122 protein-coding genes, 1 tRNA gene, 9 pseudogenes, 1 riboswitch and 1 other annotated feature (2 of these 134 only partly in view) are annotated in these 115,343 nt (G+C 34.8%); of the genes and pseudogenes, 27 read left to right on the top strand and 105 right to left on the bottom strand.

Annotated elements, in window-relative coordinates; genetic code table 11:
- The 14 genes and pseudogenes from IGK70_RS03975 to istA form a co-directional block, all read right to left on the bottom strand.
- Positions 1–146, bottom strand: the 5' portion of a protein-coding gene (locus IGK70_RS03975) for a S41 family peptidase (protein WP_229017897.1). The gene continues 61 nt to the left of window position 1, outside the view; 146 of the gene's 207 nt are visible here — the first part of the coding sequence; the start codon lies at positions 144–146; its stop codon lies off the left edge, out of view.
- Positions 147–240: 94 nt separating this feature from the next.
- Positions 241–822, bottom strand: a complete 582-nt coding sequence (locus IGK70_RS03970; RefSeq protein WP_259276363.1) for a hypothetical protein — start codon at positions 820–822, stop codon at positions 241–243.
- Positions 823–899: 77 nt separating this feature from the next.
- Complete coding sequence (locus IGK70_RS03965; protein ID WP_168931981.1) at positions 900–1,307, bottom strand: hypothetical protein; 408 nt, start codon at positions 1,305–1,307, stop codon at positions 900–902.
- A gap of 522 nt (positions 1,308–1,829) precedes the next feature.
- Positions 1,830–2,096, bottom strand: a complete 267-nt coding sequence (locus IGK70_RS03960) for a hypothetical protein (RefSeq protein WP_284959203.1) — start codon at positions 2,094–2,096, stop codon at positions 1,830–1,832.
- A 52-nt stretch (positions 2,097–2,148) separates the two neighbouring features.
- Positions 2,149–2,385, bottom strand: coding sequence for a hypothetical protein (locus tag IGK70_RS03955; protein WP_438775179.1), 237 nt, complete (start codon positions 2,383–2,385; stop codon positions 2,149–2,151).
- Positions 2,386–2,635: 250 nt separating this feature from the next.
- A complete protein-coding gene (locus tag IGK70_RS03950) occupies positions 2,636–4,138 on the bottom strand; it encodes a C47 family peptidase (protein ID WP_259276362.1) in 1,503 nt (500 codons plus the stop codon).
- A gap of 18 nt (positions 4,139–4,156) precedes the next feature.
- Positions 4,157–4,465 carry a hypothetical protein gene (locus IGK70_RS03945; RefSeq protein ID WP_259276361.1) on the bottom strand — a complete coding sequence of 103 codons (309 nt, stop codon included), beginning with the start codon at positions 4,463–4,465 and terminating at the stop codon, positions 4,157–4,159.
- Between the two features lie 12 nt (positions 4,466–4,477).
- Positions 4,478–5,158 (bottom strand): hypothetical protein, encoded by a 681-nt coding sequence (locus IGK70_RS03940; protein WP_002404658.1) that lies wholly within the window; start codon positions 5,156–5,158, stop codon positions 4,478–4,480.
- 464 nt (positions 5,159–5,622) lie between these two features.
- Positions 5,623–6,255 (bottom strand): hypothetical protein, encoded by a 633-nt coding sequence (locus IGK70_RS03935; RefSeq protein ID WP_010712170.1) that lies wholly within the window; start codon positions 6,253–6,255, stop codon positions 5,623–5,625.
- Positions 6,256–6,535: 280 nt separating this feature from the next.
- Positions 6,536–6,718 (bottom strand): hypothetical protein, encoded by a 183-nt coding sequence (locus IGK70_RS03930; RefSeq protein WP_002358506.1) that lies wholly within the window; start codon positions 6,716–6,718, stop codon positions 6,536–6,538.
- A 194-nt stretch (positions 6,719–6,912) separates the two neighbouring features.
- A complete protein-coding gene (locus tag IGK70_RS03925; protein WP_010712169.1) occupies positions 6,913–7,500 on the bottom strand; it encodes a replication-relaxation family protein in 588 nt (195 codons plus the stop codon).
- Positions 7,501–8,215: 715 nt separating this feature from the next.
- Positions 8,216–9,474 (bottom strand): annotated as a pseudogene (locus IGK70_RS03920) (TraM recognition domain-containing protein); the annotation flags it as partial.
- A 47-nt stretch (positions 9,475–9,521) separates the two neighbouring features.
- Positions 9,522–10,275, bottom strand: a pseudogene (gene istB / locus IGK70_RS03915) (IS21-like element helper ATPase IstB).
- 12 nt (positions 10,276–10,287) lie between these two features.
- Positions 10,288–11,514 carry an IS21 family transposase gene (gene istA, locus IGK70_RS03910; RefSeq protein ID WP_220421811.1) on the bottom strand — a complete coding sequence of 409 codons (1,227 nt, stop codon included), beginning with the start codon at positions 11,512–11,514 and terminating at the stop codon, positions 10,288–10,290.
- A gap of 109 nt (positions 11,515–11,623) precedes the next feature.
- On the opposite strand from istA, the gene IGK70_RS03905 reads away from it, so the two are divergent.
- A complete protein-coding gene (locus tag IGK70_RS03905; protein WP_104670851.1) occupies positions 11,624–11,770 on the top strand; it encodes a helix-turn-helix transcriptional regulator in 147 nt (48 codons plus the stop codon).
- A 1,114-nt stretch (positions 11,771–12,884) separates the two neighbouring features.
- Here the strand turns inward: IGK70_RS03905 and IGK70_RS03900 are convergent.
- The 8 genes from IGK70_RS03900 to IGK70_RS03865 form a co-directional block, all read right to left on the bottom strand.
- Entirely contained in the window at positions 12,885–14,522 is a 1,638-nt protein-coding gene (locus IGK70_RS03900) for an LPXTG cell wall anchor domain-containing protein (RefSeq protein WP_438775178.1), read from the bottom strand.
- Between the two features lie 571 nt (positions 14,523–15,093).
- Complete coding sequence (locus tag IGK70_RS03895; RefSeq protein WP_010712162.1) at positions 15,094–16,545, bottom strand: arylsulfatase; 1,452 nt, start codon at positions 16,543–16,545, stop codon at positions 15,094–15,096.
- 68 nt (positions 16,546–16,613) lie between these two features.
- Positions 16,614–17,432, bottom strand: coding sequence for a PTS system mannose/fructose/sorbose family transporter subunit IID (locus IGK70_RS03890; RefSeq protein WP_025189332.1), 819 nt, complete (start codon positions 17,430–17,432; stop codon positions 16,614–16,616).
- Positions 17,416–18,228, bottom strand: a complete 813-nt coding sequence (locus IGK70_RS03885; RefSeq protein ID WP_010712160.1) for a PTS mannose/fructose/sorbose/N-acetylgalactosamine transporter subunit IIC — start codon at positions 18,226–18,228, stop codon at positions 17,416–17,418. The genes IGK70_RS03890 and IGK70_RS03885 overlap by 17 nt, the downstream gene beginning before the upstream one ends.
- A gap of 21 nt (positions 18,229–18,249) precedes the next feature.
- Positions 18,250–19,998: a hypothetical protein gene (locus IGK70_RS03880; RefSeq protein WP_010712159.1), complete on the bottom strand. Its 1,749-nt coding sequence runs from the start codon at positions 19,996–19,998 to the stop codon at positions 18,250–18,252.
- A 14-nt stretch (positions 19,999–20,012) separates the two neighbouring features.
- Positions 20,013–20,420, bottom strand: coding sequence for a PTS sugar transporter subunit IIA (locus IGK70_RS03875; RefSeq protein WP_010712158.1), 408 nt, complete (start codon positions 20,418–20,420; stop codon positions 20,013–20,015).
- Between the two features lie 23 nt (positions 20,421–20,443).
- A complete protein-coding gene (locus IGK70_RS03870; RefSeq protein WP_010712157.1) occupies positions 20,444–20,923 on the bottom strand; it encodes a PTS system mannose/fructose/N-acetylgalactosamine-transporter subunit IIB in 480 nt (159 codons plus the stop codon).
- 3 nt (positions 20,924–20,926) lie between these two features.
- Positions 20,927–22,705 carry a glycoside hydrolase family 35 protein gene (locus IGK70_RS03865; protein WP_010819853.1) on the bottom strand — a complete coding sequence of 593 codons (1,779 nt, stop codon included), beginning with the start codon at positions 22,703–22,705 and terminating at the stop codon, positions 20,927–20,929.
- 142 nt (positions 22,706–22,847) lie between these two features.
- Between IGK70_RS03865 and IGK70_RS03860 the strand changes: the two genes are divergently transcribed.
- The 3 genes from IGK70_RS03860 to IGK70_RS03850 all read left to right on the top strand — a co-directional run bounded on the left by IGK70_RS03860 (position 22,848) and on the right by IGK70_RS03850 (position 25,515).
- The gene (locus IGK70_RS03860; protein ID WP_025189331.1) at positions 22,848–23,555 is read left to right on the top strand and encodes a GntR family transcriptional regulator; all 708 of its coding nucleotides are present in this window, start codon (positions 22,848–22,850) and stop codon (positions 23,553–23,555) included.
- A gap of 77 nt (positions 23,556–23,632) precedes the next feature.
- Positions 23,633–24,742, top strand: coding sequence for a radical SAM/SPASM domain-containing protein (locus IGK70_RS03855; RefSeq protein ID WP_010712154.1), 1,110 nt, complete (start codon positions 23,633–23,635; stop codon positions 24,740–24,742).
- Positions 24,739–25,515, top strand: a complete 777-nt coding sequence (locus IGK70_RS03850) for a sulfite exporter TauE/SafE family protein (RefSeq protein ID WP_010712153.1) — start codon at positions 24,739–24,741, stop codon at positions 25,513–25,515. The genes IGK70_RS03855 and IGK70_RS03850 overlap by 4 nt, the downstream gene beginning before the upstream one ends.
- A gap of 723 nt (positions 25,516–26,238) precedes the next feature.
- Here the strand turns inward: IGK70_RS03850 and IGK70_RS03845 are convergent.
- The 19 genes and pseudogenes from IGK70_RS03845 to IGK70_RS03755 form a co-directional block, all read right to left on the bottom strand.
- A pseudogene (locus tag IGK70_RS03845) lies at positions 26,239–28,843 on the bottom strand (Tn3 family transposase); the annotation flags it as partial.
- 63 nt (positions 28,844–28,906) lie between these two features.
- Positions 28,907–29,710, bottom strand: a complete 804-nt coding sequence (locus IGK70_RS03840; RefSeq protein WP_220421808.1) for an AAA family ATPase — start codon at positions 29,708–29,710, stop codon at positions 28,907–28,909.
- The gene (locus IGK70_RS03835) at positions 29,703–30,104 is read right to left on the bottom strand and encodes a Mu transposase C-terminal domain-containing protein (protein WP_010712147.1); all 402 of its coding nucleotides are present in this window, start codon (positions 30,102–30,104) and stop codon (positions 29,703–29,705) included. Before IGK70_RS03835 ends, IGK70_RS03840 begins: the two co-directional genes overlap by 8 nt.
- Positions 30,105–30,149: 45 nt before the next feature.
- Positions 30,150–30,533 carry a transposase gene (locus tag IGK70_RS03830; protein ID WP_010712146.1) on the bottom strand — a complete coding sequence of 128 codons (384 nt, stop codon included), beginning with the start codon at positions 30,531–30,533 and terminating at the stop codon, positions 30,150–30,152.
- A 314-nt stretch (positions 30,534–30,847) separates the two neighbouring features.
- Positions 30,848–30,997: a hypothetical protein gene (locus tag IGK70_RS03825; RefSeq protein ID WP_310576090.1), complete on the bottom strand. Its 150-nt coding sequence runs from the start codon at positions 30,995–30,997 to the stop codon at positions 30,848–30,850.
- Positions 30,998–31,106: 109 nt separating this feature from the next.
- Positions 31,107–31,689: pseudogene (locus IGK70_RS03820) on the bottom strand (recombinase family protein).
- 377 nt (positions 31,690–32,066) lie between these two features.
- A complete protein-coding gene (locus tag IGK70_RS03815; protein ID WP_010711377.1) occupies positions 32,067–32,933 on the bottom strand; it encodes a hypothetical protein in 867 nt (288 codons plus the stop codon).
- 383 nt (positions 32,934–33,316) lie between these two features.
- On the bottom strand, positions 33,317–33,559 hold the full coding sequence (locus IGK70_RS03810; RefSeq protein ID WP_010712143.1) for a hypothetical protein: 243 nt from the start codon (positions 33,557–33,559) through the stop codon (positions 33,317–33,319).
- 56 nt (positions 33,560–33,615) lie between these two features.
- Complete coding sequence (locus tag IGK70_RS03805; RefSeq protein ID WP_010712142.1) at positions 33,616–33,903, bottom strand: TfoX/Sxy family DNA transformation protein; 288 nt, start codon at positions 33,901–33,903, stop codon at positions 33,616–33,618.
- A gap of 251 nt (positions 33,904–34,154) precedes the next feature.
- Positions 34,155–34,682, bottom strand: a complete 528-nt coding sequence (locus IGK70_RS03800; RefSeq protein ID WP_025189330.1) for a hypothetical protein — start codon at positions 34,680–34,682, stop codon at positions 34,155–34,157.
- A gap of 1 nt (position 34,683) precedes the next feature.
- Positions 34,684–35,004, bottom strand: coding sequence for a hypothetical protein (locus IGK70_RS03795; protein WP_010712140.1), 321 nt, complete (start codon positions 35,002–35,004; stop codon positions 34,684–34,686).
- A gap of 441 nt (positions 35,005–35,445) precedes the next feature.
- Positions 35,446–36,420 carry a choloylglycine hydrolase gene (gene bsh, locus IGK70_RS03790; RefSeq protein WP_002355428.1) on the bottom strand — a complete coding sequence of 325 codons (975 nt, stop codon included), beginning with the start codon at positions 36,418–36,420 and terminating at the stop codon, positions 35,446–35,448.
- 694 nt (positions 36,421–37,114) lie between these two features.
- On the bottom strand, positions 37,115–37,756 hold the full coding sequence (locus IGK70_RS03785) for a hypothetical protein (RefSeq protein WP_010712139.1): 642 nt from the start codon (positions 37,754–37,756) through the stop codon (positions 37,115–37,117).
- A gap of 310 nt (positions 37,757–38,066) precedes the next feature.
- Positions 38,067–39,512, bottom strand: a pseudogene (locus tag IGK70_RS03780) (glucosyltransferase domain-containing protein).
- 226 nt (positions 39,513–39,738) lie between these two features.
- Complete coding sequence (locus IGK70_RS03775) at positions 39,739–40,059, bottom strand: hypothetical protein (RefSeq protein WP_010712137.1); 321 nt, start codon at positions 40,057–40,059, stop codon at positions 39,739–39,741.
- Positions 40,060–40,150: 91 nt separating this feature from the next.
- Entirely contained in the window at positions 40,151–40,729 is a 579-nt protein-coding gene (locus IGK70_RS03770) for a thermonuclease family protein (protein ID WP_010712136.1), read from the bottom strand.
- Positions 40,626–40,892 (bottom strand): hypothetical protein, encoded by a 267-nt coding sequence (locus tag IGK70_RS03765; RefSeq protein ID WP_220420462.1) that lies wholly within the window; start codon positions 40,890–40,892, stop codon positions 40,626–40,628. The genes IGK70_RS03770 and IGK70_RS03765 overlap by 104 nt, the downstream gene beginning before the upstream one ends.
- Positions 40,893–40,905: 13 nt before the next feature.
- A complete protein-coding gene (ssb, locus tag IGK70_RS03760) occupies positions 40,906–41,358 on the bottom strand; it encodes a single-stranded DNA-binding protein (RefSeq protein WP_002393727.1) in 453 nt (150 codons plus the stop codon).
- 65 nt (positions 41,359–41,423) lie between these two features.
- Entirely contained in the window at positions 41,424–41,918 is a 495-nt protein-coding gene (locus IGK70_RS03755; protein WP_220420449.1) for a PcfR, read from the bottom strand.
- Positions 41,919–41,972: 54 nt separating this feature from the next.
- Here IGK70_RS03755 and IGK70_RS03750 point away from each other — a divergent pair, with 54 nt between their 5' ends.
- The 7 genes and pseudogenes from IGK70_RS03750 to IGK70_RS03720 all read left to right on the top strand — a co-directional run bounded on the left by IGK70_RS03750 (position 41,973) and on the right by IGK70_RS03720 (position 46,377).
- Positions 41,973–42,203 carry a hypothetical protein gene (locus IGK70_RS03750; RefSeq protein ID WP_002360849.1) on the top strand — a complete coding sequence of 77 codons (231 nt, stop codon included), beginning with the start codon at positions 41,973–41,975 and terminating at the stop codon, positions 42,201–42,203.
- 588 nt (positions 42,204–42,791) lie between these two features.
- A complete protein-coding gene (locus tag IGK70_RS03745; RefSeq protein ID WP_002367705.1) occupies positions 42,792–43,241 on the top strand; it encodes a hypothetical protein in 450 nt (149 codons plus the stop codon).
- Between the two features lie 5 nt (positions 43,242–43,246).
- Complete coding sequence (locus IGK70_RS03740) at positions 43,247–43,432, top strand: hypothetical protein (RefSeq protein WP_002360847.1); 186 nt, start codon at positions 43,247–43,249, stop codon at positions 43,430–43,432.
- Positions 43,417–43,608 (top strand): DpnD/PcfM family protein, encoded by a 192-nt coding sequence (locus IGK70_RS03735; RefSeq protein ID WP_220421732.1) that lies wholly within the window; start codon positions 43,417–43,419, stop codon positions 43,606–43,608. Before IGK70_RS03740 ends, IGK70_RS03735 begins: the two co-directional genes overlap by 16 nt.
- Positions 43,609–43,631: 23 nt before the next feature.
- A complete protein-coding gene (locus IGK70_RS03730; RefSeq protein WP_002395037.1) occupies positions 43,632–44,180 on the top strand; it encodes a hypothetical protein in 549 nt (182 codons plus the stop codon).
- Between the two features lie 142 nt (positions 44,181–44,322).
- Complete coding sequence (locus IGK70_RS03725; protein ID WP_002393733.1) at positions 44,323–45,096, top strand: Cas9 inhibitor AcrIIA9 family protein; 774 nt, start codon at positions 44,323–44,325, stop codon at positions 45,094–45,096.
- Positions 45,096–46,377: pseudogene (locus IGK70_RS03720) on the top strand (PcfJ domain-containing protein). Before IGK70_RS03725 ends, IGK70_RS03720 begins: the two are co-directional and overlap by 1 nt.
- A 517-nt stretch (positions 46,378–46,894) precedes the next feature.
- Here IGK70_RS03720 and IGK70_RS03715 read toward each other — a convergent pair.
- From IGK70_RS03715 to IGK70_RS03560, 32 genes and pseudogenes are all read right to left on the bottom strand, one after another.
- On the bottom strand, positions 46,895–47,245 hold the full coding sequence (locus IGK70_RS03715; protein ID WP_002390234.1) for a hypothetical protein: 351 nt from the start codon (positions 47,243–47,245) through the stop codon (positions 46,895–46,897).
- Between the two features lie 32 nt (positions 47,246–47,277).
- Entirely contained in the window at positions 47,278–48,963 is a 1,686-nt protein-coding gene (locus IGK70_RS03710; protein WP_002395042.1) for a relaxase/mobilization nuclease domain-containing protein, read from the bottom strand.
- A pseudogene (locus IGK70_RS03705) lies at positions 48,964–49,319 on the bottom strand (plasmid mobilization protein).
- Positions 49,320–49,564: 245 nt separating this feature from the next.
- Positions 49,565–49,837: an LtrD gene (locus IGK70_RS03700; RefSeq protein ID WP_002395044.1), complete on the bottom strand. Its 273-nt coding sequence runs from the start codon at positions 49,835–49,837 to the stop codon at positions 49,565–49,567.
- Positions 49,838–49,869: 32 nt separating this feature from the next.
- Positions 49,870–52,029, bottom strand: a complete 2,160-nt coding sequence (locus IGK70_RS03695; protein ID WP_220421730.1) for an ArdC-like ssDNA-binding domain-containing protein — start codon at positions 52,027–52,029, stop codon at positions 49,870–49,872.
- A gap of 50 nt (positions 52,030–52,079) precedes the next feature.
- Positions 52,080–53,909: a VirD4-like conjugal transfer protein, CD1115 family gene (locus IGK70_RS03690; RefSeq protein WP_002395046.1), complete on the bottom strand. Its 1,830-nt coding sequence runs from the start codon at positions 53,907–53,909 to the stop codon at positions 52,080–52,082.
- Positions 53,909–54,394: a PcfB family protein gene (locus tag IGK70_RS03685; RefSeq protein ID WP_002386493.1), complete on the bottom strand. Its 486-nt coding sequence runs from the start codon at positions 54,392–54,394 to the stop codon at positions 53,909–53,911. Before IGK70_RS03685 ends, IGK70_RS03690 begins: the two co-directional genes overlap by 1 nt.
- Before the next feature lie 158 nt (positions 54,395–54,552).
- Complete coding sequence (locus tag IGK70_RS03680; protein ID WP_010706909.1) at positions 54,553–55,161, bottom strand: hypothetical protein; 609 nt, start codon at positions 55,159–55,161, stop codon at positions 54,553–54,555.
- On the bottom strand, positions 55,145–55,390 hold the full coding sequence (locus IGK70_RS03675; protein WP_002365866.1) for a hypothetical protein: 246 nt from the start codon (positions 55,388–55,390) through the stop codon (positions 55,145–55,147). The genes IGK70_RS03680 and IGK70_RS03675 overlap by 17 nt, the downstream gene beginning before the upstream one ends.
- Complete coding sequence (locus IGK70_RS03670; protein WP_010706908.1) at positions 55,377–56,003, bottom strand: hypothetical protein; 627 nt, start codon at positions 56,001–56,003, stop codon at positions 55,377–55,379. The genes IGK70_RS03675 and IGK70_RS03670 overlap by 14 nt, the downstream gene beginning before the upstream one ends.
- Positions 56,004–56,026: 23 nt before the next feature.
- Positions 56,027–58,642, bottom strand: a complete 2,616-nt coding sequence (locus IGK70_RS03665; protein WP_002410288.1) for a phage tail tip lysozyme — start codon at positions 58,640–58,642, stop codon at positions 56,027–56,029.
- Between the two features lie 11 nt (positions 58,643–58,653).
- Positions 58,654–61,044: a VirB4-like conjugal transfer ATPase, CD1110 family gene (locus IGK70_RS03660; RefSeq protein ID WP_002405105.1), complete on the bottom strand. Its 2,391-nt coding sequence runs from the start codon at positions 61,042–61,044 to the stop codon at positions 58,654–58,656.
- Entirely contained in the window at positions 60,998–61,351 is a 354-nt protein-coding gene (locus tag IGK70_RS03655; protein WP_002386485.1) for a PrgI family protein, read from the bottom strand. Before IGK70_RS03655 ends, IGK70_RS03660 begins: the two co-directional genes overlap by 47 nt.
- A gap of 1 nt (position 61,352) precedes the next feature.
- The gene (locus IGK70_RS03650; protein ID WP_002382799.1) at positions 61,353–62,153 is read right to left on the bottom strand and encodes a type IV secretion system protein; all 801 of its coding nucleotides are present in this window, start codon (positions 62,151–62,153) and stop codon (positions 61,353–61,355) included.
- A 14-nt stretch (positions 62,154–62,167) separates the two neighbouring features.
- A complete protein-coding gene (locus tag IGK70_RS03645; protein WP_002382798.1) occupies positions 62,168–62,464 on the bottom strand; it encodes a hypothetical protein in 297 nt (98 codons plus the stop codon).
- Positions 62,465–62,476: 12 nt separating this feature from the next.
- Complete coding sequence (locus tag IGK70_RS03640; protein ID WP_002365858.1) at positions 62,477–62,704, bottom strand: hypothetical protein; 228 nt, start codon at positions 62,702–62,704, stop codon at positions 62,477–62,479.
- A 46-nt stretch (positions 62,705–62,750) separates the two neighbouring features.
- Positions 62,751–63,185, bottom strand: a complete 435-nt coding sequence (locus tag IGK70_RS03635; protein WP_002365857.1) for a hypothetical protein — start codon at positions 63,183–63,185, stop codon at positions 62,751–62,753.
- Between the two features lie 19 nt (positions 63,186–63,204).
- On the bottom strand, positions 63,205–64,104 hold the full coding sequence (locus IGK70_RS03630) for a type III secretion system protein PrgD (protein WP_438775175.1): 900 nt from the start codon (positions 64,102–64,104) through the stop codon (positions 63,205–63,207).
- Between the two features lie 41 nt (positions 64,105–64,145).
- Entirely contained in the window at positions 64,146–65,003 is an 858-nt protein-coding gene (prgC, locus tag IGK70_RS03625; RefSeq protein ID WP_002367673.1) for a pheromone response LPXTG-anchored adhesin PrgC, read from the bottom strand.
- Positions 65,004–65,030: 27 nt separating this feature from the next.
- Positions 65,031–65,387 (bottom strand): pheromone response system RNA-binding regulator PrgU, encoded by a 357-nt coding sequence (gene prgU / locus IGK70_RS03620; RefSeq protein ID WP_002367672.1) that lies wholly within the window; start codon positions 65,385–65,387, stop codon positions 65,031–65,033.
- Between the two features lie 61 nt (positions 65,388–65,448).
- Positions 65,449–69,357 (bottom strand): annotated as a pseudogene (locus tag IGK70_RS03615) (LPXTG-anchored aggregation substance).
- Between the two features lie 468 nt (positions 69,358–69,825).
- On the bottom strand, positions 69,826–70,167 hold the full coding sequence (locus IGK70_RS03610) for a DUF5406 domain-containing protein (RefSeq protein ID WP_220420352.1): 342 nt from the start codon (positions 70,165–70,167) through the stop codon (positions 69,826–69,828).
- Positions 70,168–70,893: 726 nt separating this feature from the next.
- Entirely contained in the window at positions 70,894–71,310 is a 417-nt protein-coding gene (locus IGK70_RS03605) for an ArpU family phage packaging/lysis transcriptional regulator (RefSeq protein WP_002364209.1), read from the bottom strand.
- A 907-nt stretch (positions 71,311–72,217) separates the two neighbouring features.
- A pseudogene (locus tag IGK70_RS03600) lies at positions 72,218–72,645 on the bottom strand (RusA family crossover junction endodeoxyribonuclease).
- On the bottom strand, positions 72,642–73,610 hold the full coding sequence (locus IGK70_RS03595) for a Lin1244/Lin1753 domain-containing protein (RefSeq protein ID WP_010712123.1): 969 nt from the start codon (positions 73,608–73,610) through the stop codon (positions 72,642–72,644). The pseudogene IGK70_RS03600 and the gene IGK70_RS03595 overlap by 4 nt, the downstream one beginning before the upstream one ends.
- Before the next feature lie 181 nt (positions 73,611–73,791).
- Positions 73,792–75,114 (bottom strand): group II intron reverse transcriptase/maturase, encoded by a 1,323-nt coding sequence (gene ltrA / locus IGK70_RS03590; RefSeq protein WP_010712122.1) that lies wholly within the window; start codon positions 75,112–75,114, stop codon positions 73,792–73,794.
- Positions 75,115–75,703: 589 nt separating this feature from the next.
- On the bottom strand, positions 75,704–76,687 hold the full coding sequence (locus IGK70_RS03585; RefSeq protein ID WP_010712121.1) for a hypothetical protein: 984 nt from the start codon (positions 76,685–76,687) through the stop codon (positions 75,704–75,706).
- A gap of 12 nt (positions 76,688–76,699) precedes the next feature.
- On the bottom strand, positions 76,700–77,179 hold the full coding sequence (locus tag IGK70_RS03580) for a siphovirus Gp157 family protein (RefSeq protein ID WP_010712120.1): 480 nt from the start codon (positions 77,177–77,179) through the stop codon (positions 76,700–76,702).
- Between the two features lie 96 nt (positions 77,180–77,275).
- Positions 77,276–77,503, bottom strand: a complete 228-nt coding sequence (locus tag IGK70_RS03575) for a hypothetical protein (protein WP_010712118.1) — start codon at positions 77,501–77,503, stop codon at positions 77,276–77,278.
- On the bottom strand, positions 77,500–77,838 hold the full coding sequence (locus IGK70_RS03570; protein WP_010712117.1) for a hypothetical protein: 339 nt from the start codon (positions 77,836–77,838) through the stop codon (positions 77,500–77,502). Before IGK70_RS03570 ends, IGK70_RS03575 begins: the two co-directional genes overlap by 4 nt.
- Positions 77,839–77,882: 44 nt before the next feature.
- Complete coding sequence (locus tag IGK70_RS03565; RefSeq protein ID WP_002396620.1) at positions 77,883–78,068, bottom strand: hypothetical protein; 186 nt, start codon at positions 78,066–78,068, stop codon at positions 77,883–77,885.
- Positions 78,059–78,253 carry a hypothetical protein gene (locus tag IGK70_RS03560; RefSeq protein ID WP_010712116.1) on the bottom strand — a complete coding sequence of 65 codons (195 nt, stop codon included), beginning with the start codon at positions 78,251–78,253 and terminating at the stop codon, positions 78,059–78,061. Before IGK70_RS03560 ends, IGK70_RS03565 begins: the two co-directional genes overlap by 10 nt.
- A gap of 54 nt (positions 78,254–78,307) precedes the next feature.
- Here IGK70_RS03560 and IGK70_RS03555 point away from each other — a divergent pair, with 54 nt between their 5' ends.
- Positions 78,308–78,496 carry a YegP family protein gene (locus IGK70_RS03555; protein ID WP_025189326.1) on the top strand — a complete coding sequence of 63 codons (189 nt, stop codon included), beginning with the start codon at positions 78,308–78,310 and terminating at the stop codon, positions 78,494–78,496.
- A gap of 25 nt (positions 78,497–78,521) precedes the next feature.
- Here the strand turns inward: IGK70_RS03555 and IGK70_RS03550 are convergent, their stop codons facing one another.
- Genes IGK70_RS03550 through IGK70_RS03540 form a run of 3 tightly spaced genes read right to left on the bottom strand, consistent with a single transcriptional unit; the run spans position 78,522 to position 79,756 of the window.
- Positions 78,522–79,244: an ORF6C domain-containing protein gene (locus IGK70_RS03550; protein WP_438775171.1), complete on the bottom strand. Its 723-nt coding sequence runs from the start codon at positions 79,242–79,244 to the stop codon at positions 78,522–78,524.
- 14 nt (positions 79,245–79,258) lie between these two features.
- A complete protein-coding gene (locus tag IGK70_RS03545) occupies positions 79,259–79,543 on the bottom strand; it encodes a hypothetical protein (RefSeq protein ID WP_002363334.1) in 285 nt (94 codons plus the stop codon).
- A 12-nt stretch (positions 79,544–79,555) separates the two neighbouring features.
- Positions 79,556–79,756 carry a helix-turn-helix domain-containing protein gene (locus tag IGK70_RS03540; RefSeq protein ID WP_002363333.1) on the bottom strand — a complete coding sequence of 67 codons (201 nt, stop codon included), beginning with the start codon at positions 79,754–79,756 and terminating at the stop codon, positions 79,556–79,558.
- A 234-nt stretch (positions 79,757–79,990) separates the two neighbouring features.
- On the opposite strand from IGK70_RS03540, the gene IGK70_RS03535 reads away from it, so the two are divergent.
- From IGK70_RS03535 to IGK70_RS03520, 4 genes are all read left to right on the top strand, one after another.
- Positions 79,991–80,416: a helix-turn-helix domain-containing protein gene (locus IGK70_RS03535; RefSeq protein WP_002363332.1), complete on the top strand. Its 426-nt coding sequence runs from the start codon at positions 79,991–79,993 to the stop codon at positions 80,414–80,416.
- A 35-nt stretch (positions 80,417–80,451) separates the two neighbouring features.
- Complete coding sequence (locus IGK70_RS03530; protein WP_438775326.1) at positions 80,452–80,907, top strand: ImmA/IrrE family metallo-endopeptidase; 456 nt, start codon at positions 80,452–80,454, stop codon at positions 80,905–80,907.
- 41 nt (positions 80,908–80,948) lie between these two features.
- Positions 80,949–81,416: a hypothetical protein gene (locus IGK70_RS03525; RefSeq protein ID WP_010819835.1), complete on the top strand. Its 468-nt coding sequence runs from the start codon at positions 80,949–80,951 to the stop codon at positions 81,414–81,416.
- Positions 81,417–81,485: 69 nt separating this feature from the next.
- Positions 81,486–82,634, top strand: a complete 1,149-nt coding sequence (locus tag IGK70_RS03520; protein ID WP_078127158.1) for a site-specific integrase — start codon at positions 81,486–81,488, stop codon at positions 82,632–82,634.
- Positions 82,635–82,721: 87 nt separating this feature from the next.
- Here IGK70_RS03520 and rpmA read toward each other — a convergent pair whose 3' ends face one another.
- From rpmA to rplU, 3 genes are read right to left on the bottom strand one after another with little or no spacing between them, the layout of a single operon-like run.
- Positions 82,722–83,009: a 50S ribosomal protein L27 gene (gene rpmA, locus IGK70_RS03515; RefSeq protein ID WP_002355868.1), complete on the bottom strand. Its 288-nt coding sequence runs from the start codon at positions 83,007–83,009 to the stop codon at positions 82,722–82,724.
- A gap of 12 nt (positions 83,010–83,021) precedes the next feature.
- Entirely contained in the window at positions 83,022–83,366 is a 345-nt protein-coding gene (locus IGK70_RS03510) for a ribosomal-processing cysteine protease Prp (protein WP_104855487.1), read from the bottom strand.
- A 32-nt stretch (positions 83,367–83,398) separates the two neighbouring features.
- Positions 83,399–83,707, bottom strand: a complete 309-nt coding sequence (gene rplU / locus IGK70_RS03505) for a 50S ribosomal protein L21 (RefSeq protein ID WP_002355866.1) — start codon at positions 83,705–83,707, stop codon at positions 83,399–83,401.
- 19 nt (positions 83,708–83,726) lie between these two features.
- Positions 83,727–83,802, bottom strand: a sequence feature (ribosomal protein L21 leader region).
- Between the two features lie 172 nt (positions 83,803–83,974).
- Between rplU and IGK70_RS03500 the strand changes: the two genes are divergently transcribed.
- Positions 83,975–84,048: transfer RNA gene (locus IGK70_RS03500), tRNA-Arg, on the top strand.
- 49 nt (positions 84,049–84,097) lie between these two features.
- Here the strand turns inward: IGK70_RS03500 and IGK70_RS03495 are convergent.
- The 12 genes from IGK70_RS03495 to IGK70_RS03440 all read right to left on the bottom strand — a co-directional run bounded on the left by IGK70_RS03495 (position 84,098) and on the right by IGK70_RS03440 (position 90,733).
- Positions 84,098–84,403, bottom strand: a complete 306-nt coding sequence (locus tag IGK70_RS03495; protein WP_010712113.1) for a hypothetical protein — start codon at positions 84,401–84,403, stop codon at positions 84,098–84,100.
- Positions 84,404–84,410: 7 nt separating this feature from the next.
- The gene (locus IGK70_RS03490) at positions 84,411–84,695 is read right to left on the bottom strand and encodes a hypothetical protein (RefSeq protein ID WP_010712112.1); all 285 of its coding nucleotides are present in this window, start codon (positions 84,693–84,695) and stop codon (positions 84,411–84,413) included.
- Between the two features lie 19 nt (positions 84,696–84,714).
- Entirely contained in the window at positions 84,715–86,286 is a 1,572-nt protein-coding gene (locus tag IGK70_RS03485; protein ID WP_104855488.1) for a cutinase family protein, read from the bottom strand.
- Complete coding sequence (locus tag IGK70_RS03480) at positions 86,279–86,689, bottom strand: hypothetical protein (RefSeq protein ID WP_002361395.1); 411 nt, start codon at positions 86,687–86,689, stop codon at positions 86,279–86,281. The genes IGK70_RS03485 and IGK70_RS03480 overlap by 8 nt, the downstream gene beginning before the upstream one ends.
- Before the next feature lie 78 nt (positions 86,690–86,767).
- On the bottom strand, positions 86,768–87,052 hold the full coding sequence (locus IGK70_RS03475; protein ID WP_002413583.1) for a hypothetical protein: 285 nt from the start codon (positions 87,050–87,052) through the stop codon (positions 86,768–86,770).
- A gap of 24 nt (positions 87,053–87,076) precedes the next feature.
- Positions 87,077–87,472, bottom strand: a complete 396-nt coding sequence (locus tag IGK70_RS03470; protein ID WP_002414265.1) for a hypothetical protein — start codon at positions 87,470–87,472, stop codon at positions 87,077–87,079.
- A gap of 35 nt (positions 87,473–87,507) precedes the next feature.
- Positions 87,508–87,723, bottom strand: a complete 216-nt coding sequence (locus tag IGK70_RS03465) for a hypothetical protein (RefSeq protein ID WP_029679792.1) — start codon at positions 87,721–87,723, stop codon at positions 87,508–87,510.
- Positions 87,724–87,768: 45 nt separating this feature from the next.
- Positions 87,769–88,152 carry a hypothetical protein gene (locus tag IGK70_RS03460; protein WP_002373582.1) on the bottom strand — a complete coding sequence of 128 codons (384 nt, stop codon included), beginning with the start codon at positions 88,150–88,152 and terminating at the stop codon, positions 87,769–87,771.
- Between the two features lie 452 nt (positions 88,153–88,604).
- Entirely contained in the window at positions 88,605–89,036 is a 432-nt protein-coding gene (locus IGK70_RS03455) for a VOC family protein (RefSeq protein ID WP_002373575.1), read from the bottom strand.
- A gap of 144 nt (positions 89,037–89,180) precedes the next feature.
- Positions 89,181–89,498: a nucleotide pyrophosphohydrolase gene (locus tag IGK70_RS03450; protein ID WP_002403727.1), complete on the bottom strand. Its 318-nt coding sequence runs from the start codon at positions 89,496–89,498 to the stop codon at positions 89,181–89,183.
- Positions 89,491–89,790, bottom strand: a complete 300-nt coding sequence (locus IGK70_RS03445) for a hypothetical protein (protein WP_010817122.1) — start codon at positions 89,788–89,790, stop codon at positions 89,491–89,493. Before IGK70_RS03445 ends, IGK70_RS03450 begins: the two co-directional genes overlap by 8 nt.
- Positions 89,771–90,733, bottom strand: a complete 963-nt coding sequence (locus IGK70_RS03440; protein ID WP_010817121.1) for a helix-turn-helix domain-containing protein — start codon at positions 90,731–90,733, stop codon at positions 89,771–89,773. The genes IGK70_RS03445 and IGK70_RS03440 overlap by 20 nt, the downstream gene beginning before the upstream one ends.
- 126 nt (positions 90,734–90,859) lie before the next feature.
- On the opposite strand from IGK70_RS03440, the gene proC reads away from it, so the two are divergent.
- Entirely contained in the window at positions 90,860–91,675 is an 816-nt protein-coding gene (gene proC / locus IGK70_RS03435) for a pyrroline-5-carboxylate reductase (RefSeq protein ID WP_104855489.1), read from the top strand.
- Between the two features lie 59 nt (positions 91,676–91,734).
- On the opposite strand, the gene mapP is transcribed toward proC, so the two are convergent.
- Together mapP and IGK70_RS03425 are read right to left on the bottom strand one after the other, a co-directional pair.
- Entirely contained in the window at positions 91,735–92,556 is an 822-nt protein-coding gene (mapP, locus tag IGK70_RS03430; protein WP_220421727.1) for a maltose 6'-phosphate phosphatase, read from the bottom strand.
- Positions 92,557–92,770: 214 nt separating this feature from the next.
- The gene (locus tag IGK70_RS03425; RefSeq protein WP_002368190.1) at positions 92,771–94,939 is read right to left on the bottom strand and encodes a PTS transporter subunit IIBC; all 2,169 of its coding nucleotides are present in this window, start codon (positions 94,937–94,939) and stop codon (positions 92,771–92,773) included.
- Positions 94,940–95,219: 280 nt separating this feature from the next.
- Between IGK70_RS03425 and IGK70_RS03420 the strand changes: the two genes are divergently transcribed.
- From IGK70_RS03420 to bopD, 4 genes are read left to right on the top strand one after another with little or no spacing between them, the layout of a single operon-like run.
- Positions 95,220–97,514, top strand: coding sequence for a glycoside hydrolase family 65 protein (locus IGK70_RS03420; RefSeq protein WP_010706686.1), 2,295 nt, complete (start codon positions 95,220–95,222; stop codon positions 97,512–97,514).
- Positions 97,507–98,175: a beta-phosphoglucomutase gene (gene pgmB, locus IGK70_RS03415; protein WP_002355844.1), complete on the top strand. Its 669-nt coding sequence runs from the start codon at positions 97,507–97,509 to the stop codon at positions 98,173–98,175. The genes IGK70_RS03420 and pgmB overlap by 8 nt, the downstream gene beginning before the upstream one ends.
- Entirely contained in the window at positions 98,165–99,172 is a 1,008-nt protein-coding gene (locus tag IGK70_RS03410; protein WP_002404478.1) for an aldose epimerase family protein, read from the top strand. The genes pgmB and IGK70_RS03410 overlap by 11 nt, the downstream gene beginning before the upstream one ends.
- Positions 99,173–99,195: 23 nt before the next feature.
- Positions 99,196–100,206, top strand: a complete 1,011-nt coding sequence (gene bopD, locus IGK70_RS03405) for a LacI family transcriptional regulator BopD (RefSeq protein WP_002358859.1) — start codon at positions 99,196–99,198, stop codon at positions 100,204–100,206.
- A gap of 73 nt (positions 100,207–100,279) precedes the next feature.
- Here bopD and IGK70_RS03400 read toward each other — a convergent pair whose 3' ends face one another.
- The 5 genes from IGK70_RS03400 to IGK70_RS03380 form a co-directional block, all read right to left on the bottom strand.
- Positions 100,280–100,489 (bottom strand): hypothetical protein, encoded by a 210-nt coding sequence (locus tag IGK70_RS03400; protein WP_002355840.1) that lies wholly within the window; start codon positions 100,487–100,489, stop codon positions 100,280–100,282.
- A 169-nt stretch (positions 100,490–100,658) separates the two neighbouring features.
- Positions 100,659–101,180: a GNAT family N-acetyltransferase gene (locus IGK70_RS03395; RefSeq protein ID WP_104855950.1), complete on the bottom strand. Its 522-nt coding sequence runs from the start codon at positions 101,178–101,180 to the stop codon at positions 100,659–100,661.
- The gene (tsaE, locus tag IGK70_RS03390) at positions 101,173–101,667 is read right to left on the bottom strand and encodes a tRNA (adenosine(37)-N6)-threonylcarbamoyltransferase complex ATPase subunit type 1 TsaE (RefSeq protein ID WP_002396467.1); all 495 of its coding nucleotides are present in this window, start codon (positions 101,665–101,667) and stop codon (positions 101,173–101,175) included. The genes IGK70_RS03395 and tsaE overlap by 8 nt, the downstream gene beginning before the upstream one ends.
- Positions 101,668–101,808: 141 nt before the next feature.
- On the bottom strand, positions 101,809–102,792 hold the full coding sequence (pta, locus tag IGK70_RS03385; protein ID WP_002355836.1) for a phosphate acetyltransferase: 984 nt from the start codon (positions 102,790–102,792) through the stop codon (positions 101,809–101,811).
- 155 nt (positions 102,793–102,947) lie between these two features.
- Positions 102,948–103,628: a uracil-DNA glycosylase gene (locus tag IGK70_RS03380; protein WP_002363309.1), complete on the bottom strand. Its 681-nt coding sequence runs from the start codon at positions 103,626–103,628 to the stop codon at positions 102,948–102,950.
- Positions 103,629–103,761: 133 nt separating this feature from the next.
- Here IGK70_RS03380 and IGK70_RS03375 point away from each other — a divergent pair, with 133 nt between their 5' ends.
- Positions 103,762–104,631, top strand: coding sequence for a Cof-type HAD-IIB family hydrolase (locus IGK70_RS03375; RefSeq protein WP_002383369.1), 870 nt, complete (start codon positions 103,762–103,764; stop codon positions 104,629–104,631).
- Positions 104,632–104,682: 51 nt separating this feature from the next.
- Entirely contained in the window at positions 104,683–105,207 is a 525-nt protein-coding gene (locus tag IGK70_RS03370; RefSeq protein ID WP_002355833.1) for an LURP-one-related/scramblase family protein, read from the top strand.
- Positions 105,208–105,252: 45 nt separating this feature from the next.
- Here the strand turns inward: IGK70_RS03370 and IGK70_RS03365 are convergent, their stop codons facing one another.
- From IGK70_RS03365 to IGK70_RS03355, 3 genes are all read right to left on the bottom strand, one after another.
- Positions 105,253–105,816, bottom strand: a complete 564-nt coding sequence (locus tag IGK70_RS03365; RefSeq protein WP_002355832.1) for a GNAT family N-acetyltransferase — start codon at positions 105,814–105,816, stop codon at positions 105,253–105,255.
- 96 nt (positions 105,817–105,912) lie between these two features.
- Positions 105,913–107,133 (bottom strand): 3D domain-containing protein, encoded by a 1,221-nt coding sequence (locus IGK70_RS03360; protein WP_438775169.1) that lies wholly within the window; start codon positions 107,131–107,133, stop codon positions 105,913–105,915.
- Between the two features lie 248 nt (positions 107,134–107,381).
- Positions 107,382–108,149: a putative ABC transporter permease gene (locus tag IGK70_RS03355; RefSeq protein WP_002387023.1), complete on the bottom strand. Its 768-nt coding sequence runs from the start codon at positions 108,147–108,149 to the stop codon at positions 107,382–107,384.
- Positions 108,150–108,274: 125 nt separating this feature from the next.
- On the opposite strand from IGK70_RS03355, the gene IGK70_RS03350 reads away from it, so the two are divergent.
- Together IGK70_RS03350 and IGK70_RS03345 are read left to right on the top strand one after the other, a co-directional pair.
- Complete coding sequence (locus IGK70_RS03350; protein WP_002363303.1) at positions 108,275–110,002, top strand: ABC transporter ATP-binding protein; 1,728 nt, start codon at positions 108,275–108,277, stop codon at positions 110,000–110,002.
- On the top strand, positions 109,992–111,758 hold the full coding sequence (locus IGK70_RS03345; RefSeq protein WP_104855981.1) for an ABC transporter ATP-binding protein: 1,767 nt from the start codon (positions 109,992–109,994) through the stop codon (positions 111,756–111,758). Before IGK70_RS03350 ends, IGK70_RS03345 begins: the two co-directional genes overlap by 11 nt.
- A gap of 51 nt (positions 111,759–111,809) precedes the next feature.
- Here the strand turns inward: IGK70_RS03345 and IGK70_RS03340 are convergent, their stop codons facing one another.
- Positions 111,810–112,358: a folate family ECF transporter S component gene (locus tag IGK70_RS03340; RefSeq protein WP_002385065.1), complete on the bottom strand. Its 549-nt coding sequence runs from the start codon at positions 112,356–112,358 to the stop codon at positions 111,810–111,812.
- Positions 112,359–112,388: 30 nt separating this feature from the next.
- Positions 112,389–112,556, bottom strand: a riboswitch (THF riboswitch).
- Positions 112,557–112,622: 66 nt separating this feature from the next.
- Positions 112,623–113,045, bottom strand: coding sequence for a methylglyoxal synthase (gene mgsA / locus IGK70_RS03335; RefSeq protein WP_002355823.1), 423 nt, complete (start codon positions 113,043–113,045; stop codon positions 112,623–112,625).
- 185 nt (positions 113,046–113,230) lie between these two features.
- Between mgsA and IGK70_RS03330 the strand changes: the two genes are divergently transcribed.
- Complete coding sequence (locus IGK70_RS03330) at positions 113,231–114,334, top strand: ABC transporter ATP-binding protein (RefSeq protein ID WP_002355822.1); 1,104 nt, start codon at positions 113,231–113,233, stop codon at positions 114,332–114,334.
- Between the two features lie 50 nt (positions 114,335–114,384).
- Here IGK70_RS03330 and IGK70_RS03325 read toward each other — a convergent pair whose 3' ends face one another.
- Both IGK70_RS03325 and rsmA read right to left on the bottom strand, forming a co-directional pair.
- Entirely contained in the window at positions 114,385–115,002 is a 618-nt protein-coding gene (locus IGK70_RS03325) for a hypothetical protein (protein WP_002355821.1), read from the bottom strand.
- Positions 115,003–115,128: 126 nt separating this feature from the next.
- Positions 115,129–115,343, bottom strand: the final stretch of a protein-coding gene (gene rsmA / locus IGK70_RS03320) for a 16S rRNA (adenine(1518)-N(6)/adenine(1519)-N(6))-dimethyltransferase RsmA (RefSeq protein ID WP_016614025.1). 673 nt of this gene lie beyond the right edge of the window; only the last 215 of its 888 coding nucleotides appear in the window; its start codon lies beyond the right edge, outside the window; its stop codon occupies positions 115,129–115,131.

Here is a 115,343-nt window from a genome sequence, read left to right as displayed (position 1 = left end):
TAATTATCGGAATTTTGATTAGTAAAAAAACGTCCTAAATTAACCGAAGTATATCCTGCAGAAGGCATACCAAAAACTTTTACATTTGGATTATTCTTTAACGCTAAAAGTAAACTCTCAGCGGCACTTGCTGTGTTATTATTTATTACAACTGCAACTTTTTCCCCTAGTTTCTTTTTGTGTAATGATAATTTATAAAGATTCAGTTCGTTAATCGTTCCTGGAATGCCACCAAATAATTTACCATTTTTTTAAGTAAACAGGATACTTTTCCTTTTTATTATTAATATTGCTAAAGAGCATTCCATTATGAATTAAAGAACTCGCACCAATAATCATAGGTTCTTTCAGCCCGCCATAATTATTTGATAAATTTAAAACAATGTTACCAGAAGTATATTCGATTAAATCTGTCAACTTTGATGCATATTTAATTGAGAAGTTATCATCATTGCTATAGACACTTGGAATGTTAATAATTGTAAGATCCTCATACTTTGAAATACTTGGTAACTTAAGAGTTTCCATATTATCCATATCTTTGTCACTACTTATTTGTTTTACAGAACTATGTTTGTTAACACCATATACTAATGTATTTAAATTATCCACATTAGTTACTTTTCTACCGTATCTTGTTAATTCTAAAATATTCCTCCACTCATCTTTATTAGAAATTACTCCATATTGAGATATCGTATGAAGTACTTCATAACTCCTAGAATCAATCGATTTTAGAGGTAAAAAGAAAAAAGTAAGAGAAACAAAAATAATGGCACATGTGCTAATAATATAAAAAAGTAAATATTTTTTGATACTCATTCTGTTCATCGTCCTTAACAAGTAATATACTACAATATTTCACCATACATGGCTGTTCTAACTAATTCTATTTTTCATCAATGTACTTCTTTCTTTATATCTATAAATTGATTCATTAGCTTCTGGTATTCTTTTAGTTGTTCCTTTAAGCAAATCGTAAATATTCCACCCATGAAACTACCAAAAAACAACGAGCCTATTAATGAACCAAAAATAATAAATTCTTTTCCTACAAAAACTTGATGAAAGTTTGTTAGCATAACAAACATGAATAAAGCATTAAATATAAAAAGGTTAAGGAATAGCTGAACACTAGAGAAATCTTGTTTTTCATCAAGAGCAATTGGTTTAAAGAAACGATACATAACATAATATTCACTGATCAATATTCCCATTAATAATATGCCTTTTACTATTATCAGCCAAAAAAAATCGATAAAAATAAGATCAAAAAAACAAGTACTGGTATAAACACAAATAGCCATCGAAATTGATAAACATATTGGTAAAAATTATGTCTCTTCAAAAAATCCATCTGTTTTTGAAAATTTTCTTTATCCGTTATATCCATATTAGCATCTCCCTTTTTTAACGATTACTATTGCTTATTCTATCGACTTTTTCCCTATTATTTACTTTGAATAAATCCTCTTTTTATTAGTGTTGTTAATATAGACGAAGCACACCGCAAAACAGCGCTTTCATAAAGGACAACTATAATAAGAAATAATAGTTAGTTTTATTAAATCATAAATACAGCTAAAATAAATCATACAAAAGTCCTAAATCAAGTTTTATTTTAAGTTTCTAACTTTGATTGCTTTAGTTAAAAATGACACAACCATCTTATATCTTATTCCATACATTTTCTTATTATTAAAATATATAGTTCAAAACTTAAAAAGTTTCTGACCTGCTTGTTTTTAGTTAGAAATATAACGCAACTAGCTTGTGTCATATTCAACATACCATGACTGTACTCGAAGAACTTTTTAAAAAGATTTGGTCTACTCTTTAACCCAAGCTTCCGTTTCAACTTCTCCATAATTGCTCGCCACAATGTATTCATAAGGTAGGCTGTCTATAATGTTAGGAATATCGCGTACTTTTATTACTTCCGTTCCATTAAATTTTGTAGAAACAATAAAGAATTCTATTTCTTCATTGTAATCATTAAGAAGTTGTAACATATCTTTATCTTTACTAAAAACATAGTGATCAAAAATTTGGGGTTCTCCATGATTGACATCTGATACAGAGATTACTTCAGCCATTGATAATGCAATTTCTTCATTGTATTCTATTAAAAATATTCCATGAGCTTTATTACCCTTGTAAATTTTGAATATGAGTATCTATGTTTTTCTTACACGACTTTAATAGGTTTTCCTTTAAATGATTATTAGAATACGTTAATCTATGTCTAGCAAAAGTATCTTCATCGATCAGTCCTTCTTTTATCTCATTACTTCGACTCTCGAACATTCTTTGTCTTTTTATATGCTCGGCTCCTTTTTTCAAAGTTCTACATTCTTGTTTTGTTTGTTGTTCTTCATTATTCATTTTCTTAAACTATTCTCCTGTCTTTTTTTAATATTATGCTTTTACTTTATTTTGCACGATAATCTTACTCCACAACAAATTGTTAAATTAGCATTATTAAATGTAAAAATTGAGTATACTCATATTTTACACAAATGACGTATGCCCAACTTGAATGTCCTACTGTTTACCTAGTAACAATTGGAATATGAAAAAGAACCAACACGGCATACCCTGTTGGTCTTTTATTATCTTTAATTGCTATGAATAATTAATTTATACTCAAACTCTTTTTGTCTATCCAACCTCTTAAATCTGGACTATAAAAATAAGAACCTGCATCTTGAGTAATACTTACATAGTTATTTGCATAGCTATTAGCTCTTCCAATATTCTTAAACCCTTTTTGCCCCCAAGGCAATGTATCAATAGTCATGTTAGTATCTAAAACTGTTAAATGATTTCTTTTCTCTCTCATTATCCATTTTTTATTGGTTGTAACATTTGTACTCTTAATTGCATCTACTTGCCTTTGAACATTTACATTAAAAGCTTTTTTGTCAATCCATCCTAAATTAGGCACAAAATAATATGATCCACTCCGAGCGTTTATGATAACTGACTGATTAATATGATCTTTTGTATAGCCAATATGTTGAATTCCCGCTTGCCAGGGAATGTAATCAATGGAATAGCCACTTTTTTCAATCTTTGCTTGAACATTTGTCGCTATCACTTCAGTTAATGCTTTTTTATCAACCCATCCTCGCAGTTCATCACAATAAACATACGGTGCAGCTTCTTGTGTCGCAGTAACTACCCATCCTGCAAACTTTCCTGAAGTATTTATTCTTTCAGATCCGAGTCGCCCTGCCGGAAGAGTATTAATCGTTTCCGTATTTGTATTTACCATCATTGTTTTGTTGATTTCAGTTATTGTCATTGGGTTTTCATTCTCGTCGACATAGTTACCTTGTTGAAAATTATACCATGTCCTATACCATTCATATTGGTAGGGACCTAACGTCATGTATGGCGATTTACTAGAAACAATAAACGTATCTTCCCACCATGGATTCCAATAATGATAGAAAGGATTATACGGTCCCATAGCCCCAGTTTTAGCTACAGTATAACCCATCAATACAATGGCATGTCCAGTGGCTGTGTCTGATTTTAAATCCGTTATAATTGGACGATTGTTGTCTATTTCATTTTTTATTTTGTCAAAAGTAATAGTATTCGTTTCAAACCTAATATTTTTGTTGAATGCTTTTTTTACATAATTTAACGCAGGTCCTATACTAGTATTAATAACCCAATCAATAGAAGATTTTTCCTCTTCTGTTGCATTTGGAAAAGATTGATCAATTATTTTTTTTGCTGAAGTAATCTCTGCATTTGCTTGATTATTTATAATAGCAGCTAATGCATAATATTCACACCATGGTTTTTCTCCTTGTGTTTCATATACCGTCCAAGGTAACACATTACTTTCAAATTCAACAGAAGCTCGTTTCACGCGTAAATTAGGTTTTGCACTTGCTTCAGTTATATCATAGACAACAGAATCAATACTACCTGTATTTGTTGGAGAACTCGCAAGAGAGTCTACATATAGTAACGGCTTTTTCTGCCCTTGGTAATCATAAAAAATATTTTGACTAACTCCAAATAAAGCAATAGGTAGGCTTTGATCCGTTGCAAGTGTGTTACTTAATTCTTCTAATTTAGTCGCCAACATTTTCGATAAAATAAAACTATCAGCATTCAAGCCATCAGACGAATCTAGCTAAAGCATATACGCAATTCTTTTTTCCTGATTACTAATAATAGGGAAATTATACTTAATACTTTCTGGATAACTAATTGTAAAAGGTTTTCCTAGATAGTAATCAGAGACACTTCCATTTTCAGGATAAATCATGTTAGTTAAATATTCTTCCCAATGTTGCGAAGCTAAAGTTGTTATTTCTACAGGAATCTTCTCTGTCTTTACGTATAGTGACGTGGCTTCTGAATTTCGTGGAAAACCAACAATCCCTAAAATAAGCAACCCTAATAGAAATATTAATAGTTTAATTCTTTTTAATGTTTTCATTTTTACCCCTCTTTATTTATAAAAACCATATAAAGTTTTATCCCACTTAAATGTAACATTTGCTGACGGATCTATTGTACTTTCATTCATTAGTAAGAAAATTTCATTTTTGGTTGCATCATTAATAAATCCTTTACCATGATTTAAGCTTTTATACATATACATGATCATTGATGGCTGATTTGGAAATGAAATTTTTTGATACCCATAAACAAGAACTGCCGTTTCTTGCTCAATCCAATAATCACCGTTAGCTGTCAGAAAGGCAATCACCGGACGTTTATTAGATAACTCTACTTTCAATAGATTTGTGTCTAAACTTCCATTTACTATTTTAGTGTTGTAATTTTGGCTATGCAGAAATTCATTTGCTTGTTCTAAATTAGCTGTAACGGATTTTAACTGACTTTCTGTGTAGTAAGGATAAACATATTTAAGTAAGTGGTTGACTTTTCTATCCGTTGATTTTTCTACAAAATTTAGTGCTTCAATTACCGATTCTGGTGTTGCTTGCATGGTAAATTTTTTTTGGTAGGGTTCATTAAACTCTTGAATTATTGTAGTTTCTACTTCAGGTGCAATTGGCTGGTTAGAGTCTGCACTAGCTTTTGTGTCAAAAATAAATAAAAAACTAATTATACAGCTTAAAGATATAAACATTTTATTTTTCAAAAAAACACGCCCTTTTTGCATAATGTCAAACCTATTGCCCACAATAACATAGCTAATCTGTTACTGTGGGCAATAACTTATTTGTTATTTTCCAAGACAAAATAACTGATAATTGGTGAAAAAATTTAAAAAACCAATCTACTACATCCCTCCCTCTAATAAGTTATAAAAAAGAGAAAAAAGCAAGTATAGTTATTAAGACTAGAAAAGTAGTATCCTGCTTCTTATTATATGTGTTAATTTCTTTATTAGTAACGCATAGGATTTCTGTAAAAATCATTCTGATACCTGCTTAAATATAGATATTAAATCAATGTAAGATGTAAGCACCAATCTACTTACTATCTTTTCCAATAAAATAGCTCAAAATAGGTACAGACACATAAAAAATTAATGGACTATAATATTTTGATTGATTAGTAAAAATATACATAAAAATAACTAGAGCTATTATTAAAATAATAAATAAAATATTTCTTATTTTTTTATGCATATGCGTTGATTCCCATATTTGTAATATCTAAAGTTTCCGTTATCGTAATTCTCGCTCCAGCTTTAGTATCTCCATCTTTTTCATGATCTCTCATAATACCATTAGCAGTAGCAAAACGATAAGAAGCATAAGATCCTAATGCTACAACGACTGCAGCTAATCCCGCAGTTGCTCCAGTTGCAATACCCATAGCGCCAGCAATTGCAGCAGCAATACCCCCGGAACCACCTGAAGCCCCTTCCATTAATCCTAATTTAGCAAACAAATCAGCCAACTTATTAATCCCTGCCTGATTATAAGCATAGAAATTCAATCCCCCATTAACTATTCTAAGCTCTGTAGAAGGTCGTGCATTTCTTAAAACAGGCATACCCGGACTGATAGCATCAGCAAAATTGACTGTGGCTCCTTCATATTGGCTTAAAAGGCGATTTACTTCATCCAATTTTTCAGCAGGTGTCATATTTTCCATTTTCTTCAGTTGATTGTCGACTACTTTTTCTATTTCATTTACTTTTTGATTATAAGATTCGCTAGCATACACCGAACTACCAGTACTTATAAAAGGAAATAGAGCAAGAGCCAGCATTGCGAAAAAGCAGATTGTTTTTGATTTTTTTAACATTTTATTACCCCCAACTTTTAATTGTTAATGATTATATTGTTATACAAAAACCTGATTTAAGTTATCATAAATATATAACCCCTTTCATTAATACTTGCAAATATAGTTTACCTCTCATTTTAAACAATTGCAACCGGTTTCATTTTTACTGGAGCAAAAAGAGAATCACTATTGAAATTATTTTTTTATATGTTATAAAATGATTGTAGGAAGCACAAATCACTTCTTTACAAATCTATCTCTTTAGCCAGTCGGCGGAAAACGACTGGCTATTTTATTATTATTCGACACATTGACTACATAAGTCTTCTTCAATCCAATAACAGCCCCCTGGACATGCATTAAATTGAGTACATCCACAAACTCTGCACCTCCTATCGTCCGGATCAAAAATTTTATTTAATTCTTCTTGCTCCTTCTGATATTTTTCAAATTTTTCTAAGTAGGAGTCCAAATCAGGCATATAATTTCCTCCATTTATAAATTCATTAGTTGATTAACTCTTTACTCTTAAACTGTAAGCCTTCCTGGTAATCTGAATGAAAAGCCTCGAAGTTTTCAACCTGGTGTTAGGTGTCCTTTCCTTTATTGGTGTTCTTCTGAAAGAAGAAACGCTTCTTTTCTAACAATTTTTTATATGAATAAATGATACGACTATCAGTTAATAAACGTATCTTCTTCTATTAGTTTTTTCATGTTTGGTTCAAATTCTTCAGCTGAAAAAATATGCAATCGATCAAACACTTCTTTGTACTCGTCCCCTTCTTTGTCAATAAAATATTCTTTAAACATATCAAGTTCTTCTTTAATGATTGAACTAGGTGTTACATAAATTAAGCGTGCATCTTCATAATTTTTTAAATGTTTAATGTATTTTGGAAACACACCCTGACTATAACGTCGTTTTGTCTTTAGTGTTAATTCTATTTCAAATTGCCACTCTACTTCTCGTCCAATACTATCCAAAAACATAAAAATGAAGTCAGGAACAAAGTATTTTACGCCTTTTTGAATTTTCTTCTCGTCCTTTACTTCATATACTTTGCGACGCTCTGATACTACCGCTTTGAGGTGCGGGTGGTTATTACAAAGTTCCAACATTTTTATCAGATAATCATTAATTTGTAAGTGGTGTTGTAAATTGTATTCAGGAACTTTTGGCAAGGTGTAGTACCCACCAATGTAATTATGCCCTTCTTTTGTTAGGTAATAAAATTTTGTTGATCCAATTTGGGAACATTCCACTAGATTTTTTTCCTTCAGTTTTTTTAGATTACCGTATACACTACTTTTTTTTTTGCCATATTATCAAATTGACAAAAGTCAATAAGTTGTTTTACCGATACAACTCTCAATTCATGTAGTAAACATAAAAGAATCAAGTGTATCTTATCTTCTTTTGAATAATCAATAAAGTAATTGTAAAGTAATGGTTTCAAAGTATCACCGTATTTCTATAAAATGTACAAATAGGCAAAGCCTATTTGTTTCATTGAAAAAGAGTTTCGGAACAACGTGTAGAAATTCTTTTTCAGCTTTTAAGTCCTCCAAGTTTTGGTGGAGGATTTAGGAGGTTGTTGTTTTGGGCGATAGTCCCTTCAAGGTTTGGTGAAGGGGCGTCTATCGCAAGGGGTAGTTGTTAATCTTTTGAACTTTATCTTTTGAACTTTTTTCTTTATTTTTTATTACTTCTATCACCTTACTCATTCTATTTTTTACTCTATTCTGTTTGTCCTCGGCGCTTGGTATTTTTTTCGTAGTTGCAAAATTCCTGACCATTTTCGCTCAACGTGGGTTAAAACCCCCATTAAGCGAAAATGGTCAGGAATTTTGCAGGCGGAGAAAGCCTTTTATACCAAGCGCCGAGGACACGCCACTACAATTTATAATTCCACACACTTTCCAGTGGTTTTCCTAAGTATTTCCATGATGTTTCCAAAATTTGACACACTATATTAATCTATTTTGAATTACTTTTTTGTAACCATTCGAGTGCGTTTCGCACATAAACTTTTTGTGGTGGGAGGTTTACATTTTCTGCTGTACGATAAATAATAAACTCCACTGTACGCAATTCTTTTATCTTGTTTGGACTGATTTTGAAGCGATCTACATTACGTTTGGTTCATCTATCTCCTGACCAATCAGATTTTCCAACATCTGAATAACCATCTTCTTGTTCCGTAACTGAAGTTACATCAATGTCTTGGTACGTTCCCATTGTTTCACTCCAATACTCGGCTTCACCTTTTTCGTTGGTCTTTCCAATGAAAAAAGTATTCACATTTCCGACAAGTTGTTCCATTAATTTATCGCCTAATTTTGCAATATCTGCCATCATTTAAGGAGTGAAAATACCGTAAACACCTGCACCTCTTCCTTTATTTACCATATCAATAAACGTTTCATTTAGATAAGAAGCAGGTTCATCAAAAATCACAAGGACTTCACGTTTAACATTTTTTCGATACATTTCAGAAGCAAAATAATTTACGTCTCCGACTAACATTTGCGCTAAAGTGCGGATATATTCTTTGTAAATCAACCCATTGAACGATACGTAAACTAACTTGCGTTGATTGACAATTTCTTGCACATCGAGAACATTTTTTGCGTTTTTAGTATCAAATAATTTTCCTAACTCACTGTCTAATAACATGTTAATGTTTGTCTTTAATGCTTCTGATGTGGCATACAAATAAAACGGTGAATCTTTATGTTCATAACGAATAAATAATCGAATGTTTCTGGATTAAGGACAACCGTTTCCGTTTCTTTTTGCGCTATTCCTAGTTGGGAAATGTTTCTAAATTTACTGTTCTTAATTTGTGAATCTTCCTCTTTTTCTTCTTTATCAAGGTCTGAATCAGGCAGTATCTCGCTTCCTTCTTTCACTGATTTTTTCTTTGGTTGTTGTATTTTCTTTTCTACTTCAATTTCAAATAGTTTGGGATTGTTTGGTAAAATCGCATCCGCAAATAAGTGTAAAACATTTCTCGGAAGTAAAAACCGTTGAACAAATGGTAGACTTCGTTCAACGGTTTCTGTCGTACGAGTGTCTCCAGATAAAGTAACCTTGGCTCCTTTAAACTCGTCTAACAATTGAATTGTTACTTGCAAAAGAGCTTTCGCTGCGCCTGAATAAAAGACACTTTCTGTTTCGGCTAAAGACACTAACTTATCTCGAATAGATATGTCATTTCCATGCTCTACTGGGTGTCAATGGCCATTCAAAAATGTAGGTTTTTGGCCCATAAATAACAAGGTTACTTATACGACAACTTTTTTTCTTTATAATCTTTAATTCGATAAGACTTTCCAGTAATTTGAATAATCTTAGCGTGGTGCACTAATCGATCGATTAGTGCATTTGTTAATTTTTTATCTTGAAAAGTTTCAGCCCATTGAGACAAAGGAATATTCGTTGTAATTATGGTTGATTTTTTTCATAGCGTAGATTAATTAATTGAAAGAACAACTTTGCCTCGTCAGGGGTAAAAGGCAAATAACCAATTTCATCAATAATTAGTAAGTCGTAAGAAGCATATTTTTTTAACAATCGATCTAAATTTCCACGTTGATTTGCACGATTTAATCGATTGACTAATTCATTGCTTAAAGCAAAATGGCAAGAATAACCTTTGGTTATAACTTCTAGTGTAATGGCAATAGCTAAGTGAGTTTTCCCACTCCGCTATTTCCAATAAACAATATATTATTGTTTGTATCCATAAAGCGTAAGGTGCACAAATCTAAAATTTCTGTTCGGTTAATCTTTGGTTGAAATACAAAATCAAAATCATTGATTGTTTTTTTAAACGGTAAATTCGCCTTTCTTAAACGATTTTCTTTTTGTCGTTCATTTCGTTAGTTTATTTCTTCTGTCATTAAATGATTTAAAGCTTCTACAAAACTAAGATTTTCTTGAACAATTGTATCGAGATATTCTGGTAAAATTTCTCTCGTATGTTTTAAATTCAAATCTTCTAATTTGTTTAGTAAATGATAATAATTAGACATAATGATTCACCTCTATAATTCGTCATACGCTTGTAAATTTTCATCAACAAACCGTTCTAATTCTTCGTCTTCTAAATGTTTAAACACATCAGAACGCAGAATCTCTATATAATCGTTTCGATGATAATTAAGCAATTGATGAGTAATTGTATGTGTGCGAATAAGAGTGGAGTCATCGTAAATATAAAGTCTATCTTCTTTTACACGAAGTGTAAGAATTTTACCGATGTAATTTACTGGCACAGAATATTTATTTTGATTCCATTGAACCATCGCTTCGTTAGATACTTTTCGTTTAATTTGTTTTTCAACAGAAGAATAGATTTTAAGTTGATTCGCATCAAAAGAAGACAGTTGTTCTTTTTCGTATGACCAATGGTCACTAGGACATTCATGAATCGCTTGAGAAATTTCTTCAGTATTTAATGAATCCATGATTGTTTGAATAATTTTCTCTAATTCATGAGTGGATTCAAATTCATAATTAAATACACGAACTCGTTCGATTGATCGTGCAAGAGCTTCAACTTTTCCTTTTGTTTGAGGTCGAAAAGCACGACAAGCAATTGGAAGAAATCCCGCTTCTTTCGCATATTGTCGAAATCGCTCGTTAAAAACAACTTTAGAAAATTGACTTCGACTACGGTCAACAACAGTTTTCATATTATCAAACCATATTTCCGTAGGAACACCTCCGGCGTATTGAAAGGCATTAGTTAAGCAACGAAATAGAGTAGTTTGAGAACGATCAAAAGTTAGTTCTAAGTACTTAATTCTGGAATATCCTAAAACATAAAGAAAGATATTACAAGAAATAATTTCGCCGAATTTATTGACTAATTTTAAATCTTCTTTCCAATCAACTTGAGCAGATAAACCAGGGGTTGTTTCCACACGAATCGTTGCTTTTTGCATTTTATCTGCTCGGATATTTCGGCAATATCTTCTTAGTGTTCGTGAACTTCCACGATAGCCATGTTTAGAAATAAAATGATAAATGACAGAAGCAAAACAACCTAAAGCTAATTTGTCAGCGATAATATCTTCAAAATCACTAACCAAAGTTTTTTTGTTTTTATTTTTTTGAGCAAGTAAAGGCAATTTATTGCTTATTCCAGCTTCATAATAACGTTTTACTGTACGATAATCACAATTGTATTGTTTAGCTAGAGCAGCATAATTAGGTTTTGTATGAGTCATAATGAAAGGTAACACTCCTTCATAAATATCTTTTCTCAATACGCTTTCCTCCTTGAATAAAATAACACAAGGAAAGCGTACCAAATGACGCATAAACCTACATTTTTATTTGGCCATTTTTCTACATTTTAACTTGACCATTTACAAAATGAATAGTCTTTCACAGGAGAAGTTCGCAGAGAAAATTGGTGTCAGCTGTCAGACAATTTCAAAATGGGAAACAGGAAATGTAGTACCGGATGTTGGGATGTTAACCAGGATTGCTGATTTCTATATATTACGCTGGATCAATTAGTCAGAGACGAATACTAACTCCCTATGTATAAAGCTGTTGAAGAAGCGAGTAATACAATGACATCTATTAAATTTGATTGATTTGATCTTAGCAAATATCTTGGGAAAGTGTGCGGCATATCTATGAATAGTTTCAGGTATAATATCATTAGAAATGCTAAAATTGTCGGAATATGGAATGGTATGATTTGAAAAAAATAATATGGATATTTCAATGTACGAAACAGTTTAGTCATTATTGTTAAAAGGAAAGAATACTATATACCACATAATCGTATGGAATATGGGAAATGCACCGCTTATGTTAATAAAAGAAATTATTATGGAGAACATACATATATGTTTAGTTATATTGAAGATATTTCTGAAAATGGCGTAAAAATACGGACAGGAGAATTTATTTAAGAGGTTTCTTATGATGATTTATCTGTTATTCAGATGAAGTCTAAAATAAACAAATAGGATTTTTAGAAGTTGAAATAATGAAGAATAATAAGAAAACCACAGGAGAGTTAATTCTCTGGCGGACTTTTTGTATGACTAACCTTATTTCAAGGGAATTACGGATAGATCTCCTTCCCACATTTTTCACAGGTAAATTGGGGAGGATTGTTCGGATCATTTGCAATATCTGTATCATCTAACAATTTTACTACATCCATTGGGATTTATTCTTTTTCACCACAACTTAGACATATAAATTTCACGTTAGCATTCCTAATCCCATCGCATTACTTTAAAAGTTTTTTCTTCCTCATACTGTTTCCTGAATTCTTTTTGGCCAATTTTTCGATTCTCCTTTCGCCTAAACCGCTTTGAGTAGAATTCTTGTTAACAGACATGAACGCCGACTACTTCCATCTCACCAAATGCGAAAATAGTGATTGATCAATTTCATAAAGACAATGAAACGAGTATCCTACGGATTTAAATCATTTGAGAACATGATAATCAGAATCTTTTTAATCAATTAATCAAAGTAAGATAACAAAAAATCTGAGCCAGAATGTGATTCATTCTGACCCAGATTTAATTTTATGCAACTCATCAGTCCTTATTAACAAAGATCCAAACTATTATTAATTTGGGATCTAAAGTTTCTGCCATTATTATTTCTACAGATTTGAAATTTTTATTTTCTTATCAATTATAAATAGCAGCAATGCCCCGAACAATGCTAATATTCCTGCATAAATTGACATACCAGAATTATCACCTGTTTTCGGTAGTTTTTCCTGATTCTTATGTGTAATTTCTTGTTTAGCTTTCATATCTGACGCTAAAGTATTGCCAGAACTACTTTTTACTTCATCTACCTGTTTCTCTTCAACGGTTGAATTATATGATTGAATTTTTTTTGTTTTTTCATCTGCCGCCTTTTCGATATCTGATTTTGCCATATCTTTATCGTGTTTAACAGGAGTAGTCTCTTTCACATCAAAACTAAATGTACCTGCTACTGTTGCCGGTTGATTTTCATTGACTATGATTGGATATTCTTGACCATTTAAATTAAGTTTTACATTCTCAATCTTTTTCTTGAAAATATCCTGATTAGAACCTCTGTACATAAACTTGATATCATAACTATAGCTATGCCCACCTTCAAATTTGATAGGAGCTATCTTTCCACCTGTTTCTACCAGTGTAGAATAATCTACAAACCCACCATTGTCAGAAATCAGTACCATCTTATTTGATGCATCATCAGTTTTCCAGATGGTTAAAACTGCATCCACATTTTCAGGTAATCCACTTACTTTTGCAAAGCTTGTATCCGTTCCTTCTTTCGGCGCACCGACATTCATCACAATATCGTGTTTAACAGGGGTAGTCTCTTTCACATCAAAACTAAATGTACCTGCTACTGTTGCCGGTTGATTTTCATTGACTATGATTGGATATTCTTGACCATTTAAATTAAGTTTTACATTCTCAATCTTTTTCTTGAAAATATCCTGATTAGAACCTCTGTACATAAACTTGATATCATAACTATAGCTATGCCCACCTTCAAATTTGATAGGAGCTATCTTTCCACCTGTTTCTACCAGTGTAGAATAATCTACAAACCCACCATTGTCAGAAATCAGTACCATCTTATTTGATGCATCATCAGTTTTCCAGATGGTTAAAACTGCATCCACATTTTCAGGTAATCCACTTACTTTTGCAAAGCTTGTATCCGTTCCTTCTTTCGGCGCACCGACATTCATCACAATATCGTGTTTAACAGGGGTAGTCTCTTTCACATCAAAACTAAATGTACCTGCTACTGTTGCCGGTTGATTTTCATTGACTATGATTGGATATTCTTGACCATTTAAATTAAGTTTTACATTCTCAATCTTTTTCTTGAAAATATCCTGATTAGAACCTCTGTACATAAACTTGATATCATAACTATAGCTATGCCCACCTTCAAATTTGATAGGAGCTATCTTTCCACCTGTTTCTACCAGTGTAGAATAATCTACAAACCCACCATTGTCAGAAATCAGTACCATCTTATTTGATGCATCATCAGTTTTCCAGATGGTTAAAACTGCATCCACATTTTCAGGTAATCCACTTACTTTTGCAAAGCTTGTATCCGTTCCTTCTTTCGGCGCACCGACATTCATCACAATATCGTGTTTAACCATCTCTATATTAGTTGCATTTTCCTTAGCAAATACCCTTATATTATTTACTAAACATAATGCTAAAAGTATTGCAATAACCAGTACTTTCGTTCCTTTGTTTCTTCTCATTTTTTACTCCTCCTACATCACTTATATTTTTTATTGAAATCATTCTATCAAAAAAGCTGAAAATATATAGAAAAAATTTAATGATTACAGAGGTCTCTTATGAGACCTTTACTTCTGCTTCTGATAAAAGATATTCGAAACCAGCATATAAACAAACTGTTTAGCATCCCCTTGTTTTTCTGCCTCTTTTATGATTACTTGATCAAAAAAACTGTTTAATTTCTTTTCTGCTAATTCTTTGAACTCTTTGGCTTTTTCTACGCCAAAACTAAAGTAGGATTTTGTCGTCCTTTGTCGGAATAATTATTTTACGAATATAAAAGTTAATTTGATTTGATGTTTTCAACCGATATTTCCAGCATTCTCCATCCACATATTCGCATAGATAGCCGTTTTGATACAAATAATAAAACTGAGTCAGATTTAATTTTGCACACTCATCGGTCCTTATTAACAAAGAACCAAGAATATTTGATTTTTTGAAATAAATATGCAAAGTTTTGCTTGTATCTGAATATATTTTGACTCAGTATACCCTATGTTGATTCTTTATCGCATCTTCACTTTTAATTTATTTTTTACTTTTTAAAGTTGAAACAATTTTGGATAACGCTACTTGAATTAATTGCCCATCTTTAACAAATCCTTCTTCTCTATCTTTTAAATATTCTACTAATTTATATTTCATTTCACAAACAATAGATTTATATTCATCATTATTATATAAATTTTTCATCTCATTTGGATCGTTTATCATATCAAATAATTGATACGTATTCTTTACAGGAAACCATATAAATTTCCATTGATCCGTCAATATATATTGACTAGAATCTATGCCTAAACTATGTTCTCCATGAATTTCTTTTCGCCATCCTTCAGAGTTTCCAAAGAGCAACTGTTTAACACTTTTTCCATCTGTATTTATATATTGTCCTATTACTAAATCAACTAGTGAAGGAAATATATCCTGTATTTTTACAAGTTCTTTAATTCCATGTTTTTTTGCTGAGATCAGCTCACCAGGATCGTAAATAAACGATGGAATACGAATACTCCCTTGGTAAGGATACCCTTTTCTGAATAAGTAATGTTCTCCTAATTGATCTCCATGATCTGAAATGAACCAAATGATTGTATCTTTATCATGTCTAAATTCTTTTAAAGCCATTAAAAAGCGATTGATCTGATGATCTATATGAGAAATGAGGCCATAATATCCAGCAACCATTCTTCTTTGATCATCCTCTTTTAATTTCCCTCTTAAGGCACAAACATCTGGAACAACATGTTCTAATTTCTCCCAATTACCAATATGCAAGTCTAGGGCGTCTGGTAATCTATCCATATACATGTCAAAATAATATTTAGGTGGATTCAATGGCGCGTGAGGTTTCTCAAATGATAATTTTAAGAAAAATGGTACTGTAGGATCTTTCCTCCTTAAAAAGTTTATTCCTTCTGAAACTACCCAATTTGTTGGGTGAAATTTTTCAGGATACATCCAAGGTCGAGCTTCCCAAGAATTACAATTTAAACCATCATCAATCAAATCTGCTCCTAATCCTTCTTTGAGATACATCAAATAATCACTAGAGTATTCAAACTGTTCACCATATCGTTTATCATATTTTCGATCAACATGAAGATAGCCGTCGTGCAATAATACGTGATCAAATCCCAAACGTTTTCTTGAAGGATATACATGCATTTTTCCTATACACTCTGTTTGATAGCCAAAGTTTTTAAAAGTACTCGGAAGCGTTCTTTCATAATTCCAAGGAATCTCATCTTCATAACCAACCCTACCTGAATTTTTTTGGTCTAATCCTGTTAATAATGCAGCTCTTGCTGGAACACAACTTGGAACAGGAGAATAACAATTTTCAAAGTTATATCCCTGGCTAGCCATCATATCTAATGTAGGTGTACTGATAAACTTATCTTGACTATTAAAAGATAGTGCATCTGCTCTCATCTGATCCACTACAATTAAAACAACATTTGGTTGATTAGCTTTCATACTGAAAAAACTCCAATCTTCAAACTATGGAAGTAACTTACTCCCATAGTTATTCATATCTATTCTATTTATAAAACCGCTAAAATATTTAATGAATACATTAGTATTGATAAAACTAAAAATATCCAAATAACCTTTGTTGAATTGAGACTTTTTTTACTTAACAACCAGTAAGCCAATAAAACTAAAACAACAGGTACTATAGCTGGCATAATAGAGTCTAACATTTCTTTTTGAAAAGATAGTTTCTTATCACCAATAACTAATTTAAATGGAACCCCAACCTTTACAACACTAGGAACTAATCCTCCTATTACTACTACGCCAAGTAAAGTTGCTGATTCAGTTAAATCTTTTAACACTCCACCTACACTAGATACCAATTTTTTACCTTCTCGAAAAGCAATTGGTAACTCAAAATATCTTAGAAATAGTATAACAATAGATACTAATAACCAAAGAAGAACACCTAAAGGGTTTCCTTCTAATCCCATATAAGCTGCTAATGATCCAAAAATTGTTGGAATCACTGCCCCAAATAAAGAATCGCCTACAGCTGCAAAAGGTCCCATCATACTCGTTTTAATTGCTGCAACAGCATCTTTCGATTTGCTTCCATCTTCTGCTTGCAATGCTAAATCAATTCCAATAATAAATGCACTTAAAAAAGGACTGGTATTATAGAATTGCATTTCTGATTGCAACACACTTTTTAATTCTTTTTCATCTTTGTATAACTTTTTCAAAGCTGGATATACAGCTCGAACATACGCCACATTCATCATTCGTTCGTAGTTCCAACCTAGTTGAGCTCCAAACATATATCTTAAACTAACTTTTCTCAGATCTTTGCTACTTAACTTGCTAACATTAGATTTCATCATCATCAACCTCTCCGTTAACTACTTCTATATGATTGATAGTATCTAGTTTTGATTCTAATAAACGTTTATCTTGTAATTTTTTATAGTGAATAATAGCAGCTGCCAATCCTGCAAAAGAAATACCCATCATTGGAATATTTAAATAAGCGGCTAAAATATACCCAATAATTAAAAAACCGAAAAAATTCCTAATTGGCAAATAATGTAGTAAAATGGCAATCCCAACAACTGGTAATATAGCTCCTGCCAATTTTAATCCTCCCATTAACCAATCCGGTGCATAATTTAATACAGTATTTACTACTTCATTACCAAAAATTAAACATAAGCCTACTGGTATTGCACGAGATAACGCAATAGGAACTAAACTTAACCATGCTTCTAAACTAATCTTATGAAAATTTTCTTCTTCTATATGTTTATCCACACGATGTAAAAAATAAACCCCACAAAAACGAGCTAAAATATCTAATTGAACTAATAATAAGCCTACAGGAACAGAAATACCTATTGCAAATTCAATTCCTTTTCCACTAACAACACCTAATGCTGTACCAATGATTGCCCCTGTGCCAAAATCAGGAATTGATGAGCCACCAAATGTTCCTACACCTAAGACCATCAGTTGTAATGTTGCTCCTACTAATAAGCCTGTCTTAATATCTCCCATTATAATTCCTGCTAGAAAACCAGAAATTGCTGGTTTACTTAATTGTAATCCTGACAGATAAGGATCTATACCTCCTAGTATAGCTAAACATATTAAAGAAAAAATCTGAAAAAAAGAAATATCATTCATGATCAAACTACCTCCTTTATATTATTTTGAACTTTTCACTGCCCCAATATCTAGTATGTCATCTAACTTAATACCAAAAAAATCAGTTCCTAAATTATAGCCATTTTTATCGATAACCTTCTTCCCGCTATGAATAGCAGGAGATGATTGTTCCAATTTATAGCCATCAAACACTGTATTCTGACTGAATCGATCATATGTCAAATAGTTAAAATTAGGTTTTACGGGACCATTTCCAGGAGAAACAAATATATTCGACTCTTGGCTATTTACTAACAAAGCAGTATTATCTGATCTTGGCAAATTACTATAGTTACAATATAAATTATTGCTGTAGATAATGTGATTATTCGGATTCCACTCTTCATTTACTGGTTGTTTTCCAGCATTGTATATAATATTATTCTCAATCAGAGCTGACCCAGTATTCATATCCTTTCTTACAAACGTTACCCCTTTATCTATATAAAAAATGTTATTATAGATATGGGCATCAGGATTATTAGGCAAATTCAAAATGCCTTTTTTATCATTTTGACTAATATTAAATCTGAATGTACTATTTACTGCGTTTTCTAAACAAAACATAACTGTTCCACCAGAATTTCCACTACTATAATTATATTGATAAATAGTTCCATCAGCCGAATCTGCATCCCATGCTTGACCATCACCATTTCCTTGATCTGCATTTTTTGTACAATATGCTTCATTATATTGGAATAATGCATTTTTACACTTCCACGGCCACATAGCTGCTGCAACACGTTGTGTGGCAATTGGATAATCTGTTGTATTCATTTGCCTTCCTGCTCCATCAGAAACATTTCTTTGAATAATTGGAGAACTACAATACATCGTTACAATACCGTCTCCGCCTGCATCTTCGATATAATTGTTTTCAATTAAAACATTTGTATTTCCATATTTTTCTATTAGCTCCTGGTCTATTTCTGCAGAGTTTTGAAATAAATCAAAATAGGCAGAATATGCAACTACAAGTCCTGTTCGGCTAACATTTTTAATTCTATTACCTTTAATGATAATATTGTCATACTTTGGAATGCCTGTTTTTTCTTCATTATCTGGAAGTTCAGAAATGAAATATATTCCACCATTAGCCATATGCTTATTGTATATATTCCCATCTATATCATGAATATATAAATTTTCTAACACAATATTCTCAAGGGTTCCTTTATTTTTAGCAACACTCGCAACCCCGGTTCTATCCATTACTTTTAAATCATTAAAAGCTAAATGGTCTGATTGACTTTTTTCACGATCATTTGTTATCTCTATATTTTTAATCTTTATATACTCAACATCTTTTAATAAGATAGAGCTAGACACATTACCTTTATATTTATGCCATGAGTTTGGTAAAGGTTTTCCATAATCTTGATACCAGACTCCTTTTCCATTAGTATTGATAATCGGAAGGCTCCCTCTATCACCATAATTACTGATTTCAATACACGCCTTTATATTCCCTGAATTTTTTATTTGTAAATACTGATCATCAAAAACCGATCCATTTTCTAATAAAACTTTATCCCCTGGATTTAATTTAAGTTCATTTATTTTGTTTAAACTCTTAAAAGGCTCAGATTTAGATAATCCTGAATTAGTGTCACTCCCTCTTTGTGAACTAACATAGTAACAATTACCAATGGATTTACTTTCAGCATGAGCAACTTTTGTTAACATAGATAAACTGATCAAACAGCAAGTTGCAATAAAATATATTTGGATTTTTTTTATATTCATAAATTCCTCCACATTCATTCATCTTCTAAATCTATTGGATTTGCTTCCAAATATTCATTTACATGTATAATATTTTCTCTTCCTTTATTTACCAAAGAACTATCTTCTCCTAAAAATTGATTATTAACAAAGCCTATAACCATTGGCATATTCATTCCTGCATATAGTTCTATTTCTTTTCCTTCTAAAATTAATTTAGAAACAACATTGCAAGGAGTGCCTCCCATTAGATCAGCCAGAACTGTAACTTTTTTCAAACCATTAATTGTTTTTTCGAAATTTACTCGAAAATCTTTTGCTGACTCTTCAGGTAATAACCCTACAGTATAAATATTTTTTTGTGTTCCCATGATCATATCGACACTTTTCTTTAACTCTTCACAAAATCGTCCATGACTAATTAAGACTAAATGACCCGTCATCTTTTCTCCTCCTACATATATTTTTATTTATTTAACAGAGACATAAAGTCATCTGCTTTGTCACTTGGAACCATTTGCGCAATTAAATGGACACCTTTTGCATTTAATTGGTTGAACGTTTCTACATCTTGATCGACAACATTAATTGATTTCGTAATTGATCGAGTCTCAGACGTTTGAGACATATTTCCAACATTAATCTCTTTTATTGGAACGCCCAATTCTACTAATTTTAATAATCGATCAGGCTTTCGTGCAATAATCAGTAAACGCTGTGAATCGTATTTTCCTGCTAAAATATTTTGCGCTGCTTTTTCAATTGGCAAAATACTTAGTTTCACCCCTGCTGGGGTAGCTAATTTCAACCCGCTTTTTTCAATATCATTTTGAGCCACTTCATCATCCACAACCATAATTCGAGAAATATTCAACTTGGTTGTCCATAAATTGGCTACCTGTCCGTGAATTAAACGTCCATCAATTCTTACTCCAATAATACTCATTGTTCATCCCTCTTTCATTTCTTTATATAATGGTGCTTTTAATAAATTGATTTCTGGTTCATAGGTGCCTTCTGTCTCAAAAATAACAATTTCATTCTTACCAACTTTTAGAAAACCGCTAGAGATGTACAGTGAAAGCGTTGGACCTACTTCCCAAAAACGACCGATATTGGTCTGATTAACAAAGACAATTCCTTTACCAAATTTACTTAAATCAATAAAACAATCACCGATATCCTCTAAAAGAAACTCATATCGATAAAAACTTGGATGTTGAGGCTGCCATCCTTTTGAATAATCCACAGTTTTACAATTCTCCATAGGCAGTGAATATTGTTGCCAGTTTGTAATAAAATGTAAGTCTGCCATTACTCCTGTTCTAATTCCTTTTTTTTGCGTTTCCGCAAAGAGTTTATGTCCATAATTGACACGTCCCATATTTTCAATCAAAATATCCACTTGATTGATTTCTTCTATCATACTAACTTGTATATCTTCACCTATTTCTGTTTGATATTGGGTAGCTTGTAATTTTTGATTCAAAAATAATTGACTGCGATCTCTGCCATCAATTACCCGTAATCGTTCTTCCTCTGCATCCCTCTCTATCATTGTTCGGTAAAGTAGATAACCTGTATTTTGTCCCAATTCTTCCATCGTCTTTGGATACTTTGATTGAACCGGTTGACTAATGGTATCTAAAGTCGCGAAAAGACTTACTTTATTCGTCAAAGAAATCTTTTTCTTTTCAATCGTGGGTTTAATGACAGGATCTAACTGCTTAATCTCTGGATAATTGTCATGAATCATTTTCCGCAATGCATAATACTTTTCTGTTGGATTCCCCTGCTCATCCAATGGTGCGCCATAATCGTAAGAAGTAATTTGTGGTAAATCAATCACTCCTCTTGCTGAACAACCATTCATAAACCCAAAATTCGTTCCTCCATGAAACATATATAGATTAATGCTTCCTTGTTCTAATACCTCTTTTACCGCTTCAGCGAGTTCCTGTGGATCTCGTTGAATAATTGGTTCTTTCCAACGATTAAACCAACCATCCCAAAATTCCATACACATCAGTGGCCAATTTTTATCATGTTCTTTAAAAAACTGCTTCATAGAGTCAAAGTTGTCTTTTGCTTTAGAACCAAAATTACCAGTAACCAAAATGTCATCTTCAATCATACTACCTGCTCGTAAAGTAGCTCTCCACGGTCCATCAGATGTGAAGAAAGGAATTGTAACTCCTCTATCAATCATCAAATCTCTTATTGCACGCAAGTAATCCTTTTCTTCTCCAAAAGATCCATATTCATTTTCAATTTGAATCATCAAAATATTTCCACCATTATCTAATTGATGTGGCACAATCTTTTTCATCAAAACATCATAATAATCTGCCACATATTTTAAGTAAACGGTTTCGTTTCTTCGAATATGAATAGGTTCACGGAGTAGCCAAGACGGAAAGCCTCCAAATTCCCATTCAGCACAAATATATGGAGATGGGCGTACAATTGCATATAAACCTAGCTTTTGAGCTAATGTCAAAAATTTCTCTAAATCTAATATGCCTTCAAATTGAAATTCTCCTTTTTGGGGCTCATGCAAATTCCAAGGAACATACGTCTCTACCGTATTAAATCCTAGCGCTTTTAAATTATACAAAGAGTGTTCCCAATCACACGGGTGAATACGAAAGTAATGAATTGCACCAGACATTATTCTAAATGTTTTTCCATTCAATAAAAATTCTTCTTTTATCTCAAATGTAGCCATCTTTGATTGATCACCTTACTATCTTAATATACTAAGTATATTAAGATAGTAAGGATTAAAAGTCAACAAATTTCATAAAAAAAGTCAACAAATTTCATAAAATATGTTAATATTAAATACAAAAAGCTTACTGGAGGCGTGTATAATAAAACCAAAATATCTAGAGATTAAGAATGAGTTGAAGCAACAAATTGTTACTGGTAAGTTTCATAATGGTGATCGATTCTATTCAGAATCAGAAATTATAAATAAATACAATGTAAGCTCTATAACAGCAATTCGTGCATTAAAAGAACTAGTTCAAGAGGGTTATATTGTACGTTATCAGGGAATAGGAACTTTTGTTTCACGTGCAAGAAAAGAAAAAATAGTAAAATTTTCTGATATAGAAATATTTTCATTTAACAATGATAAAGTACATGTACTTTCAATTACACGTGAGAATAAAAAGCAAATATTAGATGTATTAAAATTAACAACTGATTCATATTATTATCGAATTGAACGAATTAGAGAAGCGGATAAAATCCCTTATATCTACCATAAATCTTATTTACCAGAACAATATGTAAATCCCAACTATCCAGACATTGATTATTACAATTCTATTTACAAGCGTTTGAAATTAGACTATGATGTTGATTTAAATGAAGAAAGCTTTATAGAAACAAATGAAATTCTATTTCCTGCTCCTAAGAATATATGTAAACAGCTAAAAATAAATGAAACCGAACCAGTTGTCTTTCAAACTAAATTAACTTCTTTATCTGAGAATAATAAACCTATAGAATATGTTGAAAGTCATAAAAAATGGAATTTTTATAAAATTCAACTCCTATCTAATAATTAAGTGTCTCTCACTTGTTTCTACTTGCTGTAGTAATTTTTATTAATTGTAAATATTTTTTTAGAATCGAGGCCATTATCATGAAACATATTTCAGTGTTGATCAAGCCAGCATCTTCCCTCTGCAATCTTCGTTGCAGCTACTGCTTCTATGCTAATGTCAGTTCCTTGCGGGAAGTCTGCTCGTTTGGCAAAATGAAAGAAGAAATGACAGAGAAAATGATTAAAAGTATATATGCAGACTTAGAAGATGGTGATCAATTGACATTAGCATTTCAAGGTGGAGAGCCAACAATCGCAGGTCTCAATTACTTCCGTAAAATAACGCAGTTAGTGGATCAACAGCTAAAGAAAGTTCAGGTCCATTATGCAATTCAAACGAATGGCATACTAATCAATGAGAAATGGTGTGTTTTTTTAAAAAAACATAATTTTTTAGTCGGGCTCTCAATCGATGGGCATCCACTTTATCATGATCTGTACCGAGTCGATTCTAGAGGAGAAGGAACTTTTCAACGAGTGTTAAAAACAAAGCAGCTGTTTGATCAATATGAGATTAAGTACAATGTGCTTTGTGTCCTGACAAATCCATTGGCTAAAGAAGCTAAGAAAATCTTTCGCTTTATAAAAGAACAACAAATCGATTTTGTCCAGTTTATTCCTTGTTTGGATGATTTAGATGCCAAAGAAAAAAATAGTTATGCCCTTACACCAAAACGTTTTGCAGGATTTTACCACCAACTTTTGCAGTTATGGCTGCAAGAATTAGCAGAGGGGCATTATATAAGTATTAAGCTTTTTGATGATCTTTTGAATCTATTGATCAAGCGACAAGTCACTGCCTGCGGGATTTTAGGAAACTGTCAGGTTCAATATGTCATTGAAGCAGATGGCAGTGTGTATCCTTGTGATTTTTATGTGCTGGATGAGTATCGCATGGGGTATATTCAAGAACAGACTTTACGTCAGTTATTTGAACAGGACATTGCAAAAACGTTTGTGTGTCAACGGCCCGAAATGCCAAAGAAATGTCTGAGTTGCCCATTTCAAAAAATGTGTCGTGGCGGCTGTAAACGAATGAAAGATGCCATCTATGTGGACGGGGACTATTGCGGTTATCAGCAACTCTTGCAGGAATTTGTGCCGCAGATCAATCGGATTTTAGGTTTGTTACAGGGGGTTAGAGTGTGATTGGGATTATTTATTTTATCGTGATCGTATTGGCAAATACAGTGGGGGCCGTTTCAGGCATGGGGGGCGGTGTTCTGATCAAACCCATTTTTGATTTTATCGGTGCCCATTCTGTTGCGGCCATCTCGTTTTATTCTACCGTAGCCGTGTTTACCATGTCGCTGGTTTCTACCGCAAGACAGTTGGCTAGTGGACGTAAAATCAATTGGCAAATCGTCCTTTGGGTTTCAGGCGGTGCCGTCTTAGGAGGCATCTTGGGCAATGTCGCTTTTGATCACCTGCTGCTTTTATTTCAGAATGAAGATCAGGTACAAATGATTCAGATCTTTTTGACCGTTGTGACACTGCTGTTTGCTTTATTTTATACCAAATATGACTGTCCCGGATTTCAACTGAAAAAAAACTTCTGGTATTGCTTCTGTGGTCTAGTCCTTGGTTTTCTAGCCAGTCTTCTAGGAATCGGCGGCGGACCGATCAATGTTTCCTTATTGATGCTGATGTTTGCTTTGCCCATCAAAGAAGCGACCGTCTATTCTATTTGTACAATTTTTTTCTCTCAATTAGCGAAAATTGTGACAATCGCCGGGACCACAGGATTTGGATTCTATGACTTAAAGATTTTATGGTTCGTGATTCCAGCCGCAATTGTTGGCGGTTTACTAGGGGCAAAGACCAGCGCCATCCTCTCACCACAAAAAGTAACGATTGTCTTCCAAATAGTGATTTTTCTAGTGCTGATAATCAATCTTTATAACGGCTATCAATTACTATAGAGCATATATTTTTTTGAAACGGTGAGTTTTCCCTTCGAGTTCAGTATTGAATCTATCTAGTATAAAACTTGAACTTAACCCTCAAAAATATATTTTTATGGATTATTTATCCAGATTTTCTTTTATGCCTTCAACAATATATTCGACTTTGTCTTTCCCATCAGAAGCTACTTCTTTTGTTTTTCCTTTATCTGTCATAATAAATTCCTCCTAATATTTTTTTCTGTTAGTTATTTGTATCTAAAGACTCTAATTTTTTACTAACACCTTCAACGGCTTGCTAGCTTTTGTATTTACTTCTTCTACAGCTACTTTAGAAGAAGTAACTGTAGAAGGATTCTCTATTTTCTTTACTTCCGCCATATTTCTGCATATTTTCTGTACATAGGTATTAAATTATATGCACATTTTGATATTTTATCTTTTCCATAATCACTAAATTTTTGATAAAATTTTCTGTTTTTTAATAAATCCTCTGGATTAATTTCCCAATAAAATTTCATATTTCTCTATTCTTTCTATAACTATCAATGTAGTCAGCTTTAAGAACAAATTAGACTACACTAACACTTAATCGTTATGTTACTTTCCAAAACTAAATACTTTATTTAGTTGAAAATATCTCCATTTCATAATTCTATCTATTTTTTTCCGCGCAAAATATATGGGGGACACTGGAACATCCGTACAGAAAATAGCGGTAGGATTTAAAACACGAACATTTTAGTGTGTATTTAAAGGACGCAAATGTCCATTTTTCAAGGAAGGATCATATCGAAAAGAGTATTTACCAACAAAGTTAATATGCTCAAAGAGAAGTGGTGATAATTTATTGATTTTCTCTTCTGAACAATCAAATCCTTCTACACGCATTTGGTCAATTACTCTTTCTAAATAGAGCGTATTCCAATAAATAATTGCATTTGTCACAATACTAAGAACCGTCAATTGCTCTTCCATTCCGTCAATATAGGTTTGATATAGTTTGCCCTTTTTCCCATAAAATATGTGGCGACATAATGTATGCCTTGCTTTTCCTTTATTCAGCTGTTCTAAAATCTGTCTTGCATAAATCTCATCAGAAATATAGCGCAATTGGTGCTTTGTTTTGTATACTTTTCCATATTCAATAATGGCTTTCCCTAGCTCTGTTGGTTGACCATTTCGTTGAAGTGCTTTTGTTAACTCTGTCGCATTCACTTTTCCTGACTTTAAAGAAGCTGCTACTCGAAGTATTTCGCCCCAGTTTTTTCTATTCGAGTAGTGTTGATTTTGTTTTGAGAAACTTCATTTAACATTTTATAGTCTGCAGTTAAGTCTATTCGCCAAAGTTTTGTTCCGTGATTGTTTGCAATTCGTGGACTAAATTGGAAGCCTAACAATCCAAAAAGTCCAAACACCAAATCACTATACCCGGCTGTATCTGTCATGATTTGTTTTGGTTCTAAGCCACTTGTTTGATTTAAAAAACCATCCAATAAGTACAAAGAATCACGCAATGTTCCTGGAACAACCATTCCATGAAATCCAATATATTGATCAGAAACAAAGTTGTAAAATGTGATTCCACGACCAAGGCCAAATATTTTGGATTACTTCTAGAATATAGGGAACGTTGTGGTGTGGTATAACGAATACCGTCGGCCGAAGCCATTTAATTATTTCCCCATACAAGAGAAATAGGAAGTTTTTTGTATGCAGAAATAATTTTTTTATTTGATGCTGACAGTGTATCCAATCGAACATATTGGTGATTGACGTACATTAGCCGATCATGTTTTAAACTCTCGATTCCTTCTTTAGATACTGGAGAAAAACCAATATTACAGGCTTCTGCTAAAAGTACTGCTAGAACACTAATATCTAGGTGATCCATACGCGTATTCGATTCATTAATATGGTGGAAACAGAAGGTTAAATCAAGTTCTTGATTTACCTCCAATAATAAATCTGGAAGATCAATTTTGGGCATTAATGCTTTTACGCGATTTTTGAACTGCGTATCTTCCTTATGTTCACGTGTTTTTCGGAGTTTAGACACGATAATTTTATCTTTGTTCTCCTGTTTTTCAATTCTAGCCATTTCAGAATGAGACCATTTTTTTATTGTTTCGTTATAAGACAGACTTAAATCTTCTTCTAATTGTTTTATTGCTTCAGCAGAAGAGCTAGGTAATTCCAATTGAGAGAGTAAACTTTCTTTTTGCTGTTCCCACGTATCTTCACTGATTAAACAACTCATTGGATCAATGAATCTTTCACTTTTAGGTACAAATATATCATGTTTATTCAAGCTTTGGATTAGTAACTCAACACCTAGAATAAGCATACTTTGATTGACTTCATTAGGGTTAGAGTGAATATAATAGGCCCATTTCTTTGGTATATGATTTTCAACAGATTCAAATTGTCTAAAGGTAATGGGCTTTGGAAATCTACGTCGAATTAAGTACCACACTGTCATACAATCTTCACCATAGTGGCCATTTTCTATTGTTAATGTTTCAATAATCAAAGGAATAAACTTTCGAATTTTACGATAAGATTGAATTAATTCTGCGATTGCAATAGGTTCTTGTTCATTTTTAACAAGTTTCTTTACTTGAAACACCGCATTTACAATATCCTCTGCTGGATATTGGTCAAACACTCGGCTTCGCAGACAATCAATTTCAATAAAATCGTCTAAAAATAGTTCAACTATTTCAGATAGAGTAAATGCTGCACGATCCAAATCTTTTAACGTTCGTAGTCGCTCTTTTGATTCTTTATTTTTTGCTCGTCTAAAAATTGACTCATAATATTTTATTAAAGCTGTAAGCAATTCGTCTGTAGCAATCTTTTCATACTCATACACAAAAGCAACTAAAAGGGCTAATTTTTTCTGAATACTCATTCTTTGAATAAGGCTTGATTTGGCTTTAAAAGCGTAGGTAGCTAAATGCTTTACTTTTCCTTCAGGGATAGTTGAGAAATCCCATTCACTTGTATGAAACTGCTGGAATTCCTTTAATCGATGAAAACCACGAGTGGTTTCTTTCCTACCTTCATCAATTAAAGGAGCTCGTAAAATATCCATTTTAGTGAATGCCCCTTGAACAGGCGTACCCATAAGACTAAGTAAATTTAATAACTTCTCTGACTCTTCTTCAGAAGGTATAAGAGAGAGTTGATTCATCAATTGATCTTCTGCCTGTTCAACAATTTTGGAAATAAAACGTTGAAATATGGATACACCTGGAAGTAATATTTTTTCTTCTAAACATTTTTTCAATAGCATATCTGAGAGCATTTCAGTTGTTTCAGTCGTATGTGAAGCACGTGTCACTTTTCTATAATGGCAAAAATTTCCAGCAATAAATGACAAAAGCTACCAACTTTTGATAGTTTTTTATATGCCTATCACTAAACTATCTCTTGCTGCTTCGACTACTTCTACAGTAATTTTATCCATTTGATTAATTCTTAAAATACGATCAATCTGTGCAAACAAACGATGAATAAGTCGAAAATTCCCTTTTGTGATTTTAATGATAGTTGTGATAGCTTCATAATCAGAAAAATCTTCTAGCTTTATATCAATTCCTAAATCTGCCCATTTGTATTCCAAGATATGATGCGTTTCGTCCTTACTAAGGTTATCAAATTCATGTGCGAAACCTATACGCGAGTACAGTTGAGGATAACGAGATAATCTTTTTTCAATTCCAGGCATACCGATAAGAATCATTGCTAAATCATTTCTATCATAAATATCTCTTAGCTGTTCTAAATGTTGAAGTTTTAATCGATCGATTTCATCGACAATAATTAAATCAATTCCTTCATAAGAATCTGAAGCATAAATTTCCTTTTGATTGTATTTAAAAACTAAATGCATTGTTTTAACCATATCAACCCTAGTTGATAATCTATCGATATCTGAACTAATACGAGTCATTTTTTCAGCTGGAGCGGTATAGAATACTTTATTTGCACTTAATATTTCGTCTGTTGCGTCTTTTCCAATATCATCAGCACGATGATAGGCAATTTGTTTTTCTATATTATCCCAATTACAGTAATACTTTGAAGATAATGTTTTACCTACGCCAGGAGCACCGTAACAAATTCCAATATACTTATACTTAATACATGCGTCACAAAATTCAGCAAATCGTTTATATTCTTTTGTTTCAATAAAGGTTTTATTCATTGTAGTATCTCTTTAAAGTTGATTTCTTAGGTGGGGTAGATATTTCTTCATATTTTTTCTCTTCAATTAGTAATTCTACAGAACTTGGTGCTAGTATTTTTTGTTTTAGTAATTTTTTTCGTTTATTTCTAGCAAAAACTAGATCCTCCATATTGATTTCATAATTTGAAATATCTGGAGAAATGGCATTACAAAGAAACTTATTTTTATAAAATACCCTAATTTCTGCTAAATCATTTGGTGTATACCGAATTAAAACAGGTTCTCCAACAAACGCAGATAAATTAGGATTGGTATATCGTAAACCTTGGAAATGAATCCCATCAGAGTGAACTTTTCGAGTTTTTGGTATTTCTAACAACAATAAATCTAGCTCTTCTAAACTATTAGGCATATTCGGTAAAAATGATTGCTCACTCCATTTTTTATCGGACTTACTTTACATAGAAGAATGACTCGTTTGATTATATTCATTGATAAGAAAAGAATGTAGTTTCTCTTTAAAGTTTTGAATCGTAAATAATTTTTCGTTGCAGTTATTTTCAATATATCCTGGTAATCCTTCTAAAAATACTTGGTTAATCGTCTGGAAAAAACGCTCAATTTTTCCACGACCTCTTGGAATTCCTATAGAAGAAAAAATGAGATTTATTTTCAAATCAACAGCAACTTGTTCCATAAAATTTGAAGTAAAATCACTTCCATGATCAGTATAAAAATTTTCAGGAATGCCACATATTGGCCATGAAGAATCTTTTTTTGTCCAAATAGCTTGATGTAAGGTTAAAGCGGTATTGATTGCTGAAGGGGCAGAAAAACTCAAATAATAACCAACTACTGCTCGACTATAGTCATCTAATATAATAGTTAACCAGGGGCGATTGATATTTCCTTTTTCATCAAGTAAATTTATATCTAATAAGGTATGATCTGCTTACCAAATTTCATTTGGTCGTGTTGTTTCCCTTATAGCAATTAAATCATACTTCTCTTTATATGCTTGTTCTCCCTCATGAGCTAACTGAATGAGACTTTTGGGAATCCGTTTCCTTAATTTATAAATTTGAGAATAACTCGGTATATCCAGTTTGTTCTCTTTATAATAGGAAGTACTTTTTCGAGACAATGTCTTTGTACTTATTTTCTGTATCTCAATACAAATTCTTCTAATTTTTTGCAAACTTCCTCAGAAACCTTAATTTGCTCAAAATCAGTTCGCGTCTTTCTAATTAAACCCACTAAACCATCATGTTCATATTTTTGTATCCAACGATAAAGTGTACAAATAGGTACTTTATTTTTAATAGATATTTCTTTTATCGTTTCTTGTTTATTAAGATAAGGCTAAATAATTTTATATTTTTTCATCGCATCTGTTCTTTGCTGGTCTGAAAAACTAGTGAGCATTTGTTTTTTCATTTTTTCCTCCATTTTATCTAAATAGCGATAAATCGTTGTTCGAGAAACATTACAACGTTCGGCAATGGTTTTAATCGGTGTTCCACTATCAACTAGAGTCTTTAGTAATTCTAAATCTTGTGCTTTTAACTTTTCAGGACGACCTCCAAATCGACCTCTTGCTCGAGCAGCCTCGCGTCCTGCCGCAGATCTTTCTAAAATTAGATTTCGTTCGAATTCTGTAAATGCTGCAAACAAATGAAACATAAGCTGTCCCGTAGAACTTGATTTATCCATTGTTATATTTTCTTGAAGACTATGAAAACTAACACCTCGTTTATTCAAACGATTGACGATTGAAATCAAATCTTCCATATTTCTGCCTAGACGATCTAAACGCCAAACGACAAGTGTATCTCCAGATCGAACAAAATCAATGGCTGTTTCTAATCCTGGTCGATTACTTTTGCACCACTCATATGATCTGTAAAAATTTTTTCGCAGCCAAATTTATTTAAGCTATCTTCTTGTAAATCTAAATTTTGTAAACCAATAGAGACCCGGGCGTATCCTATTTTCAAAAAAATCACTCCTTTACAAAATCTATTGTAACATAACTTTAAATAACTAGTATAATTGAACATAGATTTTGATATGAGGTTATGGACACAAAAAGAAGTTAAAAATTTAAAAACTAGATAAAAAAACACTGTGTACAGAAACGGGTGATTTTATGAACACTTCATTATAAAATTAAGAACTAAAAAAATCACTCAATTATTTTGAATGATTTTTTAGCGATTAAATATTATAGTTTATGTCAAATAAAATAAAAAAATTATGCCATTTAAAAAGAAAAATGACAATTCCAAGTATAGCACGAAAAAACAAAGAGGTCAAAAACTTTTAAGTTTCTGACCTCACATTTTTAATAACAATAACTATGATAAATTTGCCCTCATTGTCTATAAGGAATTTTTCTTGGTTTTCGTTTCACATGATATTTAGAATCTCCGTATACTTCTGCTACCTCACCATATAACTCCTTCTCTTTTAGATATTTTGATTGGAAAAGATTTATATATTTACGCATATCAATTCGTTCAAGTAATCCTTTATCGTCTAATTCAAATAAATCAATATGCTCAAAAAAGTTTCTATGTCTATTAATAAGTTCATAAACCAACTGCTTTTTGTAAATTAAGGTCCTACTAACTTTACTACTACTTGTTGTCTTTACATCTCTATTTTCAATTATATTCCTTAAAACACCTAAACAAGCATCAGTAAATTCTAATCCAATTTCAGTATTTTTATATATTAGCTTTGCTTTAACCACTTTAAAATGATCGTATCTATACAAAGAATGAATATTAAGCTGATTCTTAATTAACTTATCTAAACCTCTTTTTTCATAATCTGTTGCGTACTCAATATAGATATTTGCTTCAACCTCAGTAAATGAACTGTACCCTCTCAATGATCCATAGATTGATCGCTCTGGTATTTTTGAATATACCATATCATCAATTTTTCCTTTCAACATATGATTACTAAATCTTCCACGCTTAAAAGCTACTACATTGAATCGAAGTAAATTTTCATTTGAAACAAATAAATCAAATAAGTTTAAATAATCTTTTAATTGACTTTTTTTATAATCGGTCAAATGGAAACTTATTTCTTCTCTCTTTAGTTTATCATTTAGCTCCATAACACTTTTTGAACAATAAAAATTATTAGGGACGACCACACTTCCAATCAGACTAATTTCATTTTTATTTTTGCCACTTTCATCCATAAAAACCGATACTGTTTCTTTCACTAGTATTCTCCTCAATATCCTATATTTGACTATTGCATTATGTACAGATTCATGTTATATTGAATGTGTAATTTGATTGTCCCCTTTGGACAACAAACTATGATTCTGTATCACATACATTTGTTAACCCCTTTGGTTAAAAATGTGTGTTTTTTTTTGGCTCTTTTTCTAAAACTTTTTATAGCTATAGTTTATCATAACTAAAAAAATAATTTAACTACTCAAAATATCTTTTCCAATGAATTACTTCTTATTTTTTGATATCTATTACAATAGAAAAAATATATAGAAACGAAAACATACTAAAAGTATCCCATATTAAAACGTACAGATACACCAAAAGCAAGCCTATTCGCTACGGGCTTGCTTTTTGGTTTGTTATTCTAATGTAATTCTTTATAGGATAGATACAACAAAGAATTAGTCTTTTCAATGAATTGATAGATTGTTCTTTTTGCTGAGGTGCTTACATCGGCCATCTTATTTAAATTATTTTCCACTTCTTCCTTGTTATAAGTAAAAAAATTATCTTTCCACACTAACAGTATCACTAACTCTATTTCATGAAAACTTATAAAATATGTGCATCCATAAGGGTTACCTCTTTCATGAGCATAAATTTGCATACAAACCTTTTTCTTCCTTTAATGTTTGAATAAACAGAACTTCTAATATAAACTAGTTAGTTATTTTTAGTAGAAATAATGTAAAGGTATTTTAATGAATTATAATATGCTTTCAATTCTTCGTTTGTTTCTTGAGATAAACAAATATCATTTACACCTTCTATTGCTCCTTCCAACCCATAAAGCATATGTAAACATGCATCTGAGTCACTTTGCAATCGTATACGAAAAAAAGCTTCTTTACTCCCGATTTTTTTTAGCTTTTCTTGGTTTTCAATTCCTGCTAAAAGTAGTTTCTTTTCTAAAACTACTCCTATATTCGGTAATTTTATTAAATCACTCATTTCAATTCTCCTGACATTAATGGAACTACTACTTCTTTTGTTTATTCAGTATAATTTGTTAATACTATTTTTTCTTATTTACTTATATTCATGATCCCTACTTAAAACAAATGTTGAGATTCCAAAAGTCTTTTCTTTTAAAAAATACGAAAAAACTAATCATATCAATAGATTCTTTATTGCAAAGCTTTAGCAATTCTTTTATAAAATAACATTTTTTATGATGTAAACAGCCAAACAAATTACTTTCATTATTCTTCTTGCTTAGTAGATGCTATAGAAATTTCACGAACAAGTGTATCTTGCGGCATTTCATAAATAAATTTAACAGCTTTTGCTACCAATTTTACTTTATGTGTAATTTTTTCTACATAAGCATATGATACACCCAACTTATCTAATTCTTCTGTATCACTTGCCAATTGCTCAATGTCTGATTGAGAAACTGTTTCTTTTAATGCTTCCTCCCTAACTGAAAATAAATCATCAACTTTCTTTTCCAACTCATTTGACCAAAGAACAATAGCACCATTTAAAACTTCAAATAAATTCGAAATACGATTCATGATATTTTCGTCCCGATTTCTACGTTCGGATTTATATTCAATAAAACTTTCAAATAATGTTAATAATTGGGAGCCAGTAATTGTCTCCTTTAACATTTGATTATTCGAATCATTAAACAATTCATTAAATTGCTGTTGATAATACTTAATTTTTTCTTCCTCATACGCTTGATTTTGGTCTTTCTTTAATTCATTCCTCATAGCCTTTAACAAATTATTTATCTACCAGTTGATAAATAATTTGTTTCTCTTCACTCGATAAAACACTTGATTGTTTTACTAATAGTGCTGTAGCTTCTGCGTACAATTTTTGAATCTTCTCATCCGTTGCAGGCTCAGTTAATTTTACTGCATGATAATTATCATCTAAAACTAAATTTTGCTTCACTTTATCGATAAACGCTATAACAAACGGATTCATTTGTAATTCATTTTCATGCGCATAATTTATTTCTGCTGTAAAAATTGGTACATTACTGGGCACCATTCCTAAAACTGACGCAGAAATCATTAAAATAGCACATACTTTTTTCATTTCGATTCAAACTCCTTCACATTTTTTAGTCTTTTAAATAAATACTAATACACCTATCACATTTATAACTCTATATTTTTTTACACTTCAAAAAAATTATGCGGACAATCGTAGTTACTCTTATAACAAGCTATCCTTCTTATTAAAAAATTACAAGCGTTTACTATTCATTTTTTTATAGAAAATATGAATACAAAAAAACAACTATTCGTTTTATAAGAATAGTTGTTTTTGATATTAATTGTTAAACCCTTTTTTCTCAAAAATCCACTTTTTCATGTAATACTGTACTTTTTTTGTCATCTTTCCTTAAAGCATCTAATTTGTTTAATTTATCATCAATTACCTAGTAGTTATCAATAACTTAAATCTACTCTTCTATTATTCCCGTTTATTTAAAATCATTTCGAAAATACTTATAAAAACAAGAATTACAACAAATTAATTAGCATAGTTAATTTGTTGTGTTTCCACCATTGGATAAACAATTAAGCTATCCTTCTCTAAATTTTCCTTATTCATATCCACAGCAGTAATTTGACTATTGTCATACGTACGATAGTAATAAATTCCCTTTTCCAGGTTACAACATGAAGAATAAATCGTATACTCATATTTTTCATCACCAACATCACACAATCCTTTTTGTTGTTCGACAGAACTTAAAATATGAAAAAATTGGCTAATACTTTCATATTCTGAACTTCTTGATACAGAATTTAACTTAGTAAAAGTTGCTTTTACAAATCTAGATACTGATGATAAATCTCCTGGCAACCCAATACCACCCATTCCTCTACTATAAATATCTAACTCTATTTGATCTGAAAAATTATTTTTTGGAGTTCTAGTTGAAAGTACACGATAATTGTTTAAATTAAATAATTGGTAATCAAATGTTGGGTTATTTGTTAATACGCCTACAGGATTATCAAATACACGTAAGCCTTCTTTCGTGCTTTCAACCACAATAGATTGCTCTTTATCCGCCAACAGCCAATGGAGAGGGGATAACGGAAGTTCATCACTAAAATTAATATTTACTAAATTAAGATTCTTCAATAATTTTTTTGCTTCATCTACAGTAGAGCATTGTCCCAATACCCAAGGAATAAACTCAAATGGAGAAACATTTTCTTTTCCTTCTTCAATTTTTTTATAATCTGCATAGCCTGAAAAGTTTAATCCAGCCATTCCTAATCCTTTTTCATTTATTGCATCATAATAAAGCGGATAATCAGCAATCCCAGCAGCAATTCCAATTATTGCAAAATGATGATCTAAATTTCCAACTTCTCGAAATGAAAACTTATAATTTCTCGGCGTAATAGTAACCACCTCATTATAAGAAATTTCATAATCAAAATTCCTTCCAAAGTAATGATCTTTTGATACATAAGTAATTGCTGTACACATAATCAATTCCTCCTATATACTAATTCAGTCACTGAAATAGTACACCCAATACTCTTTTTTATCAAATTTAAACTATCCACAAAATGGCTAAAACAATATATGAACATTCAATTTAAATATCACAGTTCCTAACTGACATAAAAAGATATATTAACTAAAAAACTAGCTATTTTTATTTTATAACAGGAACTGTTGATACATAAAAATTACTAACCTAAATACTTTAATCATATTCAAAGTTTATACAAATAAAGTATGCTCAACTTAAATGACCTACTACATACTTAGTAAATAGTTAGAATAGAAAAAGAGCCAACAGAGTATACCCTGTTGGTACTTAATTGATAGTAGAATACTTTTTTAATGTCTTTATATATTATTGAATTTTTGCAGAAGTAACACTATTAATATATACTAAAATAAACAGGCTAGATATAATCTAATTTAGAAAGGACCAGCAATTTATGAAAAACAACGATAATATTTCTAATACCTTAATAGTTTTCTTTGATAAGGTTGTTCGCTTATGGTCACTATTTTTGTTTTTAATTATTTTAATAAAAATATTTTTCATGTCTAATACAGCAATAATCTCAAAAAATATCTTTTACGTCACAGGTATAATTAGTGTAATTTCTGCATTACTACTGATTTGGCAAGAAAAAAGAAGGGCTAAACTTTAGCCCTTCTTTTTTTATTCAGCTTCTATAGAAGCGCAAGTCATCGCTGTGTACACTAATGTCAAAACAGCAGCTACATTTCTCCCGGCAGCAGAAGCTACCTTCCCTGCTAACCATGCTGCTGCCCTAGCAAAACCATAAGTATTCAGCACGGATTTAAATGCTGCTACACTAATACCCACTCCAAATGTATTTTTAGCCCAATCTACAGCACATTTAGCTAATGCTCCACCAGCACGAGGTTGTATCGGTATAGCACCTTGTGCCAATGTACTAATATTATTTCTAAACTCAAATCTACCAAGTTCATTAAAGTTGTTATCATCATTAAAAAATTCTATGAAGTCTAAAATAGCTTTATATTCAACTCCACTGCCAAACATATCTTTAATACCATTTTCATTCACAATAAATTTACCGTTTGTGGGATTTACAGAAACAGCTTTTGAAAAGAATTCATCCAATCCTTTGTTTGCATCTGAATAAAATGAATTGACGTCTATGTTGTCTAATATAGCCTTATCTTCTTTGCTAATCTCATTATCTAATTCACTAGCATATACACTTGTACCAGCACTGGCAAATAGACTCAATACCATCAATAGCGACATTGCCAGACAGAAGATCTTTGATTTTTTAGAAAAAGTAATTTCCATGTTTAACTCCCTACTTTCTTTTTTTATTTATTACAATAATAACAATATTTAAAGTTATTTATTGTCAAAATCCCTATTTAACGTTTATCCCATCCTAAAAAACCACAATACTGTTAGGATTGAAGTTTCTTCGGCTCTTAGCCATTTCATTTTAACTTATTTTAGCCTTTCATTTCTAACAAATACTCATAGAACTGAACGATCAATTCATTCAGTCTATAAGAAAATAGTTAAATCTGAAATAGCTATTTTTATTTTACAGTATCTACCTTGGCCTTTCAATTGCCTTGATATTACTTTTATTTCAAGATTATTTAACATGAACAAATACTTCTGAATCTTTTACATAAATGTCATGGTAATAATTAGATTTCATTAACTCACTTTCTTCTTTATTCAACGCGTTAATATCAAAGATCTCCATGTTCACTTTTAAACCAGTGTACGTTCTAAATAAAAACTGATTTGCCAATAAAGGGCTTCATTTGGTGGAACCAGTTCTTTTAATATAGGATAATTCTTCGAACTATTAACAAATACTGGCGAATCCTTAAATAAAGACGTACTATGCACGGTCACCGTGTCACGGTTCACTAGGTCTTTTAAATCATCGGCTAATATCATACTTTGTCGTTCAAAAGATTCCTTTTGGTGGCTTAACGCACTAGCATAAACAAATGTAAAAGATAAAAGGTAAACACAGAAAAGACAAACCGCTGTTTTTGACACATATCCTAGCACGTTTTTAGAAGTATTTGCCAAAGTAAGCATGATAATTGAAACTACAAAAAACTAAATCCATAGCCGTATCTAGGCGAAATTAACAAAAGCTTTTCCGGAAAGATTAAAAAGACGCCGTAACTCAAAATAGAGCCTAAAAATAGAAATAACACTGCGTATAAAAAGCTTTTAACAGGCGATACTTTCGCATTAAGAACAGTACTTAAAACAAAGAAAATTACTAGAATAAAAAACAAAAGTATCCATAGTTTTGTACTCTGCTCAGTTATTTTTGACAGATACATTTGACTATTTACCAGGATTGTTTTGGGTATATCCTTAACGCTCGCGATTGTTGTCATACCACCTCGCGTTGCTATTTCAGGATTAAATTTTGTTTCAATAAGATAAAGAAACATGGCGCTTATATAGCTAATCATAGCTACAATCGCTTTTTTAACGATTGATTGTCTAACAGCTGCTTCAGTGATAATGCTAACACCATCACGACATAGATCCCCGAAGACGCCTGATAAGTATTACACATCAAAAAAATGCTTAAAATAGAAACAACTAAAAATAAGACTTTATTTTTATTCCAAAATAGAAATGGAAGAACAGAAAATAAAAGGCTCAAAGACATGTAAGGACTGTCGAACCTGAAACTTAAATTTTGTAAAAACCAAGGATTAAAGCCAACCAACATGGCTGCTGTTAAAGCTAAAAGAGATAGCTTCTTATGAAAAGAGTAAACAATGATAATCCCTGTTACTGATACAATGAATCCAGAAAGAATATGCATCCATAACCCCATATCCGTAAGGTGTCTACTCCCTTGAACTAACCAAGAACCAATTTCGCTACCCCAACGAGAATAACTTCTTGCAAAGTCCGTATTGCCATCAATTTGCCTGCCTGTGTCATCAATATAAGGAAAATTGATTATTCCTATGCTTAAAACTAACACTTGACACATAACTACACTTGTAATTAACAGATTTTTATTGGCCATAAGCCAACTTTGAAACTTATTCATTTTTTCACTCCTCAATTTTTATTAAAATACCCCCTAAGAAAACGAACACCTTTTATATTTACACTAAACGGGTCCATATAATAATCTTACAGGGTTTTCAAACTAAAAACCACGTTTTTTTATCGTATAAAATATATAAGTAAAAAAAAGCAAATAATTTTTTATCTGCTTTTTTCTCTTTTTATACACATTTTTACTGCATAAGTCTTCTTCACTCACTTTCGATTTAAAAATATAAATTTATATGTTCAAAGACATCTCGTTTTTTGCTCGTTGTGTAGTTATCAAACCTGATAAACAACTCTTTCTTTACATTATTTTTTAAAAACTTAATGGAATATCCATACTTAAACCTGACTATTTTGATTGTATCTCTGCATATTTTTTTCAGTTCAACTTTGGTAAGTTCAATGCTAAAACTCATCACTATATCAGAAACACCATTCACCATTGCTGTTTTAGTAGACCAATCGTCATTACAATAATGTCCATAAAATTGATACCGTTTATCAATGTCTGAATCAAACAAACTTATTTGCTCGTTCATCTTTTTCACTCACTTTCTTTATTCTTCGCGAAATCCGATACAAACTCTTTTTTTATCGTTTAAATTTTGTTCTTACAGCTTTTCATATTCTTTATTTAAACCCTCTTTCAGTTACATATCCTGGTATGCTCCAAATTCCGAGTGACTCATTTTTAGCCTTTTCTTGTGCTTCCTCTAATTCTAGTAGATACTTAGTGTTAGGCTCTTTGACATAAGCCACTCGTGCTAAACCTTCACTCACAAGCGTTTTTTGTAGTAATGATCCATCTACAAAAATATACCCCAACACTCGTCCGTAACGATCTGTTTTATCGCCACTATCGTATTCAAAAGTAATCTCTGAAGCAGTAGACAAAAGTTCTTTTGTACGTTTACTAGCTTCCAAACCAAATGGCTGAACTTTTGTTTTCGGCTTTACAGTCTCGGGTGTATCTACTAATAAAAAGCGAACCTTTTGTTCTTTTCCGTCTATTCTTAACACTGTGGTATCTCCATCAACATGACGGACAAATTCAGCTGGTATACGATTATCGTTCGAAATAGTTTGAGTAAAATTACCAGTACCATCATTCGAAATATCTTGTGCTTTTTGTCCAAGACTTGCGCATCCTGATAATAGCAAAGTGGCTGCTGTTAGCAGTAGCCACTTTTTTCCAATAAATAGTTTCATTTCCTAACTCCCTAACTTTTTTCCGTTTTAAAGAATACTCAATTTTCTTTTTTTCTAACCTATCAAACGTTAATCCTTCAACAGCTCGTTCCCATTTTGTTTGTTGTGCTGTACGTTTCTTTGTACTGTCTGCATATATTTTTTGTAAATTTTCATTACCCATGAATCGATCCTCCTTAAAACGGTAAGTCATGATCTGAAATCTCAATAGAACTACCTTCTAAATCTGGAAAGGGTTGTTGCGTATTGCTTTCCTGCTGTCCAACTGGTGTAGGATTAGAAGCGTTAACACCACGTTGTTGACTAACTTCTTTTGACTCTAACAATTGGAAGCTTTCTACAACCACTTCTGTCACATAAATACGTTGTCCTTGTTGATTCTCATAGTTACGTGTTTGAAGTCTACCCACAAGACCAACCAATGTTCCTTTTCGTGTATAGTTTGCTAAAGTTTCTGCAGGTTTACGCCAAATCACACACTGAATATAGTCTGCTTCACGTTCACCATTTTGATTTGTAAAATTCCGGTTAACTGCTAGTGTAAAAGCCGCAACAGCTACACCACTTGACGTATAACGCAAATCACAATCTTTTGTAAGTCTTCCTACTAAAGTCACATTATTAATCATTTAAAAAACCTCTTTCTATTATTTTTTTAGAAGTGATAGCAACTGGTACTATCACTTCTAAATATTTACTGTTTTACTAAACCACCAAACATATTTTTAAACTTGATTTCACCAAACTCTGAAAGGAACGGATCCGTTTCGTTTAAGCCGTAAGTGTATTGGTAATTCTCTACAATACTTTGATAATCCATTTCCCAGTCCTCTTCATACGGAGATATATAAAACAAGTACAACATTGTTATATCCCCCATATACTTTTGTTCAATCGCATAGTATACAAGTATATTGTTTTTTTTCTCGATAATTTCGATTGCTTTTTTTCGTTCTTCGTTGATCCAATAGTTGGCGCCTAGATATGATTTTCCCGAAAAACTAATTTTTCCTTCCTCAATAAATTGTGCAATTGTTGGTTCATGAATACCTAAAATCTTCATTCTTTTTCTTGCTTCCATTTTCATTTTTTCTAAATTCAATTGAATCCCTCGTTTCTGTTTATCTTTATAATTATTATACCATACATTGTATACAATGCATAGTATAATAATGAGGAATATTGACAAATTTTGGTTTTTTATATACTATATTTTGTATAGTATATATAGGAGGGTAATTCAATGAAAGATCTTTCTCGTGAAGAAGTTTTAACTTATTTAGAAAACAATGTGGTAGATAAACAAGGTGCTGCAAAAATTACAGGCCAATCATTAAATGCCTTCACACAATCCGTAAAATTGAATGCAATTAAGCCTTACTTTGAAATTAAACATGTAAACGGTGAACGACCTACTGTACGCTTGTATCACGTAGACGATTTAAAGGAATACGCAAAAAATAAACGAAGATAAAAGAGAACTCCCTTCTTTTATTCCCGTTTATTTTTTTATATAAAATCCTTAGTTTATTTTATGACTATTCACTGAAAAATCGTCTTTCCATTTTTTCATACCTAATTACTTTGTTTAGTGTTTATTTCTATCTCGCTCCAACCGCCACCGCCGCTCGAAAGAAATGCCTTGCTAAAGCAAGGCAAAACAAAAGAAAGAACTAGCCGCTTTGCGTCTAGTTCTTTTAAGTGCATTAAAATTTCGCCTCTTTGGCTCATGCTTTTACGGACGTGTGTCCTCTCAATCGTTTTATGACCGCTCATTGTCGTATGTCCCGGTCAGTCGCTGTTTGTTACAGTATCATAGCCAGTCGAAAAGACAAGGGTATATGAACTCACTCCGTTCGCCCTTGTCTTTTCTTGGTGTCTATGATTCTTTCTCGGCACAGCAACCGACCGAAACATACTGGCGAAAATGAACAATCAAATCTAAAAACGAAAGGAGGATAGTGTCCCACGTCCTAGCATGAGCCAAAGAAGCGAACAGCTTCCCTCCCTCACGCCAGACAAAAATGGTTGCTCAAAAACAAAAAAATAAAGGAGAGAACCAATGAACAAAAAAGAAAATTTCATTAATAGCTTATCCATTAATCGTTATTTAAATAACGATTTAAAATCGCTAGATTTAGAAGAATGTTTAGATTTATTTAACACATTACGCTCTCAATGTTTTTTGATTGATGAAAATAATTTGTATTTTGATTGCATTGATTTTGAAACTGTAGAATATTATCTTCAAAAATTATTTTCAATAGAAAGTTTTTACGACTTTAGCAAAGTGTATATTGAATGTTTGTTACAAGGCGAAAATATTTTAGAAAAAGAATTTACTCTTTTTCATTCAGACGAAAAAATGACGGTAGGGCAGTTACTTCAACCTTTTGTAATTGTCGGTAACGGTATGACTTTAGGAGATTGCTTACCAATTTTAACTGCGTTAGAGGCGCAAAAAACACTGATAGAGATTACCAAAAATAATAGAATACCAGAAAGGAAGTAGTAAAAATGAACGACCCACAGCTAAAAAATCAGCTAGAGCAAGCACGTAAAGAATATCAGAAGTTAAATAAAGCCATTCTTGAAAATGATACGCCTACATTGTTACTAAACTATGGTTGTCTGAAAAATGCCAATAATCGTTTGAATCAGTTAGCATTCTTTTTAAATCACATTGAATGGAAGGACGTATAAATATGGCAGAAAAAAAGAAAAAATACTGTGTGACAATTGTTGAAACCTTAGAGGTAGCTGTTTCTGTATTTGCTGAAAGCGAAGAACACGCACATGAATTGGTTTCTAACATGTATTACGACCAAGAAATTATCTTGACAGAAGATAATCACGAAGCAACAGAGTTTATCATTTAAAACAACGAAAGAGGAGAGCTTTTATGGGAACACGAACAGCAATTTTTAAAGAACAAGCAGACGGAACGTATCAAGGCATATATTGTCACTGGGACGGTTATATAGAGGGCGTAGGCGCTGTTTTATATGAACATTACCAAGACCCTGAAAAAATTCAAAAAGTTATCAATCAGAAAAAAGGCCTGTCCTGTTTAGGTGTGAAAGAAAACGTACTTTACGAATACGACAATGTCGGCTGTCGGGAACTAACTTGTTGTGGTTGGCACGAGTTTTGTCTATATGTTCGACCAGAAACAGAAATGTATCTTGCACAATCATTAGAAGAAATAAGAGAACAACAATACCTCACGCTAACTGACCTTGACCGAATTGACGGTTGGACGGAACTCGTTGAAGGGAAAGTAACCTTTACACCTTATCGTGGCTCTGATAACAACGGCTATTTATATGCACAACGTCAGTCTGGAGAGTGGCTAGTAAGTACTATGAATTGCAATGGAGATATGAAAGATTTTGAACCATTATCAAAGTATTTCCACGAAAAAAAGACAAAAAAAGAAACCTTTTGCTAACGACAAAAGATTTCTAATAGGACTTTACTTGAATTACTAACCGTAGTTCAAGTATAACGTACCGACTGACCTTTGACAAGCGAAAATTTGCTCCCCTCTTACATATGTAAGAGGGGAAGCTTAAAAGAAACGAGGGAACGTTATGGACTTTCAAAATATACAAACCGTAAAAGAATTGATACACGCACTTAAACAATACAATCAAAATCTAGCAACCACTATTTTTGACGACACACAAGGCTACATCAGTGTAGCTTTCAGAAAAGAAAGTATTGAAAGAAACGGAAAAACCTTCCAGTTTTTATGTTTCTATCCTAATTATGAAGTAGCTCTTTATCCAGTCGTGACGTTGCTTTCTTATCTTGAAAAGCTACCAGAACAAGCCACCATTGCGATTAAAAACCCAGACGGCAACTATTCTTCCCTTTATCTAACAATTGACGAAACAATAGACCAAGGGAATAAATACAAGTGGCTAGTAATTAGTGACAAACTTTCTTATGAACGCTTTTTCCTAACAAGTACATTGACTGCACAAGAACAAGCACTCGAAAAAATGCTAAAAGAACTAGAAACCGAGCATGACAATACAGTCGAATATATCCATAATTGGCTATGCAAACAAAATGATGAATTCCTTTTTCAAGGTATTCTAAAGGAAGATAGAACCATAAAAGGCGCTGTCACTTACTGCATGGGAAAAGCCAAAGAACAAGCAGAAAACCAAACAAGTGCTATGGTGCCCGACGAGGTAGCATTTCGTTGGATAAAGGAATATTTCATGCTTGAAAAACTACCCGAAATGAAAGTCATCGGAAAAGTAATGACGACTACCAAAAAGCAACCGGCAAAAAAAGAAGAGCCTAAACCTCAAAGAAAAGAGGTGGACGAACAAATTAAATTGTTCGAGTTGTAATGAATATGAATCGGGAAATACAAAAACCACTAGCCCCACCCAAAGCATTTTTTGATTGGTGTACGTCACAAATACCCACCTATGAATGGAAAAACAAAGGCCTCAAGGCTCTCTTATCCTACAAAATTTTATTCATTCGGTATTATCCTTATCAGTAAAAAACGAATAGAAATTCAAACGTATAGCTATTGGCACACGATAAAGGACGGTAAAGAAACGCTTATTTATGAACAGTCAAACTTTGAGCGTTTTTCAAACGATACCCACCTCAAAGCCCATTACAACTATGGCGACTGGTATGAGGGCTTGTTGTCAAATTATGGTTTTATGAGCAGTGCTTATACAAATACAGTATTCTATCCAAATAACTGGCAAGAAAAACTAACCACTGTATCGGAATTAAAGTACTTACAGTTACCTGAAATAGAACGTCAAGAACTAGCTCATATTTACAAATACCGAAACGAAATTGAGTTTTTACAAAAGATAGGTGCCACAACCTTAGCGAATGAAATCATTTTTGACGACTATCGCAACGTTTTTGGACTGTATTTTCATAAAGCAGATATGAGAGTAATTACTAAGAAATGGCTAAAAGCGAATAAACAAAAATTAAAAACAAGAAATCCAACCTTTCATGAATTCATGTTAGAAAAAACGTTAAAAGAGCGAAATGCGCCTATGATAAACGAAATAGAAAAGTACGTGCATTATTCGCAAATTAAGCAACTACCGAAAGAAGTGAACTTAACAAAGTTTCAAAAGTGGTTTATACGAAAGGGCGAACGTTTTGACTATTATATGGACTACTTACACATGTTGGAGGAATTAGACACTCCACTCAATGATGACACGGTTCTTTACCCAGAGAATTTACAAGTAGCCCATGATAATGCTGTGAATACGTTGAATCTTCTGAAAAGCGAGATTGAGGAAAAAGAGTACGAAGAAAGGAAAAAGCAAATCAAAGTGTTTGAAGCAGAGATTGACGACTTGCTTTTTCTCACACCTCACTCATTGCAAGAGATTGTACAAGAGGGAAGTATTTTACACCACTGTGTGGGAAGTCAACGTTATCTAGAGCAACATAAACAGGGGGCAACAACGATTGTATTTATCCGGAAAAAAGAAGAGCCAAATTTGCCTTACTTCACATTAGAGTACCGAAATCAACAGGTTACACAAATACAAGGAAAACGTAACCGTCAGGAAGTACCAGAAAAGATAAAACAAGCAGTCAGACAATGGCAAGAGAATTTACAGCACGCCTTGTCATCATAATATAAGAAAAACCTGATACTCGCTAAAAGCGAGTATCTTCTTGATTAGAAATCAAGAAAAGAGCGTTTTTTTCAGCGCGCCAAACTCCCACCGCCACCGCCGTTAAGGCGCGCTGAAAAAAAAAGAAAGGCTTCCGCCTTTCTTCTTGTAGAGAATGTGTTATAATAAACATGTAAAGAGGACGTACTAGTCATACGCCCTCATGATAGCACCGTTTAAGACGGTGACCGATAGTTAAATATTTTTACAAAAAATAACCAAACTCGGCTAAAGTTGACGGTTATTTTTTGTTGTTTTTATCACTAATTTTTAGAATTAATGTCGCAAAAGTAATCGCAAACATTAACGCTTCAAAAATAGTCAAAGCTAGTCCTTTCTAGGAGTATAGCCAAAAATCAACATAGGCAATCACCCCTTTTTCAGAGATTAGCCACCGTCATAAACCTTTACTATCTCGTATATTATACCATAAAACGCCTTGGCTTTTTTAAGTTAAGGCGTTTTAGCATAGGATCAATTATTCAGCCCACAGTTTACTTGGTACCCTGCTCAACCAATTAGAAAAATCCAGAAACCAACTGCCTAAGTCTTCGTTCCACGCAGCTAGATAATGGAAAAATAGAACGATCAATCCAAATAAAAGCCAAGCAATCCAACTTGCCCATTCCATTCTAAGTTCTTCAGTTGTTAAAATCACAATCGGGTAAACTAAAAAAATAAAAGCTAAAATTCGAGCAACGATTAGTATTAAAGTGGTAGTAAAACCACTAGTAAGAATCGTTAACAGTCCAATGTAACGGAAAAGAATACGTAGAATAAAACAGGGTAAAAATAACACTACAGACAATCCTCGTTTCAAAATAAGCATAAAACTCTCCTTTCATTCCTTAACAATTGTTTTTATAATTTTGGTTTGACATTATTTTGGTTTGTGGTTTCTTTTTTTTGTACAGCTTGAATTTCATGAAGTTGATTGATTTCATTTCGCGTTCGTTCCAATTTATTCTCTAACAGAGATTGACTGGTTTTAATTGCTTCTATTTCCCCTCGAACATCTTCATAAGAAAATTCCGCAAGTGTTGCGTCCGGTAACAATGTTTTCAATTTTTTCTGAATTAACTCTGGATCTCCCTGCAGTTCATTTTCTAATAAGAGGTTACTTAATTGGTGCAGCTCTAACATCTTCTCGTCAAGAGTCTCTAAAGTTTTTTCTGCTTCAAGAAAAGCAACTTCTAATTTTTCTTCTAATAATTTTAGTTGTCTTGTGTCCTCGATTTCATTCGCCGCTAAAAAGTTAATGGCACTAACTAATTCATCAATGGTTTGCATCACAGGTTCTCTTTTCAGTGGTGTTTGTCCATTATACAGTCGTAATTGTTTAATCAACGAAGCCCCTGTTAAGTATTTACTTTTAGTAGCATCCTTGTCGCTCATAAAATAAAAATACTCATTTCTTTTAATATAGATATTGTAATTACCGTTGTCTAATGGATCAACCTTATACCCTCCTACAAAGAGCTTTCCAGAATTGCCATAGCCATAATCGATATTTATATAATATCCTCTTTCTGTTTTGTGAGACAGTTGCCATGGTTCTATTGTAAATTGATAGTCAAAATTATTTTTTTCTTGTTCATTTTTTTCTTCGTATCTTTTGACACATTCTTCCACTGTTAGAACGTTTTTATTTTCTTTCAATCGTTCAATAATCTTTTCATAATTATATCTAGTGGGGTCACTTTTTGACAAGCTTCGACTACGAGTATTTTTTATTTGTGGTTCGTCAAGCAATCGATAGGTCGTCCACTTATTAGAAAAGTCTGCCGATAAATTCAAAGCTTCTGCTTTTTCTAGGAAGTCATTAATTGAAGAACTTTGTTCTAATAAAAAGTCTAAACGACTTTTTATTTTTTGTTTATAAATGGACTCTGTTTGCCATTTTGTATATTTTGTATGAGTTTGCTTCGGTGATTTTTCAATAATTTTTGCGCCTTCCTTCGCTGCAATCTTATCCGAAATTTGTTCAAAGACTCTTTTGGTTCCTTTTTGCCAGCGAAAGGCTTTACCTGTTTTTAAGTTGGTTGAACTAAAAATAATATGATTGTGTAAATGTTCTTTGTCGACATGTGTGGCGATCACAAATTCATACTCTCCACCTGTCAATTCCATCACCGTGTTGTACCCTATTTCATGTATTTTTTCTGGCGTTAAATCATCTTCTGGAGAAAAGGATTGGATTAAATGGTGTGCTAAAACGGCGTTGCCTTTTTCTAATTCTGTTAACGTTGGCGGAAGCAATCGTTCTGATTTTGGATCGAATGTGTACCCGATTTTTCGTTGAATTGCTGCTTGTAATTTTGTTAATTTAAATTCTTCATAAGGATTTGTTGGATCCACAATGCCATGACCAGAAACTAATTTTTTCATGTATGTCTTATCGTCATTCACAATATATTGAAATAAATGTTCCAAGTGTTCAGACGGATTATCATTCGTGACTTCAGTTTTTTCTGCATTCTCAATATATGAGCAAGCATTGTTTAATTTATCAAATGTATGAATAACAAAATGTTTTGTATACACCATTTACGATTGTTCCTTTCTCTTTATTAATTTGTTTAATTCGCTCTGAACCAGCGCATTTAAACTCTGTACTTTATCGGTCAAATCTTTAATATCTTCAGACGAAATTTCATTAAACTGATTAGCAAGACGGGCCATTTGATTAATATTAATGCCAATTTTATGAATTTCGGTAGTTAGTCTGTTGAGTTCGGAATAGTCAACGTGGCGAATCTCTCCTTGAATCAAAAGGTGCAAGGCAAAATTTTGAAAGTTTGGAAAGAAACTTTCAAAATTTTTCGATTGATTAATTCATTTTCTTCTTTTGAAAAACGTATTTTTCTTTGAATAGGTCGTTTTAGCTTTTGTTTATTCTCCATAATTATTTCTTCTTTCTTTTACATAATAAGTAGTCTCCTTAGTTTGACAATTGGTTGTACCCAAGGGTAGGCTTTCTTTTTGCAAGCGGAGCAACATGGTACCATGTTGCGATATTTTGAATGACCCCTACCAAAAATACTGGTAGGAGTCGTTCAAATTTTTGGGGTTCCCCCAATCCCCATCGCTACACTTTGACATTTATTGACGTTTAGACTTACCATTTTTGACCTTTATTTTTTCTTTCCTATTGATAAGGGGCTAATAACTCATCCAGAAAGACCAAATACGAGTCATTTCCTTTCAACTTTCGTAAATAAGTGGCTGCTTCTTCGTAAGGAAATAAATCAATTTCTAATTCTTTTTCTTTAAAATCATGAATCAACGTATCCAGTTCTTTTAGCACCGTTCCTTTTGATTTTTCTTTCTTTTTCTGGTGGACTCTTGGTTGGTCACTAAGCGGGTCTGCCAAGAAAAATTGTGTCAGAATAAATTTACTTTCGTCCGTTAATTGGTCCATTTTGTTTTCTCCTTTTCTCTTATTATTTGTTTTTAAAATCGAGTAGAATTTGCTATTTGAGCAGAAATTCTTGGTTCATTTTGTTGCCTTTTTTGCTCGTTAGCTTGGGACTTTCCCACTTCAGTTTCTTTTTTCTTCGCATTCAATAAACGTTCTTCAAATTTATTTTGGGGAAGTTGAATGCCTTTTTCTATGGATAAAGCATGGTCGGCTTTTTCAATTAGCGTGCGCGCCTCTTTCATGATCGTTTCTAACGATTGCGTAAATTCTTCTAACTTTTCTCCTTGCTTCGTCCAAGAAGAAAGATAACCAAAAGAATACGAGGACGTATCCAGCCCTAAGTGACGGGAGACAATATAGGCAACTGATTCCGCTTCAAATTCTTGTCGAGAATAAACGTCATCTCCAAATATCGCTTGCGAATCTGGGTGAAGCATGGCATGCGTCATTTCATGAAGTAAGACTTTTAAAGTCATCACTTCTCCTAAATGTTGTTGGAGGACAATTTCTTTTTTCGTTGGATCATAATACCCATTCGCACCACTTGCAATAGACGTGACAGTTACTGGAACTGGGCAAATCTCAACTAACGCATTGTAAGTTCTGGTGAATGTTTTACCGTCGCTAAGATTCTCTTCCAGATTATAAACAAGCTGTGGCAACTCTGCGCCGGTCGTTTGTTCTACATCAAAGACAGGCGTTAAAAAATAGCGCGTCTCTTTGACAATTTCTCCATTTTCATCCGTAACTTTTTTCCCGTTCTTATCGACTTTATCTTTAAAATAAGGGGCATACACATACAGTGCTTTGCTGCCTTTTTTTACTTGACGATCTAACTTTTTCCACGCATTGTAACCAGCTACACGACGTATGTTTGGATTTTGTGCCAACAACAAACGAATATTTTTTGACGAATATTTATGAAATTTTGAAGCAAAATCTAAATAGTTTTTAAACGTATCACTTGTTAAATACTCTTTGATCCCGTCGTTCAAATGCTGCGATAATTTTTTATAATCTTTCTTTTTAATTATCTCTTCCAAGGTGATTTCTGGTTGGCTTTTTTGCTTCATTTGTGTTTTTTCAGACATTTCTTTATTCCTTTCTCTGGATCGTTTTTTTGCTTCTTGACGCTTTAATTTTGCTTCTTTTTTCTTTGTTTCATTCTTTGTTTGCTTTAAAATATCGTTCCAATCTGTTTTACTTTTTCCTTCAATTAGTTTAGGTTGGTCAAGAGTAATTGGACACCAGTTATTTGAAAATTGTTGAATAAATTTCTTCCCTGCTTCGTCATTATCTACAGCCAAAACAAGTTGGACTTTTTCCGTTGTTAGTTTCGACTTTTCTAATTGTTCAAGAACGGTTGGCTTTTCTTCCTCTTTGACATAAGAGCCAATTTCATTGGCAATAAGCGTAGATACTGCGCCCTTTTTAAGTCCATTCGCACAAAATAATACCGCATCTCCAATCGTCTCTTTTTTTAATTCGTAATAACTCATGAGATCTATAGGCGCTTCAAAAACAATGATTTTGATTGGCTTTTCTGACGTAGCTTCTGCAATTTTTGGTGGATACCCTACACGAACAGTCAACCCATAATAGCCATTTCCCCAGACACGCTTTAACCGTCCTCGTTCACCATGTAGCTTCTTATTTTCCCAAATACCTTGTAAGGCAACGCCTTTAATTTTTTCTTCAAGACCAACGTGCTTGAAGACTATTACTGGTTCACTTTGTCCGGTCTCTTTATCTGTATACGTGGATTGTGCCATGAGGTTTTGTTCAAAAAAGAAATCAATCGTTTCTTTTGATAACTTACGTTCCTGAAGCAAGTAATCAATGGTGGCATTTTGTTGTGTATGTTCTTTCATATAATAATGAAAGTTCGTCGGAGTAGGTTCTTTCAACGTTTCAATAGCCCCTGCTTCTACAGTCTGTAAATACTGCAATGCTTCAGCGTGTGTACACTCTTTTATCACTTGAACAAGCTTGATACTCCCACCACCAACTTGGCGAGAGTTCCAATAAAAAGCATTCTTCTTAGGGGTTAAAACAAAACTATCGTGCTCTGACCAGGTATAACTTTGTCCCTGTCGTACAAGTGTTATTCCTAAACTTTCTGCGACATCCACAATACTTTTTTGTTCAATTTCTTCTAACACTTTTTGTCGTTGTGCATGTGTCATTGGCATTTTCTGTTCCTCCTTTTTCTATTTTCTAAAAGAAAAAAACGCACGTCTTTTTAAACGTGTGTTTCGTCTTTCAGTTCACTTGTAATTTCTCCATGGTCAATAATATCTGTTGCCGAGATTTTATCCAAAATAGCTTCTTCATCAGTCATATATCGGCGCCACGTATACCACTTATCATCAGTCGGTCCTGTTGCTAGTTCATCTGCTCGGTCATGCTGAAAAGCATAGAATTTTTTATCTTTAAAAACATGCTCTTTTGATATAAAAACCAGACACTCGTCTCCTCCAATAAGCGCAACTTCACTCCTGTCAATCAAATCGCGCCCGTATTTATCGCGATTTTCGGATCCTCCACCTTGATTTCCTTTATTCATGCTATGTTTCCGAATGGATAACGTTTGTTTCCCTGCACGTGCAGACAGATACTTGGTGGTTTCTTCTTCGTCCCCACCAAGGTATAGTAAACACGCACAGCCGTTTAGAATGTTTTGCCACCCTTTTGGATACAAGGTTTGGAGTTGATTTAAGGATTGTAAAACAATGGTAAACGACATTTCTCGCTTACGAAACGTGGTCAACATTTTCTCAAAGTGAGGAATTCGGCCAATATTGGCAAATTCGTCAATTAAGAAACGGACATGTAGGAGTTCTTTTCCTTCTTCTAGTACTCGTTTTCCTAAACGTACTTGGTCTGATTTATTTCGCAACACTTCTCCGACTGTCGCAAACATCAACGCTGCAATAAAATTAAACGACGTATTAGTTTCAGGTATCGCAATAAACACCGCTGTTTTTTCTTCATTCCAGGAGTCAATATCCATCGTGTCTGTACGAATCATATTGACCACTTCTTCATGGTCAAAAACAGAGTAACGTGCAGCAGCTATCCCTAGAACGCTGGCTCTCGTTTCACTCTCATACAAATTGTTAAACAAGGTCCATTGTCGGTAAGCGTAGTTGTCAGGAATGGCCTCGTTTAACTCCTCAAACCATTCTTCCGCTGGGCTAGGTACATTTTTATCTTTTCGTTTTAGGTGGCGTAACATGTCCGCAATCATTCCTAAATGTGGCGTATAATCATTTCTGCGACCGTCAAACCATAAATACGCAATAAGAGAGCGAACCAATAAGCCTTCGGCTTTTATCCAAAAATCGTCCCCGGTCGTTTTTTCCACTTCTTTTGTTGCTTCGGTGACAGCTTCTAAAACTCGGTCCACGTCTAATTCGGAGTGCATATACTCAAAAACATTGAACGTATCACTATTTGACAACGTGTTTAAGTCTAAGACCTTAATCTTGTACTTGCCTTTTTTCAATAAAAGTCCAATCTCTGGCAATATCCCACCGTCTGGGTCTGTTGTGATAAAGCTGGCATGTCGTTGCATAAGATTGGTTTTGATAAAAGCTAACGTTTTGGCCGCTCCAGAATCACCTAGAATGGCGATATTCTTATTTTTTTGTAGCTTGATTGGTAAACGTTTATTAAAAAGAGAAATTTTTACATGCTTACTAACAATAATATTGTTTTCAGGAATTGGATCTTCATATTTTTTCATTTCAGCAGGTGTAGCAAAACGAGCCGAACCGTATTCTTCTCCATGACGGTAGATTCCACGATCATTATCTCGCACATACATTAATAGCCCTAAAAGAAAACCAAGTATTCCTACACTAAATCCTAATAGACTTGGTGTTATAAAAAACCGATAAAAAGTTTGTTCGATATACGTTAGAATATCTTTTGTAAAGAGATAATTCGTTTTTGAAAAATAGTCTGTCCCTGGTAACAGCCAAAAGAAATTTCCTATTCCAAAGCCAATCACAAATAGAAAAACACCAAGGTAGAGATACGGTTTCAGTTCTTTTTTGTACGTCTGCATTACAGTTTCCTTCCTTTTGTGATTGTTTTTGTTTGATCAATTTTACCCACGTATTTTTTATTGGCTGCAGTGTAGGCTAACCGTTCATCAAAAGTCATGGTATTTGGCTTACGCAAAATCATTTGTGGGTTCTTCTTAATATCCGTTAACACGCGTTCTAAGGCTTTCTTTGCAAGTTCCGTATCTTTTACTCGAAAATAGAAGTTAGTCCCTTCTTTGGTTTCTTTAAACGCAAAAGGAAGCCCTTGGGCTTCCAACTGTTCTTTTAACTTATTTAAATTCACTTTTTCATGAAGTTGCGCCGAAGTCAGTGGATCCTCACGATTCATTAGCTTATACAAATTATTTTCCCCTTTTAAAGGAAGAAACTTGTCTTTTAACGCCAATACACCATCACTGGATAAATTAAGCAGCACTTTTAATACTTTATCTAAAGTACTAGTACCTAAAACATAATAGCGGTGTACAATTTCTCTTTGTTCCATCAAAAATCTCCTCCTTTACAAAAAAAAACTAGCAATTTTTGCTAGTCTTTTTTTATGGTTCTACTTTTTTGATATGCCGTAAACAATTGTAAGGGAAAGTGATAATCCTTATTTCTTAGCTAAAAGAGGCTTTTTACTAGCTAAGAAAAAGCTCTTTTTTATAAATAAAGTCCCTCTGGCTTCTTTGAAAATGTACTTAATTTTTGTTCTAAGTCATTGATTTCTTCCTGCTTAGTCGCAATCTCCTCGGTCAATGTGGCTAACTCGTCTTTTTTAAACTGAATCTTTTGTTCCAGAATTTTCTTCTGTGTTTCTTTATCGGCCATTTCATCTGGTTGCTCTTTTAATTCAGTTGTTTCCTTTTCTTCATTAGTAATAGTGGTTTTGTTGTTTTTCTCTAACTCTACAATATCCTGTGTTTCTTTATTTTTTTCTTCTGGCTTTACCTGATTTTCTATAGCTGAAGGCAATAGCTCTACAAAAGGAATGACTTTTTTTGTATCAAACGGATCTAAAAGATCATGAAAATAAGGATTGTCTTCTAAAATTGGTAAATCTATACGCTTGCCATAAAGGATTTGGTCCTCTTGTTTTCCTTCTTTTATTTTTTCGACATAAAGCCATCCTTCTTCTTCCTTCTTAATAAGATCGTTGTTTACGCCAATCACATAACGAACAAGTGTAGCGGTTGAGTCGATCGCCTCGCCTTTAATATTTTTTGAATGAAGAAGTTCATAGCGATAGGTTGTTTTATTCCCTATAAACACTTGCTTCACCACCTGATTCTTTTTCACTCAACAACGCAGTCAATTCACTAAAAGATAAATTATTTTCTGTTAATAGAGCACTGACAATTTCCGCTTCTATTTGTTTCAATTCATTCTCTTTTTTAGCAATCGACTGTTTCAATGTATCGAGACGTTCATTGGCTTTATTAAGCTCTTTCTCCACTCGATCTTTCTTTTTTTCTAATTCACTCACTTTACTTTTCCCCACTGTTTGCACTCTCCTTTGTTGATTCTTCTGTCGTTACTACATGTGTATTATATGAATTTGGCTCCTCTTGTAATTCATTGGTAAGTGTTACTGGTGCCATTTTATCCACTAAAAAATTAGCGCCTTGTTTTACAAAGGTTAATTTCATCGCTTCTTGATTGCTCTGATTTTTCAACGCTCCTTCATCATTATTTCGTTTGGTTCGTTGTGTATTCTTATACGTGACGTCCACAATGACTTCATTGTTTTCAGTATCAATATAGATTTTATACGTATCAAGTACTTGATTGACTACATAGCCTTTATACGCTTGATTAACAGGCTGTTTTTCTACATTCACTAATTCGTTATACATGGCGCTTGTCACCAAAGGTTCATAGCGATTTCTATTTTCACCAAGATCTTTTTTTGTATAATACGCAATCAAAAATTTTTTTACCGTACTTGTTGTTAACTCCTCTTTTTTCTCAACTTTTACTTGTTTTTCATTGGTGTTTACTTGTTTTCTTTGCCCAACACTAAGCCCAATCAAAAAAATAAGCACAATAAGCAGTAAGCTGCCACCAATAAAGGCAATTTTCTTGTATCTACTTAATTTTTCCATATTATACATTGTTCTTATTGGTTCCTTTCTTTTTAGTTTAGGCGCATAAAATATTCGCCTGCTTCTTTTTTTAAGACACGCCAATTCATAGAATACTCACCACTGACATTCATTTCAGAAATGACAAAACTACCATCAGAGTTTACATGCTCCACATAAGCCACGTGTCCATATTGCGTACTAGAACCAGCTACACCATTTGTAAAAATAACAGCATCCCCTTTTTTAGGAGTTGATTCAAGTGTCGCTCCTGGTGTTTGACTGTAGTTATGCACCCATTGATTGGCGTTTCCCATAGTAGGGTGAATGCTTTTTCCTAACTGTGCAAAACGATTAAATACATACCAAGTACAATTCCCTGGCGCATACGCATTGCCTGGCCAGCCTTGTCCTGCTTTTGTTTCTCTGTCTGTGGGTAATGGTTGCATTTTTTCTTTATACTGCGCAAAGACCTCACTCCCAGAACCACCGATTGGTGTACCCGATCGAGAAAAGAATGTAAACCAATTTTGTGCAGCTTGAATTCGTTCTCCTAACTTGTCTCCGGGATTTCCTTCCCAAACAGTTAGAAAATAAGTAGTAAGTTCTGGAATAGTTGCAGCCACCTTACTTCTTGCTACATTGTCTGCTGCTGTTCGTGAACCTGGTGCATCGCCGTCAAAAATAAAGTCCAGCTGCAATTGCAGATCGTACCATTTTTTATTTTTACCTTTGGCATAGTCTAATAACAACGTATGCCTACGACCACCATCAGCTGTATCCGTCCACTGGCCTAAACCTAGTCCTCGATGGAGAATATTTGGAAAACGTCCCCCATAAATTTGCGGACCTCCCATAGAAAGCCAACTCGGTTCGTCCCACGAATTCCCATGCGCACCTACAGGCGGGTTCAAATAATCCCCTTCTGCACGTTTTGGATTAATGCCACTTTCTACCGAAAAATTCCCTAAAATCGCGCTAATTCCTTCTTTGGTGTATCCCTTTTTTGATAAATAATCATAAACAGCTTGCGCTCTTTTTTCGACACTTGCTCCAGGAGAAAAATCTGCACTTCCTAAAAGAGTCGTTTGCGTGTAGGTTACACGTGGAAAATAAAAGGCTGGATTTACAAAAAACCAGTCTTTCGTTTCTTTTTTATATTTTTCATACTGGAATGTAACTGTTGAATTCTTTGTATTCCCAAGAAATGTTCCTTCTTCAACATCCATACCTTTTGTTAGTCGAAGGGTATTCACACCACGAATCGTTAACCTAGCTACTTTCTCTTTTTCGATAACCAGTGTTTCTGTATCAGGCACCGAAACGATTTGGCCGTTCATTGGTGAATGAAACGGCTGATTAGCTTCAATCAATACATCAATGCCTTGATACAAGGTGAGCTTCTCTTTTGATTTGTCATAGCCATAGCGCTTATTGACAATTAAAGCGTCAGTTTTTACTGGAAAAGAAAGGAGATCATCCAATGTTTGGTAGCCTAACTCTTTTTTTATCTCTTGATAATGCTTTGCTTGTTCCTCTTCGATAAAATAACTTGATTTCTTATCTGTTTCTAAACTTTGCATTGTTTTCAACTGATAATCAGGTTTCTTTCCGTTTAATGCCGTCCATAAGTCAGATAGAATCGTTTCAAAATTCTTTGTACCAGTCGAATCCATATCTAATAATTTAAAATCATCGTACCGATAATTCATGTAGAAAAGAACATCATCGATATTGCTATAAAACTGGTTGTTATCGTCTGTATGTTGCGCATCTAATTTAGTAAAATACGTCCATGAAGCGGTTAAATCTTCCTCTTCTTGAACAATCGCTGGTTTTTGTGTACTACTTGCAACGCCACTCAATAAAAAAACAAGAAAAAGAACCAATAAAACAACCCAAGAAATTGGATTTTTTAGAATCAATGCAGCGACTTTCCCTAATGTCTTCTGACCATTAAAAAAAGAACGAATCAAGCCAATACCTTGTTCGGCTTTCTTCGCTTCTTTTGCTGCTTTAAAGCGCATAGCGCGATTCCGTAGTTGTTTCATAAGTTGTTTTTTTAACGTAAAGTCTTTTGGTGTACGCTGAAACCCACGTCCTCTTGAAAAGTTAAATAAGCGATTCCCCAATCCGTACGTATCTTTTGCAGTTTTCACCGAAAGATTCTTAACCGTTTTTCCTGTTTTCAAAGCTGTACGCATGTTAAATTTAGCTTGTTGTGTTTTTTCATAAAGGGTCATTGCTTCATTCAGTGTATCTTCCTGCGTTAACGTGGTTCGTACTTTTTGCGTCGCTTCTCTTTTCAACCCTTCCTTGGTTTCCCTTTTTACTTGGTTAACGACACGCGTTTCATCTACTTTTTTCGTTCGTTTGTAAGCAATTTTCTGTGCTTTTTTGCGTTTCTTTTGCTCTACAAATTTCTTTTTATCCAGTAAATGGTTAATACTTAATGGTTCCTTCCCTGTTTTCAAGGTGAGTTTATGTTTTTTTAGTGATTGCTTGTAATTTTTCTTAGAAAGTTTAAACTCCTTTTTAGTCGTCTTTAATGCTTTTTTTTGCAACTTCGTCGCTTCTCTTGATTTTAAGGTCAAATTTTTTCTAAGACGCTCTTCTACTTGAGTTTCAACATGTACTTTTTCTTTCCAAGTACGCTTATTTTCTACCATGTCCTCACATCCTAAGCGTCGGTATTCATAATTTCAAATAGATGTGTTTCTTTTGGAATAGGATTTTCAAACGGAACAACCACCCCACCTGCAGAAATTAGCCCCGTTCCTTGTGGGGCTCGATCATTGATATACTTCTTCAATGCAGGTGTCAGACTTAAAATTTCTACTAATCGTTGTGAATCAATTGGTTTTTGCCGTAATAAAATCAAAAATTCACTATTGGCAATCATTTTTTGCCCCGCTTTACTGTCTAATAACGTCGTAGGGTTTTGCGTGATACCTGTTGTCACGGCACCATACTTACGAATACGCGCCCATAAATTTAAGAACCATTCTGCTTCTTCTTCCGTTGTGAAGTTGACTTGTAATTCATCAAAATACAAACGTGACGTTACTTTTCCTTGTCCAGATACTACTTGTTTCCACAACTGATCTAAAATCACTTTCATGGCAAACTTTTTCAAGCGATCATCTAATTTTTTTGTATTAAAGACAATAAAGGGTGCCGTTAAATCGATATTCGTTTGGTGCGCAAAGATATCTTGTGAACCCACACAATAGGTTTCCACTTTATTCGCTAATTCTTTGGCACCTTCATCCGTTTGTTCTTTTAAGATTCTAAACCAATCGACTAATGTTGGCTCTGTCTCTTTGTTTTCAAAGCGTTCATACGTCAACAACGTCACACGGTCAACAAGTCCCGCATCCACGTCCGTATAGCTTTTTAGTAGCGATTCAAACATAGTGGATAACAAATTAGATTTTTCTTTAACTAAATCAAGTTCCTGGTCCTCTTCATCCAATAACTGCTTGTCTACCATTCCTAAAATATTCAAGTGATTTTTTGTACCAGTCGAGATATCGAGTATTTCTGCATCCAATTCTTTCCCAATCGGTAAGTATTCACTTTCTGGATCAACAATTAAAAAGCGGTCCTTCGGAAATTTTAAACGCGTTGAAAGAATTTCCCATTTGGTCGCCATTCCTTTACCAGAACCAGACGTTCCGAAAATAAGCCCACTTGGTGTAATTAAATCTTTTTTTCGGTCAATAGTAATCATGTTCTTCGTCAACTGATTCCGGCCATAAAACTGACCTGTTGAGCTTTGTAATTCCACATTGGTAAAAGGGACTTGTGTAGCAATATTTGTTGTTGTTAGATCACGCATATAACTCATTTCAACGTCTAAGTAAGGTTTTCCAATCGGTAAGATTGTATTGAGTGCTTCTTCTTTGTAATTGTCTACTGTATCAAACACAACTTGCCAGGTTGCTCCTACGTTTTTCACCGATTCAACAGCTTCTAAAAGTTCCTTTTCTGTTTCTGCAATTAAGAAAACTGAAAATAGGCCATTAAATAACTTTTGGCCATTATTTTTTATTTCATCCATTAACGCATTCGTTGTTTCTTGGATTTCCTTTGCTTCTCCTGAAATCGCATCCTCTGAAACACCACTTCTGAAGTTTTGCTTCTGTTGCTTTTGAATGGCAACATCATTTAATGTCTTGGTTCCCTGTATTGCCTTTCTGGCTTCCATCATGTCATAAGGTCTGGCATGAATGCTAATCGCTAGCTCTCTTCCTGTAGCGCATAATTCTTTGATTAACTTATCTTCTAGGTATTTTGGATATTGTTGAATGGTTAAAACAGCTGCGTAGTTTTCTCCTAACCGAAAATAAGCTTTATTGTTTGGAAACTTGATTTTACTTGGAACAATAAACGCTTTAGACGTTAGCCCTGATACGGCAATATCTTGATAGCTTGTGCCAAAATATTGTCCGTGGCGCAAAAAATAGCTGAACAAAGACAATCGCTCTAAGCCAGTCATTGGGGTTACCTCTAATTTAATTTGGTTGGCTTCAAAACGATTGGCAAAGTTCTGCATGATTCCTTCTAACTCTTTGTTGGCTTGTTTCATGGACGAACTTTTTGTGGTGAAAATAGCATATTTTTCAATCTTAAAGTTTCGCTCGTCTTGTTCATACTGCTTCGTTATAATTTCATTGATTTCTTGACGGTAGTTATCTAAGTGATCTCCCTGATACGCCAATAAAACGTCTTCCATCAACGACTCTTCTTCTCTTTTATTAACAACCAACAGCTGATACCGAGAGTTTTTGTCTAGTGTATTTAACCCTTCTGCATACCCCATTACCGTGTTTAATTGATCTTCTTCTACAGCAATTTCGTAGTCCACTTCTCCAAGTTTATAGCACTTAGAAAACTCATCCTCTACAATGTGCATGAGCCCTTCTTCAAACTGACTCGTATAAAAGATACTATCTTGTACGGTAGGATTTGCTTGTTGCTGTACACGTTTTTTGACTTTTTTATCTACTTTTTCAACGTTACTAGATAACGTCTGTTTCTTTGATTGTTTCTTTTTGAACAAATTCATCCTTTTGATACCTCCTTATTTTCCCAGCCTGAAAGGTTCGTTCCTCATAATAAAAGCGTAAGTAAAAAGCTCTTTTTACTTCTTTCCACTTATTCATCATTAATAAAACTGGATACCACCCTAACGCAAACGAGGTGACTAGCGCACAAACCATAAATAAAAGATCAGGCAAAAAAAATACTTCTAACAAAAGAAATATCCCTATAAAAACAAAGCAAACATACGCTTTAAATTCTCTGACTGTAATTCCCCAGATTTTTTTCTCTACTTTTGATAGATCTTTATAAAATTCTGAACTAATCGCCATTTTACATCGCTCCTACTAATCGTTTGGCAAATCCTTGTGAACCAACTAGAAGAATAATCACTGCCACATATTTTAAAATTAACGCACAATACGTCATGATATTAAGTACAAATGCACTAGCATTCGCCCATATACCTCCATCAAATGAAGCAAACGAAAGGTAATCATTCGCCGTTAAAATTGGAATAAGCCCCATTAATAGAACCAGTAAAGCACCTTGTAAAGCATAAGCCATAATTTGTTTCATGTAGCCCATGGCAATCGAACGTAATTCATCATGGACAAAAAACGCCACAAACAATGGTGCAAGGGCTTTAATCATATACAATTGTACCCCTCGTAAGAAAATAAGGATTTTCGTTATCACACTCGATAACCATAGTGCTAGGTAAGCAAATACCTCAAATAGACCTACAATCGGTTTTGCCCACCAGGAAACTTTCCCCACTTGTGGGATCGCTTCACTGGTTCCTGTTGCTGTTACAATGGAATTAATCCATTTGGCTGCTTGAATTGTAAACCAGACAATGCCATCAATAATGTAGCCAGAGCCCATAATACAGACATACGCGATCACATATTTCAATGCAATGTTAGTTAATAACTCGATCGTCAAACCACCGTCTTCTGATTGAAATTTCTTTTGGGTATTCGATAATTCAATCATAAAAAGAATGCCTAAAATAGCGATTCCTAAAGGGACTAGGACTTTCGCTATTTTAGACATGGCTTCATTCGTTGCTGGATTGTATTCAGCTAGACTTTTAAATAGCTGATCGGTCGTTCCTTTTGGAATGTTCATTGCTTCCCCTCCGCTCAGTTAGCTATTTCTTGCGAGTTTTCAAACGTTAGAGGATTTATCCCTAGCTTTTCTAATTTTTTGTGATAAAATCTATGGATTTCTGCTTCCTTAACAGTGAAATCCAATAAGTTAGTCTCGCAAACCTCAAACACGCCTGTATAACTTATTTCATCATCATTGACAATGAGCTCTCCATTCTCATCAAATGAAAAGTCTCCTCGACTCTGAATAATTGCCTGTGGCGCATTTTCTTCTTCTACAACTTCCCATTCAGTTTGACCATTGACTATCATTTCTACTAATAGCTTCATTTTTTCCTCCTTTTAAAAACGAATAGCTCCTACCTGTGTAATAACATAGGCGACTACCCCACCAATTGCTAAAATAACGGCCCCACCAACAACTACTTTTTCTATTCCTTTATCAAGCGTACGTGGATCATCATTCGACATGCCTGAACGAATTTCTTTGACGCCAAACATAATACTAACTGCTGAAACAAGTCCAATGATTCCTCCAATTAGTGTAATAATTTTTGTGACTATATCCATAGTTTTGTCTCTCCTTCAGTTTTTATATTCTAAAAAATGACTTATTTTACCAATCTTCTTCAGTATTGCTTTCTGAAAACTCCATTTCTTCGCTTTCTTCAAATTCATCCTGAGTTAAAAAATTTGTTACCGCATGTTTAACTTTCCCTTTATACTCTTGTTCTTCAACCTGAATATAGACATCTTTACCTTTCAGAAATTCAAAAGTTTCTCGATTATAGCCAAAATCAACGTCTGGAATCTCTACACCGTTGTCTTGGATACTGGCTAAAATATAGCGTAAATTATCTTCAGTATAATCATTCCCGAAGGTAAGAAAATAAACCCCTTTTTCGTTACTTTTTCCCAAAAGAGAGAGTAAAAACATATCATTCCCTTTTTGAGACCGTTTTTTTTGAACTTTTTCAATTACTGCCGCGTGCGTGCCTAACTCAAACTCCTTGATTTGTGACTCTCTTTTTAATGGACGTTCATATTTCATAGAATTGCCTCCTTAATTATTATTCATTAATAGTAAATTCTTTTTCTTCTGGAATTTCTGTTACTTGATAATTATTGTTTTTCTTTTCCATAGCCACTTTCATTTGACGAATTTCAGTTTCTTCTTTAGCCACTTTCAAGGTAACGACGTACGTAAGAAGCCATTGGTTCCCTTCTTTTTTTGATTCCCAAAGAAATAACGTTCTTATTTGTTCTTTAGACCCCTTAATCTCTTTGAGTACTCCTTCAGAAACATACTTTTTAACTTGCTTTTGCGTGGCTTTGTCACTCTCTTCACCAGAGTACAGACTGGATAAGAAAAACCGAGCAACAACATCAACTTGTGGTTGCTCATGCACTTGTTCTTGTAAATGTGTTAATCGTTCCTCTAACTTAGAATCATTTTGGCTCGTTGGTTTACTTTGAGAACCAAATGACGCACCTGTAAAAACACCTACTGCTAAAAATATAAGTAAAGCCACTGAGAAATAGCTATAGCGAGAAATTGTTGTAAACACAGTTGATTTTTGTTGCTTTTCTGCTTTCTTTTTTAAAGAACCTGTTGAACGGCCTATTCTCTTCGACTTATTACTCACATTTCTTTTGAACAGGTGAAGAAACGCTTCTAAATCTTCTTGTCTTACTTCTTCATTGGTTTCTACAATCTGTACCATGTTTTGGAGGACAGTTTCCTCAACTACCGGCAAAGTCATTGTTTCTCTTACAAAAGCTTTCTCGTCTGTCACGTTGTAATAAATCTCATACGTAATTAGAATTCGATCCGTCGATTTTTTTAAATCCGCATTGATTTTTGTTAACTGTTCAATACCTTGTACCAGGTCAATTTTTTTATTAAACCCTAATTCATTTAGTAATACATGACTTTGCTTTGTAGTAAATAAAATAAACAAGCAAAGCACCTCCTTTCCTCACAGAAATTTATCGAAATTACTCTTTCTGATTAAGCTTTTTTCTTATTCTTTTTAAAGAAAAAGAATCCTGAAATTAATACAAAGAAGCTTCCCAATACAGAGAAAAGGAGTGTGAATTTCTCTCCTGTGTGTGGCAATACTTTCATTTTTCCATCACTTGCTTTTACCTCAACGTTTCCGCTAGGTAAAACCTTATACGAGCTGCTAATTGGTTTTAATCCTTCTGGTGTTTTGGTTAACGGAACACCTTTATCTACTGCTACAATTTCTTCCCCAGCTTCTGTTGTAATTGGAGTAGTTTCACTTGGTACATGTGTTACCTCCGCTAAGTTGCTTGTTTCAATAGGAATACTTGGTTGTGTTCCTGCCGATTGATTCGTTTTATCAATTTCTCCACTAGGTGTAACGACTACGTCTATTGGTTTAGTGGGCTGTTCAGGAGTTTTTGGTGTTTCTGGTTCTGCTGGTTTTTCTGGAATCACTGGTTGAGTTGGTTCTTTCGGTTGTTCTGGAGTAACAGGTTTTTCTGGTTCGCTTGGTGTTGTAGGCTCGGTTGGTTGACTAGGTTCTGTTGGCTCACTTGGTTCAGTCGGTTCAACCGGCGTTCCAGGATCAATTGGCGTTGTTGGTTCTGTTGGCTTTTCTGGCTCACTCGGTGTTGTAGGCTCGGTTGGCTTGCTAGGTTCTGTTGGATCAGTTGGTATTACTGGCGGTTCTGCAGGATCCACCGGTTCAGTAGGATTCGTAGGTTCACTAGAATCAGTTGGTTCAGTAATTGGTGGAGTTGCTGGATCTGTTGGTCCTAAATCGTCAGCGAATGCTGTTATACTTCCGCCACCGAATACTAGTACTGCACTAAACAAGCTTGATAAAATAATTTTTTTCATTGTAATTTCCTCCAAATAATTTTTTATTTATGATTTTAAAGTTTCGCCGAAGATCTCTTCAAAAATCCCTCTATTAATAGGTGTTTTGATAAAAAAGACAGGCACATTAATTCTGCCTAAATTTGGTTTCACATAGATACTTTTTTCTGGATATACTTCTAATGCCAAAGATTTTCCATTTTTAATAATATTCAACGTGGTGATCTCTTGAATGTTTTCTTCGGTAATTTGTTTGTTGTACCACATTTCCATTGCACGTGTATTTTTCAATCGAACTTTAACTAACTTACCTGTGTTTCCTCTCCACTGTAAGGTCAAGTCTTTTTCTTGGATGGCAATTTCTTTCATCCCCTTTGCCTCTCTTTCTGCTACTACTGCTTCCAATTTTTCCCCTCCATAACTAAAAAAAGAAGGACAATCAGTTCGTCCTTCTTTTCGTCTTCAATTATTTTGTTTCTTTTCTACGTTTAAATCCTAAGCCTGCTAAACCAAGCATTGTAACTAAACTACCAGCTACTGTTAATAAGACATTTTGTTTTTCGCCTGTTTGCGGCAATTCTGGCACCACACTTGCCTTTTCTACCACTAATGGCTCTACTGGTGCTTGCGGTGTTTTTGGTGTTGGTGGTACAATCACTGTTTTTTCTGGTGGCGTTTGTGGTTTTTCTGGCGTATGTGTCACTACCGTATTCGTTTTAATCTTCTCATTGTTGAAAGATTCTTCGATTGTGTTGTAAACGTCTCCTGCCGCAATTCGTTCTACACCAATGAACGCTTTCCATGAGTGTGCAACGTGTTTGTTTTCTTTTAGATTCATCGCATCCAAAAAGGCTTGACTGGCCGTGATTTTAACTACCCCTTTGTCAAAGGTCATCGTGAATAGTTTCGAAATGTCGTCCCCTTTATTCACTTTGGTTCCGTCTGCTAAGACAAACGCAGAATTGGCAAACACAGACCATTGGCCACTAAATTTGTCATGTTTGACGTCTAGTTTATCGCTAATCGACCAATCTTCCACAACACCAGCGTATTCTGCAGGAATGTCACTACTTGTAAATTCATAGAAGAATTTCTCCCCTAATTTGATTGTAGCGCCGTTTTGACTTTGTTTGTCACCGACTTTAATAACCACGTCTTTTTTAGGGTTCACTTTTGGAATATGGTTGACAACGGTATTTGTTTTAATTCGTTGACCAAATGTATTTTGTTCCGCTGAATTATAAACATCCCCAGAAACATTGGCTTTGACTTTTGTAGGGAGCGTTACACGCAATTCTTGCCCACCATACGCTAGAATAAAGGCTTGTGGGTCTTTGGCAGAGATTGTCACCGTGCCTTTGGCATCGTCCCAAGAGATCGTGAACTGGTTCGTAATGTCTACCCCTTTAGAATCTTTGACACGAAGTAAGTCTTTGATTGGTGTCACTTTCGTTTCGTCGTAATCATCGAAGAAAGAAACGCCTGTCGCAAGATCGACTGTGTCAAAAGCAAAGTCTTTATCGTACCCTTTTAAGTCCCAGGTCATTTCATAAGAAAGAACATCACCACGAGCAACTTTTCCATGGTTAATATCTTCCCCTTTCTTGTTATGAACGGCTTTGGTTGGTTTTGGATCATCAGGTGTATGTGTCACTACCGTATTAGAACGAACAAGCTCTTTGTTGTAGTTTTCTGTTTGCGTATTTTCTACGTCACCTGTTTTAATCCGTTCGACTTCCAGATACACAGACCAAGCTTGTTTACCTACTTTATTGCTTTCTTCATTTAAGACGGCCAATAATGCTTGATTCATCGTAAAAGTAAGATCTTGTCCGTCTTTATTTGTCAATTCAATATATTTTGTAATATCTGAACCTGCTTTAAGGGTTTCTTTACCAATTTGAATATCATAGTTCGTAATAGCGTGCCATTTCCCTGTGAAACGATCATGGGTCGTGTCCAAGACATCATTCATGCCCCATTCTTCTGTGATTCCGCCATAGTTGGCTGGACGTTCGGAAGACTTCACTTCATAATAAATTTTTGTTTGTAATGGAATATCTTTATCATGTAGAGAAACACTGCCAACTGTACCATTTTTATCTGCTTTTACATCTTTGGAAGGATTACTTCCTGGCACATGGTTAATCACTGTATTTGTTACCGTTTCACCATCGTTTGTTAATTGAACAGCTGTATTTTCAAAATCACCTTCTACATTTTTCACTACAAACGGTAAGACAAGTAAATATTTATACCCCATCGCTAAGACAACGGAGCCGTCTGCGTTGGTTTTCATCATTGCTGTGACGACATTTTGGTCTAGGTTAAGGTCATAAGAAGCGGTCACGTCTTGGGCTTTACCTGAATTAATTGCTGCAGCAACAGCTTTTAAGTCTTTTTCGTTTAGACTTGCGTCTGCTTGATAAACTTTCACTTTGGATAAATCAATCGTCACTTTTTCTGCATCAAAGGTATCTCGAATCCCTTGTTTGGTTACTGTTTTTGGATCTACTTTGGCATGTTCTGTCGTATCCCCTGTCACAATGTATTGTAAAGAGTCGCCACGTTTCACATTTAAATCATTGATATTTTTCTGGCCATCAGTGACTTCTTTGTTCGGAACAAGAACAGGAACGACATTGGCTTTGTATCGATTGAATTCAATCGTTGCTTTTTCTGGTTCTTTTGGATTCCCATAATTGAAAATAGGCTTCACTGATTGCGCATTTAAGTTAGTGCTAAAGGCAAACCATTGCGCACTTGATACAGGCACATTACTTTTTCCTTTTGTTGTCATACCAAAAGAAAAGGAAATACGTCCATTAGCTAGACCTACACCTGAACCAAAGTACGCATTCTTGTGCCTACAGCGTCCCAATCACTATTTTTCAATCCAGAAGGTCCTGTGCCATAGTCAATATCTTCCGGTGAGTAAAATTTTCCATCCGCTTGTTTTTTCACATATGAGCCATTAATGTATTTGAACGCATTGTTGGCCCCAAAATCAGAAACAAATTCCGCATGGCCACCTTTATTCGTTAAACTTGAATTTAAAGAAGACAGCGCATACGCAAATGGACTATCTTTATCTGGTAGTACTTCTTTACCTGACGCATCAAAGAACTTAATCGTTAAGCGTGTTTTAACATCCTTACCATTGACTCTGTTTGTACCAATAAAAGCCGTGATAATCGGATCGTTTGAAAATACTGCATTGAGTGTACCGCTTTGACTTGGTGAGGATTGTAGCTCATAAACAAATTCTGCTTTTGTAATTTTGCGCCCTAAGTAACTAGCGTTTAGCCCTGTATAGGTCACTGTCACTGGTTTGTTTTTTTCTAAAAGAACCGCATAGCCCCCATTAGCCCCAAGGTTTACCTCTTTTACAAAGGAATTCTGGAAGTTGCCAGTAGCTTTTCCGCCCATATCTTTTCGTAAAGATATCTTTTGAATCCCCTGCATTTACTTTATTAAAATCAGTTGCTTTGATAAATTTTCCGCCTTTAATCGACGAAATTTTCGTGTCTTTCGTCACGATAGGTTGATCGAACACTAGGTTTTTACTAATCGCTTCATTGACATAACTGTTTTCGTTCTTATGCTTGTTGTATTCAGCGACTTCTTTTTCGTAGCGCTCTTTTTCCACTTTATTTTTTGCCGCAATTTCTGCATTTTCTTTGGCAATTTTTTCATTTTTGGCTTTTAATTCAGCTGCTTGTTGGGCAATCTTTTTCGCTTGTTCTTTTTGTAGTTGGTCTACTTCTTTTTCTTTTGCAGCTAAATCTTTAGAAGAAACGTTGCCTAAGTCTTCTGCTGGTTTTTCAACAACGGTAATGTTTGGATCTTTTTTTGCTTCATCAACTGCTTTATCAACGTCTGGTGTTTCAAATTCTTTAGGAATGGACGTTGATTTATTCGCTTCATTTTCAGCTGGTGCAACTTCTGTTGGCTGCCCTAGAGGATCATTGGTTGTTTCAGGGCTGACTACTGGTTGTTCTAGTGCTAATTTTTCTGCTTCTACTGTTGGTTGTAGCACGTTTGTGGTATCATTTGGGGTAGCTGAACTTTGTTCAGTACCTTTATTTTCTGGCGCTACTTCTTCTACTTTGGTCGGTTGAGAAGTAGTGTCTTTTTGTACTGCTTCTTCTTCAGATACTGCCGTATTAGGCGTTTTACTACCTACCTGCGAATCGGGGTTATCGGGTTGCACCATGGTTGTTTCTGGTTGCGTATCTAATTCCGCGGCTTGTACATTATCAGTAGCTAATCCTACAACTCCTAACACGCCTAGAAAAAGAATAGGGGCTACGACCCAATGTTTCTTTGCCTTATACATTTTAAAACGTTTTTTTACTTCTGTCTGTTGATTCATGTATCATTCTCCTCGACTTTTTATTTTTTCATTTCTAATATTTTTTCCTTTACAAACAACGATTTCTTCCACACGGTGCACGCACACAAGCCATCCTTTTCTCCCCCCTTTCTTTTAGACAACTGTTTTACTTTATACTATAAAATAAGTACTTTAGCATATTTTTCATTTTACTTTTCAAAAAGCTACCTGACCCCAATTAGGTAGTTTTTCCTTTTTATCCAATATTTTTTTCTGAACAATATTCCATGGAATAATTGATTCAGTCTTATACTTAACTTTGTGATAAGACTACCTTATTCTCCATTTAATATGCTCCTATTCATTGTTTTTTCTTGACAAGTAACCTTTTTCATGATATAAATAATTTATCCCTAGATTAATAGTAATTCTCTACTTAGCGCTACCTAGTAACATCACTAGGTAGTCTTTTTATACAAAAAAAGGAGCGAGTATTTTCTCGCTCCTCTATTTTTCCTCCTCAAAATCAATAATTTCAATCCTCACAATATACTCACTTAACTCTTCCCACACATCTTCAACTAACAATTCATCTTTTTTGTCATTCTTCAAAGTCATTGCGAACCATTCATCGCCATTATCATCTTCACCAAGCAGTCTAAAATTGATTGGATTTTCTTTAAATTTCATGTCATATAAATCTTCTTCGTCTATGCCTAATACGTCTAACCCTTTACAATTTCCACTTTTTACAAAGGTAACAAATCCTTTGTATACACCTCGTTGGAAACTTACTTTGATTGTATGCAAGCCCCATCGGATATTTGGATCATAATTTTTCTTTGTTATTCCTCCTATTATTCTTTTTCTCTCGTAGCAAAGCTACTTACTGGCGCGGTAGGAGTCGAACCTACCTCTTATCTTCCTTCATGTCCGTTGCATCCCAGATGCTACACGCCAACCTAAAAGGAGCGATCTCTCAGTTTCCTGTTTTTTGAGATTGCCATTCTTTTTGTGGTAGGCTTATGAATGGTATAAGAGCTATTGCTTGCCATGCTACCGCTCAATCTCAATATCGCTGGCAAGGATTTGCACATTGCATGGTTTTATTCGTAAGTGTGCCCACAACGAAGACGTTGTCTGCAACGCAAACATCTTATTTTTCCTATAAGCGTCTACCCATTCTACACAGCGATAAATCACTCACAAACCTGTAGAAAAAATAGAGAGGAATTACACCCCATTTCTTTTAGTTTGAGAACGTCTGATTTGTGAGTGATCATTGCAAACTACATAGCGCTATCTTGACAAGTGCTTTCGGCGTATGTCTACGTGTAAGCTTAATGCCAAGTGTATTGCAATATTTGCTACCTACGACTAAACGAGACAGAAAGAACTGGACTTTCCACATCCTTATTCTTTATTTTTTATAGGTAGCCTCAAAAGATAAGCGAAACGGAGCTAAGATAGGTAATGCATGCCTTACCCTCATCTCCTTATCTTTCGACACTACCATAATAACATCTAAATATTGATAAAAACCGCCAACTTTCCGCCAAAAAACCGCCAAAAATTTTATTTATATGCAATTATTTTTCCGTTTCGATACGCTTCAGCAAATTCAATTAAAGCTTCTGATTTCATACGTTGAATACTTCTTTCAGAATATCCAACTTCTCTAGCAATCTTGTAATTAGAGTAATGATCCTGCACACAAAAACTGTAGTGCAGAATTTGTCTACTAGTCAAACTCAAAGCCATAAGTGCAGATAAAATTGCATCTCTTTCTGCTTCTGCATCAGCTAATTGTACCAGTGCATCTTCTGTTTTGTTTCCGTGGCTTTGGCTTTTAGGCATCTCTGTAATAATTGGTGATTTTAAATCTATCAAAGAGCGACCAGCTATTCGCTCTAAACGTCTAAAACTCTTCAACACATTTCTAGCATTCGCTTTTGTTTGTCGAAAATCTACTTCTTTTAACAATAGAATCAAGTGAAATCGCTCCTTTTATGGTATAATAATTTATAATAAACATATCATCATTTAAGAGTTGCTTAGCGGAAACTAAGTAGCTTTTTTTATTTATCCAAACATATATAAGAAATGCTTATTCTTTGCTCATCAGCGACTCTATATGATATAAATTATACTAAGAATACTATTCCAATAGCTATTCACTTCTCAGCCAGTCGGCGGAAACCGACTGGCTATTTATTTATCAAAATATTCATCACTCATACATGTTTGTAGTCAACAAATTATTGGTTGACTATAAAGAAAACAATAATAATTCTACAGTATTTTACAATCTTCCATTCGTCATCTTTCACATCATCTTTATTCATTTGATATTTTCCATCTAATAAATATTTTTGGCATAGAAAGTATTTTCAAATCTATTTTTCAATGATATAATCACTTTAACTTTCTTGGGGATTTTATTTATGAAATAAATTTCCTCCTTTTCTACATTAACTTCTGGTAAACAGTTAATAGTAGTACACGTCTCTACAAGAGATTTATTGTCAATTTTTAATCGGCTATTTAATAGCACTTTGTTTGGGGAAAGTGCTAACTCACACCTAAAGAACAACTGGCGGAAAACAGTTGTTTCTACCACATAAGTCAGCTAGTGGTCAGCTGGCTTTTTTTGTTGCCTTAAATTTCATAGTAATGTATTATTAATTGTCTCTATCTGAGATGAAAATGTATCTATAACTAGCTAGCGGAAACTAGTTAGTTTTTTTATACTATTTTTTATTGGTTTTAAAACTACTTAGCTTTTTTATATAAATGTGAACGTCGAATAATTGAATATTAAATTCTTTAAATTTAAGCATCTTCTTTACTCGCTTTCTAACCGAATAATTCTCTTTGATCTGTTTACCCGTTTTACCCACTACACTTGTTCCTCCAAACTTTTAATTTCTAGTTCTGTTCGTGGTCGCATACTGTACAGCTTTTGACAAACCATTACAGCAATTTGACCATCGTTTTTATATAAAATACCTTCAGCAGCATCAGTGACTGCTTTGAAATAATTATCCAAGTCAGATTTCTTATCTCAATATTTCCGCTCTAATTCCACTTCTAAGCGTTTCTTTTTAGAACTTAATAGGGATTAGGAGTAGCGATGTAAAACGTAATATGCGCAAAAATATCCCCTTTTTCAATCAATTCTGGTTTTTCCTTTCGTAGATACACTTTTATCTTTTGTTTATAGGCTCTCATAGCGCTATCTTCATAGGTTTGGACATAATTCCCACGTCTTGCAAACCTCGGTCAACTTTGCGGTTTTGGTTCAATTGGCAGGATAATTCGCATCATTTCCCCTCCAAGTATTCTTTTATTTGTCTATCAAATTCAGCTTGTTCTTCTGGTGATAGCTTTTCTTCTTCACCGTTCGCTTGATTCATCCACTCAGGCACCTTTTCTTGACGAACAGGTTTATTTTGATATTGCTTATTTTGTGTTTTTTTATCTGCTCGTTCTCTCTCGTTATTTAGATAATCAGCATATGTTTTTACACCATTTGCACGCCAATTTTTCAAAATACCAGCAAAATAGCTATATCTTCGTTCATTATTTCTAGCGCAGATATTAACAGCCTCTTTCAATAACTCGAGATCTCCGTCAAAATCAGCAAGATCATATTGTAAATCAGTGATATTAACAGGAGTAGCAGGACTTACATTCTGTGAATAATAGCGGATTAACTCCGTTAGCTTTTCTTCACCTAACGGCTCTTCAAAGAATGCTTTTTCAACCGACGTTTCAGGTGACGACGGGTTGATGTAACTTTCTGTTTCTTTTTTGTTTACTTTACTTTTATTTACTTTACTTTCTCTTTCTTTTTCTCTTTGTGTATTATTGACACCATTAACTACAGTTGAAAGAGAATTATTGCCGTCAATAATCAAATACTCTTCTTGTAAGACTACTTCTTTCCGTTTAGATGTCATCAATTTATATCTTTTTTGAATACCATTTGATGTTAAGATTTTATATTTTTGATATTTATCATGATCAAAAAATCCTACTTGTACCGCTTTGTTTACAACTTCTTCTACTAGACCCTCTTTCGCCCCAACATCGTCAGCAACTAAGAACGCCGAATCTTCATCCCACCGCAAGAAATATCCCATATCTCCATAGATATAACTCAGCAAGCAAAGTAGTATCTCGCAAGTTTGTGGTCCACACGATTTTCGAATTTTTCGATACTTAATATCTTTCAAAAAATCAACATCTAATGAATAGTAGTCAACGCCTTGTTTATATGGCCTTGCCACTTTATCACTTCCTTATTAAGAGGGGACCCCCCCTCTCGACTTGTTTGCTATTGTAGAGTAGGTCGCTGATTTGAAGTTATCTCCTCAGAAACCCCTCGTCAAACCGTGCGTAAGGTTCTCCCTTACACGGCTTTCCCACTGCCTTCTTTCCTCGGCATTATTGCATAATCACCAAACAGGTCTACCTTTTATAGCGTTTACTCTCATCTTCAATCTCTGTACACATTTTGCGTAGTGAGACTAATCCATGATTTTCGCAATACCATGACGGCGGGTGTTCCCTCCACCCTTTTCCAGCCTTTTGGTGTTTCTTTCTAAGCATTATTGTTAGATTATATATAACGTACGAGTCTATTTGTTTAAAGCGTTCTTTAGAATTGCCTGATTTGAAGTAATTTCCCCAGCCTCTCAAGATTGGATTCAATCGTTCTACCACATCAGATAAATTATAGTGTTGTCCATGTTGGATAACCTCTTTTATTTTACCTTTTATGATTTTCATCGATTTATTGGAGGGATAGTAGTATGTTTTATACTTCCCTGTCTTCTTAGACTTTAGTTTCCGTATTGTATATCCCAGAAAATCAAAACCTTCTGAAGCATTTACCACTCTTGTTTTATCTTCATTAATGACTAAATCTAGCTGATCTAAACGCCTACGAGCGTATAAATCATACTTTTCTGGTTCATGATGGCAGACAATGACATAGTCGTCTGCATAGCGCACCAGATGTGCATCATGCTTTCTATTTGTCCCAAATTGATTGTTACTCCAGAATCTGTCTAACGCATTAAGGTATCTATTTGCCAACAGGGGAGAAATAACTCCACCTTGTGGTGTTCCTAATAGATTATTTCTAACTTTATTATTCTCCATGATTCCAGCTTTTAGCCAAAGTTGTAACAACTTAATAACGAATTTATCAGTTATTCTTTCTTTCACTAATAGTATCAGTTTGTCATGTGGAATTGTGTCGAAATATCCTTGGAAGTCAGCATCAATTATCAATTCGCAACCAAAATTTAGGTACTTATAGATTTCTCTGATTGCTTGATTTGCATTCTTCTTAGGTCTAAATCCATAGGAAAATTCTTGAAAATCAGCTTCAAATATAGGTTCAATTACTAATTTAACAGCAGTTTGAACAACTCTATCCTTAACTGTTGGTATTCCTAATGGTCTTTTCTTACCATTGGCTTTAGGGATATACACTCGTTTTACAGCTGTAGGATGGTATTTCTTCCTTTTCAGTTCTCCATGTATTTCATCCAGAAACTTCGTTACACCGTAGTTTTCAATGTCCTTTAACGTCTGGTCATCAATTCCTGCGGCGCCTTTGTTTCTCTGAACACTATTCCATGCAGAGCTAAGAACATCTTTTCGATAGACTTTATCGTATAAATTTCCAAACTTTCGCTTTTTGTCTGCTTTGGCCGATAGATATATCTTCCGTTGGAATACTTGAACCTTTGGTAGAATGTATATAGCCTTTTCGGCAATCATTCAGTTCCTCTCCCATCGACAAGAATAGCAGAGGTAAGGCTCCTTCCCTACACATAGTTTTGTTGTCTCTTTGTGATTATCGGTACTATGAACCTCTCCGACTCCCTATCCTTGCATAAATTAGAATTTCGGTGCTTTCCTTATATCTAATCTTACCCAACTGGGATAGTTGGGACAAGGGAGGGTATCCTTTGTTCCTCACTCTTCTTTCACTACATTCCATCTTCTATATGCCGAGAACTCCACCATAAGTATTCACCAGTTTAGACTTCTGATGGTTCCAGTCTTCGCCCCCGTCCTAAAGGCTAGACAGTTCCAATACACAATGCTTTCAGCTATATCAATTGTGTTGACTTTAACGACACTTAGCAGAAGTTCACTCTCGTTACGGACTGTAGTTTCGCTCGCTCCCACTGACTGAATCAAGACAAAACCTCTTCAAGGTTAAGCTTACTGGGGACAACGTTGGTCGGTACTGCTTCCGCATTTAGATTACTCCGCATACGTACACCATAGCTACCTAACCGAACTGGTTAATTGTTAGGACAGGAATTTCACCTGTTAGAAAGAATGAGGCTTAGCAAAGCACTCAAAATGGTAAATCATCATTAGAAATATCAATTTCTGTTCCTTCAAAAGGAGGATTAGAATCATCAAACAGCTCTTCTTGTTTTTCCACACTTTCTGGCATTAATGAAGAAACTTTATTTCCTAATCGTTCAATAAATTCTTTTGCTTTCATTTGATTAATTTTTTCAAATTCATTAATTCCATAAGCTTTTATAACTTCTTCTCGAGAAAGATTATTTGCCTTAGCAATTATATCGGCTAATGAATATACTTCATCTATTTGTTCTTTTGTAATCAACGGGACAGCATTCTGTTGTCCTTTAGATTTTCCAAGAAGCATATTAGCAGCTTGTTTCATCGCTTCTTGTTTTGCATTTTTTGCTAACCATTCCACATAAGAAGCATCTTCTTGAACGATGTCTCCCAGAGTACGCCCTTTATGTTTACCAAATGTAACTTTCATTAATCGAGCATCTTGTTCATTCATCGTTTCCGTTTGTTCTCTTTGAACAAATTCTTGTAAATCTTCCATATCTTGAGTAAATACTTCGGATAGGCTCGCAATCGTTAACGTAGCATCAATTTGTGCACGTTTTTTTGCCATCTTCAGGCAGGTATTAGCCAAAGTAAGTGGATCTTGTTTGATATATTTTTTCTCTTTCGTGTTGCAATGTCCCATGCCCTCAGTAATCTTCTGTCCATTTTTAGACAACGTACACTTGATTGTATAAGCGAAAAAACCGTTATCATAATCTTGAATCCGTTCAATTTCTTCATATTCACTTGTTACTCCAAATAGCATCTGAATCTTTTCTGCACCTGGCTTTAATAACGTAGGTTTATTTGTTCCTGGAATTAATCCGAAATCTTGTCCACTCTTTAGATTCTCTTGCATTACTGTTTGAAAATTAGATATTGCTTGTAATTGTTGTGTCACTTTACTTAAATCTGCATCCATTACCATATCCATAGAATGGTTTTGATTTATAATTTCTGTTGTCATTTTACTTAGCCCCTATCGGATTTGAATTGATTTTGTTCGAACTAATTCTGCACCCTCAACTTCTCCATGTTTCAATTCTTCTTTCAACGCCTTTTTATCTACTTTAGGAGGTTGCGGAATTAAAAAGCCTGACGGAATTAATTTTTCATCAGTAATTTTTACCGAAGCTTGGTTATTCCGAATACTTACATTAAATAATTCCCCTTTAATTTTTGTTTTACCAACTTTTTCCATTTCCTGTTGCAAATATCCTTTAAGATTATCGACATTAGTTGAAAGTGCCTTTTTTCGTGCTTGTAATCGTTTAATTTCCGTATCCACAATTGACGACGTCCTTTCAAGTTCTTTAATTACTTTCGCTGTATTTTCAACCTTTAAATCGATAGAATCGTTAATACTATCTAACGTATCTTTCAAAGTGCCATCGTCAAGCTCTTCAGCAAGTGATAATACTTTTAAATAATCATTACTAAGTTCATAGAGTGTTGGCATAATTATCTTCCTCCTCATCGTATTCCCACGTTGGCTCTAACACTTCTTTTTCTTCGGGCGGCTCTTGTTTTGCCCCTAACGAATCAAATTCAGGCATTACAATCCCTCCCAAAATAGTTTTATTTTTTCATCTTCCAATTCGATATAATCGACACCTTGCATTTGTAATTGATCTAAAAATAATTTTGTAGCTCCTTTACTGCTTACCACACAACTTGTATTACCGTAAGATGCTGAGGTTCGTATTGATTGGACAATGTTATTCTGTGCGTTTACTAGCATTAATTCGTAAATGTCGTTGCCTAAGCCTCTTACTTCAATCATTTAAACTCACCTCGAGAAATTTTCGATAATATATCTATCAAATCGTTTGGATCATCTGTTACAAAAGTATGTTTATTTTTAGCTGTAGTTTCTGTTTCAATACCGTACATTTCTTTCAAGTGACGATGCATTGGACAATCACAATCTAATTCAGCTAGTTCTTCTTTTACTACTGTATATTGGCTATGTGCAGCAATAGCTACCATCGCATCTTCTCCAACTTGAGCCATTGCCAATTCTCCTTCTGAATCGATAGTGGCCAAAGATAAACCTATATCCTCTTTCTGGCATTCTTTTGCTAGTTTCTTAATCATTTTTTGAATTTTATCGTTCATTTTGGTATACTCTCCTTAGTTAGTCATTTTTTTAATTTTTTGGTTCAATATTTGCCCTGTTCGTTTGCAGACGTTCGGGGCTCTTTTTCTACTATGCTTAATCTCTCTGGATAAACATTTTTATCAGCTGAAACATACGGATATTCTTCAAACAACTTTCGCATGACTTCCGCTTGTGTTTCTCCAATCACATATGTTTCTCTACTAGCTTCACCTACAGCTACATACATTTTTTATCGCCTCCTTTTTTAGAGTATTGATACTTCGCTTCATCCCAGTTAAAAAACCAATGGATAAAGAAAGGTGCACTTAGCGTTGCTAGTATTGGCATTGAAAAGTGATTTTTCAATAACACACCTAGCGCAATCATCACTAAAAATGCGCCTATCAATCGTGCTTCACGTATTGCTTTCATATTTACCCTCCTATAATTTTTTTGATATAATTCAGTTGAAAGTGGGGTGTCAAAATGTTTTTTGTAATAAAGAAAGCTTCTAATAAAAAATACTATTTTGTAATTAAAACCGAAGAAAATGAAGTAATCGCATCAAGTAAGACTTATTACTATAAATCTTCTGTTTTAGAAATTATTGAATCCCTCAAAAGTGATATGGATCAAAAAGCTATTATTGTTGACACTACTTTTAACTGGGGATAAGTTAAGGCTTATCCTTTTATCATTACTAGCCTATTTTTTTAAACATATCTCCATTACCATTAGCCTTATCAATTCTTGCTTGTAATTCTAAGTTAGGCTTCCATCTAGGAATTAGAGCTAAAGCTTCTTCATATCGAATTTTTGGAATGTCTACATAAGAGGCTACATCGAATAATGCTTTCAATTGTTTATAGCAATTACTAAAGGCTGATTGCTTAATACTTGAATCCTGATAAGCCAAGTTTTTTTTGCCACCTAATACTTTGATAACAGTTGATGAAACTAGTCCTTGTATCTTTCGTTGTTGGCTTCTATTAATTGTTGTTTCTGTTTCTAGCTTATCTAAACGTTGATTTACAAGAGTCAATCCACGTTCATGTTTTAACACAGCTTCTAATAACAATTCTGTATTATTAATCGGTAAGTTTGGTTGAGTTTTGAGCAGTTCCTCCATTTGGTTAAAAGCTTCAATGTATTTCAGTTTAAACTTAAGAGCTTTTTGACCAGTGAATCCCATTGCTAGTAACGTGAATCCGTCACGGTTCATAATGATTTGTCTATATTTTTGTTTGTTTTGTGGATGAATATAGCTATCTTCGTAAAATAGGTCTGCGTAATTTTCCGCAACCCCCTCTTTTAAATCATCAATCGCTGCTAAAACATCACGATGATTTTTATTAAACGTTTCTGCGACTTGTAAACTAGTTGTTACTGCTTGTTGATTTTTCGTAATTACTAGATTTTCCATCTTCTTTTCCTCCTTTAAATTTCAAAAGTTTCTTTTAGAAATCTTTGTAATTCAGATCGTTCAATCCGAATATCCTGATTACTCCATTGTTGAATTTTTAAACCTTTTGAAATCCAATTATTCAATTTTTCATCGCCAATCTCTAAAATCTTTCTTACTTGCGATTTGTTAGGATATGGTGGTAATTCAATGGTTTTAGACAATAAATTCAAACGATTTTCAATTTCTTTTAATACTATGAAAGTAATGTTATTTGCTAATTCGTTTTGAACCATTTCATCAGGAATGTTTAACTGCATAAATTACACCTCCTATTTTTCATCTTCTAGTAGATATTCCATTGATACTTTGAAATATTTTGCTACTTTTTTTAGACTCTCAGATGATGGAGTCTGATTAGCAGTTTTTCCCCACTTACTTATTGCCCCATTAGACAAACCTGCATCTCTTTCAACCCTATAGATTGAAACACCTTTAGCAATTGCCAACTTTTTAATTTTTTCGTATACCATAATTTATCTCCTTCCTATAGATTTTCAACTAAATCCGTTGACAAATAATAGATAGTTAGCTATTATAAGTGCATAGCAAATAAACTAAATACTAAATAAATATTTTAGACTATTTGACACCTATAACTGCTATCTTTTTGTACCCTCTCATAAGTACACATTCAGCATAATAGCCGTTTGTCTATTTGTCAATAGCTAAATATCTATTTTTGTATTTTTTTGGAGGAATCTAAAATGAATACCAAAGATAGAATAAAGCAATTAGCAGCACAAAGAAAAATCACTATTGCTGAATTAGAACGTAAACTTCATATTGCAAATGGAACAATAGGAAAATGGGATAAACAAAATCCTTCTATAGAGCCATTAAAAAAATTAGCCGATTATTTCGGTGTAACTACTGATTACTTACTAGGTCGCACTGATACACTTGAATTCAATAAAAAAGATGAAAAAGATGTACAACTGATATTAGAAGATTTAATAAATGGACTTAGCAATGAAAATTCTTTAGCATTTCTGAAAAACGGTGGAGTTGAAATCGATGAAGAAGATGCTGAATTATTACGTGATTCTTTAGAAAGAACCGTACGTCGCTCCAAAATTCTTGCCAAAGAGAAGTTCACTCCTAAAAAATACCGTAGCAACAAAGCCGAGTGAGGTGTGACATTGTGTTTAGAAATGATATTAGAAAAATGGTAAATAAATATGTGAAAAAATTCGATACAAAAAATCCTTATGAGTTAGCAAACTACTTAAGAATCCATATAGATTATGATGATCTTGGTAAGGAATTTATGGGGTATCGTTCACATATTTTACGAATTCCTATTATTATTTTAAATTGTAATAACACAGATCAAGAAAATTTTGAAACTTGTTGCCATGAACTAGGACATCATTGTTGTGGGCATGACACTAATACGCAAACCTTAACTAGACAAGGAAGAAATTTCACTATCTATGGTGTCGAATATGAGGCAAACGTTTTTATGGTTGAGTTGTTGCTGCATGGGATTAATCTAGCAGAATACCCTACACGAGAATGTTTATTAAAAAGTTGTGGTGTTCCTGAATGGGCTGAACGCTATGTTGATTGGGATTATTTGAAAGAAACAGCAGACTATAATAGCTACTATAGTTATTACTAGTACATGAATAATTTTATTATTAAATAAGGAGTTTTAGTTTTATGAAAAAAAGAAATATTATTTTCTCAATGCTACTATCTTGTTTAGTATTATCGGCATGTGATTCCTCAAACGAATATGAGACTGACAGACAAAGCTCGTCAATTGAGAATACTCAAGAAACCTCGTCATCAGTTATTTTTGAAGAAACATATCAGACTAGCTCAATGTATGATAACCAAGAAAAAGAAGTATCTTCTATTACTGAAAAACAGGAACAAACTCTCATATCTTATACCCAACTTGATTGCGAAGATAGAGGATACACTCTAAAATATCGAGGAAAAGATACATGGAATGTCGCTTTAAATTATATTAATAATAAAAATAGATGGATAGTAACCTGTAATGATGTCAATTACGGCAGAATAAAAGCTATTTACGAATGGGATGGTGAGGAAAATTCTGGAGCAACCCTTATTTATTTATTAGTTTCAGGAAATGAATTAGTAAATAATTTAAATAATTAATCAAGATTAGCCTTCTGGCTTTTCTTTTAAAATATAAAAGAACGTATGTTCGAAAGGAGAATTTATGCAATGATAAAACAATATCAAAAGAAAAATGGTGAAAAAGCATGGTACTTCAAAACATATCTTGGTACCGATCCGCTAACTGGAAAAAAGAAGTATACAACTAAGAGAGGATTTCGCACTCAAAAAGAGGCTAAAATTGCATTAACAAGGTTAGAAATGGAAATTCAAAAAAATGGCATTCCCTCTTCCACTAATATAACATTCCAAGAAGTAGCATTTATGTGGCTAGAAAATTATAAAAATACCGTAAAAGAAAGTAGCTACTCTCGAACAGAAATAATCTTCAGAAAACACATACTACCTTCATTTGGAAAAATTGAAATATCAAAAATTTCAACTGCTTATTGTCAGAAAATCGTGAATACATGGCATTCAAAAGGTAGTTCAAAACAATATCCCCTTTTTATAAATTATATGAATCAAGTCTTCAAATTCGCTATTAACATAGGGGTTACCAATCAAAACCCAGTGATTAATGTAATAGTTCCTAAAAATCAAGATATTATTACATCAGAAAAGAAAATTAAATTCTATACAAAAGATCAACTTCAAATATTTTTAAAAAGTATTGAACAAAGCGAAAGTACCTACATTACAATAAGAGATTATACATTATTCAGATTATTAGCTTTTAGTGGATGTAGGATAGGGGAGTTGTTAGCTCTTACTTGGGACGATTTAAACATTAAAACTGGTGAACTACAAATCAACAAAACAATTGCTAAATCTGACCATTATTATGTATCAAATACTCCAAAAACAAAAAAATCAAACAGAACACTAATATTAGATGCAAAAACAATAACTATCTTAAAAAAATGGAAATTAGAGCAAAAAAAATATCTTCTTAAACTTGGTTATACACAACCCTCACGTATTTTCACCAATGAAGAAAATGAATTTACAATAAATCAAGCTATTACAGATAGATACAATATTTATCGTAAAAAGGCTAACTTACCAAACATTGGGCTTCACGGATTTAGACACACGCATGCATCTTTATTATACTATGCTGGTGCAGATCATAAAGAAGTTCAGGAACAATTAGGACATGCAAACATAAAAACAACTTTAGATACTTATACACATCTAACAAATGATGGAAAAGAAAAAACTACCGAAAAACTATCAAAATACATCGGCTTTTAACTAGTATGGTCAAAAGTATGGTCAAATATTTTTCAAACCAACAAAAAAAGCCCAAACCTTTGATAAACAAAGGCTTGAGCTATTACACTAGTTAGCTACTGGATAAACTGATACTTGTTTTTTGTCGCGGCCTTTACGTTCGAAACGTACCACACCGTCAACTTTTGCAAATAACGTATCGTCGCCACCGATTCCAACGTTTACACCTGGATAAATTTTAGTTCCGCGTTGACGGTATAAAATTGAACCACCTGTAACTGTTTGGCCATCAGCACTTTTAGCGCCTAATCGTTTAGATTCAGAGTCACGGCCGTTTGATGTAGAACCGCCACCTTTTTTATGGGCAAATAATTGTAAATTCATAGTCAATAACATAGTCTGCACCTCCTATTTCTCAGTGATTGTTTTTATTTGAATAAATTCAGTATTTTTGTTCTCTATTGATTGTAAACCTAATAAAAGATTTTCTAATAGAATTTGGGCAATATTTTTTTGTTCCTGATTGACAGTTGTTAACATCTCGACATAAAGGTAGCCACCTTCTACATCGTCAACTTCCACAATCGGTTCAAAACCTGCTAAGGCATCAATCCCATTGACTGTGCTAATTGCTAAGGCGGAAACTGCCGCGCAAACCACATCGCTGCCATAAGGACCTGCTTCAGCATGCCCGGTTAATTCGAATGAAACGATTCGGCCGGAGCCTGTTCGTTTAAAAGAACCTTTAATCATTGATAGGCCTTCTTTCCTGTCAACAAGAGAGATTAAGCGTTGATTGCTTCGATCATAACTTTTGTATACGGTTGACGGTGACCTTGTTTACGGTGAGAGTGTTTTTTAGGTTTGTATTGGAAAGTCACGACTTTCTTTTGTTTGCCGTGTTTTTCAACAGTTCCTTCAACAGTTGCGCCTGCAACAGTTGGCGCACCAACTTTTGTAGATTCGCCACCTACTAAGATAACTTCGTCAAAAACAACTTTCTCGCCAGCCTCAACGTTTAATTTTTCAACGTAGATTGCTTGACCTACTTCAACTTTCACTTGTTTACCACCAGTTTTGATAATTGCGTACATGCTATACAGCACCTCCTTCTTCTAGACTTAGACTCGCCATCCCAAGTGATGATTACTCATGCTTAAAAACTTGTTCTGTGCGGTTGTAGCTGTGGAGACCACAATTACAACACTAACTATAATAACAGAACCAGAAAACCTCGTCAATATAAACTCTCTATTTTCTTCACTTTCTCTCTCCAAAAAAACTTCTTCTGTTATTTAAATTTCCGATTGACTTTCTAACACTACTTCCATTATAATTAGCTTTGTTGTGTTACAACTATTGTCATAGTAGCTCAGCAGGATAGAGCATCCGCCTTCTAAGCGGACGGTCGGGGGTTCGAATCCCTCCTGTGACGTAACAGACTGACAAAGACAGCGTTACCTTTAGAGGTGACGCTGTTTTTTTTAGAGTTTATCCAATTCTTTTTGATATGTTCTCGTCCATTCACGTTCTTTTTCCTCTAATTGTTGTCTATAACGATTTCCTTCTTGACGTATCAGATGATCACTTTGTTCCATTGCATGGTAAAATTGCTGTTTGTGCCATTGATCATTTTTCGTTAAATAATTGACTTTATCTACCAATTGTCCAGTTTCTCTTCTAAAGTTTACTAATTGATTACTCAGCACTTCTTGTTGGCGGTGAATTTTATTTTTTTCTTCATAATATTGTTCTTCTAAATATTGCCGTTTTCTTCGCTGTTCCTCCATTTGTCGGTCACTCTCCCTTGACAGGTGTTTTTAAATTTGGTCTCTGGCTTCCTTTTAAAAATTTTTCTGCTGATTCTGCACTTTTCCCCTGCAAAGCTCCGTTCAAGGCGTTAGGTAGGGCACTATTTGTTTGTTGAAACATGGCTTCTGAAAGTTCTTTCAAACTTGCGGTTGTGTTTTGTTTGGTTGTAATAATTCGTGTTTTTTTAGCAGTAATTACTGTCTGGATTGCTACTCGTTCACGAGCTTTTTGTTCTACTTCTAATTTTTCTTGAAATTCTCTTTCATTCATAAGAAAACCCTTTCATTTATTATTTTTGAAATAAACTACTTCTTGCTTGTTGATCGTATGCTTGAATATTTTTAGCAACAGTTGTTAATTTTCCGCTAAAATCAGTTAATTTTTGCTTGTATTGCTTGGCTTGGTTGCTAGTATTTGTTGCTTCAGCGCTATCCCAAAGACGACTTTTTTCGTAAGGAGCAATCATTGCTTGAACTTCTGCATAGGATAGATACTGTCGGATACTCATTGCACTTTCACGAATTTCCTTTGAAACTGTCTGGACTTCATCTTCTGCTTCTTGGAGAATATTTTTCACAAGTAGTTCGTATTCTTTTCCAGCTTGCTGCGCTTGTTTTGCAACTAGTTCTGCTAATTCACTACGTAATTCAATCTTTTGACTACCTGAAGCACTGGCTAAACTTTTCTGAATACGACTCACTTTCCCTTGCCATTGGCTGGCAATTTTTGCTTCGTGAATGATTTTTTCATATTCTTTGATGATTTTCTGGCGATTTTCTTCAGATAGCAGACTTAACAAAAATTGGAGACTGTTTTTAGCTAAGGATTCACCTGAAGCATCCATGATTTTCCCTAAATATTTATCAATAAGTTTGGAAACTTTTACTCCTGCCGCAAAAATATAGCCATGTTCCTTTAGATTGGCTTCTTTGAGAGTACCATCAGGATTTAATTGATACTGACCAAAATCATGACTAGAACCGTATTTGTCCGTCAGTTCAAAAGTAGTGGTGAACGTTTTCGGTAATAGATAATGCACCCGACCAATTTCATCTACCCCTTTTTTATTTCGATTCAACATGGAGACAATATCAAACGCATTCACATAATAATCAATTTTCCCTTGTTCTTCTAATTGTTGAATATTTTCCTGAGCTTGTTGAGACATTTTATTAATGCTTTCTCGCGCATCAGGCCCTTGAAACAATACTACTTTATCAATTTTAGCGAGATCTGCTTGGGGGAGATTGGCCACCGCTTGAATAGAAATCATGGTTCCTAAAGAATGACCTGTAATCGACATAGTCGCATTTGGGGCTTTAGCACTCATCTCCATTATCTTTTGATGCATGGCTTCATTGGCTAACTTTGCTTGAGGCAAATAGGCATTAAATAACGTAAAGGAACCATTATTATTGACCCAATCATTCAAATTATTCCCTGACCAACCTTTTTTCACGTCCATTGAAACGCCGTCACTACCGCGAGTGGCAAAATATGTATGTTGCGTTTTTGGACTCAAGGTCGGCGTATCTGTTACATAATAAGAATTATAGCCAGCTTTCTCATCTGTTAATAACCCTTTTTTATAAACCTTTTCCCTACCTACCCAGTTTTTTTCTTTGATTGTTTTTACAGTGTTGTCGGGTTGGAGGTAGACAGTACTGGCGTCATTTCCGTGGGCGTCTTTGGCGTTGGGAAAATGGAATGGAATAGCTTTATCTTTTTCTAAAACTCTTTTTTGTTTTTTTGTCATACCATTTACAAAGTTGTATCTAACTCCCACACTATTTTTTCGATTATGATATGAACTTTGTGCTAAATCAGCATAAATATTATATGGACTGTCTAAACTATTCATTTTCTAATCCCTCCAATGCCTCGTCAAAATTATTGGTTGCTATTTCTTCCATTTCAGTAGGTCTTTGTATATTGTTTGGTAAAATTTGAATTGTTCCCCCGTCTATTTCATTGTTAGCTAGGTCATATAGCTCAATATCCACTATATACATGTTTCTAGTGAAAGCGCCACTATCTTCTATCCGAAATGATTTCCAATCATACTTGATAATATTTATATTACTTTTCGGATTTCTCCCTTTAATATACTCCGTCATTTCTTCTTCATGCTCCTTCAAAAAAGCAATTTGTTTTTCTTTTTCTGTTGGTTCATTCATCTTCTTCACTCCAATCGTTCCGATTATAACTATTGCTATTATTGTTGCGATTAATATACCAAATTTTATTCGCTTTTTATTTTTCACTTTTTCACCTCCTTATTATGTATGAGGAAGAGTTGCTATGTGATTTTTTCTATTTTGATTGTTTTTGATTGACTTTTCCTATGTTAATAACCCTTTTTTATAAACCGTTTCCCTACGTACCCAGTTTTTTTCTTTGATTGTTTTTACAGTGTTGTCAGGTTGGAGATAGACAGTACTAGCGTCATTTCCATGGGCGTCTTTGGCGTTGGGGAAATGGAATGTAGCATGCTTTTTGGTTTCTATTTCTTTTTTCTTTTCAGGTGTTAATCGGTCATGAGGAAAAGAGTATTTTTGAGGTCTTCCATTATAAGCTCCTTGAGCTAAATCGGCATAGATATTAAAATATTCCTTTAAATTAGCCATTGTTGTCACTACTTACTTAAATATTTAGTATCTTTCAAAATTTAATATTTTTGTCGGCTTCTTTAATGAGTCAACATCAATTAACAGTTCAAAGATTTCTGTATCATTATACAAACCAGTAATATCAATCGTATAAACTTCATAAGGAATTCCACCTGCATCTCGTTGATACGTACTGTAGTTTTCATAGTCAAAACTCACTTTTTTTACTTCAGGTTGTCCTTTTTTATTTTCTGAAGTAATATAGAATTTCTGAGATTTAATGTACTCCGTCATTTCTTCTTCATGCTCTTTCAAAAAAGCAATTTGTCTTTCTTTTTCTGTTGGTTCGTTCATTTTTTTCACTCCAATCATTCCAATTATGGCTACTGATATTACTGCGATTAAGATACCAAATTTTATTTGCTTTCTATTTTTCACTTTTTCACCTCCTTATTATGTATAGAAAAGAGTTTCTATATGCTTTTTCCGATTTGAATTGTTTTTACAGTATTATCAGGTTGGAGATAGACCGTGCTAGCATCATTTCCATAGGCGTCTTTGGCGTTGGGGAAATGGAATGTAGCATGTTCATTTATCTTAAGATCTTCTTTTTGAACTTGTGTCAATTTAGCAAACATCAACCCTTCTTTTCGACCGATGTATGCTCCTTGATCTAAATCAGCATAAATATTAGTATACTTTTCTAAATTTGCCGTTAAATTTCATCTCCTTAACTATGCAATATTTTTTATCTCAGTCGGATTTTTTACATTATCTGGAAGCACATATATTTCAAACCCATCTAATTTTTTACCAGTACCATCAAAAATAGATACTTCAACAGCTATAGTTTTTGGGCTAAAAGCCATACTTTGAACTTCAATCACTGATTGCCAATTATACGTAACTTCTTTAACATCATATTTTTTTAAAAGTACATGTTCACTGTCATACTTTACATACTCCGTCATCTCTTCTTCATGCTTTTTCAAAAAAGCAATTTGTCTTTCTTTTTCTGTTGGTTCGTTCATTTTTTTCACTCCAATCGTGCCGATTATGGCTACTACTAGTATTGTTGCGATTAATATACCAAATTTTATCCGCTTTTTGTTTTTCATTCATTTAGTCTCCCTTTGTATCTACATACAAGAATTAATCTTTCGCTTTCTCCTTTTATTCCATTGTTTTATCGAGATTTTTACAGCCAGTTTTTCTTTGTTTACAGTTTATCAAAAATCAATCTGGCATTTTCTCAATTTTTTTAACGTTAGATTAATTATTAGAGAATATTGCTGTATTTCTATGACACACTGACTTTCTATCTCCAATTTTTTACTGCCTTGTTGATCACTACAGGATCATTGGTATTTTACTTCTATTGTAAAATAAAAAAAGAGCGTGGGACAAAAATCACTTTGGATTTTTGCTCCACGCTCAAAAACTAATAAACGGCGGGAACAGAAGCAACTCCTTCGGAAATAAGCCGAAATTCTCCAAAAATTAAAGAACAATTTCCGGAAATTCCTTCTTATTTCTCGGAGTTAAACACTTCTGTCCCGACCTCTCCTTACTACATTTCTTTTTCTAAAATTTCTGTTCGCTCTTCAAAATTTAGTTCTTGGTTAATTTGATGTACCATCCACATGTAACCAAATGGATCAACAAATAACGAATTTTGAATAGCTCCTTCCATCATTTCTGTAACTGGTTGCATCTCAATGCACTTATTTGCTAAGGCTTTTTTATGAGTTTGCACAATATCTGCTACCGTGATATTGAACCAAATTGTATTGGGATGTTCTGAATCTGGTGCATTTAAACCAAATTCTTCATTAGCATCTAACATATGGAACCGAGTATCATATAAGTTAAACACTACTTCATTCCTTCCAACAGGATACTTTGTCGCTTCAACTACATGGACCTCAAAGATTTCTTTATATAAAGCTAATGCCTTTAAACTATCACTAACAATAAAATCAATTTCTGTGCCTGTAATCATTGATTGTTCCTCCTTAAACTTTTTTGCAGCAGAAAACTACTTTTTATTTCTGTTTTCCGCAAACCCTTCAGAATTTCTTAATACTGGCTATTTTCCACTTCATTATTCTTTTTTAGAAGTTCTTCGATTCATTTGTTTCAACACTTATTTTTCTGGCACTGGATATTTCACCGCATTTTTCTTCAACTTTTCTTCGATAATTTCGTCCAAATCAAACCCTAAATTATCAGCCATCATGTAGGAGTAAATGAGAACATCAGCCAATTCTTCTTTGATTCGTTCTTCTTGTTTGATGCCTTCTTCTGCTGTTTTCCATTGAAAAAGTTCTAACAATTCTGCTGCTTCTAAACAAATTGAGAGCGCCAAATCTTTTTCATTATGGTGGGGGCGCCAATTTCTTTCATCACGAAATTGATTAATTTTTGCCATTGTATCCATCTGTTCCCCTGCTTTCTTATTCATTTGATGGCAACTGAAACCCATCGAACGTTTCACCATCATAGTATTTTAATAACTGTTCTGTAGACAATAACGAGGAAGTTATTTCTTCCTCTTCAACAACTGCTTGATTCTCTTCTCTATACAACAAATAAGCCTGTAAAAGCTGTTGGTAGAGTTTTTTTCGTGAAGAGGCTTCCACTGAAAGAAACGTTAATTCTTTTAAGTGTCCGCGATAGACAGGCAAATCATCAACGAATTCGATTGGTAATTCTACTACAGTTAACTGAAATTCTTCAAAGATTTCTTCGTACATCTGCCATTCCTTCTTTCTGTCGATATTGTTTTGGGGTCATGCCCATTTCTTCTTTAAAACGTTTATAAAAAAAGGCTTTGTCTTGATAGCCGATTCGTTCAACAATCGTTTGAATCGATAAATCTGTTTGCTTCAAGTAGTTTTTCGCCAATTGGATTCGGTAGGCTAAGACAATTTCCGTAAACGTTTTGTTTGTTTTTTCTTTTAAAAAATTCGATAAGTAATTCGGATGAAAATGAAATTTAGCGGCGACTTCTGCTAAAGTGACATGTGCAATCTGTTGCTCAATATACGCTAAAATCACCTCAACACGTTGATGATTCGACAAATAATTATCTTGCATCTTTAAAGCTTCTCTAGGCAGTTGACCTAGTTCCACCATCAGCAAAACAAAGGCCGCTTTGGTCACTTTATTATTAAAATAGGCCATTTTCACAATTTGTTTCAGTAATAATAGCGAATAGACGTGGACATCCGAATTTGGCTGGCTGGCAAAAACGAAATATCGAGGAATGTTTTCAAATTCACTGCTAGCAATTTCTGTAAAAAAACGATACATGACTGGTTCTTCCGCCAGCTGATTTAAGAGCGTATCAAGAAAATAGTGCTTTTTAAAATAAAATATAATCATAGACATTCCTTGCCCCTGATAGCTAACCGAGGTGGCCTCATTGACAATCATGACTTGGCCAGCCGAAAACGAACACCTTTGTTGATCCAAATAAGCATTGCCATCTTGCTCTAAACAATAGAGCATCCGAATAAATCCTTTCGGAACGTCAATGGTTTCCGAAGATGCCAACATAAAGCCCGCAATTTCTCGATGCGGATTTTCCTTAAATTGCGCTACTTCATTCTCAAGAGCATTGGTAGTGGTTAAATAACAATCTAAGGTCTCTAAAAACTGATAAAATGCTGCATATTGCTCTTCTTTGCTTGCCAATTAATCACCTCATAATCCAACACTTTTTACTTTACTCCCTCTATTTTTTTCTTTGGCGTTTCCTTCTATACTAGATACATGGTAACACGAAAAAAGAGATTCAACAGTTTTTAGGAGGAATTTTTTATGAAAATTAGTTTTATCGGTGCTGGAAATATGGCATCCGCTATTGCCAAAGGTGCGCTAAAAAAGCAATTTATTGCCGCAGAAAACCTTTATTTTTATGATATTCAAGTCGAAAAAACCGCCGCTTTTGCACAAGAAATTGGTGCACACGCGGTTGCTTCACCACAAGAAGCCATTGCAGTAGCTGACTTAGTTATTTTAGCGGTGAAACCGCAATTCGTTCAAGCGGCTTTACTTGAAGCAAAAGAAGCAATTTTAGACAAGCAACCGTTAATTGTTTCCATTGCAGCAGGTACGACTATTGCAGAATTGTATCAACTGTTTGAGACTACCCAACCGCTTCGTCTTGTTCGTGTGATGCCCAATATGAATGCGTTGATTGGCGCGGGTGCAGCAGCTGTTTGTGGCAACGCTTTTGCATCCCCTGAAGACATCCAGACTGTTTTATCATTGTTTCGAGCAGTTGGCCAAGCTTGGGAATTAGAGGAACAGTATTTTTCGATTTTTACTGCTATTGCAGGTAGCACTCCTGCGTATGCTTTCTTATTTATTGATTCGATTGCCCGAGCAGCCGTTAAAAATGGTATGAACAAAGAGTTAGCCTTAGAAATTGCCACACAAGCTGTACTAGGCAGCGCTCAAACTTTGGCAAATAGTACAGAGAATCCTTGGACTTTAATCGACCAGGTCAGTTCTCCTGGTGGAACCACGGTTGCTGGGATTGTCGAATTAGAAAACAATGCGTTTATTTCAACAGTCATCAAAGGGATTGAGGCCACCATCCTTCGGGATCAAGAATTAGCCAAACAAAACTAAGAGGAATAGTTACATGAGCGAGTAAATAAGAAAAAGCGCTGAAAATTCAGCGCTTTTTCTTATTTTAGTTGAATGAGTAAGCCAAAATGATCACTGACTATCGGTGTTTTCCTACCATCAAAAATTACTTCATATTTTCGTACGTGCCACTGTTTTGGAACAAATGCGTAGTCAATCCGCAAGGCTGCTTCATTTTCTTCCCAGCCATCTATTTTTTTCTCTACTGTCGCTTCACCGCTTGTCTCTTCCGCTACCACAAATGCATCTTGAATCGGCAAGTAACTATTTTCCACTAATTGATAGCCAGTTGTACCAGCTGGGTTGTTTAAATCGCCTAAAATGACTAACGGTTGTTGCCCCGTCGCTAAGTATTTCTCTAATTGTAGCCATTCATAGGCAAAACCTGTACAGGGTGTTTCCCACCAAGAAAAGTGACCAGAGACAACAGTAAGCGTACCTTTTGAACTCTCTGTCTCCGCCACTAAGATTTTTCTTGTTCGATAATTCGTTGGTTCTTGGCTTTCTGAAATAAGGAGAGCTTCACTAGTCAACGGACATTTCGAAAGTAGTGCGTTCCCTTCTTCATAAATAGCGTAACCAATGTGGCTCATTTCCCAACTCCAATAATAGTGTTGGCCTTTTTCAGCTAGATATTGAACGATTAGATATGCAAAATTATCTTCATGGACCGGTGTTTGGGTCGCCACGGGACAAAAAGTAGTTAACTGTTCTAACGGCACTTTCTTGGAAGCGACTTTCTGATTCACTTCTTGTAAAGCAATTATTTCACTTTCAGAAGATAAAATCACCTTGGCAATCTCCTCTAATTTTTTTAATGGTTCTTCTAACCAGCTATGAGTATTGATTGTTAAAAGATTCATCTTTTCCCCTTCTCTTACATGTTATTAGGTCTGTGAGTGGGACAAAAATCACTTTGGATTTTTGCTTCACGCGCAAAACCTGATAAACGGCGGGAACAGAACCAACTCCTTCGGAAATAAGCCGAAATTATCCAAAAATTAAAAAGCAATTTCCGGAAATTCCTTCTTATTTCTCGGAGTTAAACGGTTCTGTCCCGACCTCATACCTAATCATTTAAATTTCAATCTGTCCGATCACAGTTCCCGCAGTGGTGGTTCCTAGTTGGTTAATAACTACTTGTTCCACTTTGTCGCTGTTTGTAAAGGCGACAATAATCGTTGTTTCTTTGCCAGCTTGTTCAATCACATCCAAGTTCATTTTAGCTAGTTTCGTCCCAGCTTTCAATGATTGTCCTTCTTTAACAAAAGATTCAAAAGCAGGAGTTGCCATTTCAACTGTATCAATCCCCATATGGACAAGTACTTCGATGCCTTCTTCTGTTTGTAGCCCAATCGCATGTTTGCTTGGGAAAACACTTAGAACTTTCCCCGAAATTGGTGCCACCACCTCTCCTTCTAGAGGCTTAACTGCAAATCCATCCCCCATCATTTTTTGTGAAAAGACAGGATCATTGACTTGCGCCATTGGAATAACTTCCCCTGTCGCTACAGCCACGAAATCTTTTTTCTTACCTAAGAAATTCGTTGTTGGCACTCCTGCTGTACTTTCTGCTATAACTGGTTCTGGAATGTCAACGCCGGAAGCTAGTAAATCTTCAATATCGGATTTTAAAACATCAGCTTTTGGTCCATAAACGGCTTGAACGCCATTATCTTTCACAATCAAGCCCATTGCGCCTGCCCGTTTCCACGCCTCTTCCGAACCGACTTTTTCTCGATCCTTTACACTGACACGTAAGCGTGTCATACACGCATCAACTTCTTTGATATTTTGTTTACCACCAAGTAAGTAGACAATTTGCGCGATTTGCTGATCGACGACGCCTGAACCAGCCGCGCCAGATGCGATTTCTTCGCCGTTATCATTGTCATAGTTTCCATTTCTTCCAGGTGTTGCGTAATTAAATTTTTTAATTAAGAAATTGGCTAAGAAATAAGTGACAACACCAAAAATGATGACCATTAAAACAAAATTGATTAAATCGCCACCTAAACCAGCTTTTATTGCTAGCGGTGTTCTTGTTAACAATTCAATATTTCCAAACGAATGCACACGCAATGGTAAAATATCAGCCATTGCAAAAGCAGCACCTTGGATCACCGCATAAATTACATAAAGCGGCACTGCAGCAAACATAAACATGAATTCTAGCGGCTCTGTCACACCAGTTAAGAAAACAGCTAAAGCAGCAGAAAAATACATTGATTTATATTTAGCTTTTTTATCTGCATCGACATTACGATACATCGCCAAAGCCATCCCCATTAAAATCCCTGAAGAACCAATCATTTGGCCTACTTTGAATCGAGCTGGTGTCCAATTTTCTAAGACAAACTGATACTTGCTCATATCACCAGCGCCTTTAAGATTCACTAAGTCTGTTGCCCAAGCCAACCATAAAGGATCTTGACCAAAGACTTGGGTTCCAGCTTGTGCGCCAGATAAAATTTCATACGTTCCACCTAATTGTGTATAGTTGATTGGAATCGTCAACATATGATGTAACCCAAAAGGTAATAACAAACGTTCCAACGTTCCATATAAGAATGGCGCTAAAATAGGTGCACTATCTTGAGATTGCGCAATCCATAACCCAAAATTATTAATTCCCGCTTGAATATTTGGCCAAATAAGTGCTAATGCAATTGAGACAATTGTTGACCACAAAATAACGACAAATGGGACAAACCGTTTACCATTAAAAAATGATAGCGCATCTGGTAATTTCCGATAATTGTAATACTTGTTGTAAGCCATCGCACCGACAAAACCAGCAATAATCCCTACAAAAACACCCATATTTAATGCCGGAGCTTCTAAGACACTTGTAAAGAATCCCTTCACCATAATCTTGGTGCCAAATAAGGTATGCGTGAAAGCTTGTTCATCAGCCAACATTTCATTTGTTACACCAAAAATGGCTCCAGTAATACGGTTGATTAAAACAAAAGAAATCCCCGCTGCAAATGCGCCACCTGCACGATCTTTGGCCCAACTGCCACCTATTGCTAACGCAAATAGTAAATGTAAGTTGCCAATAATTGCCCAACCGATACTCTCCAGAACTCCGCCTGTTGTTACTAACAAGCCTAAATTAGGATCGATTAAAGGAAGCGATTTCCCAATACTAATCATTAAACCCGCTGCGGGCATTACTGCCACAACGACCATTAAAGCTTTCCCGAATTTTTGCCAAAACTCAAAACTAAACATTTTTTTCATTCCTGCCACTCCTTACGCAATCGGTTTCGTTATGTTGCCATTATATACTCCTGTTTCCTTTTTGTAAATGCTTTAATTCCAAAAATATTGTGGAAAACAACTCCCTACTACTTAACCCCTTTTTATTTTGTCTTTTAATAAAGCAAATAAACCTCCTTCTATCCTACCTTTGTTTCAGCTTTTATTCATAAGATTACACTTTTTAAGCATTGACTATTGACTAATGCAATCGGTTGCGTTTATGATAGACCTATCAATAAAATCACTGAGGGGGATTCTCATGAAACAAATCAAACGTTTATTCCAAATTGATCCTTGGAAAATCCGTACTACACACTTAGATAAAGAAAATTTACGTTTACAAGAATCATTAACGAGCATTGGCAATGGCTATATGGGGATGCGGGGAAATTTTGAAGAACACTATTCTGGCGACCACCATCAAGGAACCTATTTAGCAGGTGTTTGGTATCCAGACAAAACACGTGTTGGTTGGTGGAAAAATGGTTATCCTGAATATTTTGGTAAAGTGATTAACGCAATTAATTTCATCGCAATGGATTTACAAATTGATGGACAAACAATTGATTTAGCCACTACACCTTACGAAGATTTTTCTTTAGAATTAGACATGCAAAACGGGGTTCTTTCTCGGCAATTCACCATCCAAACACCGAAGAACAAAGTGCGCTTCTCTTTTGAACGTTTTTTAAGCTTAGAAAAAAAAGAAGCGGCTTACATCCACTTAACAATTGAAATGCTGGAAGGTACAGGCACAATCACTCTTCACTCAAAATTGGATGGCGATGTTCAAAATGAAGACAGCAATTATGAAGAACATTTTTGGGAAGAAAGAGCTATTGAAACACAAGAAACACTTGGTTTTGTTACGACTAAGACCATTCCTAACAACTTTGAAATAGAGCGTTTTACAGTGACTGCAGGCATGCGCCATTTCATCGATGGAGCCTCTGTTGTGCCTACATATACACAACAGCCCTTGGCCTTAACCGCAGAATTGACAGTGTCTTTAAACGAAGGCGAAACGACCGCTATCACAAAAGAAGTGCTTGTCGTTACCAGTCGTGATGTGCCAGAAACGCAACAAATCACACGAGTAAACGAATTATTTGCAGAAATGACTACCTTGTACCCTGAAGCAAAAGCTGGGCAAGCTGCCGCTTGGGCAAAACGTTGGCAATTAGCTGATGTTGTTATTGAAGGAGATGACGAAGCCCAACAAGGCATCCGTTTTAATCTTTTCCAACTTTTCTCAACCTACTATGGCGAAGACGATCGTTTAAATATCGGACCAAAAGGCTTTACGGGCGAAAAATATGGTGGTGCCACATATTGGGATACTGAAGCATATGCTGTCCCACTTTACTTGGCGTTGGCTAAGCCCGAAGTTACTAAAAATCTACTGAAATATCGCCACAATCAATTGCCTCAAGCCATTCATAATGCCCAACAACAAGGGTTAAAGGGTGCGCTTTACCCAATGGTTACTTTTACTGGTGTCGAATGTCATAATGAGTGGGAAATCACTTTTGAAGAGATTCACAGAAATGGTGCGATTGCTTATGCGATTTATAATTATGTCAACTATACAGGAGACGAAGATTATCTAAAAGATGCTGGTCTAGAAGTACTTGTAGCAATCGCTCGTTTTTGGGCAGATCGGGTCCACTTCTCCCAACGTCATAAACAATATATGATTCATGGCGTAACGGGGCCAAATGAATATGAAAATAATATCAATAATAACTGGTATACCAATACCATCGCTGCGTGGGTTCTACGTTACACCCGTGAGTCTTATTTAAAATTCCAAGAAGAAACAACGCTCAAAATTGCAGACGACGAATTAGCTAAATGGGCAGACATTGTAGAAAATATGTACTTCCCAGTGGATAATGAATTAGGCATTTTTGTACAACATGACACTTTCTTAGATAAAGATTTAATGCCTGTTTCTGATTTACCACTTAGTGAGCTGCCTTTAAATCAACATTGGTCATGGGATAAAATTTTGCGGTCTTGTTTCATTAAACAAGCCGATGTTCTTCAAGGAATTTATTTCTTCAATGACGCCTTTTCTTTAGAAGAAAAACGCCGGAACTTTAACTTTTACGAACCAATGACTGTCCATGAATCTTCTCTTTCACCAAGCATTCATGCTGTGTTAGCTGCTGAATTAGGCATGGAAGAAAAAGCAGTGGAAATGTATCAACGAACAGCGCGCCTTGACTTAGATAATTACAATAATGATACAGAAGATGGCTTACACATTACCTCAATGACTGGTAGTTGGCTAGCGATTGTTCAAGGTTTTGCCCAAATGAAAACGGACCATCAACAACTAAAATTTGCACCCTTTTTACCAGCGACATGGACAGCCTACTCGTTCCACATTAATTATCGGAATCGTTTACTATTTGTTGAAGTTGCAGCAGACCAAGTGGCCTTCACTTTACTCGACGGCCCTGCAATTCCATTAACTGTTTACGATCAAAAATACACGTTAAAAGATCGATTAGTTTTACCGATTAGAAAGGAAGAAGTTCATGTTTAAAGGCGTTTTGTTTGATTTAGATGGCGTTATTACTGATACAGCAGAATTTCATTACCACGCTTGGAAAAAATTAGGAAACGAAATTGGAATTTCCATTGACCGTGTTTTCAACGAACAATTGAAAGGTGTAAGCCGTGAAGATTCTCTGCAGTTACTGTTAAAATACGGAAAAAAAGAAGGCACGTTTTCTTCTGAAGAATTTGCCCAGTTAGCGCAACGGAAAAACGATTATTACTTGGAAATGATCCAAGCAATTACGCCTGAAGATGTCTATCCAGGAATTCTTTCTTTATTAACGGAATTACGTGAAGCCAATATTAAAATCGCCTTGGCTTCTGCAAGTAAAAATGGGCCTTTCCTTTTAGAAAAAATGCAATTGACGCCCCTTTTTGATGCCATTGCTAATCCAGCAGACGTCCAGGCAGGCAAACCCGCTCCAGATATTTTCATTTTAGCTGCGAAAGAAATTGATTTGACACCAGCAGAATGTCTTGGCATTGAAGATGCCAAAGCTGGGATTCAAGCGATTCTTGCTAGTGGAGCGCAACCTGTTGGCGTTGGCCGCAAAGAAGAGTTAGGCGAAGGGTTGCCCATCGTGCCAGAGACGAGCGCTTTAACGTTTGATTACTTAAAAAAAGTGTGGCTTGATCATGAAGGATAATCGTATCACCGTAACCGATATTCCAAACACAAACTTAAAGAAAATTACTTTGAAGAACGACTTTTTAGAAGTCGTTCTTCTCAATTATGGCGCGCGCCTCCATCAACTTTTTATGCCAAACAAAAATAATCATTGGGAAAATATCCTTTTATCGTATGATTCGTATCAAGATGTATTAAAGGATCAAAGCTTTTTTGGCGCCACTGTTGGACCAGTTGCTGGACGTATTCGTAATGGCCATTGGCAAAATGGAATATTAGAACAAAATAGCGACGGTCATCATATCCATGGTGGCTCAAAGGGGTGGTCTTTTCAATATTGGACAGTCGAGCCCTTTGAAAAAAAAGATATCATTGGCGTTGCTTTTCATTTAACCGATACCATTTCTGGCTATCCTGGACCAATTGAGGCCACCATCACTTATCAGCTAGAGGATAATCATTTACGAATGATCAGTACTGGACGGAGTAAACAGGAAACACTTTTTAATCCTACAAACCACGCCTACTTTAATTTATCTGGCGATGGAAAGTTAGACATTCTGTCACATTTGCTATCTTTGAACTGTCAAGGTATGTTAGAATTAGACGATAATAAGCTGCCTACTGGACGGATTTTACCAGCTTCTGAACTATCCATACGTTTTAATGAACTGACACCTATCGAAACAATCCTCCAACGCTATCCAACTGGGTTAGATGATGTTTTCTCCTTAGTTGGCTCTGACTTAAGACAGCCACAATTTTGCTTACAAGAACCTACTTCTGGAAGAAAAATGACGATAGCAACAACGAACCAAAGTATGGTATTATTTTCTACGACTGGTTTTGAGGCTCCTTTTTCTATTAATGGACAAGCTATGCATTCAAACTATGGCTTAGCAATTGAACCACAAGAGTATCCAGACATTGTTCATCATCCTCAGTGGGGCTCTATTTTATTACCAGCTAATAAAAAGCAAACCTACCAAACGGTTTATCAATTTAACCTTCTATAATCACTAAGAAAGGCGTGGCAAAAATGGCAATTACAGTAAAAGATGTCGCTAAGAAAGCGGGGGTTGCAACCTCAACCGTTTCGCGTGTCATTAACGATCATCCAAGTATTTCTGAATCGACAAAAAAGAAAGTGCGAAAAGTCATGGATGACTTAGGCTATGTGCCAAATATGACGGCACGGAATTTGGGTAAACGAATTTCAAGTGCCATTGGCGTAATTTTACCTCCTTTAGATTCGAAAGAACGGTTAGGGAATCCATTTTATTTAGAAATTATGGAAGCCATCAATGAGGAAGCCCGTCTTTATGATATGACTACTGCTATTGCAACTGCCAAAAGTTTTGATGTACTATTGGAAAACGTTAAAAGAATGCATCTTCAAAAACAAGTGGACGGTTTTATTCTTGTGTATTCAGATAGTAAGGACCCCGTCATTGATTACTTATACGAAAACAACATTCCCTTTACTTTAATTGGTCAACCTTACCAACATGAAACGGAAATAGTTTACGTGGATAATGATAATCAATTATTAGGGAAACAAGCGACGGAATTTTTAATTGAAAACGGCCATAAAAATATTTTATTTGTGACCAATACAACGCATGAAAGTTTGTACTTTGAACGTTACTTTGGTTATCAAAAAGCAATGATGATGCAAGGATTAACTGTTTTACCAAGCGTTGCGTTAGAAAAACCTGAAGATTACATGGCTTTCGATGATATTCTTCATCAAAATAATGCCACGGCGTTGGTGGTGATTGATGATATCTTTGCTTTGCGGACGATGCAACTTGCGCAAATCTATGGTTATCAAGTTCCTGAAACGTTATCCATTATTAGTTTTAACAACTCAATCTTTTCAACATTGACACATCCTTATCTAACAAGCATTGACATCGACACGTCAGAATTAGGTCGAATGGCGATGAAAAAATTATATGAATTAATCCACGAAGAATTGACAAATGGTGTCCGTCTCGTTATTCCTCACAAATTAATTAAGCGTGAAACAGTTATTCCTATTCATTAAAAAAGAAACGTAAGCAGTGTTAAACTGCTTACGCTTCTTTCTATGTGTACGCTCTTATTCGTATGTATTACTTTTATAAAATAACTTTTTGCGAAATTTTTTTCCAAAACGTTTCTTCTTTTGCATCAAATTGAGCTGGTTCCCCGTCAGACAATTTTTCATTTAATAATGATAATTTTTCTTGATGTTTTGCATACTCATCTTTTTTTATTAGCTCTAAACGATACGCACGATCCAAGATCGACTCTCGATAGTTAACATTCATTTTCGTTGCCTTCGCCATTTCTTACATTCCTTCCCAAAATAAATTTTCATTTTTTCGTTAAATTCTTCTATAATTATAACAAAAATATCAGAAAAATAAATATGAAACAAACGATAATTGCGAAAATTTTGTTTTTTCATGCAATTATCGTTCGATTATTTAAGAAATTAAAATTATTAACCAATAATTAATCAATCAGCAAACGCATTAAATGAACATCTAAAAATTCACCTTGGTCTGTTTTGGCACCCCGAGGCATAATTGCCTCTGTTTCAAACCCTAATTTTTTATAGACATGAATCGCTCGTTGATTGCGATCCTGTACCGTTAATTCCAAGCGACGAATAACATGACTTTCATGCGCCCAGCGAATAAGTTCTTCCATTAGGATACTGCCTAGTCCATAGCCCCAGTATTCTTTTAAAATACTAATGCCAATTTCACCAATATGCTCCATCCGGTTTTTAGAAGAAGCAGACACAGAAGCGGTGCCAATGATCGCTTCTCCCGCTAATGCCACCAATAAAACATTATTTGGCGATTCATAGAGTGTTGCTAGATTTTCAGCCAATTCTGTTGTCGACATGGCCATTCCTCGCTCATCCATCACCAAATAGGGCGTTTCACTCCCAATTTTTGACATCACAGATAGTAATTGATCCGCATCAGTAGGCACTGCTTCTCGAATAGAAAATGTTTGTTCAGTCATATTCGCGAGCCTCCCACGCTTGTAAAATCTCTGCTATTCTTTCTTCTGCCAATGGACCAGTTCCACGGAATTCAAGAACTCTCTTGTCAGCTTCTTGAGAATCTTTATTTAAAATAATTTCTAAATAATCTTCTGGCAATTCTTCTTCAATCAAGCTGCCCCATTCTACAACGGATAGCCCATCTCCTTCAAAATACTCATCTAACCCTAATTCATCCGCACCCTCTTCAACACGGTAAACATCCATATGGTATAACGGAAGTCGTCCTTGTGGATATTCGCGGATAATCGTATAGGTGGGACTTTTAATCATTTGGGAAATGCCTAATCCTAAAGCAATCCCTTTCGTCATTGTCGTCTTACCGGCCCCTAAATCACCAGTCAGGACAATTACATCACCAGCTTGTGCCTTCTGTCCAATGATTTTAGCAATTGCTTCTGTTTCCAATGGATTGTTCAGGACAATGTTCATTTTTTTGCCTCCCATCTGCAAGAATCTATGTATGAAAGTATACCGAAAATTCAATAAGTTGACTAGTGGCAGCTTCAAAAAAATAAAGTTGAGGCCCAAGTGTCCTGGGAACCTCAACTTCTACTTTGCTTATTTATCATGCTTCGACATAGTTAATTAGTCGTTCATTAATGTTTGAGCAGCTGTAATGATTGATAATTTATAAACATCTTCTTCGTTTGCACCACGTGATAAGTCAGAAACTGGTTTGTTCAATCCTTGTAAGATAGGGCCAATTGCTTCAAAGTTACCTAAACGTTGAGCAATTTTGTAGCCAATATTTCCTGATTGTAAATCTGGGAATACAAAGACTGTTGCTTCTCCAGCAACTTTTGAGTTAGGCGCTTTTAATTGTGCGACAGAAGATACATAAGAAGCATCAAATTGTAATTCACCATCAATCGCATATTCAGGTGCTAATTCTTGCGCAATTTTTGTAGCTTCAGCAACTTTTGTTACTTCTGGTGCTTTTGCAGAACCTTTTGTTGAAAAACTTAACAATGAAACTTTAGGTTCAATGTCAAATAATTCAGCTGTTTTAGCACTATCAACAGCAATTTCAGCTAATTCTTGTGCAGTTGGGTTCACGTTAATCGCGCAGTCTGAGAATAAATATCTTTCTTGGTCACGACCACGAATCATTAAGAAGGCACCACTTGTACGGCTTACGCCTGGTTTTGTTTTAATGATTTGTAACGCAGGACGAACTGTATCACCTGTTGAGTGGATAGCACCACTAACCATACCATCAGCAATACCCATGTAAGTTAACATAGTACCGAAATAGTTGACATCTTTTAAGATTTTTTCAGCATCTTCTTTAGTAGCTTTTCCATTACGGCGTTCAACAAATGCTTCGACCATTTCATCCCATTTTTCATAATCATTTGGGTTGATAATAATAAAGTTTGATGTGTTGATTCCACGAGCCATAGCAGCATTTGCAATATCTGTTGGATCACCAATTAAGATTGGTTCTACTAATTCATCAGATTTTAAGCGGGCAGCAGCACCTAAGATTCTAGGATCTGTTGCTTCAGGGAAAACAATTTTGATATTACGGCGTACGACTTTAAATTTTAAGCTATCGAATAATTCCACGATAAACCCTCCAGTTTTATATTTACAAAATCCATCATACACTATTCTCAATGAAAATAACAGTTTTTTCTAGCTGTATTAGTCAAAAAAACCAATAATCCGATAAACTTTTCACAAACTAACTCTTCTACACTATAACAGTATATGCTGTTACACTACACTGTTTCAGGAAGTTGCCAATCAATCGGCGTTTCCCCTAAACGTTCTAGAGCGGCATTCGCTTGAGAAAACGGACGTGAGCCAAAAAAACCACGATGTGCTGACAATGGACTTGGGTGTGGCGATTTGATAATTACATGCCGAGTCGTATCAATCATTTTAATTTTTTCTTGAGCAGGACGTCCCCATAAAATGAAAACAACAGGTTTTTCACGCTCATTCAACTTTTCGATAATGACATCTGTCAGTTGCTCCCACCCTTTGCCTCGATGGGAATAGGCTTGACCTGCCCGAACGGTCAACACAGTATTTAATAATAACACGCCTTGTTTGGCCCAGCTTTCTAAAAAGCCATGGTTGACGGGTTGGTACCCTAAATCAGCTTGTAATTCTTTGTAAATATTCGCAAGAGATGGCGGCACTTTCACACCTGGCTGGACAGAGAAACTTAGTCCGTGTGCTTGATTAGGTCCATGATATGGGTCTTGTCCCAAAATTACTACTTTTACTTCTTCAAAAGGGGTTAGTTCTAACGCTGAAAATAAATGATACATATCTGGATAAATCGTTTGTGTCTGATATTCTTTTTTCAAAAACTCCCGCAATTCTTGATAATATGGTTTTTCAAACTCAGCAGATAAAACGGTTTGCCAACTATTGTGAATAATTTCTTTCATAATGCTCACTCCTTCGCTCTCTAAGCATAACGAATTTCTCCAAACCTGACAAGAAATTTCTGGGTACTTTCTCTTGGAAAAACGTGGTAAACTATAGGTAAGCTTTAAATAGATAATGAGGTGTAGAGAATCGATGATTAAATTAATTGCTTCAGATATGGATGGAACACTTTTAGATGCAAAAATGAGCATCACAAATGATAACGCTTCAGCAATTCGCGAAGCGGAACGTTTAGGAATCGAATTTATGGTTGCTACTGGCCGCGCATATACCGAAGCGAAACCCGCGTTAGAAGAAGCTGGAATTGACTGCGCCATGATTACTTTAAACGGCGCCCAAGTGTTCGACAAAGATGGACACTCACTTTTCACGGCTGGGATCGAAAAAGAAACAGTAACAGAAGTACTAACTATTTTGAGTCAACACAATGTTTACTATGAAATCTCTACAAATAAAGGTATTTTTTCTGAACATCAAGAAAAAAGAATTGAAAACTTTGCCGCTCATATTGCAGAATCCATGCCCCATTTAACTTATAAAGTGGCGATTGCCATGGCTTCAGCACACCTATCTTTATTGCATATTACCTATGTTGATCGTTTAGACGACATTTTAAAAGATGATTCGATTGAAGTCCTTAAAATTATTGGCTTCAGTATGGATGGGCCGAAAGTATTAGGTCCTGCTGGGATGGAAGTAGAAGAACTAGATGATTTGGTTGTCACCTCTTCTGCGCTTAATAATATTGAAATTAACCACCGCCTAGCACAAAAAGGGATTGCGGTTGCGCGCGTCGCTAAAGAACGTGGGATTCCCGCTGAACAAGTCATGACTATTGGTGATAATTTAAATGATGTCAGCATGATTCAATGGGCTGGGGTAAGTTTTGCAATGGGCAATGCCGAACTGGAATTAAAAGAATATGCTAAATATGAAACAGCCACTAATTTAGAAAATGGTGTCGGCGAAGCCATCCTGCGTGCAATAAGAGAAGATTTGTAATAAGCACTACCAGTTACAGCACTCATTTATATATAGAAAGGAGATCGTGTCGTGTCTGAATTTTTTATTCAAGAACAACAGTTAGGAAAAGTTACGCGAACCATCGTGAAAGACCAAGCAGGCCGTTCACTTTTTCTATTGGTGGGGCGCTGGGGTACACGAGGAGATGCGCTTTCTTTATATGCAATGAACGGAGAAATTTTAGCCAGTATTAAACAAGTTTCTTGGACTTTTGGCACACGATTTGAGTTATATCAGCGTTTTGAAAAAGTGGGTACTCTACGAAAACTGTTCAATTTGAATGCTGATTTCTATTATGTTCAAGGCCTTCACTGGGCAGTTGTTGGTGATATCAAAGCGCACCAATATTCAATTTATCAAGTCCATAAAAAAATCATGTCAATGGATAAAACCATGCTTTGTACAGGCGACTATTTTGTTTTAACTGTTGCCAATGATGAGGACGCACCGTTGTGCATCTGCATAGCAGCTGTCCTTGACTACTGGTTATATAATAAGAAAAAACAAAAAACTTCCGATGATTTTGGATTAGATTTTGATCCATTAACGGATTAATGAAAAATAACGAAGCTAAAGTGATTAACTTTAGCTTCGTTATTTTTACACTTCTTTTTGCATATGATTGTATAAGTGACCACTAATAGTCATTGTTGTGACGTCTTTAAAGCCTTTGCTTGCGTATAACTTTCTCGCCCCTGGATTGTCAAAATCAACATTTAGACCCAAGGCTTGCTTCCCGCTAGCTTTGGCTACTTCAGGTAAAGCATCTAATAACTTAGAACCAATTCCCATTCCGCGGAAACGTTCATCCACTGAAATCGTGTCTAAATACCATTCATTAGGCAAAGTTTCTTCTTCAATAAATAGCCGAACATCTTCTGCTAAACCATGTTTTTTAAAGACTTCTCTTAAAGGTTCATCAATAATCTTTTCATCTTCCGCAGGATAGCCGACAGCAATCCCTGCAACTTCACCTGCATGTTCATAAACTAAAATTCGTTGATAGCCATAGCGATAGGTTGGATACGCCGTTGCCTCTGCTAATAGGTCAATCATTTGTTCTTCTGAGACTTCTTCTAAAATTGGTAACTCCATATCTTTTAAAATAACTAGGACCAGCCGAGCAATCGCTTGACCGTCTTCTTTTGTTGCCGAGCGAATCATTGTAATTCTCCTTTACATTTAACTAAAAAAGAACTGGCTACTATCATTACTGACTTAGCCAATTCCTTTTATCTTGTCTTTAGTATAACAAATTTATTATTGAATTTCTACTGTAACCTGACGTCGTCCCCAAGCAATGCATTGCTCTACCGAATCAAAATGAACATCAATAATATTCCCTTGAATAGCGCTACCTGTATCTCCAGCAATAGCAAAGCCATAACCAGAGACTTTCACTAATGACCCCAGAGGAATTACGCTCGGATCAACTGCAATCACATTGCTTTGTTTACTTAAGTCAATGCCAGTAGCACTTAGATTACTTGCACCAGCTTCGCGCCAAGAATAAGCAGTTGATTCCATCTGAAGCACACGACCAGAGCCAGTTCCTGGCGTTGATGATTCGCCTGTCGATGATTCTGTCGTTGATGACGATTCGGATGAACTAGCTGAACTTGAAGATTCAGTGCTACTGCTTTCCGTACTTGTAGAAGAGCTTGATGCTTGACTGCTTGACTCTTCAGCAGCTTCGGCTTCTAGTTTAGCCGCCGCATCTGCTTGCGCTTGTTTGTCGGCAGCTGCTTGTTTCTTCGCTGCTTCTGCTTTGGCGGTTTCTGCCGCACGTTTTTTCTGTGCCTCAGCTGCTGCTTTTTCGCTGACTAAGCGTTGTTGCTCTTTCTGTTTGTCTGTCGAAATTTGAGCCAATAATTCTTCATTATCCGCCATTTTTTCTTTTAACTCAGAGACTTTATTATTCATTGAAGAAGCTTCAACTTGTAATTTCTCTTCATTTTGTTTTAAAGTTGTTTGCGTATTTTCAACTTTTTCTTGTAATGCAGCTAACTTTTCTTTTTCGCTAGTTAAGCTTTCAATCTTTTCCCGTTCAAAGTTTTGTAAAACGGTCATGGCGTAGGCCCGATTAAAGAAATCTGATAAATTTTCTGCATCTAATAAGGCTTGCCAAGTACGTTGGTCGCCATTTAATTGAATATCCTTCATACGATCGCCAACAGCTTCTTTACGACGAGAAATATTTTTTTCTGTTTTTTCTATTTCCTCTTTCGAAGTTTTCAACGTATCTTCCGCTTTTGAAATTTGCGTTTTTAAACGTTCGATTTCCGCATATTTAGCATTTACATCGTCTAAGGCTGAATTGATTTCTTTACTAATTAACTCCCCAGATTGTTTCGCTTGCGCTTCTTTTTCTTGCAACGAATCAAGTGATTCTGCTGCCGCAGCGACTGGAAGTCCAAAATTGATAAGCATCATTGTTGTTAAAAATGGTATCAACTTTTTAACCTTCACTAAATCCAACACCTTTCCTAACTTATCTAAAACACCTACTCATTATACTAGTCAGGAGGGCTTGTTTTATTTCAATCATGTTACAATTTATTACAATTTAAATGCAACTCTTTTTTTATCCTGCGTTTATTCATTAGTCCATTTCTATCTCAATTCTTTAAGAATTTCTTAAGACGGCTTAAAAACTAGCTTTTGACGATTTTTCTTTTTTTCATCCCATTAGACCATTGATTGAAATATTTTGTAATATTTTTTGTTAATTATTGGCCCTTTTTCTTCAAGTCTTCTAAGAGATGCCGAACTTCTTTGGAATTTTTAATGTTTTTTAAAGTTAGTTTTGGGTAATTGTTAATAAAACGACGTTGTTGGAAATTTAACCGATTTTGGAAATGCTCTTTTTTGGTTCGTTCTTTTAACTTCTGCCAATCAGCTGTAGCGATTTCCATTTTTGTGTTCAACCGTTGCTTAAATTCTTGTTGGTTCGTTTCCAACGTTTGGCCCATCTCGGTAATAAGTTTTTTGAAACCTTGCATGTTCAGCAACGTATAAATTAAGTCAAGCCCCATTACAATCACTATGCAAAGTGCTAAGTAGTTGCCAAAGGTTGCTTGTAAAAAACTGACAACTTTGGCGATTTCTGGTTGAATAACTTTGACAATCAAGACACACCCCAATCCCCAAAAAAGAGAAACCGGTAAAGCCACGCGACCGTTTAAATTAAAAGGTACATCATGATAATCCCACCAAGAGGCATGGAACAGTTTTTCCAAGCCATAACTAGTGACATATTCTAAAATCGTCACTAAAACAGCCGATCCGACATACAATACCAAGAGATTGTTTTCAAAGGGTTCCACAAAATAGAGAACGCTTAAGACCCCAAATCCATAAATAGGACAATAGGGCCCTACCAAAAATCCTCGATAAACAAATTTTTTAGCTTTTAATGAACAATACACCGTTTCCCATAACCAGCCGATAAAGGAATAAATAAAAAATAACAAAATAACCTGACTCATTTTTTCCACGTTTCTGTCACACTCCACTTCTTTGCGCTTTTCTTCTATTTTAACAGAAGTTGAGAAAATGTAGCGAACAACTTTCTTTCATTGAAAGATTAGGCTACAATGAGAGCAACAAAGGGAGGAATCTTATGTTTGGTTTATTGAAATACGCAAAAAATTATCGAAAACAAATTATCCTCGGTCCAGTCTTCAAATTTTTAGAAGCTTGTTTCGAGTTAGTCTTGCCCTTATTCATGGCTCACTTAGTCGATGTCGGTATTCGTCAAAACGACCGACAGACTGTCATAGAAATGGCCCTCTGGATGCTTGTTATGTCGTTAGTTGGTTTATTTTTTGTCATGATTTGTCAATACTATGCTTCAGTCGCTTCGCAAGGTTTTGGGACGGAGCTAAGAAATCAATTAATGAAGAAAATTAATCAGCTTTCACACAAAGAATTGAATAGTTTTGGTACAGATACCCTCATCACCCGGATCACAAACGATATCAACCAGCTTCAATTAGCTTTAGCGATGTTTATTCGGTTGGTCATTCGGACACCTTTTTTAAGTATCGGTTCTGTGGTCATGGCTTTTTACATTGATGTGCAGATGGGCTTTCTTTTCCTATTACTTTTACCAATTTTTAGCCTTATTCTCTTTATTATCATTAAAGTGACTGTGCCTTTATATCAAAAAGTCCAAGAATATTTGGATCGGTTAAACCGTCAAATCAGTCAAAACTTAAGCGGTGTCCGTGTGATCCGTGCGTTTGCTAGAAAGGAAACAGAGCAACGACATGTTGATAAAGCTTCAGATGATTTAGGCGATATTTACATTCGTGTATCGAATGTTTCTGCTTTATTAACGCCTTTAACCACTTTGATTATGAATGTTGGAATTTTATTTTTACTTTATTTTAGTGGCTTAAAAGTTTCTTTCGGTTCCCTGCAACAAGGGGAAGTTTTAGCATTGATCAATTATATGAATCAAATGATGCTCGCTTTAATTGTTGCTTCTAATCTCGTGGTAATTTTTACGCGAGCTGCCGCTTCCGCAAACCGTGTCAATGAGGTTTTAACTGTAGAAAGCCAGTTAACAGATACACCAGAATCAGCAAAAACATCTCCACAATTTGGTGATATTACCTTTGACCATGTAGATTTTCGCTATGAACCAGAGGCCGGTTTGGCTTTGGAAAATATCAATTTTACGATTCCTAAAGGCTCAATTCTCGGCATCACAGGACCTACCGGCAGCGGAAAAAGTACCTTAACCCAACTCATTCCCAGATTTTATGATGTGAGTGCAGGAAACCTTTTTATTAATGGTATAAATGTGCGCGATTGGCCGCTCTTTACTTTACGCCAACAAGTGGCAAGTGTCCCACAAACTGCCGTCTTATTTACAGGGACTATTCGAGAAAACTTACAATGGGGCAAACCAAATGCAACTGATGAAGACTGTTGGGAAGCATTAGCTATCGCCCAATGTAAAGAATTTGTTGAACAATTAGACCAAGGGTTAGACACGCCTGTTAACGAAGGCGGAAAAAACTTTTCTGGTGGACAAAGACAACGGTTGACCATTGCCCGTGCCTTGATTAGGAAACCGCATTTACTTATTTTAGATGATTCCTTGAGTGCCCTCGACTATCAAACAGATTTGAATCTGCGCCGTGCTTTACAAAAAGAACGAGCAGAGACAACCGTTATTTTAATTTCACAACGCGTGAGTTCGATTGCTACGGCGAATCAAATTTTAGTCCTAGATAGTGGAAAAGTCGCTGGCCTTGGCACCCACGAAGAATTACTTACTTCTTCTAAAGAGTATCAAGAAATCGTTGCGTCACAGGAGGAGGATACCCATGCAAACTAAAAAAATTCATTTTGGTGCCTTCTCACGTTTTAAGCCGTATTTACTACGCTATCCAAAAGAAATTATCGGCGCCTTAATCCTAGGAATTCTCAGTGGTTTTTCGACTGTCCTCATGACTTATTATATAGGTAAATCCGTTGATACAATGGTTGGTAAAGGACAAGTCAATGCTGCGCAACTCATCAAAATTTTAGGTTTATTAGCAGGGATTTTACTCGTAACCGTTCTAAGTCAATGGCTGATTCAACGTCTCGGTAATCGCGTGTCTTATTTATCGACCACACAGCTGAGAAAAGATGCCTTTGCCCATTTAAATCAATTACCGTTAAGTTATTATGACCAAACGTCACACGGAAATATCGTCAGTCGCTTTACCAACGATATTGACAATATTTCAATGGCTTGCTCGGCTGTCTTCAACCAATTATTTTCTGGCATGGCCACCGTCGTTGTTGCTTTGCTCTTTATGATTCGGCTAAGTCCCCTGCTCACATTAGTGGTTCTTATCAGTACGCCGATTATTTTTATTGTAAACTGGCTTGTTGCAAAAGCTTCACAAAAAAACTTTGCTGCACAACAAACGATTGTTGGTGAAATTTCCGGCTTCGTTTCAGAAATGGTTGGCAACCAAAAAATTGTTAAAGCTTTTCAACAAGAACAAGCTACGCAAGAAACATTTGAAGCATTGAATCAAACGTTGTATGAAAAAGGACAGAAGGCTCAGTTTTCTTCCTCCTTAACCAACCCACTTTCTCGATTTATCGACCATTTATCTTATTTATCGATTGGATTAGTCGGTGGCTTGTTAGTTTTAAGTGGCAATCCTTTAGTCACAGTTGGTGTTATTTCCAGTTTCACCATTTACTCTAGTCAATTTTCTAAACCTTTTATTGAACTCTCAGGAATCACCAACCAAATCCAAGCCGCCTTAGCTGGATTGGAACGTACCTTTGATATGATGGATCAACCAGTTGAACGTCCTGATGCCCCGAACGCAATTGTTTTGAAAGAAGCGCGAGGCCGTGTTGAATTTAAAGACGTTGATTTTTCTTACACGCCGACGCGACCTTTAATCGAAAACTTTAATTTAATTGCTGAACCAGGAGAAACAATTGCCATTGTTGGGCGAACTGGTGCGGGTAAATCAACATTAGTGAATTTGTTAATGCGCTTTTACGAGGTCGACCATGGTCAAATTACGGTTGATACTCACGACATTACTCAAATTACTCGGGACAGCTTACGAAAAAGTTTTGGTATGGTTCTCCAAGATACTTGGCTATTCGATAGTTCCATTCGGGAAAATTTAACGTACGGAAATCCCGAAGCCTCTGACGAAGAAATTATAGAAGCCATGAAAAAAGCCCATATTTTTGATTTCGTCATGCGTTTACCTCAAGGACTAGATACCGAGATTGGTTCCCAAGGCGTTAAAATTTCTGAAGGACAACGACAATTAATGACTATTGCACGCACGATGATTAGTAATCCGCCGATGCTTATTTTAGATGAAGCGACCAGTTCAGTTGATACATTGACCGAGCAAAAAATTCAGGATGCTTTTTTACAAATGATGAACGGGCGGACCAGTTTTGTTATTGCCCATCGCTTAGCAACAATCAAAAGTGCTGAAAAAATTCTAGTTATGGACAATGGTCAAGTAGTTGAAATTGGCACCCATGACGAATTATTGCAAAAAGAACAGGGTTATTATCGTGACCTTTACGAAGCACAGTTTAATCAAAAAGCACAATAAAAAAGAGTCACTTTTCTGGGATGATGAAAAGTGACTCTTTTAATTTTAAATTTATTGATCTAATTCAGATAATGGTTTCCCAAATAAACGTTTAAAGGGAATTTTATTGCCTAAATAATAAGTGGCAATTACTTGAATAGGAAAGAAAATAACTGTTTTAATTAAGCGTGGCACCCACCAAGCAAAATTTGCTAGATTGACTCCATACATTAAACTTAACCACAAAGGAGTTAAAATGATATTAATTAAAACGGTGACCAACAATGTCGCCAAAATCACTCGTTGCCATGTCATTTCTTTCTTATAATAGAAATAACCATAAATAGCACCAGCCAAAAAGGCATTTAAAGTAAACCCAGGAAAATAGCCTGCCTTTGGAAAAAGCAGCATTCCTACCACATCAGCCACCGCCGTGCCGATTCCAGCCCAAAAAGGTCCGAAAATCATCCCAATCAATGATTCTGGAATAAACGTGAAACTGATTTTTAAAAACGTTGTTTCATACGCAAAAAAGCGTGAAAAGACAACGACCACCGCAATGAGTACGCCCATTAACGCAATGGATTTTGTGCCAAATTTTTTCTTTGTCATTTTTAGCATCTCCTCTAAGAGCTGCTACATGACGAACCATGCAGCGAATGCGAAAACAAAACCGCGAACATTAAAAAGCTGAACGTGTTGTTCTGATGATAAGCAAAGTAAGAACCTTTGCTTTCTAGCAACACACTGTTTATGTTCTTCGTCCAAAAGGCAACATCCCATCCTTTTAGCACTTAACGCTTTGTCTCCTACTCTGTTATTTTATTTGGACAAAAGTCCTCATAAAATATACCACAAAATAGTCAAAATAACCATTAAGGTTCTCTAAAAAGCTAACGGTCGACGATCCCCTTCATGGATAACCTCACGGAAGTCCGCAAACCCCGCCTCGACACCTCTCAAAAGAATTTCAGCACTGCCGATATTGGTCGCTAAAGGAATTTCATAGACATCACTTAGACGAATCAAAGCTGTCACGTCTGGTTCATGCGGTTGCGCGGAAAGAGGATCTCTTAAAAAAATAACTAAATCAATGTTGTCTTCTGATATCATTGCGCCAATCTGTTGATCCCCACCTAATGGCCCCGATTTAAAGCAATGCACGGGTAAGCCAGTTGCTTCCATCACTTTCATGCCTGTCGTCCCTGTTGCATACAATTCATGTTTTTCTAAAATATGTTTATAAGCGGTTGCTAGTTTGATCATTAATGTTTTTTTACGATCATGAGCGATTAAAGCGATTTTCATGTTATCCAACTCCTGTCTTTGTTATATTATAACAAAAGTTTATCGATAAATCCGCTGAGAGTGTTTGTCCTTTGTCACCTTGACGAAAAAGTCTTCTTTTTCTTGTGCAACTCTCCCTTGCCGAAAGATAGCGTTTTCATTTAAACTATGAGTAACAAATCAAAAAGAAAAGAGTGACGTATCAAATGGTGGAAATGGCGCTGAGAAATGTGTATAAAAAATATGACAATGCAGAACATTATTCTGTTACAGATTTTAACTTAGAAATTACAGACCGTGAATTTATCGTCTTTGTCGGACCTTCTGGTTGCGGTAAATCAACAACATTGCGAATGATTGCTGGCTTAGAAGATATTACTGAAGGTGAATTATCAATTGGGGACAAAGTCATGAATGACGTTGCACCGAAAGATCGTGATATTGCCATGGTTTTCCAAAACTATGCGCTTTATCCGCATATGACTGTTTTTGATAACATGGCTTTTGGTTTAAAACTAAGAAAATATGATAAAGCTGAAATTAAAAAACGGGTGGAAAATGCTGCGGATATTCTGGGCTTAACAGAGTACTTACAACGTAAACCTGCGGCGCTTTCTGGTGGACAACGCCAACGTGTTGCACTTGGCCGGGCAATTGTCCGTGATGCCAAAGTCTTTTTAATGGATGAACCTTTATCAAACTTGGATGCAAAATTACGTGTAGCCATGCGTGCTGAAATCGCTAAACTACACCAACGTTTAGAAACTACGACAATTTATGTGACACATGACCAAACCGAAGCGATGACCATGGCTGACCGAATCGTAATTATGAAAGATGGCTTTATTCAACAAATTGGTTCACCAAAAGAAGTTTACAATACACCAAAAAATATGTTCGTAGCTGGGTTCATCGGCTCACCTGCCATGAATTTCTTCAAAGTTACCTTAAACAATGGGGTTATTTCTAACCAACATGGCTTAAAGCTAGCAATTCCTGAAGGAAGAAACAAAGAGCTTGTTGAACATGGTTATGAAGGCAAAGAATTAATTTTCGGTATTCGTCCAGAAGATATTCATAGCGAACAAGTGGCTTTAACGGCAATGAAAGATGCAGTGATTAAATCTGAAGTTGTTGTTTCTGAATTATTAGGGGCTGAATCCATGCTTTATACAAAAATTGGTGATACAGAGTTTATCTCAAAAGTAGATGCTCGTGACTTCCACCATCCTGGTGAAATGATTGACTTAGCTTTTGATATTAACAAAGGACATTTCTTCGACCCTCAAACAGAAGAAGTCATTAAATAAAAAAATCTCGAGGCATCCGTCACAATGACGGATGCCTCGATTGTTTCTCTTTATGCTAATTTAACCTTCTTCTTTATCACTTTGGGTTGTTTCGCTTCTGTAAAAGTTGGAATATCTACATGTTTACTTAAGGTACTTGCTAAAAAGTAGGCAATACTGAAATCCACCAAACTATGAATTAATCCACCAACGCCCATCAAAAGAAAAATAGAATACATGAAGCCGGCTGTATAATAAGTTCCTGGCAAGTTGCCCATTGTGTAAAATACAGAAACAACCACTAGCTCGGCCGCGGAATGAATCACTCCAATTCCCACGTTAAACAACTGTAATTTCCCATTTAATAAAGTGAATTTCCCCTCTTTATTGATTAAAATTTCTGGATGCTTTTGTAAAATCACTGCGCCAATGACTGCAAAAATCAAATGAGATAAGGCCCGCAAAGCAATAATCGGTGTTGCGGATAAGAAAAAACCAAAACCTGTTCCTAGACTAACCGCAATTGCCACCACTGGAGAAATAAACATGGCAATAAAAACTGGGACGTGACTTGCTAACGTAAAACTGGCTGGACCAATGGTAATTCTTGGCATAACCATTGGAATGATAATCCCCATTGCAATTAAAAGTGCTGAAATTGTTAAACGTTTTACTGAGTTTGTTTTCATTAAAACTGCCTCCTGAAGGTGTCATGACACCTTTTGTTTTTCTCAAGTGTAGCTGAACGGCCGCAATGTGTCAAGACACATAAAAGAACTTTCTGTTATTTCTCATAAATAACAGAAAGTTCTTTCTTATACTGGTTTATTTTTTTCTAAAGCATTACTTAAACGAGCGAATTCTTCTAAAGACAATGTTTCACCACGTCTAGAAGGATCAATTTCTGCTTCAGCTAGGCTCTCTTTTAGCCAAGCTACCGTTTGTTCATCTTTCCCATAAAAATGCGTTAAGTTATTCCACAATGTTTTGCGTCTTAATTGGAAACTGGCTTTGGTTAATTTGAAAAATT

This window comes from Enterococcus sp. DIV0358 (genome assembly GCF_051713465.1).
Classification (GTDB): Bacteria; Bacillota; Bacilli; order Lactobacillales; family Enterococcaceae; genus Enterococcus; species Enterococcus faecalis.
Note: the sequence above shows the minus strand (reverse complement) of the source record. Positions and strands in the feature narration are given on the sequence as shown.

Excerpts from the sequence above, each read along its gene's own strand:
- IGK70_RS03970 (WP_259276363.1), bottom strand. The coding sequence starts at position 822 with ATGAGTATCAAAAAATATTTACTTTTTTATATTATTAGCACATGTGCC.
- IGK70_RS03965 (WP_168931981.1), bottom strand. The coding sequence starts at position 1,307 with ATGGCTATTTGTGTTTATACCAGTACTTGTTTTTTTGATCTTATTTTT.
- IGK70_RS03960 (WP_284959203.1), bottom strand. The coding sequence starts at position 2,096 with ATGGCTGAAGTAATCTCTGTATCAGATGTCAATCATGGAGAACCCCAA.
- IGK70_RS03955 (WP_438775179.1), bottom strand. The coding sequence starts at position 2,385 with ATGAATAATGAAGAACAACAAACAAAACAAGAATGTAGAACTTTGAAA.
- IGK70_RS03945 (WP_259276361.1), bottom strand. The coding sequence starts at position 4,465 with ATGAAAACATTAAAAAGAATTAAACTATTAATATTTCTATTAGGGTTG.
- IGK70_RS03940 (WP_002404658.1), bottom strand. The coding sequence starts at position 5,158 with ATGCAAAAAGGGCGTGTTTTTTTGAAAAATAAAATGTTTATATCTTTA.
- IGK70_RS03935 (WP_010712170.1), bottom strand. The coding sequence starts at position 6,255 with ATGTTAAAAAAATCAAAAACAATCTGCTTTTTCGCAATGCTGGCTCTT.
- IGK70_RS03930 (WP_002358506.1), bottom strand. The coding sequence starts at position 6,718 with ATGCCTGATTTGGACTCCTACTTAGAAAAATTTGAAAAATATCAGAAG.
- IGK70_RS03905 (WP_104670851.1), top strand. The coding sequence starts at position 11,624 with ATGAATAGTCTTTCACAGGAGAAGTTCGCAGAGAAAATTGGTGTCAGC.
- IGK70_RS03900 (WP_438775178.1), bottom strand. The coding sequence starts at position 14,522 with ATGAGAAGAAACAAAGGAACGAAAGTACTGGTTATTGCAATACTTTTA.
- IGK70_RS03895 (WP_010712162.1), bottom strand. The coding sequence starts at position 16,545 with ATGAAAGCTAATCAACCAAATGTTGTTTTAATTGTAGTGGATCAGATG.
- IGK70_RS03890 (WP_025189332.1), bottom strand. The coding sequence starts at position 17,432 with ATGATGATGAAATCTAATGTTAGCAAGTTAAGTAGCAAAGATCTGAGA.
- IGK70_RS03885 (WP_010712160.1), bottom strand. The coding sequence starts at position 18,228 with ATGAATGATATTTCTTTTTTTCAGATTTTTTCTTTAATATGTTTAGCT.
- IGK70_RS03880 (WP_010712159.1), bottom strand. The coding sequence starts at position 19,998 with ATGAATATAAAAAAAATCCAAATATATTTTATTGCAACTTGCTGTTTG.
- IGK70_RS03875 (WP_010712158.1), bottom strand. The coding sequence starts at position 20,420 with ATGACGGGTCATTTAGTCTTAATTAGTCATGGACGATTTTGTGAAGAG.
- IGK70_RS03870 (WP_010712157.1), bottom strand. The coding sequence starts at position 20,923 with ATGAGTATTATTGGAGTAAGAATTGATGGACGTTTAATTCACGGACAG.
- IGK70_RS03865 (WP_010819853.1), bottom strand. The coding sequence starts at position 22,705 with ATGGCTACATTTGAGATAAAAGAAGAATTTTTATTGAATGGAAAAACA.
- IGK70_RS03855 (WP_010712154.1), top strand. The coding sequence starts at position 23,633 with ATGAAACATATTTCAGTGTTGATCAAGCCAGCATCTTCCCTCTGCAAT.
- IGK70_RS03840 (WP_220421808.1), bottom strand. The coding sequence starts at position 29,710 with ATGAATAAAACCTTTATTGAAACAAAAGAATATAAACGATTTGCTGAA.
- IGK70_RS03835 (WP_010712147.1), bottom strand. The coding sequence starts at position 30,104 with ATGCCTAATAGTTTAGAAGAGCTAGATTTATTGTTGTTAGAAATACCA.
- IGK70_RS03810 (WP_010712143.1), bottom strand. The coding sequence starts at position 33,559 with ATGCAAATTTATGCTCATGAAAGAGGTAACCCTTATGGATGCACATAT.
- IGK70_RS03805 (WP_010712142.1), bottom strand. The coding sequence starts at position 33,903 with ATGAGTGATTTAATAAAATTACCGAATATAGGAGTAGTTTTAGAAAAG.
- IGK70_RS03795 (WP_010712140.1), bottom strand. The coding sequence starts at position 35,004 with ATGAAAAAAGTATGTGCTATTTTAATGATTTCTGCGTCAGTTTTAGGA.
- bsh (WP_002355428.1), bottom strand. The coding sequence starts at position 36,420 with ATGTGTACAGCAATTACTTATGTATCAAAAGATCATTACTTTGGAAGG.
- IGK70_RS03785 (WP_010712139.1), bottom strand. The coding sequence starts at position 37,756 with ATGGAAATTACTTTTTCTAAAAAATCAAAGATCTTCTGTCTGGCAATG.
- IGK70_RS03775 (WP_010712137.1), bottom strand. The coding sequence starts at position 40,059 with ATGAACGAGCAAATAAGTTTGTTTGATTCAGACATTGATAAACGGTAT.
- IGK70_RS03770 (WP_010712136.1), bottom strand. The coding sequence starts at position 40,729 with ATGAAACTATTTATTGGAAAAAAGTGGCTACTGCTAACAGCAGCCACT.
- IGK70_RS03765 (WP_220420462.1), bottom strand. The coding sequence starts at position 40,892 with ATGGGTAATGAAAATTTACAAAAAATATATGCAGACAGTACAAAGAAA.
- ssb (WP_002393727.1), bottom strand. The coding sequence starts at position 41,358 with ATGATTAATAATGTGACTTTAGTAGGAAGACTTACAAAAGATTGTGAT.
- IGK70_RS03750 (WP_002360849.1), top strand. The coding sequence starts at position 41,973 with ATGAAAGATCTTTCTCGTGAAGAAGTTTTAACTTATTTAGAAAACAAT.
- IGK70_RS03745 (WP_002367705.1), top strand. The coding sequence starts at position 42,792 with ATGAACAAAAAAGAAAATTTCATTAATAGCTTATCCATTAATCGTTAT.
- IGK70_RS03740 (WP_002360847.1), top strand. The coding sequence starts at position 43,247 with ATGAACGACCCACAGCTAAAAAATCAGCTAGAGCAAGCACGTAAAGAA.
- IGK70_RS03735 (WP_220421732.1), top strand. The coding sequence starts at position 43,417 with ATGGAAGGACGTATAAATATGGCAGAAAAAAAGAAAAAATACTGTGTG.
- IGK70_RS03730 (WP_002395037.1), top strand. The coding sequence starts at position 43,632 with ATGGGAACACGAACAGCAATTTTTAAAGAACAAGCAGACGGAACGTAT.
- IGK70_RS03725 (WP_002393733.1), top strand. The coding sequence starts at position 44,323 with ATGGACTTTCAAAATATACAAACCGTAAAAGAATTGATACACGCACTT.
- IGK70_RS03715 (WP_002390234.1), bottom strand. The coding sequence starts at position 47,245 with ATGCTTATTTTGAAACGAGGATTGTCTGTAGTGTTATTTTTACCCTGT.
- IGK70_RS03710 (WP_002395042.1), bottom strand. The coding sequence starts at position 48,963 with ATGGTGTATACAAAACATTTTGTTATTCATACATTTGATAAATTAAAC.
- IGK70_RS03700 (WP_002395044.1), bottom strand. The coding sequence starts at position 49,837 with ATGGACCAATTAACGGACGAAAGTAAATTTATTCTGACACAATTTTTC.
- IGK70_RS03695 (WP_220421730.1), bottom strand. The coding sequence starts at position 52,029 with ATGCCAATGACACATGCACAACGACAAAAAGTGTTAGAAGAAATTGAA.
- IGK70_RS03690 (WP_002395046.1), bottom strand. The coding sequence starts at position 53,909 with ATGCAGACGTACAAAAAAGAACTGAAACCGTATCTCTACCTTGGTGTT.
- IGK70_RS03685 (WP_002386493.1), bottom strand. The coding sequence starts at position 54,394 with ATGGAACAAAGAGAAATTGTACACCGCTATTATGTTTTAGGTACTAGT.
- IGK70_RS03670 (WP_010706908.1), bottom strand. The coding sequence starts at position 56,003 with ATGTATAATATGGAAAAATTAAGTAGATACAAGAAAATTGCCTTTATT.
- IGK70_RS03665 (WP_002410288.1), bottom strand. The coding sequence starts at position 58,642 with ATGGTAGAAAATAAGCGTACTTGGAAAGAAAAAGTACATGTTGAAACT.
- IGK70_RS03660 (WP_002405105.1), bottom strand. The coding sequence starts at position 61,044 with ATGAATTTGTTCAAAAAGAAACAATCAAAGAAACAGACGTTATCTAGT.
- IGK70_RS03655 (WP_002386485.1), bottom strand. The coding sequence starts at position 61,351 with ATGGCGATTAGTTCAGAATTTTATAAAGATCTATCAAAAGTAGAGAAA.
- IGK70_RS03650 (WP_002382799.1), bottom strand. The coding sequence starts at position 62,153 with ATGAACATTCCAAAAGGAACGACCGATCAGCTATTTAAAAGTCTAGCT.
- IGK70_RS03645 (WP_002382798.1), bottom strand. The coding sequence starts at position 62,464 with ATGAAGCTATTAGTAGAAATGATAGTCAATGGTCAAACTGAATGGGAA.
- IGK70_RS03640 (WP_002365858.1), bottom strand. The coding sequence starts at position 62,704 with ATGGATATAGTCACAAAAATTATTACACTAATTGGAGGAATCATTGGA.
- IGK70_RS03635 (WP_002365857.1), bottom strand. The coding sequence starts at position 63,185 with ATGAAATATGAACGTCCATTAAAAAGAGAGTCACAAATCAAGGAGTTT.
- prgC (WP_002367673.1), bottom strand. The coding sequence starts at position 65,003 with ATGAAAAAAATTATTTTATCAAGCTTGTTTAGTGCAGTACTAGTATTC.
- ltrA (WP_010712122.1), bottom strand. The coding sequence starts at position 75,114 with ATGATTGCCGAAAAGGCTATATACATTCTACCAAAGGTTCAAGTATTC.
- IGK70_RS03585 (WP_010712121.1), bottom strand. The coding sequence starts at position 76,687 with ATGACAACAGAAATTATAAATCAAAACCATTCTATGGATATGGTAATG.
- IGK70_RS03580 (WP_010712120.1), bottom strand. The coding sequence starts at position 77,179 with ATGCCAACACTCTATGAACTTAGTAATGATTATTTAAAAGTATTATCA.
- IGK70_RS03575 (WP_010712118.1), bottom strand. The coding sequence starts at position 77,503 with ATGATTGAAGTAAGAGGCTTAGGCAACGACATTTACGAATTAATGCTA.
- IGK70_RS03570 (WP_010712117.1), bottom strand. The coding sequence starts at position 77,838 with ATGAACGATAAAATTCAAAAAATGATTAAGAAACTAGCAAAAGAATGC.
- IGK70_RS03565 (WP_002396620.1), bottom strand. The coding sequence starts at position 78,068 with ATGTATGTAGCTGTAGGTGAAGCTAGTAGAGAAACATATGTGATTGGA.
- IGK70_RS03560 (WP_010712116.1), bottom strand. The coding sequence starts at position 78,253 with ATGAAAGCAATACGTGAAGCACGATTGATAGGCGCATTTTTAGTGATG.
- IGK70_RS03555 (WP_025189326.1), top strand. The coding sequence starts at position 78,308 with ATGTTTTTTGTAATAAAGAAAGCTTCTAATAAAAAATACTATTTTGTA.
- IGK70_RS03550 (WP_438775171.1), bottom strand. The coding sequence starts at position 79,244 with ATGGAAAATCTAGTAATTACGAAAAATCAACAAGCAGTAACAACTAGT.
- IGK70_RS03545 (WP_002363334.1), bottom strand. The coding sequence starts at position 79,543 with ATGCAGTTAAACATTCCTGATGAAATGGTTCAAAACGAATTAGCAAAT.
- IGK70_RS03540 (WP_002363333.1), bottom strand. The coding sequence starts at position 79,756 with ATGGTATACGAAAAAATTAAAAAGTTGGCAATTGCTAAAGGTGTTTCA.
- IGK70_RS03535 (WP_002363332.1), top strand. The coding sequence starts at position 79,991 with ATGAATACCAAAGATAGAATAAAGCAATTAGCAGCACAAAGAAAAATC.
- IGK70_RS03530 (WP_438775326.1), top strand. The coding sequence starts at position 80,452 with ATGGTAAATAAATATGTGAAAAAATTCGATACAAAAAATCCTTATGAG.
- IGK70_RS03525 (WP_010819835.1), top strand. The coding sequence starts at position 80,949 with ATGAAAAAAAGAAATATTATTTTCTCAATGCTACTATCTTGTTTAGTA.
- IGK70_RS03520 (WP_078127158.1), top strand. The coding sequence starts at position 81,486 with ATGATAAAACAATATCAAAAGAAAAATGGTGAAAAAGCATGGTACTTC.
- rpmA (WP_002355868.1), bottom strand. The coding sequence starts at position 83,009 with ATGTTATTGACTATGAATTTACAATTATTTGCCCATAAAAAAGGTGGC.
- IGK70_RS03510 (WP_104855487.1), bottom strand. The coding sequence starts at position 83,366 with ATGATTAAAGGTTCTTTTAAACGAACAGGCTCCGGCCGAATCGTTTCA.
- rplU (WP_002355866.1), bottom strand. The coding sequence starts at position 83,707 with ATGTACGCAATTATCAAAACTGGTGGTAAACAAGTGAAAGTTGAAGTA.
- IGK70_RS03495 (WP_010712113.1), bottom strand. The coding sequence starts at position 84,403 with ATGGAGGAACAGCGAAGAAAACGGCAATATTTAGAAGAACAATATTAT.
- IGK70_RS03490 (WP_010712112.1), bottom strand. The coding sequence starts at position 84,695 with ATGAATGAAAGAGAATTTCAAGAAAAATTAGAAGTAGAACAAAAAGCT.
- IGK70_RS03485 (WP_104855488.1), bottom strand. The coding sequence starts at position 86,286 with ATGAATAGTTTAGACAGTCCATATAATATTTATGCTGATTTAGCACAA.
- IGK70_RS03475 (WP_002413583.1), bottom strand. The coding sequence starts at position 87,052 with ATGGCTAATTTAAAGGAATATTTTAATATCTATGCCGATTTAGCTCAA.
- IGK70_RS03460 (WP_002373582.1), bottom strand. The coding sequence starts at position 88,152 with ATGAAAAACAAAAAGCGGATAAAATTTGGTATATTAATCGCAACAATA.
- IGK70_RS03455 (WP_002373575.1), bottom strand. The coding sequence starts at position 89,036 with ATGATTACAGGCACAGAAATTGATTTTATTGTTAGTGATAGTTTAAAG.
- IGK70_RS03450 (WP_002403727.1), bottom strand. The coding sequence starts at position 89,498 with ATGAATAAGAAAGCAGGGGAACAGATGGATACAATGGCAAAAATTAAT.
- IGK70_RS03445 (WP_010817122.1), bottom strand. The coding sequence starts at position 89,790 with ATGTACGAAGAAATCTTTGAAGAATTTCAGTTAACTGTAGTAGAATTA.
- proC (WP_104855489.1), top strand. The coding sequence starts at position 90,860 with ATGAAAATTAGTTTTATCGGTGCTGGAAATATGGCATCCGCTATTGCC.
- mapP (WP_220421727.1), bottom strand. The coding sequence starts at position 92,556 with ATGAATCTTTTAACAATCAATACTCATAGCTGGTTAGAAGAACCATTA.
- IGK70_RS03425 (WP_002368190.1), bottom strand. The coding sequence starts at position 94,939 with ATGAAAAAAATGTTTAGTTTTGAGTTTTGGCAAAAATTCGGGAAAGCT.
- IGK70_RS03420 (WP_010706686.1), top strand. The coding sequence starts at position 95,220 with ATGAAACAAATCAAACGTTTATTCCAAATTGATCCTTGGAAAATCCGT.
- pgmB (WP_002355844.1), top strand. The coding sequence starts at position 97,507 with ATGTTTAAAGGCGTTTTGTTTGATTTAGATGGCGTTATTACTGATACA.
- IGK70_RS03410 (WP_002404478.1), top strand. The coding sequence starts at position 98,165 with ATGAAGGATAATCGTATCACCGTAACCGATATTCCAAACACAAACTTA.
- bopD (WP_002358859.1), top strand. The coding sequence starts at position 99,196 with ATGGCAATTACAGTAAAAGATGTCGCTAAGAAAGCGGGGGTTGCAACC.
- IGK70_RS03400 (WP_002355840.1), bottom strand. The coding sequence starts at position 100,489 with ATGGCGAAGGCAACGAAAATGAATGTTAACTATCGAGAGTCGATCTTG.
- IGK70_RS03395 (WP_104855950.1), bottom strand. The coding sequence starts at position 101,180 with ATGACTGAACAAACATTTTCTATTCGAGAAGCAGTGCCTACTGATGCG.
- tsaE (WP_002396467.1), bottom strand. The coding sequence starts at position 101,667 with ATGGGAGGCAAAAAAATGAACATTGTCCTGAACAATCCATTGGAAACA.
- IGK70_RS03380 (WP_002363309.1), bottom strand. The coding sequence starts at position 103,628 with ATGAAAGAAATTATTCACAATAGTTGGCAAACCGTTTTATCTGCTGAG.
- IGK70_RS03375 (WP_002383369.1), top strand. The coding sequence starts at position 103,762 with ATGATTAAATTAATTGCTTCAGATATGGATGGAACACTTTTAGATGCA.
- IGK70_RS03365 (WP_002355832.1), bottom strand. The coding sequence starts at position 105,816 with ATGATTCGCTCGGCAACAAAAGAAGACGGTCAAGCGATTGCTCGGCTG.
- IGK70_RS03350 (WP_002363303.1), top strand. The coding sequence starts at position 108,275 with ATGTTTGGTTTATTGAAATACGCAAAAAATTATCGAAAACAAATTATC.
- IGK70_RS03345 (WP_104855981.1), top strand. The coding sequence starts at position 109,992 with ATGCAAACTAAAAAAATTCATTTTGGTGCCTTCTCACGTTTTAAGCCG.
- IGK70_RS03340 (WP_002385065.1), bottom strand. The coding sequence starts at position 112,358 with ATGCTAAAAATGACAAAGAAAAAATTTGGCACAAAATCCATTGCGTTA.
- mgsA (WP_002355823.1), bottom strand. The coding sequence starts at position 113,045 with ATGAAAATCGCTTTAATCGCTCATGATCGTAAAAAAACATTAATGATC.
- IGK70_RS03330 (WP_002355822.1), top strand. The coding sequence starts at position 113,231 with ATGGTGGAAATGGCGCTGAGAAATGTGTATAAAAAATATGACAATGCA.
- IGK70_RS03325 (WP_002355821.1), bottom strand. The coding sequence starts at position 115,002 with ATGAAAACAAACTCAGTAAAACGTTTAACAATTTCAGCACTTTTAATT.